General features: G+C 63.6%; 102 protein-coding genes and 1 pseudogene (2 of these 103 cut by a window edge). 38 read left to right on the top strand and 65 right to left on the bottom strand.

The features are described from left to right. The 3 genes in view from BLW71_RS05420 to BLW71_RS05410 are tightly spaced (each overlapping or abutting the next) and all read right to left on the bottom strand, a layout consistent with a single transcriptional unit that may run on beyond the window. On the bottom strand, window positions 1-1,210 hold the start of the coding sequence (locus tag BLW71_RS05420; protein WP_091793859.1) for a xanthine dehydrogenase family protein molybdopterin-binding subunit. 1,835 nt of this gene lie to the left of the window's left edge; only the first 1,210 of its 3,045 coding nucleotides appear in the window; the start codon lies at window positions 1,208-1,210; the stop codon falls past the left edge of the window. Beyond that, window positions 1,207-1,833, bottom strand: coding sequence for a UbiX family flavin prenyltransferase (locus BLW71_RS05415; protein WP_091793857.1), 627 nt, complete (start codon window positions 1,831-1,833; stop codon window positions 1,207-1,209). Before BLW71_RS05415 ends, BLW71_RS05420 begins: the two co-directional genes overlap by 4 nt. Then, the gene (locus BLW71_RS05410; protein WP_091793855.1) at window positions 1,826-3,310 is read right to left on the bottom strand and encodes a UbiD family decarboxylase; all 1,485 of its coding nucleotides are present in this window, start codon (window positions 3,308-3,310) and stop codon (window positions 1,826-1,828) included. The genes BLW71_RS05415 and BLW71_RS05410 overlap by 8 nt, the downstream gene beginning before the upstream one ends. A gap of 317 nt (window positions 3,311-3,627) precedes the next feature. Here BLW71_RS05410 and BLW71_RS05405 point away from each other — a divergent pair, with 317 nt between their 5' ends. Beyond that, window positions 3,628-4,608, top strand: coding sequence for a LysR family transcriptional regulator (locus BLW71_RS05405; protein ID WP_091793853.1), 981 nt, complete (start codon window positions 3,628-3,630; stop codon window positions 4,606-4,608). A 23-nt stretch (window positions 4,609-4,631) separates the two neighbouring features. On the opposite strand, the gene hpnK is transcribed toward BLW71_RS05405, so the two are convergent. The 3 genes from hpnK to BLW71_RS05390 are packed head-to-tail and all read right to left on the bottom strand — an operon-like array spanning window position 4,632 to window position 7,083. Next, window positions 4,632-5,456 (bottom strand): hopanoid biosynthesis-associated protein HpnK, encoded by an 825-nt coding sequence (hpnK, locus tag BLW71_RS05400; protein ID WP_177204975.1) that lies wholly within the window; start codon window positions 5,454-5,456, stop codon window positions 4,632-4,634. Continuing rightward, a complete protein-coding gene (gene hpnI / locus BLW71_RS05395) occupies window positions 5,446-6,720 on the bottom strand; it encodes a bacteriohopanetetrol glucosamine biosynthesis glycosyltransferase HpnI (RefSeq protein ID WP_091793849.1) in 1,275 nt (424 codons plus the stop codon). Before hpnI (BLW71_RS05395) ends, hpnK begins: the two co-directional genes overlap by 11 nt. Window positions 6,721-6,732: 12 nt before the next feature. Next, the gene (locus tag BLW71_RS05390; RefSeq protein WP_091793847.1) at window positions 6,733-7,083 is read right to left on the bottom strand and encodes a hypothetical protein; all 351 of its coding nucleotides are present in this window, start codon (window positions 7,081-7,083) and stop codon (window positions 6,733-6,735) included. Window positions 7,084-7,412: 329 nt separating this feature from the next. Here BLW71_RS05390 and BLW71_RS05385 point away from each other — a divergent pair, with 329 nt between their 5' ends. Together BLW71_RS05385 and BLW71_RS05380 are read left to right on the top strand one after the other, a co-directional pair. Next, window positions 7,413-8,072: a response regulator gene (locus tag BLW71_RS05385; RefSeq protein WP_091793845.1), complete on the top strand. Its 660-nt coding sequence runs from the start codon at window positions 7,413-7,415 to the stop codon at window positions 8,070-8,072. Continuing rightward, window positions 8,069-9,472 (top strand): ATP-binding protein, encoded by a 1,404-nt coding sequence (locus BLW71_RS05380; RefSeq protein WP_091793843.1) that lies wholly within the window; start codon window positions 8,069-8,071, stop codon window positions 9,470-9,472. Before BLW71_RS05385 ends, BLW71_RS05380 begins: the two co-directional genes overlap by 4 nt. A 97-nt stretch (window positions 9,473-9,569) precedes the next feature. Here the strand turns inward: BLW71_RS05380 and BLW71_RS05375 are convergent, their stop codons facing one another. The 4 genes from BLW71_RS05375 to BLW71_RS05360 all read right to left on the bottom strand — a co-directional run bounded on the left by BLW71_RS05375 (window position 9,570) and on the right by BLW71_RS05360 (window position 13,626). Further along, the gene (locus BLW71_RS05375) at window positions 9,570-10,565 is read right to left on the bottom strand and encodes a flippase-like domain-containing protein (protein WP_091793841.1); all 996 of its coding nucleotides are present in this window, start codon (window positions 10,563-10,565) and stop codon (window positions 9,570-9,572) included. 103 nt (window positions 10,566-10,668) lie between these two features. Beyond that, window positions 10,669-11,829 (bottom strand): bacteriohopanetetrol glucosamine biosynthesis glycosyltransferase HpnI, encoded by a 1,161-nt coding sequence (hpnI, locus tag BLW71_RS05370; RefSeq protein ID WP_091793839.1) that lies wholly within the window; start codon window positions 11,827-11,829, stop codon window positions 10,669-10,671. Beyond that, window positions 11,826-13,247, bottom strand: a complete 1,422-nt coding sequence (gene hpnJ, locus BLW71_RS05365) for a hopanoid biosynthesis associated radical SAM protein HpnJ (protein WP_091793837.1) — start codon at window positions 13,245-13,247, stop codon at window positions 11,826-11,828. Before hpnJ ends, hpnI (BLW71_RS05370) begins: the two co-directional genes overlap by 4 nt. 175 nt (window positions 13,248-13,422) lie before the next feature. Next, window positions 13,423-13,626 (bottom strand): cold-shock protein, encoded by a 204-nt coding sequence (locus BLW71_RS05360; protein WP_007181784.1) that lies wholly within the window; start codon window positions 13,624-13,626, stop codon window positions 13,423-13,425. 448 nt (window positions 13,627-14,074) lie between these two features. Here BLW71_RS05360 and BLW71_RS05355 point away from each other — a divergent pair, with 448 nt between their 5' ends. After that, a complete protein-coding gene (locus tag BLW71_RS05355) occupies window positions 14,075-15,520 on the top strand; it encodes an NAD-dependent succinate-semialdehyde dehydrogenase (protein ID WP_091793835.1) in 1,446 nt (481 codons plus the stop codon). 222 nt (window positions 15,521-15,742) lie between these two features. Here BLW71_RS05355 and kdgT read toward each other — a convergent pair whose 3' ends face one another. Then, complete coding sequence (gene kdgT / locus BLW71_RS05350; protein ID WP_091793833.1) at window positions 15,743-16,759, bottom strand: 2-keto-3-deoxygluconate transporter; 1,017 nt, start codon at window positions 16,757-16,759, stop codon at window positions 15,743-15,745. A 303-nt stretch (window positions 16,760-17,062) separates the two neighbouring features. Here kdgT and kduI point away from each other — a divergent pair, with 303 nt between their 5' ends. From kduI to kdgR, 3 genes are all read left to right on the top strand, one after another. After that, entirely contained in the window at window positions 17,063-17,899 is an 837-nt protein-coding gene (gene kduI / locus BLW71_RS05345) for a 5-dehydro-4-deoxy-D-glucuronate isomerase (RefSeq protein ID WP_091793832.1), read from the top strand. Between the two features lie 88 nt (window positions 17,900-17,987). After that, window positions 17,988-18,758, top strand: a complete 771-nt coding sequence (gene kduD / locus BLW71_RS05340) for a 2-dehydro-3-deoxy-D-gluconate 5-dehydrogenase KduD (RefSeq protein WP_091793830.1) — start codon at window positions 17,988-17,990, stop codon at window positions 18,756-18,758. Window positions 18,759-18,849: 91 nt separating this feature from the next. Continuing rightward, on the top strand, window positions 18,850-19,737 hold the full coding sequence (gene kdgR / locus BLW71_RS05335; protein WP_091793828.1) for a DNA-binding transcriptional regulator KdgR: 888 nt from the start codon (window positions 18,850-18,852) through the stop codon (window positions 19,735-19,737). A gap of 56 nt (window positions 19,738-19,793) precedes the next feature. On the opposite strand, the gene BLW71_RS05330 is transcribed toward kdgR, so the two are convergent. Further along, window positions 19,794-20,726: a TauD/TfdA dioxygenase family protein gene (locus BLW71_RS05330; RefSeq protein ID WP_091793826.1), complete on the bottom strand. Its 933-nt coding sequence runs from the start codon at window positions 20,724-20,726 to the stop codon at window positions 19,794-19,796. A 130-nt stretch (window positions 20,727-20,856) separates the two neighbouring features. Further along, a complete protein-coding gene (locus tag BLW71_RS05325) occupies window positions 20,857-21,669 on the bottom strand; it encodes a Crp/Fnr family transcriptional regulator (RefSeq protein ID WP_091793824.1) in 813 nt (270 codons plus the stop codon). Window positions 21,670-22,283: 614 nt separating this feature from the next. Between BLW71_RS05325 and BLW71_RS42135 the strand changes: the two genes are divergently transcribed. The 3 genes from BLW71_RS42135 to BLW71_RS05315 all read left to right on the top strand — a co-directional run bounded on the left by BLW71_RS42135 (window position 22,284) and on the right by BLW71_RS05315 (window position 23,197). Continuing rightward, window positions 22,284-22,415, top strand: a complete 132-nt coding sequence (locus tag BLW71_RS42135) for a hypothetical protein (protein ID WP_286161937.1) — start codon at window positions 22,284-22,286, stop codon at window positions 22,413-22,415. Between the two features lie 53 nt (window positions 22,416-22,468). Further along, the gene (locus BLW71_RS05320; RefSeq protein WP_091793821.1) at window positions 22,469-22,870 is read left to right on the top strand and encodes a hypothetical protein; all 402 of its coding nucleotides are present in this window, start codon (window positions 22,469-22,471) and stop codon (window positions 22,868-22,870) included. Between the two features lie 78 nt (window positions 22,871-22,948). Then, complete coding sequence (locus tag BLW71_RS05315) at window positions 22,949-23,197, top strand: hypothetical protein (protein WP_091800458.1); 249 nt, start codon at window positions 22,949-22,951, stop codon at window positions 23,195-23,197. Window positions 23,198-23,248: 51 nt separating this feature from the next. Here the strand turns inward: BLW71_RS05315 and BLW71_RS05310 are convergent, their stop codons facing one another. From BLW71_RS05310 to BLW71_RS41545, 11 genes and pseudogenes are all read right to left on the bottom strand, one after another. Further along, window positions 23,249-23,491 (bottom strand): hypothetical protein, encoded by a 243-nt coding sequence (locus tag BLW71_RS05310; protein ID WP_091793819.1) that lies wholly within the window; start codon window positions 23,489-23,491, stop codon window positions 23,249-23,251. A gap of 626 nt (window positions 23,492-24,117) precedes the next feature. Further along, the gene (locus BLW71_RS05300) at window positions 24,118-24,759 is read right to left on the bottom strand and encodes a glutathione S-transferase family protein (protein WP_091793818.1); all 642 of its coding nucleotides are present in this window, start codon (window positions 24,757-24,759) and stop codon (window positions 24,118-24,120) included. A 133-nt stretch (window positions 24,760-24,892) separates the two neighbouring features. Beyond that, window positions 24,893-25,657 (bottom strand): ParA family protein, encoded by a 765-nt coding sequence (locus BLW71_RS05295; RefSeq protein WP_091793816.1) that lies wholly within the window; start codon window positions 25,655-25,657, stop codon window positions 24,893-24,895. A 157-nt stretch (window positions 25,658-25,814) separates the two neighbouring features. Then, window positions 25,815-26,723: pseudogene (locus BLW71_RS05290) on the bottom strand (4-hydroxybenzoate 3-monooxygenase); the annotation flags it as partial. Between the two features lie 239 nt (window positions 26,724-26,962). Continuing rightward, complete coding sequence (gene ilvA / locus BLW71_RS05285) at window positions 26,963-28,537, bottom strand: threonine ammonia-lyase, biosynthetic (RefSeq protein WP_091793815.1); 1,575 nt, start codon at window positions 28,535-28,537, stop codon at window positions 26,963-26,965. A gap of 340 nt (window positions 28,538-28,877) precedes the next feature. Continuing rightward, a complete protein-coding gene (locus tag BLW71_RS05280) occupies window positions 28,878-30,734 on the bottom strand; it encodes a serine aminopeptidase domain-containing protein (protein ID WP_286161936.1) in 1,857 nt (618 codons plus the stop codon). Next, entirely contained in the window at window positions 30,718-30,978 is a 261-nt protein-coding gene (locus BLW71_RS05275) for an acyl carrier protein (RefSeq protein WP_091793813.1), read from the bottom strand. The genes BLW71_RS05280 and BLW71_RS05275 overlap by 17 nt, the downstream gene beginning before the upstream one ends. An 80-nt stretch (window positions 30,979-31,058) precedes the next feature. Then, on the bottom strand, window positions 31,059-32,687 hold the full coding sequence (locus BLW71_RS05270) for an amino acid adenylation domain-containing protein (RefSeq protein WP_091793812.1): 1,629 nt from the start codon (window positions 32,685-32,687) through the stop codon (window positions 31,059-31,061). 336 nt (window positions 32,688-33,023) lie between these two features. Then, window positions 33,024-34,289, bottom strand: a complete 1,266-nt coding sequence (locus BLW71_RS05265) for a virulence factor family protein (protein ID WP_091793810.1) — start codon at window positions 34,287-34,289, stop codon at window positions 33,024-33,026. Continuing rightward, window positions 34,286-36,838, bottom strand: coding sequence for a bifunctional lysylphosphatidylglycerol flippase/synthetase MprF (gene mprF / locus BLW71_RS05260; RefSeq protein ID WP_286162036.1), 2,553 nt, complete (start codon window positions 36,836-36,838; stop codon window positions 34,286-34,288). Before mprF ends, BLW71_RS05265 begins: the two co-directional genes overlap by 4 nt. Window positions 36,839-37,424: 586 nt before the next feature. Continuing rightward, the gene (locus BLW71_RS41545; RefSeq protein WP_177204974.1) at window positions 37,425-37,574 is read right to left on the bottom strand and encodes a hypothetical protein; all 150 of its coding nucleotides are present in this window, start codon (window positions 37,572-37,574) and stop codon (window positions 37,425-37,427) included. A 227-nt stretch (window positions 37,575-37,801) separates the two neighbouring features. Between BLW71_RS41545 and BLW71_RS05255 the strand changes: the two genes are divergently transcribed. Beyond that, window positions 37,802-39,199: an MFS transporter gene (locus BLW71_RS05255; RefSeq protein WP_091793807.1), complete on the top strand. Its 1,398-nt coding sequence runs from the start codon at window positions 37,802-37,804 to the stop codon at window positions 39,197-39,199. Between the two features lie 72 nt (window positions 39,200-39,271). Here BLW71_RS05255 and BLW71_RS05250 read toward each other — a convergent pair whose 3' ends face one another. The 5 genes from BLW71_RS05250 to BLW71_RS05230 form a co-directional block, all read right to left on the bottom strand. Next, entirely contained in the window at window positions 39,272-39,766 is a 495-nt protein-coding gene (locus BLW71_RS05250) for a DUF421 domain-containing protein (RefSeq protein ID WP_091793805.1), read from the bottom strand. Window positions 39,767-39,898: 132 nt separating this feature from the next. Next, entirely contained in the window at window positions 39,899-40,552 is a 654-nt protein-coding gene (locus BLW71_RS05245) for a glycosyltransferase family 2 protein (protein ID WP_091793804.1), read from the bottom strand. Next, window positions 40,549-41,154 carry an SAM-dependent methyltransferase gene (locus tag BLW71_RS05240; RefSeq protein WP_091793802.1) on the bottom strand — a complete coding sequence of 202 codons (606 nt, stop codon included), beginning with the start codon at window positions 41,152-41,154 and terminating at the stop codon, window positions 40,549-40,551. The genes BLW71_RS05245 and BLW71_RS05240 overlap by 4 nt, the downstream gene beginning before the upstream one ends. A 24-nt stretch (window positions 41,155-41,178) precedes the next feature. Then, on the bottom strand, window positions 41,179-42,366 hold the full coding sequence (locus BLW71_RS05235; protein WP_091793801.1) for an acyl-CoA dehydrogenase family protein: 1,188 nt from the start codon (window positions 42,364-42,366) through the stop codon (window positions 41,179-41,181). 194 nt (window positions 42,367-42,560) lie between these two features. Continuing rightward, window positions 42,561-44,534: a PAS domain-containing hybrid sensor histidine kinase/response regulator gene (locus tag BLW71_RS05230; RefSeq protein ID WP_091793799.1), complete on the bottom strand. Its 1,974-nt coding sequence runs from the start codon at window positions 44,532-44,534 to the stop codon at window positions 42,561-42,563. Between the two features lie 194 nt (window positions 44,535-44,728). Here BLW71_RS05230 and BLW71_RS05225 point away from each other — a divergent pair, with 194 nt between their 5' ends. Next, entirely contained in the window at window positions 44,729-44,965 is a 237-nt protein-coding gene (locus BLW71_RS05225; protein WP_091800452.1) for a hypothetical protein, read from the top strand. Between the two features lie 80 nt (window positions 44,966-45,045). Here the strand turns inward: BLW71_RS05225 and BLW71_RS05220 are convergent, their stop codons facing one another. Both BLW71_RS05220 and BLW71_RS05215 read right to left on the bottom strand, forming a co-directional pair. Next, the gene (locus BLW71_RS05220) at window positions 45,046-46,095 is read right to left on the bottom strand and encodes an NAD(P)/FAD-dependent oxidoreductase (RefSeq protein ID WP_091793798.1); all 1,050 of its coding nucleotides are present in this window, start codon (window positions 46,093-46,095) and stop codon (window positions 45,046-45,048) included. A gap of 235 nt (window positions 46,096-46,330) precedes the next feature. Beyond that, window positions 46,331-47,905 carry a methyl-accepting chemotaxis protein gene (locus tag BLW71_RS05215; protein ID WP_091793796.1) on the bottom strand — a complete coding sequence of 525 codons (1,575 nt, stop codon included), beginning with the start codon at window positions 47,903-47,905 and terminating at the stop codon, window positions 46,331-46,333. 344 nt (window positions 47,906-48,249) lie between these two features. On the opposite strand from BLW71_RS05215, the gene BLW71_RS05210 reads away from it, so the two are divergent. Both BLW71_RS05210 and BLW71_RS05205 read left to right on the top strand, forming a co-directional pair. Continuing rightward, window positions 48,250-49,359: a porin gene (locus BLW71_RS05210; protein ID WP_091793795.1), complete on the top strand. Its 1,110-nt coding sequence runs from the start codon at window positions 48,250-48,252 to the stop codon at window positions 49,357-49,359. Window positions 49,360-49,448: 89 nt separating this feature from the next. Continuing rightward, window positions 49,449-50,483 (top strand): nucleoside hydrolase, encoded by a 1,035-nt coding sequence (locus BLW71_RS05205; protein WP_091800449.1) that lies wholly within the window; start codon window positions 49,449-49,451, stop codon window positions 50,481-50,483. Between the two features lie 68 nt (window positions 50,484-50,551). On the opposite strand, the gene BLW71_RS05200 is transcribed toward BLW71_RS05205, so the two are convergent. After that, complete coding sequence (locus BLW71_RS05200; protein WP_091793794.1) at window positions 50,552-51,475, bottom strand: LysR family transcriptional regulator; 924 nt, start codon at window positions 51,473-51,475, stop codon at window positions 50,552-50,554. 104 nt (window positions 51,476-51,579) lie between these two features. Here BLW71_RS05200 and BLW71_RS05195 point away from each other — a divergent pair, with 104 nt between their 5' ends. Then, window positions 51,580-52,905 carry an NCS2 family permease gene (locus BLW71_RS05195; protein ID WP_091800446.1) on the top strand — a complete coding sequence of 442 codons (1,326 nt, stop codon included), beginning with the start codon at window positions 51,580-51,582 and terminating at the stop codon, window positions 52,903-52,905. Window positions 52,906-52,984: 79 nt separating this feature from the next. Beyond that, window positions 52,985-54,082 carry an adenosine deaminase gene (gene add / locus BLW71_RS05190; protein ID WP_091793792.1) on the top strand — a complete coding sequence of 366 codons (1,098 nt, stop codon included), beginning with the start codon at window positions 52,985-52,987 and terminating at the stop codon, window positions 54,080-54,082. 52 nt (window positions 54,083-54,134) lie between these two features. Here add and BLW71_RS05185 read toward each other — a convergent pair whose 3' ends face one another. Further along, the gene (locus BLW71_RS05185; protein WP_091793791.1) at window positions 54,135-54,995 is read right to left on the bottom strand and encodes a LysR family transcriptional regulator; all 861 of its coding nucleotides are present in this window, start codon (window positions 54,993-54,995) and stop codon (window positions 54,135-54,137) included. Between the two features lie 161 nt (window positions 54,996-55,156). Between BLW71_RS05185 and BLW71_RS05180 the strand changes: the two genes are divergently transcribed. Both BLW71_RS05180 and BLW71_RS05175 read left to right on the top strand, forming a co-directional pair. Then, window positions 55,157-56,557 carry a DHA2 family efflux MFS transporter permease subunit gene (locus tag BLW71_RS05180; protein ID WP_091800443.1) on the top strand — a complete coding sequence of 467 codons (1,401 nt, stop codon included), beginning with the start codon at window positions 55,157-55,159 and terminating at the stop codon, window positions 56,555-56,557. Window positions 56,558-56,849: 292 nt separating this feature from the next. Further along, on the top strand, window positions 56,850-57,779 hold the full coding sequence (locus tag BLW71_RS05175) for a LysR family transcriptional regulator (RefSeq protein WP_091793789.1): 930 nt from the start codon (window positions 56,850-56,852) through the stop codon (window positions 57,777-57,779). Between the two features lie 40 nt (window positions 57,780-57,819). Here the strand turns inward: BLW71_RS05175 and BLW71_RS05170 are convergent, their stop codons facing one another. Further along, window positions 57,820-58,071, bottom strand: coding sequence for a DUF1488 family protein (locus BLW71_RS05170; RefSeq protein WP_091800441.1), 252 nt, complete (start codon window positions 58,069-58,071; stop codon window positions 57,820-57,822). A gap of 280 nt (window positions 58,072-58,351) precedes the next feature. Between BLW71_RS05170 and BLW71_RS05165 the strand changes: the two genes are divergently transcribed. Further along, on the top strand, window positions 58,352-60,052 hold the full coding sequence (locus BLW71_RS05165; protein WP_286161934.1) for a hypothetical protein: 1,701 nt from the start codon (window positions 58,352-58,354) through the stop codon (window positions 60,050-60,052). A 27-nt stretch (window positions 60,053-60,079) separates the two neighbouring features. Then, complete coding sequence (locus BLW71_RS42125) at window positions 60,080-60,685, top strand: GumC domain-containing protein (RefSeq protein ID WP_286161933.1); 606 nt, start codon at window positions 60,080-60,082, stop codon at window positions 60,683-60,685. A gap of 86 nt (window positions 60,686-60,771) precedes the next feature. On the opposite strand, the gene BLW71_RS05160 is transcribed toward BLW71_RS42125, so the two are convergent. The 5 genes from BLW71_RS05160 to BLW71_RS05140 all read right to left on the bottom strand — a co-directional run bounded on the left by BLW71_RS05160 (window position 60,772) and on the right by BLW71_RS05140 (window position 66,183). Beyond that, window positions 60,772-62,229: an isoxanthopterin deaminase gene (locus BLW71_RS05160; RefSeq protein WP_091793788.1), complete on the bottom strand. Its 1,458-nt coding sequence runs from the start codon at window positions 62,227-62,229 to the stop codon at window positions 60,772-60,774. Window positions 62,230-62,272: 43 nt separating this feature from the next. Further along, a complete protein-coding gene (locus tag BLW71_RS05155; RefSeq protein WP_091800438.1) occupies window positions 62,273-63,031 on the bottom strand; it encodes an ABC transporter permease in 759 nt (252 codons plus the stop codon). A gap of 170 nt (window positions 63,032-63,201) precedes the next feature. Further along, window positions 63,202-64,035, bottom strand: a complete 834-nt coding sequence (locus BLW71_RS05150; protein ID WP_091793787.1) for an ABC transporter ATP-binding protein — start codon at window positions 64,033-64,035, stop codon at window positions 63,202-63,204. A 2-nt stretch (window positions 64,036-64,037) separates the two neighbouring features. Beyond that, window positions 64,038-65,084, bottom strand: a complete 1,047-nt coding sequence (locus BLW71_RS05145; protein WP_091793786.1) for a Rieske 2Fe-2S domain-containing protein — start codon at window positions 65,082-65,084, stop codon at window positions 64,038-64,040. 67 nt (window positions 65,085-65,151) lie between these two features. Continuing rightward, window positions 65,152-66,183 (bottom strand): ABC transporter substrate-binding protein, encoded by a 1,032-nt coding sequence (locus BLW71_RS05140; protein ID WP_091793784.1) that lies wholly within the window; start codon window positions 66,181-66,183, stop codon window positions 65,152-65,154. A 616-nt stretch (window positions 66,184-66,799) separates the two neighbouring features. Between BLW71_RS05140 and BLW71_RS05135 the strand changes: the two genes are divergently transcribed. From BLW71_RS05135 to BLW71_RS05125, 3 genes are all read left to right on the top strand, one after another. Then, window positions 66,800-66,979: a hypothetical protein gene (locus BLW71_RS05135; RefSeq protein WP_177204973.1), complete on the top strand. Its 180-nt coding sequence runs from the start codon at window positions 66,800-66,802 to the stop codon at window positions 66,977-66,979. 212 nt (window positions 66,980-67,191) lie between these two features. Beyond that, window positions 67,192-68,274 (top strand): glycosyltransferase family 2 protein, encoded by a 1,083-nt coding sequence (locus BLW71_RS05130; protein WP_091793782.1) that lies wholly within the window; start codon window positions 67,192-67,194, stop codon window positions 68,272-68,274. Between the two features lie 155 nt (window positions 68,275-68,429). After that, window positions 68,430-68,651, top strand: a complete 222-nt coding sequence (locus tag BLW71_RS05125; RefSeq protein ID WP_091793780.1) for a hypothetical protein — start codon at window positions 68,430-68,432, stop codon at window positions 68,649-68,651. A 134-nt stretch (window positions 68,652-68,785) separates the two neighbouring features. Here the strand turns inward: BLW71_RS05125 and BLW71_RS05120 are convergent, their stop codons facing one another. The 12 genes from BLW71_RS05120 to BLW71_RS05060 all read right to left on the bottom strand — a co-directional run bounded on the left by BLW71_RS05120 (window position 68,786) and on the right by BLW71_RS05060 (window position 86,745). Then, window positions 68,786-70,090, bottom strand: a complete 1,305-nt coding sequence (locus tag BLW71_RS05120) for an MFS family transporter (RefSeq protein ID WP_091793778.1) — start codon at window positions 70,088-70,090, stop codon at window positions 68,786-68,788. A gap of 235 nt (window positions 70,091-70,325) precedes the next feature. Next, window positions 70,326-72,056 carry a SpoVR family protein gene (locus BLW71_RS05115; RefSeq protein ID WP_091793776.1) on the bottom strand — a complete coding sequence of 577 codons (1,731 nt, stop codon included), beginning with the start codon at window positions 72,054-72,056 and terminating at the stop codon, window positions 70,326-70,328. Beyond that, entirely contained in the window at window positions 72,053-73,324 is a 1,272-nt protein-coding gene (locus BLW71_RS05110; RefSeq protein WP_091793773.1) for a YeaH/YhbH family protein, read from the bottom strand. Before BLW71_RS05110 ends, BLW71_RS05115 begins: the two co-directional genes overlap by 4 nt. Window positions 73,325-73,464: 140 nt before the next feature. Next, window positions 73,465-75,387, bottom strand: a complete 1,923-nt coding sequence (locus BLW71_RS05105; protein WP_007181736.1) for a PrkA family serine protein kinase — start codon at window positions 75,385-75,387, stop codon at window positions 73,465-73,467. A 786-nt stretch (window positions 75,388-76,173) separates the two neighbouring features. Then, window positions 76,174-76,935: a 2-keto-4-pentenoate hydratase gene (locus tag BLW71_RS05095; RefSeq protein ID WP_091793769.1), complete on the bottom strand. Its 762-nt coding sequence runs from the start codon at window positions 76,933-76,935 to the stop codon at window positions 76,174-76,176. Window positions 76,936-77,310: 375 nt separating this feature from the next. Then, complete coding sequence (locus tag BLW71_RS05090; protein ID WP_091793767.1) at window positions 77,311-79,086, bottom strand: methyl-accepting chemotaxis protein; 1,776 nt, start codon at window positions 79,084-79,086, stop codon at window positions 77,311-77,313. Between the two features lie 451 nt (window positions 79,087-79,537). Beyond that, the gene (locus tag BLW71_RS05085) at window positions 79,538-80,578 is read right to left on the bottom strand and encodes a LacI family DNA-binding transcriptional regulator (RefSeq protein ID WP_091793765.1); all 1,041 of its coding nucleotides are present in this window, start codon (window positions 80,576-80,578) and stop codon (window positions 79,538-79,540) included. 263 nt (window positions 80,579-80,841) lie between these two features. Next, window positions 80,842-81,921, bottom strand: a complete 1,080-nt coding sequence (locus BLW71_RS05080; protein WP_091793763.1) for an ABC transporter permease — start codon at window positions 81,919-81,921, stop codon at window positions 80,842-80,844. Continuing rightward, window positions 81,918-83,516, bottom strand: a complete 1,599-nt coding sequence (locus BLW71_RS05075; protein WP_091793761.1) for a sugar ABC transporter ATP-binding protein — start codon at window positions 83,514-83,516, stop codon at window positions 81,918-81,920. The genes BLW71_RS05080 and BLW71_RS05075 overlap by 4 nt, the downstream gene beginning before the upstream one ends. A gap of 300 nt (window positions 83,517-83,816) precedes the next feature. Then, window positions 83,817-84,779: a sugar ABC transporter substrate-binding protein gene (locus BLW71_RS05070; RefSeq protein WP_091793759.1), complete on the bottom strand. Its 963-nt coding sequence runs from the start codon at window positions 84,777-84,779 to the stop codon at window positions 83,817-83,819. Window positions 84,780-85,108: 329 nt separating this feature from the next. Next, window positions 85,109-86,086, bottom strand: coding sequence for a magnesium/cobalt transporter CorA (gene corA, locus BLW71_RS05065; protein ID WP_091793757.1), 978 nt, complete (start codon window positions 86,084-86,086; stop codon window positions 85,109-85,111). Window positions 86,087-86,268: 182 nt separating this feature from the next. Then, the gene (locus tag BLW71_RS05060) at window positions 86,269-86,745 is read right to left on the bottom strand and encodes a hypothetical protein (RefSeq protein WP_091793755.1); all 477 of its coding nucleotides are present in this window, start codon (window positions 86,743-86,745) and stop codon (window positions 86,269-86,271) included. A gap of 238 nt (window positions 86,746-86,983) precedes the next feature. Between BLW71_RS05060 and cydX the strand changes: the two genes are divergently transcribed. Both cydX and BLW71_RS05050 read left to right on the top strand, forming a co-directional pair. Further along, on the top strand, window positions 86,984-87,133 hold the full coding sequence (gene cydX / locus BLW71_RS05055) for a cytochrome bd-I oxidase subunit CydX (RefSeq protein WP_091793752.1): 150 nt from the start codon (window positions 86,984-86,986) through the stop codon (window positions 87,131-87,133). Beyond that, entirely contained in the window at window positions 87,130-87,747 is a 618-nt protein-coding gene (locus BLW71_RS05050; protein ID WP_091793750.1) for a P-loop nucleotide/nucleoside kinase family protein, read from the top strand. The genes cydX and BLW71_RS05050 overlap by 4 nt, the downstream gene beginning before the upstream one ends. A 137-nt stretch (window positions 87,748-87,884) precedes the next feature. Here BLW71_RS05050 and BLW71_RS05045 read toward each other — a convergent pair whose 3' ends face one another. The 3 genes from BLW71_RS05045 to BLW71_RS05035 all read right to left on the bottom strand — a co-directional run bounded on the left by BLW71_RS05045 (window position 87,885) and on the right by BLW71_RS05035 (window position 90,725). Further along, window positions 87,885-88,973, bottom strand: a complete 1,089-nt coding sequence (locus BLW71_RS05045) for a saccharopine dehydrogenase family protein (protein ID WP_091793748.1) — start codon at window positions 88,971-88,973, stop codon at window positions 87,885-87,887. 251 nt (window positions 88,974-89,224) lie between these two features. Then, window positions 89,225-89,683 carry an Lrp/AsnC family transcriptional regulator gene (locus BLW71_RS05040; RefSeq protein ID WP_007181725.1) on the bottom strand — a complete coding sequence of 153 codons (459 nt, stop codon included), beginning with the start codon at window positions 89,681-89,683 and terminating at the stop codon, window positions 89,225-89,227. Window positions 89,684-89,840: 157 nt separating this feature from the next. Next, the gene (locus BLW71_RS05035; protein WP_091793747.1) at window positions 89,841-90,725 is read right to left on the bottom strand and encodes a LysR family transcriptional regulator; all 885 of its coding nucleotides are present in this window, start codon (window positions 90,723-90,725) and stop codon (window positions 89,841-89,843) included. Window positions 90,726-90,912: 187 nt separating this feature from the next. Here BLW71_RS05035 and BLW71_RS05030 point away from each other — a divergent pair, with 187 nt between their 5' ends. Together BLW71_RS05030 and BLW71_RS05025 are read left to right on the top strand one after the other, a co-directional pair. Continuing rightward, complete coding sequence (locus tag BLW71_RS05030) at window positions 90,913-91,428, top strand: Spy/CpxP family protein refolding chaperone (protein WP_091793745.1); 516 nt, start codon at window positions 90,913-90,915, stop codon at window positions 91,426-91,428. A gap of 317 nt (window positions 91,429-91,745) precedes the next feature. After that, on the top strand, window positions 91,746-92,183 hold the full coding sequence (locus tag BLW71_RS05025) for a PGDYG domain-containing protein (protein WP_091793742.1): 438 nt from the start codon (window positions 91,746-91,748) through the stop codon (window positions 92,181-92,183). A gap of 91 nt (window positions 92,184-92,274) precedes the next feature. On the opposite strand, the gene BLW71_RS05020 is transcribed toward BLW71_RS05025, so the two are convergent. Then, complete coding sequence (locus BLW71_RS05020; RefSeq protein ID WP_091793740.1) at window positions 92,275-93,579, bottom strand: MFS family transporter; 1,305 nt, start codon at window positions 93,577-93,579, stop codon at window positions 92,275-92,277. Window positions 93,580-93,867: 288 nt separating this feature from the next. Between BLW71_RS05020 and BLW71_RS05015 the strand changes: the two genes are divergently transcribed. Then, a complete protein-coding gene (locus tag BLW71_RS05015) occupies window positions 93,868-95,979 on the top strand; it encodes a hypothetical protein (RefSeq protein WP_091793736.1) in 2,112 nt (703 codons plus the stop codon). A gap of 27 nt (window positions 95,980-96,006) precedes the next feature. Here BLW71_RS05015 and BLW71_RS05010 read toward each other — a convergent pair whose 3' ends face one another. The 8 genes from BLW71_RS05010 to BLW71_RS04975 form a co-directional block, all read right to left on the bottom strand. Further along, a complete protein-coding gene (locus BLW71_RS05010) occupies window positions 96,007-96,372 on the bottom strand; it encodes a DUF3022 domain-containing protein (protein ID WP_091793734.1) in 366 nt (121 codons plus the stop codon). A 181-nt stretch (window positions 96,373-96,553) separates the two neighbouring features. Further along, the gene (locus BLW71_RS05005; RefSeq protein ID WP_091793732.1) at window positions 96,554-97,384 is read right to left on the bottom strand and encodes a YhfC family intramembrane metalloprotease; all 831 of its coding nucleotides are present in this window, start codon (window positions 97,382-97,384) and stop codon (window positions 96,554-96,556) included. 71 nt (window positions 97,385-97,455) lie between these two features. Beyond that, window positions 97,456-98,556: a LacI family DNA-binding transcriptional regulator gene (locus BLW71_RS05000; RefSeq protein ID WP_091793730.1), complete on the bottom strand. Its 1,101-nt coding sequence runs from the start codon at window positions 98,554-98,556 to the stop codon at window positions 97,456-97,458. Window positions 98,557-98,587: 31 nt separating this feature from the next. Next, window positions 98,588-99,553 carry a 2-hydroxyacid dehydrogenase gene (locus BLW71_RS04995; RefSeq protein WP_091793728.1) on the bottom strand — a complete coding sequence of 322 codons (966 nt, stop codon included), beginning with the start codon at window positions 99,551-99,553 and terminating at the stop codon, window positions 98,588-98,590. Continuing rightward, entirely contained in the window at window positions 99,553-100,848 is a 1,296-nt protein-coding gene (locus tag BLW71_RS04990) for an MFS transporter (RefSeq protein ID WP_091793726.1), read from the bottom strand. Before BLW71_RS04990 ends, BLW71_RS04995 begins: the two co-directional genes overlap by 1 nt. A 124-nt stretch (window positions 100,849-100,972) precedes the next feature. Beyond that, window positions 100,973-101,956, bottom strand: a complete 984-nt coding sequence (locus BLW71_RS04985) for a sugar kinase (protein ID WP_091793724.1) — start codon at window positions 101,954-101,956, stop codon at window positions 100,973-100,975. Window positions 101,957-102,157: 201 nt separating this feature from the next. After that, window positions 102,158-102,931 carry a sugar phosphate isomerase/epimerase family protein gene (locus BLW71_RS04980; protein ID WP_091800432.1) on the bottom strand — a complete coding sequence of 258 codons (774 nt, stop codon included), beginning with the start codon at window positions 102,929-102,931 and terminating at the stop codon, window positions 102,158-102,160. Window positions 102,932-103,102: 171 nt separating this feature from the next. After that, window positions 103,103-103,993, bottom strand: a complete 891-nt coding sequence (locus tag BLW71_RS04975) for a LysR family transcriptional regulator (protein ID WP_091793722.1) — start codon at window positions 103,991-103,993, stop codon at window positions 103,103-103,105. A 121-nt stretch (window positions 103,994-104,114) separates the two neighbouring features. On the opposite strand from BLW71_RS04975, the gene BLW71_RS04970 reads away from it, so the two are divergent. From BLW71_RS04970 to BLW71_RS04935, 8 genes are all read left to right on the top strand, one after another. Continuing rightward, window positions 104,115-105,206 carry a YeiH family protein gene (locus BLW71_RS04970; RefSeq protein WP_091793720.1) on the top strand — a complete coding sequence of 364 codons (1,092 nt, stop codon included), beginning with the start codon at window positions 104,115-104,117 and terminating at the stop codon, window positions 105,204-105,206. 157 nt (window positions 105,207-105,363) lie between these two features. Further along, entirely contained in the window at window positions 105,364-106,101 is a 738-nt protein-coding gene (locus BLW71_RS04965) for a glutathione S-transferase (RefSeq protein ID WP_091793716.1), read from the top strand. A 94-nt stretch (window positions 106,102-106,195) separates the two neighbouring features. Further along, on the top strand, window positions 106,196-107,929 hold the full coding sequence (locus tag BLW71_RS04960; protein ID WP_091793713.1) for a ClcB-like voltage-gated chloride channel protein: 1,734 nt from the start codon (window positions 106,196-106,198) through the stop codon (window positions 107,927-107,929). Between the two features lie 177 nt (window positions 107,930-108,106). Next, window positions 108,107-109,444, top strand: coding sequence for a C45 family autoproteolytic acyltransferase/hydrolase (locus tag BLW71_RS04955; RefSeq protein WP_091793711.1), 1,338 nt, complete (start codon window positions 108,107-108,109; stop codon window positions 109,442-109,444). A gap of 254 nt (window positions 109,445-109,698) precedes the next feature. Continuing rightward, complete coding sequence (locus tag BLW71_RS04950; protein WP_091793709.1) at window positions 109,699-109,953, top strand: hypothetical protein; 255 nt, start codon at window positions 109,699-109,701, stop codon at window positions 109,951-109,953. Between the two features lie 195 nt (window positions 109,954-110,148). Continuing rightward, window positions 110,149-110,379: a DUF2795 domain-containing protein gene (locus BLW71_RS04945; protein WP_091793707.1), complete on the top strand. Its 231-nt coding sequence runs from the start codon at window positions 110,149-110,151 to the stop codon at window positions 110,377-110,379. Beyond that, window positions 110,376-111,278, top strand: coding sequence for an AraC family transcriptional regulator (locus BLW71_RS04940; RefSeq protein WP_218157113.1), 903 nt, complete (start codon window positions 110,376-110,378; stop codon window positions 111,276-111,278). The genes BLW71_RS04945 and BLW71_RS04940 overlap by 4 nt, the downstream gene beginning before the upstream one ends. A gap of 166 nt (window positions 111,279-111,444) precedes the next feature. After that, complete coding sequence (locus BLW71_RS04935; protein WP_091793705.1) at window positions 111,445-111,834, top strand: cupin domain-containing protein; 390 nt, start codon at window positions 111,445-111,447, stop codon at window positions 111,832-111,834. Between the two features lie 132 nt (window positions 111,835-111,966). On the opposite strand, the gene BLW71_RS04930 is transcribed toward BLW71_RS04935, so the two are convergent. Continuing rightward, complete coding sequence (locus tag BLW71_RS04930) at window positions 111,967-113,025, bottom strand: LysR family transcriptional regulator (RefSeq protein ID WP_091793703.1); 1,059 nt, start codon at window positions 113,023-113,025, stop codon at window positions 111,967-111,969. Window positions 113,026-113,302: 277 nt separating this feature from the next. Between BLW71_RS04930 and BLW71_RS04925 the strand changes: the two genes are divergently transcribed. Then, the gene (locus tag BLW71_RS04925; RefSeq protein ID WP_091793701.1) at window positions 113,303-113,515 is read left to right on the top strand and encodes a hypothetical protein; all 213 of its coding nucleotides are present in this window, start codon (window positions 113,303-113,305) and stop codon (window positions 113,513-113,515) included. A 24-nt stretch (window positions 113,516-113,539) separates the two neighbouring features. Here BLW71_RS04925 and BLW71_RS04920 read toward each other — a convergent pair whose 3' ends face one another. Then, window positions 113,540-114,157 (bottom strand): TetR/AcrR family transcriptional regulator, encoded by a 618-nt coding sequence (locus BLW71_RS04920; protein ID WP_091793699.1) that lies wholly within the window; start codon window positions 114,155-114,157, stop codon window positions 113,540-113,542. A 217-nt stretch (window positions 114,158-114,374) separates the two neighbouring features. Between BLW71_RS04920 and BLW71_RS04915 the strand changes: the two genes are divergently transcribed. Beyond that, on the top strand, window positions 114,375-115,343 hold the 5' portion of the coding sequence (locus tag BLW71_RS04915; protein WP_091793697.1) for an efflux RND transporter periplasmic adaptor subunit. It continues 183 nt past the right edge of the window; the window shows 969 of its 1,152 coding nt (coding positions 1-969); it begins with the start codon at window positions 114,375-114,377; its stop codon lies off the right edge, out of view.

Here is a 115,343-nt window from a genome sequence, read left to right as displayed (position 1 = left end):
CGATGCGCTGCATCAGCCGTTCGAGCGCGAAGTACACCTGTGGTCCGCCGAAGCCGCGCACCAGACCCGTCGGCGTCTTGTTGGTCAGCACGACGCGGTTGCGCACCAGCAGATGGTCGATCGCATAGGCACCGGTCAGGCAGCCATGCATGCGATAGAACGTGGCCGGTTCCGGCGCGCGCAAATAGCCGCCGCAATCTTCGAGCTGGTCGTAAGCGAGCGCCGTAATGCGGCCATCGTTTTCCACGGCCGCTTCGAGCGTCGAAACGCGCGCGGTCGCGGAGGTCGCCGCGCTCAGATGTTCGAGCCGATCCTCGACCCATTTCACCGGCGCGCCCGCTTTGCGCGAGGCGAGACACATCAACACGACGTACGGAAACACGGTCTGCTTCACGCCGAAGCTGCCGCCCGAATCGCGCGGCGCCTTGTGCCGCAAACGGTTGGCCGGGATGTTGAGCGCCATCGCCATCACTGCGTGCAGCGAGAACGGCCCCATGAAATTCGATGTGACGTCGTAGCCTTCGTCGCCTGCCAGATACTCCGCGATCACCACGCCGCATTCGATCGGCGCGCAGCTATTGCGCGGATAATGCGCGACCAGTTTCACGCGATGCGGCGCCTGCTCGAACGCGGCTTCCGGTTCGCCGTAGCGGAAGTGCCGGTCGCTGATCACGTTGCTGCCCACTTTCTCGTGCAAGACCGGCGACTGATCGCTTGCCGCCTGTTCGATCGACGTGACCGGCTCGAGCATCGCGTACTCGACCTTGAGCAGATCCAGACCGTCTTCGGCCAGCGCGCGCGATTGCGCCAGCACCACCGCCACCGGTTCGCCGACATAGCGCACGCGGTCCATGGCAAGCGCCCACTGTTCCATCGGCGATTTCACGCCGACCACGAATGGCCGTGACCAGGCGCGTAGGTCGTCGCGGGTCAGGATAGCGTGCACACCGGGCAGTTTCGACGCGGCATCGGTATCGATCGACACCAGTTCCGCATGCGCGTGCGGCGAGCGCAGGATCGCGGCGTGCAGCGTGCCGGGCCGGATACCGATGTCGTCGCCATAACGGCCGCGGCCGGTGAGAATCGCTGGATCCTCCAGACGCTCCATCGGGCGGCCTAGATGCCGCTGCGGGCGATTCTCCAACGCCGGCTCAGCGGGGCGTTCCTGGGTCGACGCGTCGCCTGAATGGAGCAAGTCGCGCTGATTCATTCGTCGTCTCCCGAGCGGCGCGCCGCGAATTCGTCCGCAAGTCCGCTCCAACGCTGCGCGATCTCCCGATGCTCGATCCCGAACAGATCGAGAATACGGCCTACCGTGTGATCGACCACGTCCTCGATCGTCCTGGGATGCGCGTAGAAAGCGGGCACCGGCGGCATGACGATCCCGCCCATCTCCGTGACGGAAGTCATGTTGCGCAGATGCGCGAGATTGAGCGGCGTTTCGCGTGCGACCAGCACGAGCCGGCGGCGCTCCTTGAGCATCACATCGGCGGCGCGCGTGAGCAGGTTGTCGGCAAAACCGTTGGCCACGCCCGCGAGCGTCTTCATCGAGCACGGCGCGATCACCATGCCCGCCGTGATGAACGAACCGCTCGCCACTGCCGCGCCAATGTCGCGCACGTTGTAGACCACGTCGGCGAGACGCTCGAGGTCGCCGCGCGTCATGCCGAGTTCCTGCGCCGCCGTGACCGCGCCGGAGGCCGACACGATCAGATGCGTTTCGTGCGTGCCGAGGCGGCGCAACGCCGCCAGCAGACGCACGGCGATCAGCGCGCCGCTCGCGCCGGAAATGCCGACGACGATGCGCTGAGGCTGGTGTCCGTACTCAGCCATGTGCGCCACCCAGATACGTGTCGAACGCGGTGTTGTCGGCGGCCACGAGGGTCTCCAGATTCACCGTGTCCTGCCCCGGAATGCGCACCCGCGTGAACACGTGCGACGGATACACCACGGGCCGCGTGGCGTCGAATCCCATCTTGGCGCTCACGCCTTGCAGATGCGGCGGCGCGTCCTCGGGCTGACCGACGGTGGTGGACGGATCGAGCGGCGAGCCTTGCGCGCCTTCGATCACGACGAGGTCGCGGTCGGCCTGGAAGCGCGTGGCGATGGCCCATTCGATTTCGGCCGGATCGTGCACGTCCACATCGGTGTCGACCACCACGACCTGCTTGATGTCGTAGTGCGCGCCGAATGCGCACAGAATCACGTTCTTCGCTTCGCCTTCGCGCTTCTTCTCGAACTGCACCCACAGGTGATAGCGGCACACGCCGCCCACGGACAGATGCACGTCCTTCACGTTGGGATGACTACGCTGCAGATGCGCGAGCAGCGTCGCCTCGCGTGGAATCGCGCCGAGCAGCAGATGCTCCATTTCCGCCGGCACGATCGTATGAAAAATCGGCTTCTCGCGATGCGTCACCGCGGTGACTTCGATCACCTCGCGCGCTTCCTGCGCGCTGTAGTACTTCGGGAATTCGCCGAATGGGCCTTCCAGTTCGCGCACGTTCGGCAGAATGCGCCCTTCTATCACGATCTCGGCGTAGGCCGGCACGTCGACGCCGTTGCTCACGCATTTGACCACCGGCAGCGGCGCGCCATGCAGTGCGCCGGCGATTTCGAGTTCGTCGGAATCGATTGGGGAGATGGCTTGCGAGGCGAGCATGGTCAGCGGATCGACGCCGATCGCGATGGCGACGTCGAGGGCCTCACCCGCTTCTTCCGCGGCTTTCTGGAAGGCGTACAAGTGGCGCGGCAGCAGCAGGATCGCCATGCGGTCCGGCCCATGCACCTGAATGCGGTTGATCGACACGTTCTGCACGCCGGTACGCGGATTACGCGCAATCACGAGACCGGCGGTGATATACGGCCCGTTGTCGTGTTCGCTGTGCGTGGGAATCGGCAGCAGCTGGTGAAGGTCGATGCCGCTGGTATGCACGACCTGCTGGCAGGGCGCCTCGGCGCGTGGAATTTCCTTCGAGGCAACCGGCTGATCGGCCGCGTCGCGAAAGCGCGCGAGCAGATCGGCCTCGGCCACGCCCATTGCTTCGGCGATCCAGCCGCGGCGCGACATGAAACCGCTGACCACCGGCACGTCGTGACCGCCCGGCTTCGTGAAGAAAGCGGCTTGCGTGCCGTCGAGGCGCTTCGCAATCGCGGCGAGTTCGTGTTCGAGCGCAACCGGTTGGTCGATCGTGGCCAGCCGGCCTGTGTGCGCCAGGTGCGCCAGCCAGTCACGCAGCGTGAGCACGCCCGACGGGCGGCCCCACCTCAGGTGGAAAGTGCCGGGCGATGCGGCATCGCGAGTATTCATTTACGTCTCCATCCGTGCCCCGGCTTCATGTCCGAACCGGACGGCCAGTTGATGACGGAAGCGTAACGAGATCGGCTTATAACTTCTAATATTGATTATTGATGCGCTGGATCATTCCTGATGATATGCGTGTTAGCACCAATGACAGGCAATTGTAGGCAGGTTATCAATGGAGACCGCGAGCCACCGCGCGGGTCGCCGACCATGGCGGAGGGCCGCAGCCACGCTTTGCAGGCATTGATGGCGCGCGGCTCCCGTTTTCATCTGATACGGCGCGCCGTTCTCATTACGTTTGCTGATGTTTTATTCATACCAACATGGACCTCAGGCAAATCCAGTATTTCATCGCGCTCTTCGAGGACGGTTCGGTCACGCGGGCGGCAAAACGCCTGAACATCGTGCAGCCCGCGCTCAGCATGCAGATTGCCAAACTCGAGGACGAACTGCACCAGCAGCTCTTCGAGCGCAACGCGCACGGCATGGCGCCGACAGCGGCCGGCCGGCTGATGTACCGGCTGTTTCTGCCGATCATGCGCGATCTCGCGCATGCCCGTCAGCAACTCGTGCAGCGCGACGAGGTGGTGACCGGGCATGTGTCGATCGGGCTGATCGCATCGGTCACGGAAAGCGTGCTGGCCGATGCGCTGTCGCGTTTCCATGCGCGTTACCCCCATGTCGAAGTGACCGTGGCGGACGGCTACAGCGCGACTTTCATCGACTGGGTGGCGGGCGGCCAGCTCGACGCGGCGCTGATCAACAAACCGCGCGCACGTCTCTCACTCGACGCGCAGCCCTTGCTCGACGAGGAAATGGTGCTGGTGACGAGCGCCGAGCACGGACCCGAGTTGCCGCACGCGATCGAACTCGCGCAACTGCCGGAACTGGAACTGGTGCTGCCGACCAAGCGTCACGGCTTGCGGGGCGTGCTCGATACGGCTGCACAGCATGAAGACGTGCTGCTCGCGCCGCGCTTCGAGATCGACGTGTTGAGCACGATCGTGAAACTGGTGGAGAGTACCCACTTCGCAACCATCCTGCCGCGTATCGCCGTGCAGCGCGGGGTGCGCCAGGGCAGCCTGCGCGCCTACCCCATTCTCGCGCCGCGCATCGTGCGGCATATCGTGTGCGTGACCCATCCGCGACGCCCGTTGAGCGCCGCGGCGGATGCGCTGGTGTCGATCATCGCCGATGAATTGCGCCAGGTGTCGAGCGCGTCGGAACTGGACGCGACGCTGAGTCCCCCGTCTGGAGATGCGTCGAGCGAGCCACCTCCGGCGCTTTCGTCCGGGAAACATTAGGCCCTTTAGCGCCGACCGCAAAACTACCCGGCCAGCACATCCCCAAACCCGCCGACCCGCACTCCCGCCGCGCGAATCGCCATGGCAACCTTCGCCGACAACAGCGCTTGCAATTCCGCCTCGTGCCGGTAATCGCGCATGCCGTCGCTCAACGCCCGCTCGCCCGCCACCGCCGGATGGCAATAAATCTCCCCCACCCCATGCGGCAGATCGGCGAGCGCCGCAAGCCACGCCGCCTCGTCCATCCGCCCGCTATCCGCGATCCCCACCACATAATCGTTATGCGCGATGCCCGCGCGATCCAGACGCGCCTCGACCCGCGCGATCCACGGCCGCAACCATGGCGGCGCATTCGCTTCGAACGGCAAGCGCATGGCCTTCATTCCGTATTCGCGGCCGATTTCCAGAATCAGCCCGAGCACCGTCGGGTGCAAATGAAAGTGCTTGTGGGTGTTGACATGATCGAGCGTCAGACCGGTGTTCGCGAAGGCCTCGAACTGCGCGCGAACTTCCCGCGCAAGCTGCTTGCGCACGTGCGGCAAGAAAAAGAACCTCACGCCGTCCCACACCATGTTGCTGCCAAAGCGGCCATGTTCGTCGACCAAAGCCGCAATCCGCTCGCGCGGCGCGCTCGCGACGCCGTCAGCCAGCACCAGATGCAAACCGACCCGCAGTTGCGGCAACGCACGGGCGCGCGCCACCGCGTCGCCGGCGGCCGGCGCGCCGACCATCAGGCTCGCGGCGCTGAGCACGCCGTCGCGATGCGCGCGCTCGACCGCCTCGTTCACGCGCGCGTGCAGTCCGAAATCGTCGGCGGTCACGATGAGTCCGCGCGGCTTAGCGACCATCGGACGCCTCCGCGACATCCATCACGTTCATCGCGCCGCCGCGTGCCGCCCTCGACGTGGAAGTCTCGACGGGCACGCGCGCACCGCGCCACACCACGTGCGAGCCGAACGCGCCCGCCAGCCACTGCAACGCCAGCAAGGCATCGCGCAAGGGCACGAGCGGCAGATCACGCCAGAAAGTACGCCCATGACGCGCGGAGCGCCAATGCAACAGCAGACGGGCAGCGAGGCCGATCGTCGTGCTGGTTGCGCACGTGAGTTCGGCCCACACGTGGGCCGCATGGGACGTATTCGCAGCAAGGCTGGCGGTGAGCCACGCGCCGGTCAGCAGCCAGGGCGTGGGAAAGGTGATGAAGAGGAACGCGAAGCCGAGCGGGTTCACCGAGCGGATCGTGCGCAGCCAGCGCGTTTCGCGTTGCCACAGCGCGGAGAACGTCGGCTCGATCACGTCGGTGGCCACGATCACGCGCGAGAGTACGGTCTGCAGCCCGAGGGCGCGCACGTGTTCGGCCAGCCAGTAATCGTCCGCGAGACAGTTTTTCAGCACCTCGAAACCGCCGATGCGCTCGAGTGTCGCGCGCCGCAAAGCGAGCGTCGCACCGAAGCCGAAACTGCGCGAACCGGCCGCGTGCGCGACACGCACCGACGGCGCGAACCATTCGTTGATGAAGAGCGCGCCCACGCGCGGCCAGAAACCGCCGACACCTTGGGCCACGTAAAGACACGTGACCACGCCCACGCGCGGATCCGCGAGCGGCGCGGCCACGCTGTCTAGATAATGGTCTTCGACGGCAATGTCGCTATCGGCGATCACGATCACCTCATGGCGGGCCCGCTCCGCCATGTTGATCAGATTGCTGACCTTGAGATTGCTGCCGTGCACGCGCGTATCGATCGCGAGTTCGATGTCGTGCAATGGATAGGCCGCCTGAAGCCGGCGGACCACGGCAATGGCCGGGTCGTCGGGCGAGGACACGCCGAGCACCAGCTGGAAGTATCCATGGCGCTGCTCGCAGAAGGTCCGCAGATTTTCGTAGAGCCGTGGCTCGGCGCCGCACAGCGGCTTGAGCACGCTGACACCGACATGTTTGAAGGGATACAACGCATGCGAGTTGCGCGAAGCGCCTTGAGCAGGACTACCCGCTACGCGCCGGCGAGAGGCGAAAAACGGCATCGCAACCGCCGCCAGCAGCGCGTACAGCGAAGCGCCGACGCATCCGCCGAGCAGGACCCATTGGCATGCTGTTAATGCGTGCGCCGCCATCGTCCCATTCCGTCAATGCTCGGCGAGCACGAACGGTCTGCCGGTCAGGCGCAGATGAAGAATCACGAGCCAGCGCCGCGGACAGTTCGAGGCGACCGCGACAGACCGTGCGGGCCGGCCGGCGCCTGTGGCGTAATGACCCTGCAGAGCGAAGTCGAAAGCGGCGTGCGCGAACTGGCGCGTGACGATCACACCGCTGACAATCACCGCCACGGCCAAAAGCCGGAACGGCGTGGAACCGAAGGCGTGCTCCGAAACCGGCCACACCAGCAGCCCGAGGCACACGAGCAACTCCGCGCCCATGGCCGTAAGCGAAGCCACCAGCAGGTGGGCGCGCAGCATATCGAGGGTGACTGGCTTCATGACTCGGTCTCGTTGCCTGACGAAATGCCTGGCGCCTTGCCTCGGCGCGACCCGTCGGCCCGAAAAACGGCCGACCGTCCATTCCATCGAGATGCCTACGATTGAACTGCAAAGACGTTGCAACAGACGCGAGGCCGCGTGCTTGCAATGGCGCCGCCACAAGGATCTGTTGATGGCCGATAGTAGCGAGTCAAGCTGAAGGAAACCTTAAGGAAGAAGGCGTATAAAGCGTGTTATGAACAGCATGGTTAAACTTCGGGCTGCGGTTCGACACCTGACTTGACCTGCCGGCCGCCATGCAAAAAACATCGAATGGAATGAATGGACCCATGCGCGTACTCCTCGTAGAAGACGACGATCTGATTGGCTGCGGTGTCGAAGCAGGACTGCGCCAAGCCGGCTTCACGGTCGACTGGGCCCGCGACGGCCACAAGGCCGGTCTCGCGCTCGACACCACCGCGTACGCGCTGGTGGTGCTCGATCTCGGGTTACCGCGCGTATCGGGCATGGATCTGCTCAAACGGCTGCGCGATTCGGGCAAGCACGTGCCGGTGCTGGTGTTGACCGCGCGGGGCACGGTGGTCGACCGGGTCGATGGCCTCGAAGCGGGTGCCGACGACTACGTCGGCAAGCCTTTCGACCTGACCGAGCTGATCGCGCGCTGCCGGGCTCTGCTGCGCCGTGCGCAAGGCCGCAGCGTCGAGCAGATCCGCTATCAGGACCTGACGGTCAATCCGGCCGCTCAAACCGTCGAAGTGGGCGCGAAACGCGTGCCGCTCACCTCGCGCGAATGGGCCATCCTGATGCAGTTGCTGACCAACCAGGGCATACCGCAGTCGCGTTCGCGTCTTGAAGAAAGCCTGTATGGCTGGCAGGAAGAAATCGAGAGCAACGCGATCGAGGTGCACGTGTCCAATCTGCGCAAGAAGCTCGGCGCGAAGCTGATCAAGACGGTGCGCAATATCGGCTACGTGGTGGAGAAAGAATGATGGGCGCGTCGATCCGCCGGCGGCTCGTGCTGCTGGTTCTCGCGAGCATCGTGCTGATGTGGGGCATTGCGCTCGTGTCGAGCTATCGCCAGGCCGTCCGCGAAGTGAGCGAATGGGAAGGGGCGCGGCTCGCCGAACTCGCGCAGATTCTCGCGCTGCTCGATGAGCGCAATCTGACCACGCTCGCCAACGCGCGCATCGACGTGCGCGAAGAAGAAAAAGGCGGTGATCCCGGCGCCAACGACAGTGACGACGACGATTCGCTGCCCCGCGACGCCCTCTTTCAGGTGCGCGGCGCGAACGGCGAAGTGCTGGCGGGCAGCCCGCAATTGCGCGCGCTCAACGCATGGGATCTTCCGGTGCCGGCCGCGAGCGGCGCGCGGGACATCACGCTCGGCGGCCAGATGTATCACTCGTTCACCTTGCGCGACACGCTGCTCGGCCACACCGTGCGCGTCTTCGAACCGGCCAACACGCGCAGCGACCTGGTGAGCGGCGTCGCGAGCCGGATCGCCCGCCCCACGCTGATCGCGCTGCCGGTGCTGGCGGTGCTGGTGTGGTTCAGCATCGGCTGGAGCCTCGCGCCGCTCCGGGTGCTCTCGGGTGCGATCCGTACGCGCGGCGTGAACCGGCTGGAACCGGTCGATATCGGCCGCGCGCCGACCGAGGTGCGACCGCTCGTCGATGCGATCAATCTGCTGCTCTCGCGTTTGCTGCACTCGCTGGAGCGCGAGCGCGCGTTCACCGCCGACGCCTCTCATGAACTGAAAACGCCGCTGGCCGCGATCAAGGTGCAGGCACAGGTCGCACTGGCCGAAACGGACGAAGCGCGGCAACGGCTGGCAATGGAACGCGTGGTGCAAGGCGTCGATCGCAGCGCGCGGCTCGCGGAGCAATTGCTGCTGCTCGCGCGTCTGGACGCGCACGAAACCATGTCGACGGCGCCGCTCAAACCCGCCGTGGTGGCAAAAGACGCGCTGCTCGCCAACGAGCGCAACGCCCAGCAGAAAAACATTCACGTCATGCTCAAGGGCGACATGCGCGCCGAGATCAACGCGGAGCCCGTGCTGATCGGCATACTGCTCGACAATCTGCTCGATAACGCGATCAAGTACGGCCGCGCCGGCGGCAACATAGAAGTAGCCGTGCAGCACGCCGAAGACCGCGTGCAGGTGAGCGTACGCGACGACGGCCCCGGCGTCGCGCCCGACGATCTCGACCGTCTGACGAATCGTTTCTTTCGCGCGACCGGCAATCAGGCCACCGGCAGCGGGCTGGGTCTGTCGATTGTTGCGCGGATCGCGGAGCACTTCGGCGCGAGCCTGCGTCTGGGTGCGGGCATTGGCGAACGAGGCCTCACGGTCGAGGTGTCGTTTCCCGCCTATGCTCAGATGAGCTGAGAAGATCGCGACGCGAGCTGACGGCGCGCCGTCCCCCTCACCCGCAGTTGCTCGCTATACGCGCCACGCCGTCCGCGCGCCCTGTCCGTTCGTCTCGCTAAGGTGCGCGCTCGAAGGCTCGCTGCGGCGCCCGATTCGACGACTCCGCGAACTGCCACGCAACCAGCCCCGGCACGAACATCACGAGGTCGCGAATGCGCCGTGCGCCGGCCAGCGCGAGACAGGTGGAGGGATCGAGGCCAAGCGCGCCGCCGATCAGAATGAAGCCGCCCTCCTGCACGCCGAGCCCGCCCGGCACGAAGAAGGCCGCGCTGCTGATCGCCTGGATCAGCGATTCGATCACCACCGCTTCGACGAGCGTGACGTGCACGCCGAGAAAGTACAGCGCGAGCCAGATTTCCAGCGACGTGAGGAAACACTGCAACGGTTGCCAGAAAAACAGATAACGCACCACCACGCCACGCCTGCGCCAGATCAGCTTGATGGCCTGATCGATCTGCGCCGACTGTCCGACCAGCGCGGCGAGCTTGCCGCTCGTCATATGATTGAGTGTGCGCGTGATGCGCTCGAACGGACTGGCGTGCTGCACGAGCGAGAACAGCACGAGGAGCGGCGTGAGCACCACCACGCCCCATGCCAGTTGTCCGGCGAGCCGCAGCGTGTCGGAATGCGCGTGCGCGAACAGGAAGCCGATGCCGACCATCGTGAAGAGCAGCTGGCTGATCACAGTGAGCTGCATGTCGACGATGATGCTGCCCACCGCCGTGGACGGCCGCACGCCCCAACGCCTGAGCATGCGAAACGACACTACTTCGCCGCCGATGCGCGCCACCGGCAGCATGCTGTTGACCGATTCGCGCACCCACACGAGGTGCAGCATCTGGAACACGCCCGGACGGTTCGCGCCGCGAATCAGCGAACGCCAGTCGCACGCATTGGCGAGCATCGGCAGCACGTGGGCGAGCGCAGCCAGCAGCAGTCCCACGCCGGCCGCGCGCAGCGCGCCGAGCACGGCGGCGGGATTATCCTGCCAGACGAGCCAGAGCGAGACCAGCAGGCCAACTAGCGCGGCGACGCGGCCGAGGTGTTTCATCACGCGCCCACCTCGTACGCGCGCTTCTGGCGCGTTGCTTCGCGTTTGAAAGCTGCTTCGAAAATACGACTCATCATTGCCGATCCAGGCTGCCCTTCGTCCGTCATTCGTCCTGCGCCGCCGACAACAGGCCGTCGCCGTCCACCTTGAAGCTGAAGCCTCGCCAGATCACGCGCGACGACCAGAAGCTCGCGACGAAAATCGCAAACGATACGATATCCCATATTGGCAGCAGCCACAGGTCACGATGCGCCTGCTTCAACGCGCGATCGGACAGCAGCTTCAGGGCAAGCCGCGCGCCTACGGCGGCCAGCGCGAGCGACCACGCCCACCAGCCGCCCGCCGAGAAGATGACCGCGAGCAACGCGAACGCGAACGGATGAACCAGTGCCGAGCCGAGATGGCCGAGCGGATCGATGCGGCGGATCGTGCGGCTCCAGCGCAACTCGTGCTCGATCAACTGTGCCGCGCTCGATTCGACGCAGGCATGCGAGATGGTGAACGGCGGAATCACCACCTTCTCGCCGGTCAGCCGCACCGCTTCACCGATTGCGTGATCTTCCGCCAGATGCCGCACGAACGGCGTCAGGCCGCCGATGTTGTCGAGCGTATCGCGCCGCATCGCGATCGTCTGGCCGAAGCACGGGCGCGCGAGCCCGAGCGCGAGGCCCGTCACGACGCCTGGCAGGAACTGATAGTTGGTCGCCTTGGCCGACAGGCGCGGCCAGAAACCGGGATCGGGCTGTCCGCGATACGCACAGGTGACGAGTCCGACGCCGGGCTTCTGCAATTCGCCTATCACGTGGCGCAGATAGTCCGCTCCGACGCTCACGTCGCTGTCGGCGAAGACGAGCACGTCGTGCCGCGCTTGCGGCAGCATATTGAGGATGTTGCTGATCTTGCGGTTCGGCCCATAGAGGCGCGCATCGGCCACTACGGTGATGTCCGCTTCGGGATGCAGGCGCCGCAATTCGTCGACGGCTTGCAGCGCGGGATCGGCGGAGTCGTGCACGCCGAACAGAAACTGCACGGGCCCCGGATAGTTCTGCCGGCAGAAGCTCGAGAGATTGTCGAGCAGCGCCCACTCGTTACCGTGCAGCGGTTTCACTATGGTAACCGGCACGAAGTCGGTCGGCTCGGACACCGCGCGTTTGAAGAACCGTCCGATCAGCACACCGGCGAGCGCGGTGTAGCCGATGCCGAGGACCGCGCCCGCCGCGCACGCGCAGGCGAGCGTGACGGCGGCCAGATGCGCGGCGCTCACGCCTGGCGGGCGCGCAGGAAACGGAAGAATTCGACGCCTTCACGCAAGCGCCGCTTCATCATGTCCCAGCTCGTCAGCATCTCGCGCAGGATTTCCCAGATCTTCGACGGCCGGAAATAGAAATGCTTATAGAAGCGTTCGAGCTGGTTATAGATCTCGTCGCGCGATAGATGCGGATAGCCGATCGCCGCGAGTTGCACGCCCGACTTGCTGACGAGGTTGATCACCTTGTTCTCTTCGAGCCAGCCGTTTTCAACGGCCTCGTTGTAGAGCCTGGTGCCGGGATACGGCGCGGCGAGCGACACCTGGATCGTGTGCGGATTGATCTCTTTGGCGTATTCGATCGTCTTCTGGATCGTGTCCTGCGTCTCGCCGGGCAGACCGAGAATGAAAGTGCCGTGAATCTTGATGCCGAGCTTGCGGCAATCGTCGCTGAAACGGCGCGCGATATCCGTGCGCAGCCCCTTCTTGATGTTCAGCAGAATCTGGTCGTCGCCGGATTCGTAGCCGACCAGCAGCAGGCGCAGGCCGTTTTCCTTCATGATCTTCAGCGTCGAGTAAGGCACGTTCGCCTTCGCGTTGCACGACCACGTCACGCCCAGTTTCCCAAGACCGCGGGCGATTTCCTCGACGCGCGGCTTGAAATCGGTGAACGTGTCGTCGTCGAACATGATCTCCTTCACTTCGGGCATGTTGTCGCGAATCCACTTCACTTCGGCCAGCACATTCTCGACCGAGCGCGTGCGGTAGCGGTGGCCGCCCACGGTTTGTGGCCACAAGCAGAACGTGCACTTCGAGCGGCAGCCGCGGCCCGTGTAGATCGACACGTACGGATGCTTCAGATAGCCGATGAAGTAGTTGTCGATCTTCAGATCGCGCTTGTAGATGGGCGCCACGAACGGCAGCTCGTCCATGTTTTCGAGGATTGCGCGCGCTTCGTTGTGCTCGATCGAACCGTCGGCGGCGCGATAGCTGAGGCCCTTGATCTGCGAGAACGGTTTGCCTTCGGCCACTTCCTGACAGGTGAAGTCGAATTCTTCGCGGCAGAGGAAATCGATCGCCTCGGTGGCAACCAGCGAATTGTGAGGATCGACGGCGACCTTCGCGCCCACCATGCCGATCAAAACCGACGGCTTGCGCTTCTTCAGGTCTTCGGCGAACAGGGCGTCGGTCGGAAAGGACGGCGTGCTGGTGTGGATCACCACCAGATCGTATTGCTGCGCAATGTCGAGCGTTTGATCCACCGACAGACCATCTGCCGGTGCATCGAGCACGCGGCTATCGGGCACGAGTGCCGCGGGCTGCGCAAGCCACGTCGGATACCAGAACGAGCGGACTTCGCGTTTGGCCTGATAGCGCGAACCCGCGCCACCATCGAAGCCGTCGTACGACGGCGCCTGCAAGAACAGGGTTTTCATGGATGCTCCAGCAAGCCTTGTATTGGCGCTTTCTGTTCAGTAACGACAAAAAATCGGAACTTTTGCCCACCGGGCGGCGGGTAATCGCGCAAATACTACGGAGCAAAGCTGAAGGAAACCTTAAGGAAAGTACCGGCCGGCCGCGCGCCTGTCACGCGCGAACCGGCCTTTCAGTTCAGACCGGCTTGATATCCGCCGCCTGCTTGCCCTTCGGTCCCTGCTTGATTTCAAAGCTGACCTTCTGGTTTTCCTGCAAGGACTTGAAACCCTCGGAACGAATTTCCGAGAAGTGAGCGAACAGATCTTCACCGCCGTCGTCGGGGGTGATGAAGCCAAAGCCTTTCGCGTCATTGAACCATTTCACTGTACCGGTTGGCATGTCGATTCCTCGTGTGCATCTGGGTTGATTGGGCTGCATTCGCCGGGTTTCGCTCGCCGCTGCGAACGTTGCCTAACGCGCTGCTTCGCGTACCGCCTTGCGTACTGCTTTCGCCTGATCGAGCCGGCTTTTTCCCTGCTTTTCTCTGCTTTTGCCTGCCCGAGCCGGCCTCCAGCACCATCCACGGCCGCGGGTCCGCGCCGGTTCCCGCCACTGCTGTTCGACTCTACGCTTCTTTGCGCGGCACCGCTTTGGGCAGTTTCCCGCTGTCGCGCCAGCCGCGCCGCAAGACGCGTGCCGCGCGGCGCGGCCGGGCCGGCCGTCGGTGCGATTTTGCACAATCAGATAAGATGATTGGTATCGGCAGTCCATCCAGGGCCCGCGCAGATTCAGCCCCATGTTTCACGCGCGCGCGGCCTGTCGTTTTCCCATATACAGGAACCCCAGCATGGCCAATTCGAGCTATACCGATACCCGACTTCTGATCAACGGCGAGTGGTGCGACGCCGCCAGCGGCAAGACCCTCGACGTCATCAACCCGGCCACCGGCCAGGCCATCGGCAAAGTGGCGCACGCCGGCATTGCCGATCTGGACCGGGCGCTGGCCGCCGCGCAGCGCGGCTTCGAAGCCTGGCGCAAAGTGCCGGCCAACGAGCGCGCCAACACCATGCGCCGCGCCGCCGCCCTGGTGCGCGAGCGTGCGTCGGATATCGGCCGCCTGATGACGCAGGAACAGGGCAAGCCGTTCGCCGAAGCGCGCGTCGAAGTGCTGGCGGCGGCGGACATCATCGAATGGTTCGCCGACGAAGGCCGCCGTGTCTACGGCCGCATCGTGCCGTCGCGCAACCTCGCGGCGCAGCAACTCGTGCTCAAGGAGCCGATCGGCCCGGTGGCGGCGTTCACGCCGTGGAATTTCCCGGTCAACCAGGTGGTGCGCAAGCTGAGCGCCGCGCTCGCGTGCGGCTGCTCGTTCCTCGTCAAGGCGCCGGAAGAAACCCCGGCGTCGCCGGCAGCGCTGCTGCAGGCCTTCGTCGAAGCCGGCGTGCCGGCGGGTACGGTCGGCCTCGTGTTCGGCGACCCGGCTGAAATCTCCAGCTACCTGATTCCGCATCCGGTGATCCGCAAGGTCACGTTCACCGGCTCGACGCCGGTCGGCAAGCAACTGGCGGCGTTGGCCGGCGCACACATGAAGCGCGCGACGATGGAATTGGGCGGTCACGCGCCGGTCATCGTGGCCGAAGACGCCGACGTGGCGCTCGCCGTGAAGGCCGCAGGTGGTGCGAAGTTTCGCAATGCCGGTCAGGTATGCATCTCGCCCACGCGCTTTCTCGTGCACAACAGCATCCGCGAGGAATTCGCCGCGGCGCTCGTCAAGCACGCTGAAGGCCTCAAGCTGGGCGACGGGCTTGCCGAGGGCACGACTCTCGGGCCGCTCGCCAACGCGCGCCGTCTGACGGCAATGAGCAAGGTGCTCGACGACGCCCGCAAAACCGGCGCCAAGGTGGAAACGGGCGGCGAGCGCGTAGGCTCGGAAGGCAACTTCTTCGCACCGACCGTGCTGACCAACGTGTCGCTCGAAGCCGACGTGTTCAACAACGAGCCGTTCGGCCCGATCGCCGCGATCCGCGGCTTCGACACACTGGAAGAAGCGATCGCCGAAGCCAACCGTCTGCCGTACGGTCTCGCCGGCTACGCGTTCACCAAGTCGTTCGCCAATGTGCATCTGCTGTCGCAGCAACTGGAAGTCGGCATGCTGTGGATCAACCAGCCGGCTACGCCGTCGCCGGAAATGCCGTTCGGCGGCGTGAAGGATTCGGGCTACGGTTCAGAAGGCGGCCCGGAAGCGATGGAAGGCTACCTGGTCACCAAGGCCGTATCTGTGATGGCGGTCTAAGGTTCGCGCAGGCGGCATTTTCGCCGCCTTCCGCCAACGCTTCATTACACTGCACCGGGTCCGTGAGCCGTCGCTCGCGGACTTTTTTTATTGTCATGAGCACGGGCGAACCGGCAGCCACTACCCGCAAGCGCAAGCAACCACAGAGCAATCGCGCGACCCGCTGACGCCTGACCCCGCTTACGTCTATCAGGAACGCAAGCGAGCTGGCTTCACCCCGCCCTACACATGCACGTCCCGCTCATTGAGCGGCGGTGAGCTTGCCGCCGCGAACTCCTCGCGCAACGCGTCGCGCGCATGATGCCGGCGCACCCACAGCGCCGTGAGGATCGGCACCAGAATCGCCGTCACGAGACAGGCCGTCGCCACCATCGCGGTTGCGGCGGGCACCAGCGGCTTGAAGCTCGGAATCATCTCGCCGATGATCGCCGGATTGGCCACCGCGGCCCCCGCCGTCGACGAAGCCGCCAGCCCCGCCGCTCCATTGCCGCCGGCGATCCAGCGGTCCGCGAGAATCAGCGGAATACCGGTCACCACGATCACGCCCAGACCCAGCACGATTCCCGGCACGCCGCTTTTCGCAATCACGCCGAGGTCGATGCCGTTACCGAGCGCAAAGCCGAAAAACGGGATCAGCGGATGCACGCAACGGCCGAAGAATTCGCGCAATTCGCCATCCAGATTACCCAGCACAAAGCCGATCAGAAACGGCAGCACCGCGCCGACGAACAGGCGCGGTTCGAAGAACGCCACGCCGGTCGCGCCGAGAATGATCATGCTGACGAGCGGCCCGGATTCCACCGACATCAGCACGAACGCGCCCGCCTCTTCCCGGGTTCCGTATTGCTGCATCACGGCCGCGTAGAGACCGCCGTTGGTCATGTCCATCGAGGTCGTGATCGCCAGCACCGAAAGTCCGGCGAAGAGCCCCGCCTTGACGCCGTCGATCGGAATGAAGTGCGAGGCGACGATCGTCGCGATCCATGCCACGATCATTTTCGTCACCAGCAGCGTGCCGGATTTACGCAGCACGGTGCCGGTCGCCCGCAGATCGATGGTCGCGCCCATGCAGAAGAACCACACCGCCAGAATCGGCACGGTGCCGGTAATCAACCCATTGGTGAACGACCCGAAGTACTTGCCCGCGCCCGGCGCAAACGTGTGGACGCAGGCGCCGAGCAGCAATGGCACCAGCATCAGGCCGCCAGGAATGCGGTCGATGGCCTTCTTGAGCTTCATGCCTCCTCCGTGGACTTTTGCGTCCAGTTATCGGGTGGATCACCCGGGGTAATGTCCCGTTCTTAGCCGGGCTGCTCCCTTTCGGCGCAATATAGCACCGCCTCAGGAACGCCGTTCCGTTTCTATCGAAATTTGCGTTTATCGTTTACCCGTGCGTCTTCTGAAACCCTTGCCAGTCATGGTGACGCATTGCACTATTTTCGGACCACTGTTCCGGGACTGCATTTCTGCGCTACAGTCGAGCCCAGAACGGCGCCTGCCTGGAGAGACGGCAAGGCGCGCCAACCGAGCGGAGAAAGCACCATGGAAGTGAGACAGGCCATCAACAGCGAATACGCGAAGACGCTCGACACCGCAGGGCTGCGCCAGGCGTTTCTGGTCGATCAGGTGTTCGAGCGCGATGCGTTGAAACTCACCTATAGCCATATCGACCGGATCATCGTCGGCGGCGTGTCGCCGGTGGCGCGAGCGGTCGAAGTGCCCGGCTCGCTCGGCAAGGCAATCGGCGTGAGTTATCTGCTGGAGCGGCGCGAACTCGGCGCGATCAACATCGGCGGCGACGGCTGGGTCGATGTGGACGGCACGCGCCATACGGTGCGCAATGAAGAGGCGATCTACATCGGCAAAGGCGCGCAGGCCATCGCCTTCGGCAGCGACAACGCCACGCGCCCCGCGAAGTTCTACCTGAACTGCGCCCCCGCGCACACGTCGTATCCGACCCGCACGATAACGCTGGCGCAAGCCTCGCCGCAAACGCTCGGCGACCCCGCCACGAGCAACCGCCGCACCATCTACAAGTTCATCGTTCCCGAAGTGCTGCCCACCTGCCAGCTGTCCATGGGCATGACGAAGCTCGAACCGGGCAGCCTGTGGAACACCATGCCGTGCCATACGCATGAACGCCGCATGGAGGTGTATTTCTATTTCAACGTCGCCGCCGACGCCGCCGTCTTTCACATGATGGGCGAGCCGAACGAGACGCGGCACATTCTCGTGCACAACGAGCAGGCGGTGATTTCGCCGAGCTGGTCGATTCACTCCGGCGTCGGCACGCAGGCGTACACGTTCATCTGGGGCATGGTCGGAGAAAACCAGGTGTTCAGCGACATGGATCACATCGCCGTTGGGGACTTGCGTTGACGGGCCGCTTTCTTCGCCCGCTTTTCAACCGCTTGTTTTGCTGCTCGCTTCACTGCTTCTCTCGCGTCAGGAACTCCCGGCGCACGACATGGGCTTGAATACCGTGAACACCTTTGATCTCACCGGCCGCGTCGCCATCGTCACCGGCAGCAACACGGGCCTTGGCGCGGCCATGGCGCTCGCGCTGGCAAACGCCGGCTGCGACATTGTCGGCGTGAGCCGGGCCGACGCCGGCGACACGCCCGCGCGCGTGGCCGCAACCGGCCGACGCTTCGCGGACGTGCGCGCCGATCTCGGCTCGATCGCGCCGGTCGAGGACATCGTGCGCGCCGCGGTCGAGGCTTTCGGCCGCATCGACGTGCTGGTGAACAACGCGGGCCTCATCCGCCGCGAGAACGCGCTCGATTTCACCGAAGCCGACTGGGACGCGGTCGTGGACGTCAATCTGAAGAGCCTGTTCTTTCTCTCGCAGGCCGCCGCGCGGCAGTTCGTCAAGCAGCGAAGCGGTGGCAAGATCATCAATGTCGCGTCGATGCTGTCGTTTCAGGGCGGCATACGGGTGGCCTCCTATACGGCATCGAAAAGCGGCGTGCTCGGGCTCACGCGGTTGCTCGCGAACGAATGGGCGGCGCAAGGCATCAATGTGAATGCGATCGCGCCAGGCTACATGGCGACTGCGAACACGGCGGCCTTGCGCGACGATGCGCAGCGCAACGACGAGATTCTCGGCCGCATTCCGGCCGCCCGTTGGGGCACCCCGGAAGACCTGGCGGGCCCGGTCGTGTTCCTCGCGTCATCCGCTTCGGACTATGTGCACGGGCATACACTGGCGGTGGACGGCGGCTGGCTCGCGCGTTGACTCGGCAGCGCGCGCGGGACGCGGTATGCTCTCGGCGCGTCGCCGACACGCGCGTTGGCGGCGCGGCAACGCATAGACAGGGAAGAAGGCAATGGCAGCAACAGGCAAACAGCGCAAGGACGACGCCCCCGCCCACGTACAGGACGCGGAGAACGCCGACTTCGGCGGCGTGGGCGGCATGGTTTGCGACAAGGGCGAATCGGCCTCGTCGATCGGCCGGGTCTTCGCCATTCTCGGCGCGATCGGCGACAGCGGACAGATCGGCATCAGCGAACTGTCGCAGCGGCTCGGCATGTCGAAGACTACCGTGCATCGCGTGATCCAGACGTTGAAGGCGCTCGGCTACGTGACGCAGGAAGTGGAAACCGAGCGCTACCGGCTGACCATCCGCCTGTTCGAACTCGGCGCGAAAGCGTTGGAAAGCGTCGATCTGGTCCGCGAGGCCGACGTCGAGATGCGCCGCATCGGCGCGGCGACGCGCGAGGCGGTGCACTTGGGTGCTTTCGACGAAGACGCCATCATCTACATTCACAAGATCGACGCCGATTACGGGCTGCGCATGCAATCGCGCATCGGCCGGCGCAATCCGCTGCATAGCACGGCGATCGGCAAGGTGCTGCTCGCGTGGATGGAACCGGCCGACGCGCGCGAAGTGCTTTCCCACGTCGAATTCCGCAAGTCGACGCAAAAGACGCTTGCCTCCGCCGAAGCCGTGCTCAGCATTCTGCCGCGCGTGCGCGAGCAGGGTTACGGCGAGGATAACGAGGAACAGGAAGAAGGCCTGCAGTGTCTCGCCGTGCCGGTGTTCGACCGCTTCGGCCGCGTGATCGCCGGTTTGTCCATTTCATTTCCGACCATGCGTTGCGGCGCCGACACCAAGTCGCACTACGTCGCGCTGCTCAGAAAGTCGGGCCTCGCGATCTCGACGCGGCTCGGCTATCGGGAAACAACCGCGCCGGCGCACCTCGCCACTGAATAGCCGCGCCATACGCGCTGAACGAAACCACTCGCGAGCAATCGAGGTGAGCACGACCCTCAGGCCGCCTTCGCCGCCGGTCTCGGTTCGACACTGCGCGTGAAGCTGCGGCGGCCGTCGACGCTGACCGGCACATCGCCTTTCAGCGTGACGCGCCGCACCACCCGGTGGGCGTCGCCATAGTCGTTGACCGCGTAGTGCTGGGTCGCGCGGTTGTCCCAGATCGCCACGTCGCCAGTCTGCCAGCGCCAGCGCACGATGTTCTCCAGCCGCGTCACGTAGCCTTGCAGCAGTTCGAGCACATGCGCCGACGCACTCGGCGTGAGGCCCACGAAACTCTCCACGAAGTGCCCGAGAATCAAGGTCTTTTCGCCGGATTCCGGATGCACGCGCACGACCGGATGCTCGGTCTCGTAGCGCGTGGACACGAACGCCTCGCGGTAACGTTTCAACGCCTCGGTATCGCGCCCGCGCTCGCCGACGTTCGCGTGGTTCGCATAGTCGTATTCGTTGCTGTGCACGGCCCACAATTGTTCGGCGAGCGCCTTGAGTGGCGGCGGCAGATCGTCATAGGCGGTGGCCGTGTTGGCCCATACCGTGTCGCCGCCTACTTCCGGAATCGTCACGCCGCGCAGGATCGACGCTTGCGGATAGGCATCGACGAAGGTCACATCCGTATGCCATGAATTCGCGCGGCCGCCGCGATGCGAGTCGAGTTCGAGCAGATAGTCCGTGCCGTCCACCACCGGCACCGTGGGATGCGAAACCGGCTCGCCGAGCAGCTTGGCGAACGCTTCCTGGTCGGCGTCCTGCAAGTGCGTCTGGCCGCGGAAAAAGATCACCTTGTGACGCAGCAACGCCGCGCGAATGGCTTCGAGCGTTGCGGGCTCGAGCTGGCCGGACAGCCGTACGCCGCGAACTTCCGCGCCGATGCGGCCAGTGACGGGATGAATGTCCAGTGCGTTGGACGTCGCGAGACTGAGGTTCGACATGTGATGCAACTCCCGGTTTGAGGACAGGACAGGTCTGAATCGACGAGTCATTATCGACAGGGTGGGCGCCGCGAATCTATCGCGCTTTGGACACTTGATAGAAGCGCTTTTTATATCGTTATCAGTTTTCTCACGCGGCCTCGCTCAGTTCGCGCAGCGCCTTCATGTCGATCACGGTCAGACGGCTATAACGCACGTCGACGATACCGTTGCGCACCAGCCAGCGCAGTTCCTTGTTGACGCTCTGCCGTGACGCGGCAAGCAAGGCCGCGAGATCCTCCTGCGAGAGTCTGATCGTCAACTCGACGCCCCGCTCCGTTCGTCTGCCATGCCACTCGGTGAGCGCGAGCAACTGGTCCGCCATGCGCGCGCGAAAACCCGCCAGCGCCGTCTTGCCCATGCGGCCGTGCAGTGCGCGGCTGCGCAGGCAGATCAGATCCAGCACGTTGCGCAACAGCACCGGCTCGCGGGCGAACAGATCGAACAGCGCTTGACCGGGAATGTGGAACAGCGTGGTCGAACCGTGCGCGCGCTGATCATGCATCGAACCGCGCCGGTCCAGAACCGGAATGAAATTGATGACCTCGTTCGGCCACATATACACCGCCACCGCGCGGACGCCGGCCGCGTTGGTCCAGCTCATTTCGATCGCGCCGGACAGTACCACCTGAATGTCGTCGCACGGCTCGTCGCGCGCGAAAATCAACTCGCCGTTGGTCCACGTGCGGAGGTGGCCGGCGTCGCACAGCGCGTCGATCGCGTGGGCAGGCCAACTCTTCAGGCACGGGTTCGCGGTGAAGGCCGCGTGGATCGCCTCGCGCAGATCGGCGTCGAGCATGCGGCCGTCGCGCCGCGACCACTCCAATGGTGCAGCACGCGAGGGCATCCGGCGCGCGGCGAGCGCCGCGGCATCCGGCGTGAACGCTTCGGTAAGTGTGCTCATGGCTGACCGGCAAGAAATGCGATTGAACGGGATCGACCGACGGACAGTCGATCCCGTGATCTAACCAGTCTTGGCCACGCGCGTAAAAGACTTGTTTTTCATGTGCTTATCACGCGCGACGTTCCAGGTTCGCGCGCGGACGTCACCGCGTCGATATCGACGTAATCGTGTCGCTACGCATGCCGGGCGCCAATGGCGACTGTCCACGTCCTGACACTCACGCGCAATGTTTCGGCGGATCATCAATCGACCGGAGCGATTCAATCGGCCAACAGCGCCGGTCAGCAACTTAGTCTGCAACTGAATGTATCCGTACGGCATGGATGCGGTAATCCTGCCCGCCACGAGACCGGGTGCCGCCGATCCACACGCCGATCGGCCCGCAGCGCTTTGCGCAAGGGTCGACCATCACGCTGTATTTGCAGTGCGTTCAATGGCTTGCGCGCCGATCGCCGCATAATCCGCCCTCTTCTCACCAGGCTCTGGCGTGCGCCCCTTACGCGGTACACGCGTTGTCGCCACACGCGCCTATCGACACGTCCTGTTACACACAAACACACCGGAAATACGGCCGGTCAGTAGAGTTCGGGTCACAAGGAAACAGGAGCAACGTCATGAAAAGAATTTTCGCGCTGGCCATTCTCGCCGTCACGCTCGGCGGTGCATTGAGCGGTTGCATCGTCGTCCCCGAGGGCGGTTACCACGATCATGACCATTATCGCTATCACGATCGCGACCGCTATTGAGCGCGAGCCACACAAGACTTTCCACTCACTATCGTAGAAGCGGGAAATACAACATGAACAAATCACGAAACCGCTGGCTGTCCATGGCGATCGTTGCGGGACTCGGAATCGGCGCATCGTCAGTCGCGCTGGCCCACGTCGATGTGGGTGTGAACATCGGCATTCCCGGGGTCGCTTACGCGCCCGAACCCGTGTATGCCCCGCCCCCGCCGCCGGTTTACGCTCCGGCTCCGCCGGTGGTCGTGGTGAGTCCGGGCTGGTACGGCGAGCGCTATTACGACGGCCGCCGCTACTGGGAGCGGCGCGAGTGGGAAGAGCGTCACCGCGACGGACGCGAATGGCACGAGGCGCGTGGTCCGCACGGCGACTGGCGCGGTCACGATAACGGCTGGCATGGCCATGGCGATGATCGCGGCGACGAACGCGGCTACGGTCACGGTCACGGCGATCATTGATGCACGCGGCACGCTCGCGTTGATGACGCGACCGTGCCGCGCACGCATTGGCGCCACCTAATCCGCGGGAGCAACATTGTGCTACGCAGCGATCCACTCCGAGTCACCGCACAAATCAACGACACGCTGATCTGCGCCGAATACAGCGAGCAGACCGGCCAATTGTGTTTGCGTCAGGATGGCACACTGCTGCGCGAATGGTTTCCACCTCACTCGTGGATCGCGATTGCGTCAGTGGCGGGCGCGCGGCACTGGGGCACGCGGCCTAGTAATGATGATCTGCTGGCGCTGCTGCACAACGAAATGACCCTGTTGCGCGCGCCATAGAAAACAATCCGCCCGCGCGGCGATCTGTTCGCCGCGCGCTTCGTCGTTTGCTTAACGAATGTTGCGGATCGGCGGCGAATACGAACTCACCGTCGTGTCGTTACCATAACCCGCTTGCCACGTGCCACGGCTGCCTGAGCCATAACCGCTCTTGTCCGTTTGAGCCGATTGTTGCTGGCCCGAGGCCTGCGCTTGCACGGCTTGCGACGCGGCGTCATTGGACGACTGGGCGAACGATGCTACCGGCGCGGCAAGAACAACGGCGATAGCAACAGCTTGAATGAGCGACTTCATGAAACCACCTCCAGAGATTGTCTTTCTACGCGCTGCGGATGGGGCTGTTGTTGCAGCGGTGAATACAGTGTAGGTGCCCGACGCGGCGGGATAAATCCGACAATCCTGAATTCACTGTTGCTGCTGCCACTACAATGAAAAACGGTTGGGCAGCCGGTGTTTTCTAAAGGCATTTGCTTGAAAAACGCTACTTTCTCTGCTCGGACGCGGGGACTGTTCTGCATGGCGCGCACAGTGCCTGTTTTGCGGAGCAGCAGTCATTCAGAGCGCTATACCACGCAGGCCCGGTCGCTTCAGCGAGTGCGGCGACTCGGCCCCGGTCTCCATTCCGAACGCCTCTCCACTCCGAACAATGTATTTTCGCTGGGCGGCCGCGTTCAATCGGATGTTTTCCGCCATTCAGCTTCGCACGGCAGCCTCGCCGAACGAAGCCGGAAATCGCATTGGGTTTCTGAATCGCATTTTCAACTATCTGTATGCCGTGCGACGGGTTGGAAAGCGTCTAAAGGCATGGCATCGGCCAACGTACTACATATTCAAATGGATTCTATTCGGCGCGATTATGGTCGGCCTATTCGCGACACTTTGATCGAGTGAGGCGCATATGCGCCACGCCTCACGCCCAATCAGGGAGCGACCGCCACGGAAAAAGCCGGCCTGCCCTTGACCGCCTGAAGCCAGCGGTCCAGCGAAGGCAAGGGCTGCGGCGCCTGGAGCACGTCGGCAAACCGTTCCGCGAGATGCACCCAGCGGTGCGCCGCGAGGCCGACTCCGATATCGGCCACGGTAAAGCGATCCTGCGCGAGATAGTCGTGTTTCGCGAGGACAGCGTCCGCAATGCCTAGAAGTCGCGTTGCTTCGCGATATGAACGCTCGATGGCGTCATAGTCGCGTTGCTCCTCCGGCACTCGCGTCAGACCGAGGAACGCGACGCGCAACGTTGCCCAGAGCGTGCCGAGTTGCCAGTCCATCCAGCGCTCGACATCGGCACGCGCAGCGGGTTCGGACGGCAACAAGGTTTGCGCGTCGTGTTTCGCGGCCAGATAGCGCACGATCGTATTCGACTCCCACAGCACGCACTCACCATCCACGAGCGTGGGCACCAACCCGTTCGGATTGAGCGCACGATACGGCGGCGTGTCGATCACGCCGAACTCGAGCCCGGCATCGATCCGCGAAAATTCCCGCCCTTCTGCGAAACCCAGTTCAGCGAGACACCACAGCACTTTTTGCACGTTGATCGAACTGCGTCTGCCATAGACCTGCATTGCATTACCTCGTTAGCGAGTGAACGTGCCCGATTATCACATTCACGAGCCCGCCGAACGGAATGATCAACGGATTCATTCTTCAGTCGCGAAAGCCATCCGGACACGCGTGACTAGCGAGGCATGCCTGAGACTATCCAATCAGCTCCCGATGCAATGCCATGAATTCATGGGCGAGTTTGTGACGCGGGTCGAAGTGAATCATCGGCTTCGCGTACTGATGCGACTCGCGAATCTTCACCGAAGTCGACAATCGCGACTCCAGCACAGGCAAGCCCTCGCTGATCAGCTCCTCGACCAGTTGAAGGGGCAGGCTTGCGCGCGGCTGAAACTGGTTGATCACGATACCTTCGACTTCCAGGCCGGCGTTATGGTCCTGCTGAATCTCCTTGACGTTGTCGAGCAGCGTATACAGGGCGCGGCGGGAAAAATCGTCGCAGTCGAAAGGAATCAGGCAGCGCTCGACCGCAATCAGCGCGGAGCGGGTATAGAAATTCAATGCCGGAGGCGTATCGATGTAAATCGCGTCGTACTCGTCCAGTTCGTTCAACGCGTCACGCAGCTTGTAGATCTTGTAGCGCGACTCCAGCTTGCCGTGAAGCGTGTCGAGATCCGGATGAGAGGGCATCACGTCGAGGTTTTCGAACGGCGTGCGGTGAATGAACGTCGAGACCGGCGTCGGTCTGAAGCTGAAACTCAAGGCCGTTTCGAAGAAGTCCGCGACGTTGGGCTTGAGATCGCGGGCCTCTTTGCCAAGCAGATACTGGCTGGAGTTACCCTGAGGGTCGAGATCGATAACCAGCGTACGCAGGTTCTCGCTGGCGTTGATGGCCGCCAGGTTGCACACGATGGTCGATTTGCCCACCCCGCCCTTCTGGTTGAATATGACACGCCGCATTTGCCTCTGCCCCTTTTTCGAAGAACACACTAAAGGGAGAGCATACCCCGGCAAAATGACAGCGCGGACATAAGCCGCTGTCGTTTCGTCCCGCTGCATTCGCCGGGAAAGATTTCATCTATGCGTGAGTGTGCGACGGCCGGATGCTTTGTGCGCGCGCCACCGCCAGATTCATACCCTTCGCGCCGGTGGGCGGCACGATATGCGCCGCGTCGCCCGCCAGAAAGAGCCTGCCATGTTGCATGGTGTTCGACACGAAACTGCGCATGGCGACGATGTTCTTCTGAAAGATCTTGCCGTCGACGATTTGTCGGCCATCGTGCGAATCGACTCGTGCATGCAGTTCCGCCCAGATCCGGTCGTCGGACCAATTCTCCACCGAGTCTTTCGGGTCGCACTGGAAGTACATGCGCTGCACGTTCGGCGAGCGCGTGCTGATCAGCGCGAAGCCGCGTTCGTGACGCGCGTAGATCAATTCATCCGATGACGGCGGCGCTTCACACAGGATACCGAACCAACCGAACGGGTACACACGTTCAAAATCCTTGCGCAATGTCTGCGGAATCGACGCGCGCGACACGCCCTGCGAACCGTCGCAGCCGATCACGGAGTCGCATTGCAATTCGTACGCTTCACCCTCGTGGCGATAACGGATCGACGGCTGGTCGGTATCGATGCCGTAAATCGACGTGTCCGACACGCTGAAACGCAGCTTGCCGTCGTCGGCCATACGTGCCGCGACGAGATCCTTGATCACTTCGTGCTGTGCGTAGACCGTAATCGAATGCCCTGTGAGTCCGGTCAGATCGATGCGGCGCCGCTTGCCTTCGAACGCCAGCTCGAAGCCGTGATGCAGCGCGCCTTCGGCCTTCATGCGGGCGCCGACACCGGCTTCGGTCAACAGGTCCATCGTGCCTTGTTCAAGCACGCCGACGCGGATGGTGGATTCGATCTGATCGCGAGCACGCGACTCCAGCACGACGGAGTCGATACCACGCAATTGAAGAAGATGGGAAAGCAGCAGCCCCGCAGGCCCGGCACCGATGATGCCGACTTGAGTGCGCATGAATTGTCTCCTGAATGCGGCGTTAGATTTGCACTCAGTTTCGCGACTACGCGCTATATCGCGCAACGCGATACGGTGGATAGGCCGTATCGCGTTTGGAGATAAAGGGCTTGATTGGCCGCACACGGCCGCGGGCACAATTCGGCTCTAACGCCGTCCAGGCAGGGCTCGTGGCGCATTCGCTGCACGACTCATTCGTCGCGCGGCACGCACTACGTCAAGGTAAACCCCGAGCCGCTCTACGATGCGAGAAACAGGCGATACACCGGGTTTTGCGTCTCTTCCCAGTTCGGATAGCCGAGCGTGGCGAGAAAACGATCAAAAGCCTCGTTCTCGCTCACCGGCACCTGGATGCCGACCAGAATCGAGCTGTAGTCCGCGCCCTGGTTGCGGTAGTGGAACAGGCTGATATTCCAGTTCGGCGCCATCGACGAAAGGAATTTCATCAGCGCGCCCGGACGCTCGGGAAACTCGAAACGGAACAGACGTTCGTCGTGCGCCAGAGGCGAGCGGCCGCCCACCATGTAGCGGATGTGCTGCTTGGAGAGTTCGTCGAACGTGAGGTCCACTGTGGCGAACCCGTGCGCTTCGAATGCGCCGGCGATCTGCGCCGATTCGCTGCGATTCCTGATCTGCACGCCCACGAAGATATGGGCGGAATTCGCGTCCGCAATGCGATAGTTGAACTCGGTGACGCTGCGCGTGCCCACCAGTTCGCAGAAACGCCGGAAACTGCCGCGCTCTTCGGGGATCGTCACGGCAAACACGGCTTCGCGCGCTTCACCCACTTCGGCGCGTTCGGCCACGAAGCGCATGCGGTCGAAGTTCATGTTCGCACCGGACGTGATCGCGATCAGCGTCTGGTTCTCGATGCCTTCGCGCTCCGCATACTGCTTGGCACCGGCTACGGCCAAAGAACCCGCGGGCTCCAGCACGCTGCGGGTGTCCTGGAAAACATCCTTGATCGCGGCGCAGAGTGCGTCGGTATTTACGAGCAGCACGTCGTCGAGATATTCGCTGCACAGGCGGAAGGTTTCTTCGCCGACCAGTTTCACCGCCGTGCCGTCCGAGAACAGACCCACTTCGTTCAGCGTGACCCGCTCGCCAGCTTTCAGCGACGCGGCCATCGCGCACGAATCATCGGTTTGCACGCCGATCACCTTGATCTCCGGGCGCACCGATTTCACGTACGCAGCCACCCCCGCCGCGAGCCCACCGCCGCCGATCGGCACGAAGATCGCGTGAATCGGACCCTGATGCTGGCTGAGAATTTCCATGGCGACGGTGCCTTGCCCGGCGATCACATACGGATCGTCGAACGGATGCACGAAGGTCAGGCCGCGCTCTTCCTGCAGCTTCACCGCGTGTCCATACGCATCGCTATACGATTCGCCGAACTGCACGACTTCGACGGTCGGCCCGCCGTGCGCGCGCACCGCATCGACCTTCACTTGCGGAGTCGTGACCGGCACCACGATGATCGCCTTCACGCCCATGCGCGCCGCCGACAGCGCCACGCCCTGCGCATGATTGCCCGCCGACGCGGTAATCACGCCACGTTCCAACGCCTCGGAAGGAATATGCGCCATCTTGTTGTACGCGCCGCGCACCTTGAACGAGAACACCGGCTGGTTGTCCTCGCGCTTCAGGTAGACCGGATTGCGCAGACGTGCCGACAGATTCGGCGCGCGTTCGAGTTCGGTCTCGCGGGCCACGTCGTAGACGCGCGCGGTGAGGGTTTTTTTCAGGTAGTCGTGCCGAAGCGCGACGCTATCAGCGGCTTCGGCCGCCCGTTTGAGTTCGTGTAACGACAAGGCAAGCTCCTGTGCGGCAAGGACAAATCAGCAGAGAGTTCACCAGGAGGCAGGTTGCAGCGGACATAAAAAAACCCGCCTCGTGTGGCGGGTTATGTGTCACTGCTATCAGACGCGCGCTAACCCACCATTCGATGAATGATGCTAATAATCAGCGCAATACGGATGTCGAGGCAGTTCATGCGTTCGATCTTCGTTGACTTGAGGCGCTTTGTCAATCCCTGTTGATTGCGATGCGCGCAGGGTTGAGCGCTCTGCATTGCGCACAACCCTGCCGGACGCGGCGCTTACGCGCGATAGTGAACAGCGTCACAGCTATCCCAAACCGCACCCGTCGATCTCAACGCCGTAGAACCTGCGCGACGTGCAACCCGTGATCCGGCACGGCGGCTGGACGCCGCGCATTCAAGATACGCTCGCGCAGAAACCGGTCGAACTGCGCCATCACCACGTGGCGCGCGGACTGTGAAAAGAGCGCATGGTCGACCTTGCCGATCAGTTTCACATCGATGTTATTCAACTTATCGAGGCGATTACCACGGGGTCCGAAATGAATTTCCAGTGCGTCCAGTCCTTCATCGAGCGAACCATAGATCAATGAGGTCTGCACACCCTTGCGCTCCAGGTCCAGAACGAGTCTGCGCACTACGCCGCCCGGCGTGCGTTGGCCGAGCAGCCACTCGAGCCCTTTACCGGCGCGCGAGGAAAGGCGCGCGCCCAAACGGCGAGCGAGTTCGATCGCGATCACCCGGCCGTTTGCCTGGCCGGTCAACAAACGCAGCCATTTGCGCGGATCGCGCATGGCGCGCCGGTATACGACGCTCGCCGCCATATGGCGCGCGCCGGGCCGCGTTTGCGCGCCATCCCACGTGAAAAACGGCAGATTGACGGCCGCGCAACCCACCACTGCCGGGTGCGTCTGCGCCGTATGCAGGCTGACGTAGGCACCTGTGCACACGCCGAACATCACGGTTTCCGGATACCCCGCCGCCACGAGCCAATCGACACCCGCTTTGGCATCCGCGAGCGCATATTGCGCGTACACCTTGTCGAGCGACAGCGCGGCGTCACGACGCTGACTATCGCCGAGGCCGCTCAAGTCCATGCGCAACGAGGCGATGCCCTTGGCCGCCAGATAGCGCGCCATCAGCACCGTGAAGCGGCCGTCGCCAATCCGGTGCACGCCGCCCGTGTTGACGAACAATACAGCCGGCGTCCCTTCAAATGCTTGCCGCGGCTGACAGAATACGCCCGCATAGCCGCCGCCCTCGAACACCACCGGCGTTTCGCGCCCATGCGCGAAATCGATCTGCGCGGTCGTTGCGCCCGCAAGCATCTCGACGCGCGGCTCGGGTTCAGTGAGCGCGGCGGCACCGAACCATTCGAGCACGCTCGCGAACGCCTGATCCGGGGTTTCGCTGTAACTGGGATTGACCAGAAACTTGCCGTATTCGCCGAAAAATTGCAGATCGGTTGACGCACCGAGCGTCTGATAATGCGTGGCCACGCGCTTCAGACGCGCGCTCTCATTCAGATCCTGCAGCAACACGCGCCGCGCGGGCGATTGCGTAGTCCGTTCGAGATCGACCATGGCGAGCGCTTCGAGCGTATCCGGATACAAACGGAAGCCGTATGCGCCGACCGTGTTGGCGGCCTCGTCACCTAGGCTGAGTCCGAGCGCCTGCTGCGAACTGAGCCAACTCTGATGCTGAAGCTCCAGTTCACGCATGTAGCCCTTGCCCGAACTCACCGGCATGAGCAGCACCAGATCGTCGACGCCGCCCATCTGTTCGGCGGCCAGCGCCGCCAGCGTCGCGCCAAAACGCAGCCCGCACAGACTCAGGCGCGTCACCGCGGTTTCGGCGCGCAGCCACAGCGCTGCCGCTTCGATGCTGTCGAGCCACGCACGCATGCGTTGCGGGTCGTCTTCGTTGCCACTCGAATCGCCCGTGCCGGGATAGTCGAAGCGCAGCACCGCGATACCGCGCGCGGCGAGCCTGTCGGCGAGGTCACGCCAGCCTCGATAAGTGCACAGTGCTTCATAGCCGAACGGGTTGCACAGCACGACGCCCGTCTCCGGTTGCGTGCCGGCCGGACGGTGCAGCCATCCGAAACAGCCGCCGAACGTAACGGGTGTCATGGTGAGCTGAGCGGGCGTGATCGGCCGACGCAGCGCCACTTCAGGTTCGCGTTGCAATCGACTCCTCCGGCACGATGAGCGCGATCACGCTTGCGAGGGAATCGATGCTTTCAAACATCTCATGCGTGATCAGCGCGCCTGGAATCTCCACGGCGAATTCGTCCTCGATGGCCATCATCACGCGGACAGCGCCGAGCGACGACAAGCCGGCGGCGTAGAGACCATCCTGATCGCCGAGCGTATCGACCGATACGGCGAGACAGGCGGTCTGGCGAAGAATGCGGCGCACATGAGTCTTCATTCTGATTTCCCCGATACTTCAATTTTTCAACGCGGCACTCATCCATCGAGCGCGCACAAGAAGACGTTGCCGCACTGCGCTCAGGTGAGCACGTCGCCGGTCACACAGTGCTCAGCGAGAGCCCTCTTGTCGACCTTGCCATTTACATTCAGCCGCAACGTGTCCAGCATCACGACCCGTTGCGGTACGGCATACGCCGGCAAGCGCTCACGGCATGCCTGCAGAATCCGCGCGGCACCGCGTTGCGCACACGCCACGAAAGCCACCAGGCCAGCCGCGCGCCCCACTTCGTCGACCGGCCAGGCGATGACCGCGCATAGCGCCGCCTGACTGCATGATCGAACGACATGCTCCACTTCTTCGAGCTCGATACGGTTGCCGCGAATCTTGATCTGCGTATCCAGCCGGCCTTGAAACACGATTCCCTGACCGGGTACCTCGCGCGCGGCGTCAGCGCTCCGATACCAGCGCGACGCGCGGCAGCCCGGATACAGGTTCGAAATGAATCGGCGATTGCCGGGGTCATCCGCCGACAGATACCCGGACGCGACCTGCGGACCACCAATCAGCAATTCACCGCTGATGCCCGGCGCGACCGGTTCGAGCGCGGCGTCCACGATCAACAACTCCATGCCCGGTAACGCGCGGCCAAGCGGCATCACCGTGTGGCGCGGATCGGTGAGAAATTCCGCAGTGACTTCGAAGGCAGTGCACGCAACCGTCGTTTCAGTCGGCCCGTACATGTTGAGAACCCGGCTGTTCGGCGCGGCGCGCCGCCACGCTTGCACCAGCTGACGCTGCAGCGGTTCACCACCGAACAGCGTCACGCGCAGACTGGGGAATTCGTCCGGCTGCAGTTTGCGGAACTGCTGCATGAAAGCCGCGACAGAAGGTACGCTGCTCCAATGCGTGATTGCGTGTTCCTTGATGAAGGCCGCGTTGTAGATCGGCTCGACCGTCTTCGGTACAAACAGGCATGCGCCGTTCGCCCAGCACACGAACATGTCGTGCACCGAGGGATCGAAGGAAAGCTCGCATAACTGCACGTAGCGCGCTTCGGGAAGCTTTTCGAACAATTCCAGTTGCCCCGTCACATAGGCGCAAGCATTCTCGTGCGAAATCGGTACGCCCTTGGGTGCGCCGGTCGAGCCTGACGTGAACAGAACGTAGGCCTGGTCGTGCAACGCGCGAGGAGTGGCCGCTTCGGCCTCGTTTGGCCCGTCAGGTAGCCGCGTCTGCGCGCAGCGGGCAGATGCCTCGCAGACAGGGGATGTCTCCCTGAATTCCTGGGAGACTGTTCTGACTTCTTCGCTTACGTCGTCGTCGAGCAGAAGAATTTTCGGCGACTCGTCCAGCAGCGACACCACTTCGTCGAGTAATACGGCGCATCGCCGGTCGACCAGCATGACGGACGCGCCCGCTTGCTCGATTACCGCGGCAATACGTGCAATCGGCACGTTCGGATTGAGCGGCACGTAAGCGCAACCAGCCCTGAGGATTCCTAGCAAACTCGCATAGGCATCCATGCTGCGATGGGCGAACAACAGGCAGCGTCGCGCTCGGCCGGCTGGCAATACCGGGCCCAAGGCGGCCGCGATCCCACAGGCTCGCGACGCAACCTCGCCGTAGGAATACGAGCGCTGGTCGACCCATAGCGCGGGACGATCCGGCTCACGCGCGGCAGTATCGAAGAAGAATGAATCCAGCATTCACGGCCTCGACGCATGGGGCAAAGTGCCGGCGTTGCCCAACCGGTCGCGCGAGCGTGCCGGAGCGGCGGCCAGCCATGCCAGCAGCCCGCTACCGGGCAACTGAGCTACCCGGCGGCGTGCTGCATTATCGTAGGAGAATTCACAAGACAAAGACGCGGACAGCAACCGGCCACGCAGGCTCGTCGCGCGCTACCGCTTGATGAGCCTGACGGTCAGGTCTTTGTAAGGATCATAGATGCCGGTGAGTCCGGCCTATGTGCGATAGCGCTCTCAACAGACGAATGAGCATTTGTCGGCGTGCCGCCGTCAGCACGCCGGGGCGCTGCGGCGATATCAGTTGCGCACGCCGCTCTGCTTCCTGAAGGCGCTCAGAATGCGCTGTTCCAGCGAGTTGTAATCGCCGCCGAAGTGGTGATCGCCCGAGGTGCGAATCACTTCCACGCCGGTTTTCGTCAGCGACGGACACAAGGTGTCTTTTTCGTTCTCGCCGTAGAAGCACTGCACGATCGCGGGCGGCACACGGGTCAATTCCGGCTGGACTTTCAGCGCCTTGTCGCTTGCCGGCATGCCGAGCCAGCCGCCCACGCGGATCTGAAAATCGGCGTCCGGCGCGAAGCCGAGCAACGCGATCAGCGATACCTTCTCGCGCAACGCGGGCGGCAGACGGTTATAGGCGAACGGCATCACGTCCGCACCAAACGAATAGCCGACGAGCGCGACGTGCTGTGCGTTCCAGCGTGCGCCATAGGTTTGCATCACCCGCGCGAGGTCGCGGCTGGTTTGCGCAGGCGGCTTCTCGCTCCAGAAATAGCGCAAGCTGTCCCAGCCGATCACGGAGACGCCGTCTTTCTGCAAAGCCTGGGCGATGGTCTTGTCGAGATCGCGCCAGCCGCCGTCGCCGGATATCACGATCGCCATCAGGCCGTTCGGATGCGCTGCCGGCAATTCGATCAGCGGCAGATCGGACACGTCGTCATCGCTCGTCGACACCGCTTGCAGATGTGGCGTGACCAACGCAACGAGCCGCGTGCGATCGGCGCTACCCGTAGCCGCTTTTTCGACGAAACCCGGCACCTTGTCGCGGATCACCGTCGGATCCGGCGGACACGGCTGGAAGCGCGGATCGAGCGTGCGCTCGGCGTCCACCGCGACCGCGCCGGCAATCGTATTCGAGGGCGCCTGTTCGAGCACGTGCATGGCGAGCGTCGCGCCCTGCCCGGTACCCACGACGATCGGCGCGAAATAGTGGCTCGATTGCGACTGCCGTTCGAGCTGGTGGCTCAGCGCTTCGGCATCACCCACCAGCTGATGGCAGGCTTCTTTCTTCGCGCCGAGATTGGCCGCATAGCGGGCGGTGTCGACGCCGACGGTCAACGCACCGGCCTTCGCAAGCGCATCGGCGCTTTGCTGATCCGCCGCGCTCCAGCCGCTGGCTTGCGAGTACAGCACCACGAAGCCGCGCAACGGACCTTCCGGCTGCGTGACCTTCACGTCGCCATAACGGCCGCCTGGCACGGTGGTGGTCGCGGCGTGCGCAAGCGCGCCGCCAATCACGAGGCCCGCCACCACGGCGGCCCGGAAGAACGAATGCAATGTCATGAACGCCGGCCTCCCGCCAGCAATGACAGGTCCGCGAGCGTGAAGAACACGCCCACCGAACCCGACGCCGCGAGATAGCGCGGCTCCCAATGCGGCTGGAATTTGCTCTTGAAAGCGCGCAGTCCGCGGAAATTATAGAAACGGCCGCCGAAACGCCACACGATGCCGGCGAACCGGTGCCAGCGCGAAGCGAGCGGCGTGGGCTGCATGCCGGACAGCGGCGCGATGCCGAGGCTGAGCGAGCGGAAGCCCGCCTGCTTCAGATGCAGCGCAAGTTGCGTGAACAGATATTCCATTGCATAAGGCGACGCGCTTGCCACATGACGCATCACGCCGACCGTCGCTTCAGTGTTCATATCGGTCGTCATGAAGGTGACGAACGCGGCCGGCTCGCCGTTCTGACGCACCAGCATCACCGATTGCGCCGCGAGATACTCGTCCGTGAATGCGGCGACCGAGAAGCTCTTTTCGCGCGCGTCGCGGCTGTCGAGCCAGCCATCGGAAATCTCGCGCAGCGTTTCAAGCGACGCCGGCACGTGCGCCTGATCGATCACTTCGACGGTGAAGCCATCACGCTCGCCGCGCTTGAGCGCATAGCGAAGATGCGCGCGATGCGAGCCCTTCAGATCGAAGTCGTCGAGCACGACATGCGCTTCTTCACCGAGTTTCATCAGCGTGAGACCGGCGTCGAGATAAAGCGGCAACGCGTTGGCGCGCACCTGATAAAACGCCGCGCGCCCGCCGTGGGCATGCGCGAGCGCGACGAACTTGCTGATGAGAGCGGCCCACTCTTCGCGCGGCCCCACCGGATCGTGCAAAGCGGCCCATGTGCGGCCATATTTCGCGTACATCAGAAAAGCCTGACGCGACTCGGAGAACAGGAAGCTCTTGTCGCCCATCAGCGCGAGGCCGGCGTCGCTACGCTCCTGCGCGCGAACGATGCGCGCCGCGTCGTGCAGATCTTCCGGCGCCGGCTTGACGAAGCGGCCCGGTGCGGGACGCAGCAACTGCCAGAACGAGAACACCGCCGCAAAGAGGCTGGCGGCCAGCGTCGCGCGCAGCGCACGCGGCGCGCGTTCGTCGAAGGCGAATTGCCACCACAGGTCGCGCGTGTACGGCACGTCGCGAAAAGCAAACAGCATGACCCACGTGGCGAGCATCAGCACCATCGCAACCGAAACCAGCCAGCCCGCGGTAAAGCGCTCGGCGAACAGCGAGGAATGACGGTTGAAACGCTGGCGCGTGGACAGCAGCAGCACGATCAGCATGCCGAGAACGCCGGCTTCCACGAACGCAAGACCTTTGGTCAACGACAACGCGAGACTCAGCACTGCCAGCATGAGCGTCATCCACCACGCGGCGTCCAGCCGCCGCAGCAAACCACGCGCGACGAACAGCAGCAGCACCCCGAGCACGCTGCAGAGCATCTGCGAACTTTCGAGCACCCACAGCGGCAGTACGTCGCGCAGAATGCGGATGCGTTGCCAGAACGCGGGCGTCGCGCTGGAAATCACCAGCATGCCACCCACCACGAACGTGACGAGACTCAGGAACAGCGGCGCGAGCTTCGAGGCGGCGGCCGCGTGTTGAAACGGCAGTCGGCTTTTCAGCGCCCGTCCCTCGAAACCGGCGAGCAGCGCGGCCGAGACGATCAACGGGACACCGAAGTAAATCGCACGATACGCGAGTAACGCGGCAACCATATGATGCGTTTGCACGCTACCGTTCAGCGTGAACACCATCGCCGCCTCGAACACGCCGACGCCCCCGGGCGTATGGCCGATCATGCCGAGCAGCATCGCTGCGGCGTAGACCGTGATGAAGGTTACGAAGCTCACGTCCGCATGCGGCAGCAGCGCCCACAAGGCGAGGCCGGCTGCCACCACGTCGAGGACCGCGAGCGCCACTTGCGCGAGCAGATCGCGGCGCGCGGGAATGTCGAACGAGAGCCACTGCCAGCGCGTGCGGACCGGGCGCGTTTCGCTGCGGCATGCGGTGGCCGCCAGTCCGAGCACGACGAGCAGCGCCGCACCGCTCCAACGCAGCGCGACCGGTTCGAGATGCAGCATCGGCGCGAGCGTGCCGGCCACGCCGAGCATGCCGAGCGCCGTCATCAGCACCAGCGCGAGCGCGAGCGAGACGCTCGTGAACACCGTCATGCGCCCGATCTGCGCGGGCGTGACGTTCGCCACGCTGTAGACGCGCGCGCGCACAGCGCCGCCTGTCAGCGCACCGAAACCGGTGGCATTACCGAGTGCGGAGCCCGCGGTCGCACCGATCCACAGCGCCGCACGCGGCACGACTGCGCCCAGATAGCGCAAACCGACGGCATCGCGGCCGACCAGCGCCACGTAACTGAGCGCGGTGGCGCCGAGCGCGGCGGCCCATTCGCCGGCCGTCAGTTCACGCAACTGACGCATCACCGAGCGATAGTCCACCGCTTGCGAGAGATGTTGCAAGACGACCAGCAGCAGCGCGCCAAGCACTAGCGCGAGCAAGGGCGAGAGAAGCCCGCGGTCAGAGAGCGTTTTCGATGCACGGTCGAACATCGCGCCTAGCCGGTCGAATTTATTGTTATATCGATGGAACATGGTCAATGCGGGGCCTTGCTTGGAGCTGTCACGACGACAATTCGTCCGCCGCGGCGTCGCCTCTTATTGGCGATTACAAATGGATAACGGCACAGGGGTGAAAAGGTTGACAGTGTGAGCCCTGACGCGGGGTTTAACCTGGGCCCGCTGCATCGAATGCGGCACGCGGCGTGACAGAGCGAAACGCGTGAATAAACGGTCGATATTGCCGATCGGATGGCAACGACACGCACCGCCTTTCGGCAGGGGCTGAAGTTTAAACGCTATTTGCGCGCTGCGAATGAAGAATCGACGGCGCGTGGTGACGGCCGGACAGGATGGGGATGGAGCGCAAGTAGTGGGTCGCACTGGTGTCGATGACACTTTTGATCAGCGCGTTGATGACGCGCGGCGACCCGTGCGCGCGAAGCAACGCTCGACATTGTCGAACGGGCCTCGCGGCTACCTCACGCAACGGCACGCGAAAGCGTGCCGTGCAAACAGCAGCGGCGCAACGCTGCGCCCTGCTCTGCGAGTCAGCGCGCGAAGAGCGCGCCGCTTTTGATTACTCCGGACGACGATGCGCTTCAGCGATCACCGCGCAATTTTGCAGATGGAGGTTCAGTGCATGCAGCGCCAGTGCGCGCAGCTTGCCGAGGAACGTGTTGCTCGTGGAGACAGTAGCGCGGGCGGCGGCGTTGGAAGCGGTGTTCATGACAGACTCCTGTATAGGGTTTATACCTAGGCAATAACCCGATTATACCGAGCTTCTGTCGCACTGCAACAAATATCAATAAAGTGTCGGACCTTTGCCGCAGAAGGCCGGCCGCCATAGAGACAATCTTAAAAAGGGTGACATCGGAGCGTTGTCTTTTAACCATGCGCACCGTACAGGTGCAATAATGCCTCTTTGACCGTGAACGCCCGACGCAGCCCGCCTTCATGACCGTCGTCCAGAAAGCCCTGATTGCGCCCCTTATCGTCGCGTGCGCGATGTTCATGGAAAGCGTCGACGCGAATGTGATCGTCACCGCGCTGCCGGCCATGGCGCGCGACTTCGGGCGCGATCCGGTCACGCTGAAAATCGCGGTGACGAGCTATGTGCTGGGACTCGGCGTGTTCATTCCCGTGTGCGGATGGCTCGCCGACCGGTTCGGCGCGCGCACGATCTTTCGCACGGCAATCGGCATTTTCGTGACGGGCTCGCTGCTGTGCGCCGCTTCGAACTCACTCGCCACCTTCACGCTCGCGCGCTTCGTGCAGGGTGTGGGCGGCGCAATGATGGTGCCGGTCGGGCGGATCATCATTTTCCGCGTGGTGCACAAGTCCGACTTCATCCGCGCGATGAACTATCTGAGCGTCCCCGCGATGCTCGGCCCCGCCGCCGGACCGCTGCTCGGCGGCTTCATCACCACATATCTGCACTGGCGGCTGATTTTCTTCATCAACGTGCCGATCGGCATTCTCGGTATCTATCTGACCAACCGGCACATCGCCAACACGCGCGAGCCTGACCCGGGTCCGCTCGACTGGATCGGTTTTTTTCTTTCGGCTGCCGGCGCGGTGTTGCTTCTGCTTGGGCTGTCGCTGGTCGGCGGCGAACTGATTTCGAATCGCGACGCGCTCGGCATGTGCGCATGCGGCGCCGTGTTGCTCGCGGCTTATGTCGCCTACGCGCAGCGCGTGCCGCTTCCGCTGCTGGACTTGCGCTTTTTCAAAGTGCCGACGTTCCAGGCGAGCGTGCTCGGCGGTTCGCTGTTTCGTATCGGCCTCGGCGCGTTGCCGTTTCTATTGCCGCTCATGCTGCAGGAAGGCCACGGCATGAGCGCGTTCGAATCCGGCCTGATCACCTGCGCGTCCGCATTCGGCGGCATGTTCATGCGCACGGTCGCCTCGAGCGTGCTGCATCGCTTCGGTTTTCGTTCGGTGCTGGTGGTCAATGCCGCGTTGTCGGGAATCTCGATCGCGGCCTGCGGACTGTTCTTCCCCGGCACGCCGACGTGGATCATCTGGATCGTGGTGCTGCTCGGCGGATTCTTCCCCGCGTTGCAGTTCACGAGTCTGAACTCGCTGACTTATGCGGAAATCGCCAGCCGTGACGTGGGACGCGCCACGAGTCTCGGCAGCGTGGTGCAGCAGATGTCGCTCGGGCTGGGCGTGACGATCGGCGGTATCGTGCTGCAAATCTCGCGCGTGCTGCACGGCCATCCCGGTATCACGTGGTCGGATTTCTGGCCGGCATTTCTGGTGGTCGGCCTGTGCTCGTTCGCGTCGATTCCGGTCACGCTGCGCATGCCGCATCGCGCGGGCGAGGAGATCTCGCGAGGCGGTCGCGGCTGATTGGTTGTCGATCGGCTAAACGACTGAACGGCTGGGCGGATTTATCGGTTACGCGCACGGCACGGGCACGCTTCAGGCCTTCTTTCGGATCACGCTCACCTCACCGTTGCGTTCGAGAATCGCCGCGGCCACATCGTTCATTGAACGTGAGCCGGTTTTCTGGCGCACGCTCTCCTGAACATCGGTCGGCGTGATGAGCGCGGCGTTCATTTCGCGTGAGTTGGACTCGCCGTTGCTGAACACTTCCCGTTCGACACCGCCCACCAGCCGCTCCAGCAAGGACGAGCGAATACACGCCCACGCCAGCAAACGATGACACACGACGATCACGAACGACGCCGCCACCGTTGCGACAAACGGCGATGCCCCGACGATCGCCCGGCTCAGCGTTGCACCAAGTAGTATCACCACAACGGAATCGAACGGCGAGCGTTGTCCGAACGAGCGCCGCCCTGAGATCCGGATCAGCACAAGCGCGACCAGAAATACGACGATCGAACGAGCCGCCATCTGTAGCGGATCGAGTGTCCTGCCCTGACCGAACAGCAGGAAGATTGCGTCCATCATGCCGCCCTCCTCGCGGCGTACTGCCGGCTAAGTCGAGTGTTGATTGCGCGCGCCGGAAGCATTGGGCGGCTCCGTACGCCTTATGCGGCCGCTTTAGCCGACTGCTTGTGAGCACCGCTTTACCCGACCGCTTCAACCAACCGCCCACCCCGCCAACGTATCGCCGAAACCACCACGCGCGCGAGCTGCCGCACGCGCACTCGTAATCACGCGCGGCGCCGCGCTCCACGCGATACGCGCACCTATCGCGATCAGCCGATCCACCAGCGCGACATCCTCGCTGCACGTGAGCGGCGGAAAGCCACCCGCGCGCCGGTACGCGTCGGCCGATACGCCGAGGTTCGCACCGTGAATATGTCGATGACCGTCCGCATCCACGTAAGTCTTGCGGAAATATTCGCGCACGCTGTGCGGATGCGGGGTCCAGTCGTCGACGGCAATCGAGCCGCACACCGCGTCCGCGTCGAGCGAAAGCTGGGCGACGAGCCAACCCGGCGACACTCGGCTGTCGGCGTCGGTAAACGCGAGCCAGCGCGCGCCATCCGCAAGCAGGAAGTCCGCTCCGCTCGCACGCGCAATGCCGACATTGCGCGCTTTCAGTGTGAGCGTCTCGACACCGTAAGCACGCGCAATCGCGCCGGTAAAGTCGTCGCAGTCGTCGAGCACCACCACGATGCGCACCGTTTCCCTCGCCAGATCCTCATGACGCGACGCCTCGATCAGGGCCGCGAGGCAAGGCGCCAGCAACGCCTCTTCGTTATGCGCCGGAACAATCACGCCGATCATAGGAGCCCCTCGCGCTGCGCGACCGAACGGGCGTCGCGCGACCAGACGTCGATCAACAGATCGGCTTCATCGTGATGCGCGAGACGCGACAGGCCGCAGCGTGCATCGAACAACGCATGCGCGGCGTCGGCGGATTCGAGCGCTTCGGCGAAAGGCCGGCGCCAGTGACAGGCGAGCAGCGTGCCGTCCGTCGTGAGCGACGCGGAGACTCGCGAAGCCAGCGTTTCGAGTTCCGCGGCGTCGAGGTAGTAAGCGAATTCGCTAATCACGATCAGATCGAACGGGCCGGCCTCGGTTGGCCACTCGCCCGGCACCGTGCGCTGTTCGACACGAACCTGCGGCGCGCCGGCGACGCGCTCGCGCGTCAACTGCACGGCGCGCGCGTGCAGGTCCGCGGCGAGCAGCATGTCGCAGCGCCTCGCCAGTTCAACCGTCAGTTCGCCGTTCGCACAGCCGGGTTCGAACGCGTTCCGGTAGCGCGGACGCGGCAGCAGCGCGAGCGTGAGCGAGCGCTTGCGGCGTTCGTACCAGCCTTCGCGCAGCTTCCACGGATCGTCGCTCTGTTGATAGAGTTCATCGAAGTAGGTGGCGGGCGAGCTCATGTCAGCGGCCCTCCGTGACGGGTGTCAGAGCATCCACGGGGCACCTCCGGCATCGCGATCATCACCGCCCTTGCCTGCCTCGTCCGCTCCCGCGGCGGCGCTCAGTTCACCAAGCGCGGCAAGATCGCGCTCCGCGTGGCTTTGCCGCAGAAATACCGGCAGGTCCGCCAGCGCACGCGCGAAGCGCGCATTGCGGCACAACGGGCCAGCCCCGAGCGTACGCGTTGCATGATTCATCACGGCGCTCGCGGCTTCTTCCACCACGAGGCGGGCACGCATCGCCTCGCGCTGCGAATCGGCCAGCGGATTGGTGTCGATGTGCGTCGCGGTCTCGCGCAATACCGCAGCGGCGCCCGCCAAGGCAACCTCCACCGCACCGAGATGCGCAAGCCGATGCGAATCCGCCCGCTGCGTGGACGCTTCCCGCAGCATCCAGCCGATTTGCGCGGCGGCGCCGTACCAGCACGCCGCGATACCGGCGCCGCCGTGCCAGAAGCCCGGCCGGCGCACATAGTCGTGCGCGCCACCCACCAGCGTTGCACAAGCCTGGTTGAACGTCACGTCGGCGCTCGCCGTGGCCTGCATGCCGACGGCTTGCCATTTCGACGTATCGATCGTGATCGACGGCTGATCCATCGCTACGGCCGCGAGCACCGGTTCGCCATCCAGCCACGCAGTCACGAGCGCATGCGTGACGACGGCGGCGCCGGAGCACCACGCTTTCGTACCGGTAAGATGAAGGCCCTCGCCATCGCTTCGGAATCCTACTTTGACGGCCTGGACGCGCGCGTCGGGCGGCTCGGCGGCCCACACACCCCAGCGGCTTCCCGCCGGCGCCTCCGGGCCGTGCAATTCCGCGAGAATGGCGAGCGCGTCTGTGTGCCCTTCGAACAGTTTGACGAGGCCGAGATCGCACGCCGCCACCGCGGCGAGCGCGCGCCAGCGCGCGAGCGTCTCGCCGTGGCCCGGCAAGGGCACGACCGGCGCACGGTCATAGCCGCGTTCGACCAGCGCGCTCAACACGCCGCCCAAGGCGACGGAGTCGTTCGGATCGAAACGCGTGCCATGCAGATAATCTTCGAGCGATCCGGCAAGTTTCGCTTCCGTGCGCGCGCGACGCCCCGCGTTTTGCGAAGCCTCGGGGGTGATCAGGCCGGAGCCGTGCGGCGGCCGGGTAGTGACGCCGGCCCCACGTTCACGCGTATCGAGCATCGTGCCTCCCTGAAGCTGTTCGATCGATTGCCGGCAGATCCTCAAAAGGGACCGCCGGCCATACGAGGCGGACAGCAAGCGGCGTGCCTCAGCCGGCGAAAGGCGGAGTACGCCAAGGTTTCTTCAGGAAAGCGGAAGCACGCGCAGACTGTTGTTGCGCTCTGGAATGAAGGAAGCGCGGGCTGATTCGAGCGCTAGCCAGTAGCGCGCCCGCTACGCCGCGCCTCGACCTCCGCGAGCAACGTATCGAACAATGCGAGTTCCACGGGCTTCACGAGATGCGCGTGGAAACCGGCCCCGCGGGTGCGCTCGCGATCCGATGCCTGGCCGAAACCGGTCATCGCGGCGTACATCGTATCGGCGAGCGCGGGCATCTTGCGCAGCACCGCGATGGTGGCGTAGCCGTCCATCTTCGGCATCGCGATGTCGATCACGGCGAGGTGCGGCGCGAAGCGCGGCGCGACCTGCAGCGCCTGCTCGCCCTCGTAGGCAATACGCACCTCGTGGCCTTTGAGTTCGAGCAGCATCGCGAGACTGTCGGCGGAATCGCGATTGTCGTCGACCAGCAGAATGCGCAGCGGCGCGACCTGGCCGCTTGCCGCATTCGCCTCGTCACTGGCTGCATCGGACGGCGCGGCGGCCAGCGGCAGACTCAGCGTGAACGTACTGCCGCTGCCAGGCCCCTCGCTGCTCGCGACAATGCTGCCGCCGTGCATCTCGACGAGCGACTTGCACAGCGTGAGGCCGATGCCCAACCCGCCTTCGCCCGAGCTCTGCGCATCTTTTTCCTGGGCGAACAGTTCGAAGATCTTGTCGAGCGAGCGCAGAGGAATACCGCAACCGCTATCGCGCACTTCGAGCACGGCCATGTGAAAATCGATGCGGGACGAAATTTCAATCACACTGCCCACCGGCGAAAATTTCGACGCGTTGTGCAAGAGGTTCTGCAGCACCTGGACGAGACGCGTCATATCGCCTCGAACGAAGATCGGCTCGACCGGCATAAGCAGCACGACGCGCTGCTCGTGCGCGTCCGTAAACGGCCGGGCTGCCTCGACGCCGCGCGCCACAACCTCGGCCAGATCGATGCGGCCGAGGCGCAACTCGACCTTGTTAGACATGATGCGGCCGACATCGAGCAGATCATCGACAAGCCGAGTGAGGTGCGTAACCTGGCGGTCGATCAGATCGCGCGAACGCGCGAGCGTGGGGCTGACACCGGTTTCGAGTTGCATCACCCCGATCGCATTGCGCACCGGCGCGAGCGGGTTGCGCAATTCATGCGCGAGGGTCGCGAGGAACTGACGCATGCGTTCGCCCGAACGCTCCAGTTCTTCGCGCTGACGCCGCTCGGTCAGATCGCGCGTGACCTTGGCGAAACCACACAGCCGGTTCGATTCGTCATGTATCGCTGTGATGTTGACGTTGGCCCAGAACGTCGTGCCGTCCTTGCGCACCCGCCAGCCTTCGTCCTCGACGTGGCCGAGCTGCCGGGCAAGCGCCAGTTCACGCGCGGGCTTGCCCGCCGCCGCTTCCTCCGGCACGTAGAACACCGAGAAATGCTGACCGACGATTTCATCGCGCGTATAGCCTTTGATGCGCGCGGCGCCGGCATTCCAGCTCACCACATAGCCTTGCGGATCGAGCATGAATATCGCGTAGTCCTTGACACAGTCGACCAGCAAACGGAAACGCTCTTCGCTTTGCCGAAGCGCTTCCGTGTACTCGCGTTGCGCGGTCAGGTCGCGCGTGATCTTGGCGAAGCCGGTAAGAATGCCGGCGTCGTTGCGGATCGCCGTGATCACGACGTTCGACCAGAAGGTCGTGCCGTCCTTGCGGACACGCCAGCCTTCGTCCTCGAAACGGCCGGTGAGCGACGCCTGTTGCAATTCGTAGGCGGGCCAGCCGCGCGCCACGGCCTCCTCAGTGTAGAAGCGCGAAAAGTGCTCGCCGATAATATCCGTGTCTGTGTAACCCGCCAGTTTCAGTGCCCCGCCATTACAACTGACGATCCGCCCGGTCGCATCGAGCAGGAAGATTGCATAGTCTTCGATCGCCTGCACCAGAGACCAGTAATCGACATCGGCAGCCGGGTTCATGCGAACCGGCGCCGCAGCCTTGGCAGGTTCGCCGTTTTCACCGGTAGAAGGGACATCGAGCTGTTTCATGATTTCAAAGGATGAGGGTTACGTGCAAAAGCATACACCGGCATCCGCTGGCCGCATCCGTTTATGGTGTGCCAACAAAGGACTGGCCGGCGGGCTTCGCGCCGCAATCCACGTGGAAAAACACCAGCTGGCGGGCCAGGCCTCCCGATTGCTACTGCCTGATCGCACCATCATCAAACGAACAGGAGTTGCAATTGAAAAGAGCATTTACCAGCCTCGCCCTTGCGGCAACATTGGCATTCACTTACACCGCAGCGCAAGCGGAAGGCTGCACCAAAGGCGCGGTAGTGGGCGGCGTAGCCGGCCACGTTGCGGGTGATCACGGCGTAGCGGGCGCGGCGGCGGGATGCGCAATCGGCCACCACGAGGCCAAAAAGAAGGACAAGGAAGCCAGAGCGGCGGCCGGCGCCAGCGAATCCGCAGGAAAGTAAAAGGCGTGTAGAAACGAGCCGGTAGTGACCTCTCCCGATCTCTGCCGGCCCGATCTCGATGCGCTAGTTTCGCGGCACATTTAACCGGCAGCGCTGACCTTTTCCGCCAGCTTCGCGTCGTAACTGGAGTGGACGTGCACGCGCTTCTTCTCCGGATACGCGTACGCGTATGCTTTGCGCAGTGCCAGCGACGCCTCATGAAAACCCGACAGAATCAGTTTCTGCTTGTTGGGATAATTAGCAATGTCGCCAACCGCGAAAATGCCGGGCCGCGAGCTCTCGTAGTTGGAGGTATCCACATCGACACGGCCGGCGTGAATCGACAGCCCCCATTGCGCGACCGGTCCGAGATCGGCAACCAGTCCATACAACGCGACGATGTGCTCGGCCGCGAGTTGCGTCTCGCCCTCGATATGCCGCAAGGTGATCGACTTCAATGCATCGTCCTCTACCTGGAGGCCCGCAATCGCGCCGACCATGAAGTCCATCTCGCCCGCTTCGACCGCGCGCCGCATCGACTCGACACTCGAATCCGCCGCACTGAAACCGCTGCGCCGATGCACCAGCGTCACCCGCCGCGCGACCTTGCGCAGCGCCAACGCCCAGTCGAGCGCGGAGTCCCCGCCGCCTGCCACCACCACGGTCTTGCCGGCGAAATCGGCAATACGCGGCACGCTGTAATGCACGTGACGCGACTCCAGCGGCACCGCTTCGGCCAGCGCCAGCTTCTGCGGCACGAACGCGCCGTTGCCGGCCGCCAGCAGGATCGCGGCGACATCGAACACGAGACCGCGATCGGTACGGACTGTCCAGCGCCCGTCGCCGCCCTGCTCGACCGACTCAACCCGCTGACCGAGATGGATCGGCGGGTCGAACGGCTTGCATTGCGCAAGCAGGCGCTCGACCAGTTCACGCGCCGTGCAGGACACAATGGCGGGAATATCGTAGATCGGCTTGTCCGGATAGAGCTCGATGCATTGGCCGCCGATCTTGCCGAGCCCGTCGACGATCTGGCACGACAGGCCGATCACGCCTGCCTCGAAAGCGGCAAAAAGCCCGACGGGGCCCGCGCCCACGATCAAAACGTCGGTGCGGATCGGCGACGGTGGCTGGTTGGCGGCGGATGTCATGCGCGCTCTCTTCGGATAAATGGATGACCCACCATACAGAATCGCCCGAAGCCCGGCAACGATGCCATTACCATCGGTAAGGGTGCTCGGCGCGGCGAAATACGGATGACGTTGCGCGCGTGACCGGCGTGAGCGCGGCAGCTCAAACGCGATTTAGAAAGCGGTCTCGCCGAACGCCTCTGCTTGAAGGCTGCTCGAAATGCAGCCTGGCCGATCCCCACCGCCCGAAGGCCGCTTAATAAACGGCCTCGTGCCGCGCCGTATCGCTCGCGACCTTGAAGGCCGCGGTCAATTCGCTCAATTGCCGCGCCTGATCCGCGAGCGAGTTGGCGGTCGCCGCGCTTTCCTCGACCAGCGCGGCATTATGCTGCGTGACCTCGTCCATCTGCGTGACGGCGAGGCTCACCTGTTTGATCCCTTCGCTCTGCTCCTGCGAGGCCGTCGCAATCTCGCCGACAAGGCGCGCCACGCGCCCGACCGCGGCTTCGATTTCCTGCATCGTCTCGCCCGCCTCGTTGACGAGTCCCGCGCCGCTCTCGACGCGCGAGGTCGACTCCGCGATCAGCGAACCGATTTCCTTCGCGGCCGCCGCCGAACGCTGGGCGAGACTGCGCACCTCGCCCGCCACCACCGCGAAACCGCGCCCTTCTTCACCTGCGCGGGCGGCTTCCACGGCCGCGTTCAACGCGAGGATATTGGTCTGAAACGCAATGCCTTCGATCGCGGTGATGATGCCCGTCATCTTCGACGAGCCCGCGTGAATCACGCGCATCGTCTCGACCATGCTGCCGACCGAATCGCGCCCGCGCGCGGCCATCTCCGAAGCGCGCAACGCCAGTTCGCTCGCGTGCTGCGCGTTCCCGGCATTCAGTTGCACGGTCGACGTGAGCTGCTCCATCGCCGCCGCGGTTTCTTCGAGCGACGCGGCCTGTTCCTCGGTGCGTTGCGACAGATCGAGATTGCCCGCGGCGATCTGCTGGGTCGACGACGCGATCGAATGCGAACCGGCCCGCACAGTGGTGACGGTCGCGCCGAGTTTGTCCTGCATCGACGCGACGCCGCGCAACAGCGTCGCCATTTCGTCGTTCGAACGAATCGGCACCTGGGTCGTCAGTTCGCCGGCGGCAATCGCATCGAATTGGCGCAGTGCGTCGTTCAGCGGCGCCATGATCGCGCGGCGCAACGTGCGCCAACTGATGAACGCTACCGTGAGCCCCACCAGAATGCTGCCGATGCTCGCGTACAGGAGCGTATGAAAGAGCGTGGCGGAGCGCTCGTTCGCGTCGCTCGCCTGCTGGTTCAGATAGTTCTCCAGATCACCCTGACTCGCGTTCATTGCCGTGTACAGGCCGATCAGATGATTCGCGCGGCTTTCGTCCATCCAGCTCGCGTCGCCCGTGCGGATCGCTTCGATCAGTTTGTCGATACCGTCGCGACGCACGGCGGTGCGCTTCGCGTCGAGATCCTCGGTGAGGCGCCGCAGTTCGGGCGTTTTCGGCAGGTCGCGAAAGGTGTTCCACCACTTGTCCGACTCGCCGAGCAGCATGCGGGCGCGCTCGAGTTGCGTGGTCAGTTGCGGCGAGTGCGGATTGCTCATCGCCCAGTCGAGTCCGAAACGCGCCCGCGACATTGCCGTACCTGATTTGCCGAGCGCGACGACCGAGGCGAAATGAACCGAGTAAGCGTCGCGCTGCGCCTCGTTGCTTTCGTTCATACCGAGAATGCCGAGCACGCCGGTAGCGGTCAGCAATACGCCAAGAAACGCGATGGTGATCGCGATCCGCAAATTGATGGTCAAGTTCGTGGTCATCGTGGTTTTTATCGCTCTGGCTGGTTTGGCGCTCTGGCTTTTGAAGTGCGGCCCCCGCGCACGTAAGCGGCTATATGTTCCATATATGGAAAGCTTAACCGTATTTGGAAAGTATAACGATCCACGACTTGGCGAAAAAATAATATTTGGCCAACGCGGTAAACGCGCAACACGCCGCTGACCACCCCGTTTCGCCGGTGGTCAAGGCCCTCGGTCTTGAATAAATTAAATTTATGTAACTATAAAAAAACAACATTATTTTTATAACGACCGTCTTCGTATAGTCGAGCCCAGTTCAAATGCGCCTCACGCCAGGCGCCCTCTTTTCCCGCTACTGGACCACGATGAAACTACTCAAGTTCGCCCCTCTCGCGATCGCCGGCGCGCTCTCCAGCGCCGCGCATGCGCAAAGCAGCGTGACGCTGTATGGCCTGATTTCGGCGGGCGTCGGCTACGCGACGAACCAGGGCGGCAAGAACGCGTGGCAGGCGCTCTCCGGCACCAATCAGAATCCGCGCTGGGGTTTGAAGGGCGTCGAAGATATGGGCGGCGGTATGGCTGCGATCTTCCAGTTGGAGAACGGCTTTAACGTGATGACCGGCACCGCGTCGCAAAACGGCCGCCTGTTCGGCCGCCAGGCGTTCGTCGGGCTCGCCAGCAAGAAGTACGGCACGCTGACCTTCGGCCGTCAGTACGACACGGTGCACGACTATGTCGGCCCCGTGATCATCGCGAGCAATGGCGTGAATATCGGCGACAACGACAACGGCTATAACGACATCCGCGTGCAGAACGCGGTCAAGTACGTCACACCCGACTATCACGGCCTGAAGGCCACCGCCGAATATGGTTTCAGCAACGCGACCGGTTTCGCCAACAACAATGCGTACAGCTTCGGCGCGGGTTACGAGCACGGCCCGCTGAAGTGGAGCGTGGTGTACGCGCAGTACAACAATCCGTACAGCGCGACCAACCAGGACGGCGCGATTTCCAACGACTACGCCTCGTCGCTGCTGATCTTCTCGAAGAGCGCACTGCATCCCGCCGCGTACGCGAGCAAACAGCGCATCTTCGGCACGGGTGGTTTCTATACGATAGGCGCGGCGCAATTCGCGGCGCTCTTCACAGATGTCCGCTACGATTATCTCGACAACTCGCATCTGCATTTGCAGAACTACAACCTGAACCTGAACTACCACGTTACGCCCGCCTTCATTCTCGGCGCCGCGTATGCCTTCACCGACGGCAAATACGACGTGATCAACACGGGGCCCAAATGGCATCAGGTGAATCTGCAGGCCGACTACTTCCTGTCGAAGCGCACGGACGTCGCGCTCACGGTGATCGCACAGCAGGCGGCTGGCGACGCGCAACACGCGCAGATTTTTGCCTACGCCCAATCCACCAGCATCCGTCAGATGATCGCGACGGTCGGCATGCGCCACGCGTTCTGACGATGATGAACGCCTCCGACACGAAACAGGACCGCCGCGCCTTTCTTCGCAAGGCGATGGGCCTCGCGGCCGGCGCTTCAGCCTGGCCGATGCTAGCGGGCGCGGCGGGTTCCGCGAGCGCATCCGCTGCGGCCGATACGGCGAACGGCGCGTCGTCCAGCGCCGGATTGCAGGCCGGCACGCGACGCAGCGTGATTATCGATTGCGATCCGGGCCAGGACGACGCGATTGCGATTCTGTTCGCGCTCGGCGCGAGCGAGCGTCTCGACGTGCGCGCGATCACGACAGTGGCGGGCAACGTGCCGCTCGATCTCACCGAACGCAATGCGCGTATCGTGCGCGACTGGGCCGAGCGCACGCATTCGCTGCCGATTTACGCGGGCTGCCCGCGGCCGCTCACGCGCGAACTGATCACCGCCGCCAACGTGCATGGCAAAACCGGACTCGAAGGCGTGCCGCTGCATGAGCCGCTTGCACCGCTCGCGCCGCAACATGCGGTCGCCTTTCTGATCGACACGCTGCGCGCAGCACCGCCGCACAGCGTGACACTCTGCGCGCTCGGACCGCTGACCAATCTCGCCACCGCGCTCACGGAGGCGCCGGAGATTCGCAACGGCATCCGCGAAATCGTGCTGATGGGTGGCGCTTTTTTCGAGCGCGGCAACATTACGCCTGCCGCCGAGTTCAACATCTACGTCGATCCGCAGGCCGCGCAAATCGTGTTCGCGAGCGGCGTGCCGATCGTGGTGCTGCCGCGCGACGTGGCCGTGAAAGCGCCGATCACGCCGGCGCGCATCGCGCCGATCCGCGCGCTCGGCAATCGCTGCGGCACCATGGCCGCCGACATCATGGCCGCCGAAGTGGCCTATCAGAAAGGCCGACGCGGTATCGAATCCGCGCCGATGTACGACCCTTGCGCGACCGGCTACCTGATCGAGCCGTCCCTGTTCAAGGGACGCGAAGTCAACGTAATGATCGAAACGGTGGGCGAATGGACGCTCGGCGAAACCGTCGTGGACTGGAGCGGCCACAGCGGCCGCAAGCCGAACGCGACGTGGATCACCGAGGTCGACGCGGACGGCTTCTATGCGGCGCTGCGGGCGCGGCTCGCCACGCTGCCGTGAGTTTCGGGTTTAGCGTGCATTTACGCGTGTGCATCGGGACAGGCGTGATGCGAACCGGGCGCGCTGCGTCAGATATGCGCGGCGATCCACTCGCGACACGCTCGCACATGCGGGCCGCGATCGTCGCCGGCGAGCGAGATCAGCGCGATCGAACGGCTCACGCGCGGCTTGTCGAGCCGCAACGCGACCAGTTCCGCGTCGTGCAGATGCATCGTGTAGAGGCTCGGCAGCACGGCGATCGCGAGGCGGTTGCGCACCAGTTCGTACAACGGCTCGGTGTACTCGACGCGGTACGCGACGTTCAGTTGCAAACCTTCCGCGCCACCGGTGCGCTGCAACGCCTCGCTCACGCTGCCGCGCACGAATGCGGCGAGATCGCGGCCGACCAGCTTCGACCACGCGAGGCTCTTCTTCTGCGCGAGCGGGTCGTCGCGCCGCACCACCACGACGATCTGATCCTCGAACAGATCCTGGTAGCGCAGTGCGGCGGCGTCGTCGTCCGGGCTGGACGCATCGGGCTCGTGCACGCCGATGCCGAAATCGGCCGCGCCCTGGCGCACGGCGTCGAGCAACGCGGTGTTCGGCATATCGTTCAACGTGAAGCGCAGCGACGGTTGCTGCGCACGCAACGCGCAGAGCGCGGGCAGCAAGCGCGCCGCGGCCGAGGGAATCAGTCCGATACGCACCGTCTGCACGCGTTCGGCGAAGGTGCTGGCCATGTCGTCGAAAGTGCCGCGCGCCTGGTTGAGCAGGCGTTCCGCGAGCGGCAGGACGCTCGCGCCGGCATGGGTCAATGTCAGCCGATGCGCGGAACGCGCGAACAAGGGCCCGCCGAGCAGGAATTCGATCTGCCGGATCGCCGCGGTCAGCGCGGGTTGCGTCAACGCGAGCGACTGCGCGGCCTGCGTGAAGCTGCGGGCATGCGCTAGCGTGACGAAGTACTGGATTTGCCGCAGCGTGAGCGCGGGCAGCAGGGAAGAACGGTCGGTCATGGAAAGCAATGCATCGACGCAATGCGCAGCAGTATAAATGGCATGGTTACAGGATGAATCAATTGATCAATAACGAATCTTCAAGCGCCGATGCAACGAGCGGCATGTCGCTTGCAAACGGTGGCTGGCTCGGGCGGCGTTTCGCGCTCGGCGCGCGCAAGACCAGCGTGCGGGTCGAGACGATCGCGGGCATCACCTCGTTTCTCGCGGCCGCGTACTTGCTGGTGGTGATTCCGTCACTGCTCGCCGCGGGCGGCATGGATCGCGGCGCGGCCACCACCGCGACGATCCTCGTATTCGTGCTGAGCACGGTGCTGATGGCGCTGTACGCGAACTTGCCGTTTCTGGTCGGACCGGGTATCGGCGGCTCGGTGATTCTCGGCATTACGCTCGCGGGCGAACATGTCGCGTGGCAAACGGGGCTCGGCATCGCGTTCGTCTCCGGCGTGCTGTTTCTGATCCTGACGCTGGTGGGTGCACGCAGTCTGGTGGTGCGGCTGATTCCGGCGCAGATCAAACTCGGGCTCGGCGCATCGATTGGTTTGTTCATCGCGGTGCTCGGCTTTCGCAATGCGGGCATGGTGATCGCCAACGCGAAGACCAATGCGCTCGCGCTCGGCGACTTTTCGCGGCCAGGCACACTCGTCGCGCTGGTCGGACTCGGCGCGGCAGTCGTTCTGCAAGGACGCCGCGTGCCCGGCGCCATTCTGTGGGCGATCCTGATCGCGGCCGCCACGGGCGTGCCGCTCGGCGTCACGCATATGCCAGCGTCGTTTCTGTCGTGGCCGCACAGTATCGCGCCGATCGCGTTCAAACTCGATATCGCCGGCGCGCTGAGCGTCGCGTCCATTCCGTATCTGTTCGTATTCTTCGCAGCCGAATTCTTTTCCACGCTCGGCACCACGCTCGCCGTCGGCGCCAAAGCGGATCTGCTCGACGAAAACGCCAATCTGCCCAATATCAACCGGCCGTTTCTGGTCGATTCGATTGCCGCGACGCTCGGCCCCGTATTCGGCATTCCGGCGCTCACCGCGTTGGTGGAATCGGCGGCGGGTGTGGAAGCGGGTGGCCGCTCCGGCCTGTCGTCGCTCGCCGCGGCCGCCATGTTCGCGCTGATGCTGCTGTTCGTGCCGGTCGCGCTGGCGATTCCGAAAGAAGCGACCGCGCCCGCGTTGATCCTGATCGGCCTGTCGATGTTCAGCACGATCCGCCACACGCATTTCGACGACTTCACCGACTCCCTGCCGGTACTCTCCATGGTGCTGCTCACGCTGATGTCGAACAGCTTCGGCACCGGCATTGCAGGCGGCCTGCTCTGCTACGTCCTTGTCAAACTGCTCGCGGGACGTTTCCGCGAAGTGCCGTGGGGCCTGTATGTGCTGGCCGTGCCGCTCGGCTACTACTTCTATACCGTGGTCAAGCCGCACTGAGCCCCGCGCCTTCGCGCCACGAGTTCACCTTGCATTCGCACTACACTGAGTTTTGCGCACTACCGAATACCATACCGACATGAAAGAGACAATGGGTAACGTGCCCGCATCGCGTCTGAACATCGGGCTGACCGACGCGCATCGCGCCTTCTTCAAGGCACTGCCGAAAGCCGAATTGCACTGCCACCTGCTGGGCGCGGTGCGTCATGAGACGTTTATCGCGCTGGCCGAAAAAAGCCATGCGCCGCTCAGTCGCGAGGAAATCGATTCTTTCTACAAGCGTGGCGAAAAACCGGTCGGCGTGCTGCGCGTGCTGCGCGCGCTCGACGAACATCTGCTCACGCAAGCGGACGATCTGCGCCGTATCGCCTACGAATATCTCGCCGATGCCGCCGCGCATCAGGTTCGTCACAGCGAATTCTTCTGGAATCCTACGGGCACGGTGCGCGTCTCGCACATCGCCTATGCCGATGCGCAAGCGGCAATCGTCACCGCCATTCGCGACGCCGCGCGCGACTTCGGCATCAGCGCGCGGCTGATCCCGAGCATCGATCGCGAAGCCGATCCCGACGAAGCCGTCGCACTGGTCGCCTGGATGTGCGCCAACCGCGCCGACGAAGTGGCGGGCCTCGGCATCGACTATCGCGAGAACGACCGGCCGCCGGAACTGTTCTGGAAGGCATATCGCCACGCGCGCAACGCTGGCTTCAAAACCACCGCGCACGCGGGCGAATTCGGCATGCCGTGGCGCAATGTCGAAACCGCCGTCGATCTGCTGCAGTGCGACCGCATCGATCACGGCTATACGATCGTGGACAATCCGCAACTGGCCGAGCAATATGCCGCGCGGGGCATCGTCTTCACCGTGGTGCCGACCAACTCGTACTACCTGCGTACGCTGGCCCCGGACGTGTGGGCTGAACAACATCCGCTGCGGCGCATGCCGCAACTCGGCCTGAAGATCCATCCGAATACCGACGACCCCACGCTGCACAAAGTGAACCCGAGCGAAGCATGGCAGTTGATGTACAGCCACTTCGGGTTCAGCGTCGCGGAACTGCGGCAATTCATGCTGAACGGGATTGACGGCGCGTGGGTCGACGAGGCCACGCGCAACACGTGGCGCGCGGAGTGGGCGACGGAGTTCGACAAGCTCGCTGCCACGCTGCCCGCCTGATCCGAACACGCGAAGCGGCGCGTTGTATCGCGCACGCGCCGCCTGCGCGCCCTCATTCCCCGATCCACGATCCGCGCAAATCACTGTCGTGCAGCAGCTTCAGCAACGTGCCCGCCGGCCGGCTTAACCGTTTCGCCGCGAGAGCGATGAATTCCACCGACGGCAGCACCGGCAGACTCGCCGTGTTCAGCGGCGGCGCAAGCCCCCGCGCGGCCAGATACTGCGGACGAACCGTGATGCCGAGCCCGCCGCGCGCGGCCGCGATACAACCCGCGTGACTGCTGCTCGTGCACACCAGTTGCCAGCTAAAGCCGGCCTCGGCGAGCGCGTCGAGCACGACGGCCCGCGTCACGCTCGGCTCCGCGACCAGAATCAGCGGCAACGGCTGGCTCAGGTCGACCAGCGTGCCGGCGCGCGCCAGCCACTCCAGCCGACCGGTGAAGAGCGGCACGCCGCGCCGGTCGCCGAGCCGCCGCTTGCCGACCAGCAGATCGATCGCCCCCGCATCGAGCAGTTCGTACAGCTTGCCGGTCATGCCGATAGTGATTTCCAGTTCGACATCCGGATGCGCGTTGCGAAAGGCCGCCAGCACCGTCGGCAGCGGGCCGAGCGCGACATCGTCCGAGGAACCGAGCCGCACGCGGCCTTTCAGACGCGGCGCGCGAAACTGCGACTCCGCCCGCGCCAGCGCCTGCAGAATCACGCTGGCGTGCGCGAGCATGGCTTCGCCGTCGGGCGTCATGGCAAGCGAATGGGTGTCGCGCACGAACAGGCGCCGGCCGACGCTCTCTTCGAGCCTTCGGATGTGTTCGCTGACGCTCGATTGCGTGAGGTCGAGCCGCCGTCCCGCCTCGGTAAAGCTGTGGCACGCGGCGACGGTCGAAAAGGTCTTGAGCCAGATGGGATTGAGCATGAGCCATTGTCGCCTCGCTTATCGGCAAAGTCGATAACAGTCAGCGCCTCTAGTGGGGTTCCCGATTGACGAGGATGTCAATATGATGACGGAATCGCCCCACCGAATGCTCCGGTTCCGGCTGCCGCCCGCTCATGCCGCCGCCCCGCCGCCCGTTAAAGATGACCAAGGATTCTTCCCAGACCGCACTGCTGTGGATCGTCGCCGCCGGCTTTTTCATGCAGTCGCTCGACACGACGATCGTCAATACGGCGTTGCCGTCGATTGCAAACAGCTTGCACGTCGCGCCACTCGCCATGCAGCCGATCGTGGTCGCGTACACCTTGACCATGGCGATGCTCACGCCGGCCTCCGGCTGGCTCGCCGACCGCTTCGGCACGCGGCGCGTCTATTTCGTGGCAATCCTCCTGTTCGTGATCGGCTCGATCTGCTGCGCGAGCGCGCATACGCTCGGCCAGCTGGTGCTGGCGCGCGTGCTGCAAGGTGTGGGCGGCTCGATGCTGCTGCCGATCGGACGGCTCGCGGTCTTACGCAGCGTGACGGGCGAGCAGTACGTGGCGGCACTCGCGTTCATTTCGGTCGCGGGACAACTGGGGCCGATCGCCGGGCCGACGCTCGGCGGCTGGTTCGTGCAGGCGATCACGTGGCACTGGATTTTCCTGATCAATGTGCCGATCGGCGCCGTGGGCCTGTATGCGGTGCAACGCTTCCTGCCGGCGCATGGCGAAACCCAGGCGCCGCCGTTCGACTTCATCGGCTGCGCGCTGCTGTCGCTGTGCATGATCGCGTTTTCGCTCGCTGTCGACGCGCCCATGCCGACGCATCGGCTGGCCTGGTCGGCGGCGCTCTTCGTGCTCGCCGCCGTGAGCGCGCTCGCCTACATTCCGTACGCGAAACGCCGCGCCAATCCGCTCTTCAAGCTTGCGCTCTTTCGCGAGCCGAATTTCAGCGTCGGTCTGATCGGCAACCTGGTGTGCCGCATCGGTTCGAGTGCCGTGCCGTTCCTCGTGCCCTTGCTGCTGCAATTGCAACTGGGCTATTCGCCGCTGCATTCGGGGCTGATGATGCTGCCCGCGGCGCTGGCCGGCACCGTCGCCAAACGCTGGATCGCGCCGCTCGTGCGCCGTTATGGCTATGACACGTTCCTGCTCGTCAATACCGTGATCGTCGGCTCGTCGATCGTGGCCTTTGCACTGATCACGCGCGACACGCCGCTCGTGGTCGGGATCGCGATTCTGGCGGTGTTCGGGGCGTCCAACTCCATGCAATTCGCGGCGATGAACAGCGTCACGCTCAAAGACCTCTCGCATGCCGACGCCGGCAGTGGCAACAGCCTCTTTTCCATGGTGCAGATGCTCGCGATCGGGCTGGGCGTGTCGATCGGCGGCGGCCTCGTGAATCTCTTTTCCGCGCAAGTGGGATCGGCCGCGCTCGGGTTTCGGCTCGCCTTCGTGTGTGTCGGCGTGATCACGCTCGTATCGGCCTGGGTGTTTCGTCACCTCGACGAAACACCTGCCTCGCGCACCGTGCGCGCGCAAGCGACCCAAGGCGCGGGCCGCTGACGGGACCATCGGCGGCGCGCGCAATAAAAATACGCGCGATTCCGCGTTGTCCGCTATTCCATCCAAGTATGCCCAATGCATGACGAGAGCCGCATGTTCCTGTTGCATCGGACGAGCTCATGCAGATTGACGCCCGCAGCGTGATTGACGCGGTAGCGCGGCTGTCATTCCACTCATGACATGACATCATTCGTCCGCCTTACCAGGCGGCGTTTCCCCGTTTTGGCGCGTGAATTCAAACGGACTTTCGCGTTAGCATGTCACGCATTAATGCATAACAAAGGACTCTCACATGCCATTTGACGAGCGCATGCTGAACGGCATGGGCGTCTTGACGGCGATCGTCGATTGCGGCAGTTTTGCGGCCGCTGGCGAAGCGCTCGACATGTCGCAATCCGGGGTCAGCCGTTCGGTCGCACGGCTCGAAGCGCGGCTCGGCATCCGGCTTTTCGATCGCACCACGCGCTCGGTCGCGTTGACCGACGAAGGCCGGCGCTTCTACGAACAGATCGTGCCGCTTCTGGGCGGACTCGAAGAAGCCGCGGCATCCGCCGCGCAGGGCGCGACCGCTGTTCGCGGACGTTTGCGCGTGAACATGGATCCGTTCTTTTCGCGGCTCGTGCTTGGGCCAAGGCTGGGCGGGTTTGTCGACCGGCACCCCGACCTGCAGCTCGAACTGATCACCCGCGACCAGTTGGGCGATATGGTCGCCGACGGTTTCGATCTCGCGATCCGTTTCGGCGATCCGCCAGTATCGACGCTGATTGCCCGCAAGCTGCTGGACACACGGATTCTCACCGTGGCCGCGCCGTCGTATCTGAAGAAGCATGGGCATCCGGTGAATCCGGCCGAACTCGAAAGCGGCAAGCATGTGTGCATCAAATTCCGCGATCCGCTGACGGGCTACCCGTTCAGCTGGGAATTTCATCGCGGCCGCAAAAAGACCGTGATTACGCCGCAAGGCCGTTTGACCGTCAACGACGTGGGCACCTTGCATAGTGCCTGCGCAGCCGGTCAGGGCGTCGCGCAGATTCTCGCGCTCGGCGCCGAATCGCTCATGGCGAGCGGCAAACTGGTCGAGCTCTTTCCGGATTGGGGCGACGAGCTGTATCCGCTGTATGCGCTCTATCCTTCGCGGCATCATCCGCCCGCAAAGGTCCGTGCGTTTTTCGAATTTGTCGTTTCGCTCACGGGCGGCGCGCCGCGCGAACCGGCGGCCTGAGTCTCGCTTCGGCGACGTTTGCGCGGCACGCCGTGCCGCGTCAGGAAATCGTGTAGCGGTTTTGCGGGCCGCCGAGATACAGCCCGCGAGCGAGCGTCAGGATTTGCTCGCGATGCCGGTCGAACGCCGCAAGCACGGCCGGTTCGTCGGCGCCCACACTGGGGCTCAGATTAGAAATCACCGAACGGGTGACGACGAAAGCGATTTCGCGCGCATTGTCGTAGCCCCAAAAATTGACGCAGTGGTGCGAGGCGTCATAGCTGCGGCTTGGGTTCGGGAAGTTGAGGGACATTTCGTACTCCCGCGAGAAAGGGTTCTCGTCCACGGTGCGCTGAATGACGGGCATGGTCAAGCGCTTGTTTGTAAGTGTGGAGGTCAGCGTGTTCTAGAGTTGGCCTTGCGCTGCAAGGCTTGCGCTTTTTCGTTCGACGGCAGTCACCGGAGATGCGCGTCGCGCTCGCGTGGTCATCCTCCGGTAACACACGGCGCCCTGTCCGAGGTGTTTTCATCGTTATGGCAATCCGCCTCAATGGGTTGCAACGCAGCGTCCCTTAAACATAACGAAATGCCCTATGACAAACTCCGTCTCCGATTTTCGCATTCCGTCCGGGAACGCACCCGGCAGGCTGCCGAGCCAGCACAACGCTGTCGCCCCGAAGCTCGCAACCGTGGCGCCGAAAGACACGACCACGCCGGCCGAATTCGCCCAAACCATGCTGAACAAGTATGACGGTGGCAACCAATCGATCAACTACGCAAACGACACGAAAGTCACGCAAGCTCAGGAATCGACGACGAACCTGCTGACGACCGGCTACCCGCGAGGCTTCGCTAACGCGCGGATACGTCTGGAGGGTCTCGCGGCCGCTACGGCGCAGATGGACGAGGAAACCCGTGAGGGCTTCGCCGCGCGGGCGAAAGCCGTGATCGGCGAACCGGACGCCCAACGTGACGCCGCTATCCAGCAACTTAAAGCAGACGTGATTTCCCAGCTGGAGCAGACTCGCGCCGATCCGCTCAAACGCATGAATGCCGTGTTCAATATGCCGACTGGCGCCGGGCTGCTCGGCGACGCCGGCACGCAACGCTTGCAGCAGTTGCGCGACCAGTACAGCGCATTCAGCGCACCGGCCGCGACAGCGCAGCAACGCGAGGCCAGCTTCGCGCAGGCCGTCAAGATCAAGACTGATATGCAGCGCGATATCCTCAACAAGGCTGGCGACGTCTACGCGGCGACTCAGAAGTCATGGAACGATTCGGCCGCCCGCGTGAACGACATTCTCGACGCGGCGCAGCAGTACAAGCCTGACAAAATCAAACTGCCGAAAACCTCAGACGATCCCGACTGGGATGACGATACGCGCAAGCCCGCCTATGCGAAGACCTTCCCGTACCAGTCGGTAATGGAGAAGCTGCTTTCCGACGACGGCTATTCGAGCCAGGAGCGCGCCACATCATCGGCGCGTCAGCGCCCGCCTGAGCAGATCGCGCAAGATCTGCTGACGTTCCAGCAGGGCATGGCGGATCCAGGCTCGTCGATACATCGTCGCATGCAGGCCTTGCAGGACCAGGCGCTGAAGACGATGGACAAGCCCGGAGAGGGCCTGAGCCACGTTGAAAAGCAGACCTTCGAGGACGTCGCCAACAATCCACCTGCACCCGACAAGGACTACGTCGACAATCTCGCGAAGAACTACGGCGGCGCGCTCAAGGACATCGACGGGAAAAACCGCGAAATGCTGCGCGAGGCTATTCCCGACCTTGCGGACAAGATTCTCTACGGCGTTGGCCGCGTGTTCGCCGACCTGTCGCCGATCCCGGGCGCGGACTGGCTGGCGACCAGGTTGCTCGATGCCGAATTTCCCGATCATGGCGGATTGAGCCGTGGACAGGTGGGCCTGATCGACGCCGGAACGGCAATCGGCGGCCTGTTGCTCGGCGGTCTGGGACCCGAAGGGGAACACCTCCCCGGCGTCGGCGAGCACCCTTCGTCCACTGGCGGCGCGCTCCACCCCGAGCCGTCTGCGTCGCTGCCCGCCGGTTCGGTGGATGTGTTCGAGCGCAATTTCGCGGGCAGCGGCAGCGAGACGAAAGACCCGAGCCCCACCGGATCCGCCCATCAACACGCGCCGGATACGCCCGTGCTGCCGTCGCGCTACGCGGCACAACCTTCAGGCACGTTGCAGCCGGACCCAGCGCACGCCGGAGTCCTGATCGATTCGAAGGGGCAGAGGTACATTCAGGATCACGGCCAGAGCTATCCGGTGCGCTAAGACACGGCCAACCAGACGTGGCGCGTCGTGCAACCAGACAAACCGGCCGAGCCGGGCGTGCCGATCGAGCGTCGGCCGGACGGCAGCTGGAAGCCGCATGACGCTGTCGGCCTGCGAGGCGGCGGAAACGAGTCCAGAGACCGACACACTGCCGTGGGCGACGAGCAGAAGGCCTACCAGATCCAGCAGGCACATCAGACATTGGCTCACTTGCAAACGCAACTGCAAACCGTCACGCAGGATGTGCTGTCGACCGCGCGAAGGCTCGAGGAGATACGCGGGCTTCAAACAACCACGGAACAACGGAAGGCGGACCTGCTGCAGCGGAAAAATCAGACAGAACAGGAGAGCGCCAACCTGATCGCCCAGCTTCAACAACTCGAAAGCACAGGTCAGCCTCACGACCCGCAAGTGGACATGCGCATTCGCGAGCTCCGTGATCGAAGGCAAACCATTCGCGCGGAGCTCACCCGCTTCAACGATGATATGGCGAAACTGAGAGGGGAGTTGAACACTCTACTGCCCCAAATCCACCAACTCAACGACCGGCGGCACCAATACCAGCAAATGGAAAGACAACTTCAGACGCAGATCGGGGTAGCGCAGTTTGAACTGAGCCAGTTGCTGCACTAGTCAGCGGCAGCCGATGCGGCAGCACTGGCCGCATCGGTTGCCCCGCCGACAGGCTCGCGTTTCACCGCGCTGTCGGCGGTGTTGCCTCACACCACCTCCTCCAGCAACTCCCGCACAGCCGCCCTCGCCTCGCGCGCCAGTTCCTTGAGATCGACACCGTCGATCCCGTCATCGGCCACCACGCGCTTTCCAGCAGCAAACAGTGCCGCGAGCGATGGCCTGCCGCCCGACGCCACCGGCCCGATCGCCGGATCGTGCAAGCCGAAATAGCGCGGGTCGTCGAGCCGATATACCGCGAGATCCGCGGCGAAACCCACCGCAATCCTGCCCACTTCGTCGAGGCCCATGATCCGCGCGCCACCCGCCGTGCCCCAGTGAATCACATCGGCCACACTCGCGGCGTTCGCGCCGCCTTCGAAACTCCCGCCGCGAAACGTGGGCTGCGCGAGCATGCCGCGCCGCGCGCGTTGCGCGAGCCATGTCATGTGTACTTCGGAGATCATGTCGGCCGCTTCGTTCGACGCCGCTCCGTCGACGCCGATCGACACCGGCACCCCCGCATCGGCCATTTCGCGCACCGGACAAATGCCGCTGCCGAGGCGCCCGTTGCTCTGCGGACAATGGGCGACGCCCGTGCCGGTTTGCGCCAGCAGCGCGATCTCGTCGGCATCGACCTTGACGAGATGCGCGTACCAGACGTCGCTGCCTAGCCAGTCGTGCTCGCCGCAAAATGCAACCGGCGATTGCCGGTACATCGCATGCGCGCTGTCCTGGTAGCCCACCGTCTCCGAGAGATGGCTATGCAGACGCAGACCGAGGCGGCGCGCCACCGCCGCCGTCGCGCGCATTTCGGCAGGCGAGATCGAATACAGCACGGTGGTCGGCGCCATCACGACACGCTGCATCGCGCGCGGCGACGCGTCGTGGAAACGGGTGGCGAGCCGTTCGATATCGGCGATGTAGGCGTCGAGTGTTTCAGGGCGCAACGCGGTCGGCAGTTCGGCCTCGAGCTGGCGCGTTTGCGTCGCGCCGCCGCGCAGCAACACGAAACGCAAGCCGAGCTTCCCGGCCTCTTCGAAGAGAATCGCCGAACTGTCGAAGGGCATGTTCGGGTAGTACACGTAGTTGTGGTCGGCCACCGTCGCGCAGCCCGAGCGCGCCAGTTCGATCAGGCCGATGCGCGCCGCGAGCCGGAAGCGCCGCTCGTCGAAGAGCGCCCGGAAGCGATACGGCGTCGCGGCGAGCCACGGCGTGAGCGTGGCGTCCAGTCCCGCCGTGTCGCCCTTGAGCAGCGACTGGAACAGATGATGATGCGTGTTGACCCATGCCGGATAGACGACGCAATCGGTGGCGTCGACGATCGTCTCGCCCGGCCGCGGGGTGAGCGCGCCGATCGCTTCAATCGTGTCGCCGACAATGCGAATGTCAGGACCGCTCACGCGCGCGGGATCGTCGGCCGAGCCGCGGCCGCCGGTCATGATCGCCGCCGCGTTGCGGATCAGCGTGCCAGGTGTCGTGTGCTGTGTTGTGTCGTGTGTCGTCATAAGTTCGAGCGAGAGTGTGAAGCTGAGTTCGAGACCGCGTCATTCAAAGCTGGCTGTCGTGCCAGCCGCGCAAACCCGCGCGCGACACCCACGCCGTGATGGCGAACAGCACCACGCCCGTCACGGTGATCAGCAGCAGCGCCGCGAACAGACGCGGAATATTCAGCTGAAAACCCGCCTGCAAGATCTGATAGGCGAGCCCCGCGCCGCTGCCGCCCGTACCAGCGACGAACTCCGCCACCACCGCGCCGATCAGCGACAACCCGCTCGAAATGCGCAGGCCGCCGAAGAAATACGGCAACGCGCTCGGAATCCGCAAACGCACCAACGTCTGCCAGCGGGTCGCCCGATTGATCCTGAAGAGGTTGATCAAGCCGGGGTTCACGCTGCGCAAGCCAAGCACCGTGTTCGAGATGATCGGGAACAACGCCACCAGCGTCGCGCACAAGACCAGCGCGACGTTCATGTCCTTGACCCAGATGATGATCAACGGCGCGATCGCCACGACCGGTGTGACCTGCAACAGGATCGCGTAGGGAAAGAGGCTCGCCTCGATCAGTGGACTCTGCACGAACAGCAACGCGATGACGACGCCCAGCACCGTGGCCAGCGCAAACGCCAACAGGGTGATCTTCAGGGTCGCGAGCAGGCTGCCGAACAGCAGCGGCCCGTCCTGCACCAGCTCGCTCACGATCGCCGACGGCGACGGCACCAGATACGCCGGCACCTTCATCACCACGCACCAGGCTTGCCAGCACGCCAGCACCACGACGCCGACCACCCACGGCGCGATGGCCTTCATCACGCCGGGGCGTTGCAACCACGGCTGCCGCTGGGAACTGGTAGCCGGCCTCGCAGCGGATTTCGCACGCTGCCCTGCGCCCTGCGCTGCAGCCGCAGCTGCCGCAGTCGGCGACGCGGCAGCCGCCCCGCGTCCCGACTTGCCCGAATGACCCGCAAGCACTTCGCCCGTCATGATTGCACTCCTGTTTCTTCGTTCGCCAACGACGCGCGATGCGCATCGGTAATCAACTCCGAGAGCGTCTTGCAATGCTGCATGAACGGCTCGCTGACGCGATAGGCGTCGTCGCGTTCGAGCGGACCGTCGATCGGCACTTCGGCGATGATGCGGCCCGGCCGCGCCTGCATCACGACCACGCGGCTCGACAGATACACCGCCTCGTAAATGCTGTGCGTGACGAACACCACCGTCATGCCGCGCCGCTGCCACAACGCGCGCAAATCGCTGTCGAGGCGGTTGCGGGTGAATTCGTCGAGCGCGCCGAACGGCTCGTCCAGCAGCAGCAGATCCGGCTCGGTCACGAGCGCACGCGCCAGGGACGCGCGCATCTGCATGCCGCCCGACAATTCACGCGGCAGCACGTGGCCGAATTTCGCGAGCCCCACGCCGTCGAGCGCAGCGGCCACGCGCGCGTCGGCTTCGCGCCGCGGCACACGCGCGAGATCGAGCGGCAAACGCACGTTGTCGGCGACCGTGGCCCACGGCATCAGCGTCGCCTCCTGAAACACCATCGACATGCGCCGGCCCGGCGAGCCGACCGTCTCGAACGCTTGCCCCCACCAGCGCAGATGGCCGTGCGTGGGCGTTTCGATGCCGGCAAACATTTTCAGCAGCGTGCTTTTGCCGCAACCCGACGGGCCGAGCAGCGAAACGAACTCGCCGGGTTCGATGGCGAGGCGCACGTCCTCCAGTGCGATCGTGCCGTTCGCATAGCGCTTGTCGACGCGCTGCACCGAGAGCGACGGCGCGGCCACGTCAGCGATAAAGGCTTGAGTCGCCGCCATGATCATTCCTCCACGTGAAGGGGCAATACTTCGCGAAATACTTCGGACTCTCCATGATCGTTCAGCAGCTTGAGCAGCATGCGGCGCATCAGCAAGCCGGGCTGATCCGATTCCATATGGCACTCCTGCTGACGCCGCACGTCGATGCACGCGTCGTAGTCGGTGGCTTCGAGAATGTCGCGGTCTTCGTCGGTGATCGGGCGATCCCAGTCGATCAGTTCCTGCGTCGAACACGCGTCTTCGGTGTCGTTGCGATAGAGCCATTGCGACAGCATCAGCGTGCGGTCGTCGATCGGCGTCGCGCAGTTGTAGATGATGTGATGGATACCGCTCGCCGGATACACGCAGCCAAAGCGCCGCGCGAACGGCATGAACCAGCGGTTGATCAGATGCCGCTCGGTGACTTCCTCGGTCGTGCCGGTGATGCGGTAGCTCGCCGGCGGATTGCGCACGGGCACATGCGTCTCGGCTTCGAAGCCCCAATCGTGCGGACGGAATTCGTACTTCGACGGTTTCGGATTGTCGAACAGGCCGAAGTTGCCTTTATGCACAAAGCTGAAATGCGAGTTGTCGAACGAGTTTTCCATCATGCGCAGCGGACTCGTTTCCCAACGCTCGTAAAACTGCAGAATGCGGCGATAGCCGGGCGCACCGTCTTCGGGAAACTCGGGAATGGGCTGCAACGGGTCCTCTAGCGCGACCCACGCGTAGCCGTAGCGTTCTTCGCAGCGATATGACGGCACCACGGCGCGCGACGGAATCGCGCCGCCGCCGTTCTGCGGAATTTTCACGCATTGGCCCGAGCAGTCGTAGGTCCAGCCGTGATAGCCGCAGGCGATATTGCCATCGCTATCGACGAATCCCTTCGACAGTTTCGCCGTGCGATGGCAGCAACGATCGCGCAACGCGTGCGGCTTGCCGCCCGCGCCTTTCCATAACACGATCGGCTCGCCGAGCAAGGTGAAGGGCTGCGGTCCGGCGTCGAGTTGCGCCATCGGCATGATGGCGTACCAGAAGCGGCGCAGGACGTTTTGACGGGTGACCAGCATGTGATGCTCCTTCTTTCAGGCGTTCAGGCGTTTGGGCGAGCTGCGATGTCTGCGTGGAGGGCCGGCCTCAAGGCATCACCTTCGCGTTCTGAATGAATTGCAGCGTGTAGGCCGCGTGATAGTCGGTAGCGGGCTTGAGCAGTTTCGCGTCGACCATGTAATCGAAGGTCTTTTTCCAGCGCGCGTCGGTCATGGTGCCGATGCCTTGCGTGGCCGCATCGCCGCCGGTTACGAGCTTGAGTTTCTTCAGTTGCGCCACGCCGTAGGCGAGTTGCGCGTCGCTCATCTGCGGGTTGTCTTTCTTGATCAACGCATTGCCCGGTGCGGGATCGTTCAGATAGCTCTTCCACCCTTCCATCGACGCCTTCACGAAACGCGCCACGACGTCCGGCTTGTTTTTCATCGTGTCGCGCATCGTGACGATGGTCGAGTTGTACGGCGGATAGCCGTCATCGGCGAACAGGAAGAAGTGCGCGTTCGCATGAGCCTGCTCCGCCTGGAACGTTTCCGACGACGGATACGCCTGCATCGCCACGTTCGGATCGGCAAAGAATGGTTGCAGGTTGAAGGTGTACGGACGCGCTTGGGCCTCGGTGTAGCCGTACTTCGCCTTCAGCCACGGCCACCACGTCGTGCGGCCCGAACCGGCGACGAGGATCGTCTTGTTCTTCAGGCCGGCGAGACTGGTCACGTCGGCGTGGGTCATCATGCCTTGCGGGTCGTACTGGAACGCGGCGGCCACGGTGGTGACGGGAATGCCGGCTTCCACGCTGGAGAGCACCTGGAAGTCGTAGCCGAGCAGAAAGTCCGCCTGCCCGCCAGCCAGCAACTGCATGCCGTTGACCTGCGGACCGCCCATTTTGATCGTGACGTCGAGCCCGTATTTCTTGTAGATGCCGGTCGCGACGGCCTGATAGAAACCGCCGTGCTCGGCTTGCGCATACCAGCTCGTCAGCAGGCTGACGTGATCGTCGGCGTGAGCCGGCGGCGCAACGAATACGCCGAGCGCAGCGCCGGCCAGGACGGCGGCGCTAGCGGCACGGGCCGCGATTGAATGAGCGGACACTGCAATGCGGGAGAGAAGATGCAACACGCGCATGACTGAACTCCGTGTGAATGTGGGAAGAGTTGGGATCGTGAGAAGGCAAGGCCGGATGCCGTACAAGGAACGGGCGATGTGACTGCCACGCTGCACGCATGCTGGCTCGATACGACGCGTGGGCAGGGATGAACGCAAAAACGAACGCAAAAGCGAACCCACAAGCGAACGCAGCTCGCCGCGTGTGATTGCGGTGATGCACAACAGTCGGGTGAATATTCGGGGCAACTGCATCGCACGCTCCTTGTTGTCGGAACCGGACAGTTCCGTTCAAACGTCGAATTGCTTCGACGTGGGCGCACGATGCGCCCCAAGAGCAATGCCCCACGGTGACCGGCATGGACATGCCGGCTCGCTAGCCGCTTCTACTCTGATTTTCCTTTAAGCGAATGTTGTGCCAGCTGCTGCGAAGCAGCATGCCACGCGTGCAGTGGGCGTTCAGGCGCCATGCGTCAGCGGCGGCCGCGTCGCACTGGCGTACGGCTGCACTCGGGCGATGCGCGCCGGCACTGCGCAGGTGCAGATAAGGCGCGAATGCTTCGCTCGTGGCGCGCCGGATCGTGAGCCGGGCCTGCCGCTTGCTGCATCGAACATGTCATCCAATCAGGAGAGAAACATGAGCGAAACCAAAGTGCGTGGCGATCAGAAACCGGCTGACATGGAACATCCGCAGCCGGTCGTACACAGCGACAACGAGAAAAGCAAGCTGCCGGAACGCGACGACGAGGGCCGCAATCAGTCGCCCGCAGACCGTCCGGGCAAAAAACCCGGCGAGGGAGAACCCTCGGTTAGTTGAAATCGTGCGTGTTGGAGGGCGAGCGGCTTTGCTGCTTTTTTTCAGCGAAGCCGCATAAATATTCCCCTTCAGCGCGCTTTCATACGGCAAACATTTCTTCCTTATTTTTACCGATTATTTTTTTGGTGTGATGGACTATTTTTCTGCTTGCAGCGACGTGTGCGTCAAGCGGACCAGCTGCCGCCCCTCAACAGATAACAAAGGCGACGCTTATGTCCATCACTTCGACCCCCTCCACCCACCCCAAGGTTTCCATCTGTCTGCCCACTTGCGACCGCCCTGATCTGCTCATGACGTGCATCGACTCGTGCCTGACGCAAAGCTACGGCAATCTGGAAATCCTGATCGGCGACGATTCGGCGGACAGGCGCACGGAGCGGTTGATCACAACGCGTTATGCACGCGAGCCACGCGTGCGCTATATGAGGAATCAGCCTTCCCTCGGCCAGGCGCGCAACGTCGCGAACCTGTTCAGGCGGGCGAGCGGCGACAAGATTCTGCTGATCCACGACGACGATCTGCTCACCACGGACGGCGTCGAAAAACTCGTGTCGTTATGGACGCTGCATCCGCGACTCGAGGTGGCATTCGGCGATCAGTACGAAGCCGATCATGGCGGCGCCATCGATTTCGCGGCGAGCGCGAAGCTGAACGCGGCGTTTCGACGCTCGAAGGCTGTCGAGGGCCTGCAATCCCTGCCGGGTAGAACCGGCCTCATTCAGATGTTCCCGAACAACGGCTGGATGGCCAACGCCGAACTCGTGAAACGGATCGGCTACAAAGACACGTACGGCGTGTGCTGCGACTTCGTGTTTGGCACCGAGCTGTGTCTCGCGGCGCGCGAGGTCTTCTACCTGCACGACTACGTGTCCGTGTATCGCAAGACGGCAAGCTCGATCTCGCACAGCACGCGCGGCACGACGGCCGCGGCGACGCTCTGCGCGTATGCGTACGTCAAGGCATTGAAGCTGCCGGCGCAACTCGAGCCGTCGCGCAGATTGGCGTTGCGCCGTCTCGCGCCGATCGTGGTGTCGGCTCACGCGAAGAACCGTCAGGCGCTCGCCGGATTCAAGGTCGCCTTCGCCCATCTGTTCGCGTACCGCTATGGGCTGAACGCGCGGCTTTACTACCATCTTCTGATGCTCGCGCGTGGCGCGTTGAGCGCGCCCCAGCAGGCCGTGGCGGCGGCCGCGGTCGCCGCGGTGGCTACGGCGCCCGCGTTGGGCGTGGATCCGGCCGCTGTCGTGAAGGAGTTGGTCCCGGAGTTCGCGAGCGATCGATCGGAGCCGGTGTAACGCGGCGCTGGCGCTGAACGCCGGTCGGCGCGGGGCGATAAGCGGGTTTTCTGCTAAGCATCCGCTGCTAAGCAAACGCGTATTTGTTGCTTGGTCTCACGCAGCACGCTGACTAGGATAGGTGTGATCCATCACCAGACCTGAGGCGATACGCCATGTCCGACAGTGCCTGTTTCAAGCCGCGTGTGATCGAACCGGTCGTCGTCAACCAGCCTGAAGGATTGGGGCTTGCAGTGGAGTTGTGGCTCGCGCAATCCGTCGACGGAATCACCGGGCGGGCGCTGCAGATTCACCTGCGCAGCGGCGCGAAAATGGCGCAGGCCGAAGCGCTGCGCGATCTGCTGCACGCGTTGGGCACCGAGATCATCGTGGCGTGAGCGTGCTCCGCGCGGTCGATACGCCTTCCGCTCAAAGCGTTAAGGCCGCGAAAACGGCGCTCCGGATCTCCCTGGAACGCCGCTCGCGAACCGCTTCGGTCGTGCCTAACGGTGCGTTATGGTGCTTTGCAGATTCAAGGCTCGTGCCGCAAATACCCTTCTTTCGACGGATCGCGCATACGCAGCGAGACGATGCCGGCAATCGCGCAGAGCGCAGTGACGTACCAGTAGAACGTGGACTCGCTGCCCGCCTGCTTCAACCACAGCGCGACATACTCCGCCGAGCCGCCGAAGATCGCATTGGCCACCGCATACGACAACCCCACGCCCAGCGCGCGCACTTCCGGCGGGAACATTTCCGCCTTGATCAGACCGCTGATCGACGTGTAGAAGCTCACAATGGCAAGCGCCAACACCACGAGGCCAAATGCCGCATACGGGCTCGTCACGTCTTTTAGCGCATGCAGCAACGGCACCGTGCCGACGGTCGCGAAAAACCCGAAGAACAGCATGGACCGGCGGCGGCCGATGCGGTCGGACAACGCACCGAACGCCGGCTGCATCACCATATACACGAACAGCGCCGCAGTCATCACGTTGCTGGCCGTCTTGGCATGCATGCCTGCCGTGTTGACCAGGTACTTCTGCATGTACGTCGTGAACGTGTAGAAAATCAGCGAGCCGCCGGCCGTGAAACCGAGCACGGTCATGAACGCGCCTTTATGCACCCACAGTCCGCGCAACGTGCCCGCTTCCTTGCGATGACGCGTCTCGGCCGTGGTGGTTTCGTCGAGCGATTTACGCAGATACAGCGCGATCAAGGCCGCCAGCGCGCCGATCACGAACGGCACGCGCCAGCCCCACGCCTTCAGCTCTTCGGTGGAGAGCGTTTGTTGCAGCACCACCAGCACGAGCAGCGCGCACAACTGCCCACCGATCAGCGTCACGTACTGGAACGACGCAAAAAAGCCGCGCCGCCCCTTGAGCGCGACTTCACTCATATAGGTCGCGCTGGTCCCATATTCGCCACCCACCGACAACCCCTGGAACAGCCGCGCAACCAGCAGCAGCGCCGGCGCGAGCGCGCCGATCTGTGCGTAGGTCGGCAGCAGCGCGATCACCAGCGACCCGCCGCACATCATGAACACCGACACCATCATGGCCATGCGGCGGCCGTGCTTGTCGGCGAGACGGCCGAAGAACCAGCCGCCGATCGGACGCATCAGGAAGCCTGCCGCGAACACGCCGGCGGTGTTGAGCAACTGCGTGGTCGGATTGCCACTCGGGAAGAACGCCGGCGCGAAGTACAGCGCGCAGAACGAATACACGTAAAAGTCGAACCACTCGACGAGATTGCCCGATGAAGCGCCAACGATCGCGAAGATGCGGCGCCGTGTGTCGTGAGCCGAAGCCACGGTTTGGTCGGTTAGGTCGGTCATGCTTGTTCTCTTTCCTTGTCTTTGAACGGAGGTAACGGTCGTGGCGCCGCCTTCACAACGCGCGAGCCGAGATGCCGTGGCGGCACGCTTCGCACGTGCGCGAATTTTACAGAAGTGCAAGGGAAAGATGGTGGTTTGTCAGGCCGCGATAAAAAAGCCCCTGCCAGTCTCACGATTGGCAGGGGCTTCTCACAGATCACGCTAGTGTCCAAACGACCGCGGCTTCAGGAAGGCGTCACACCCTTACCGCCGGCGGTACATAGCGGCACTCGTAACGCTTGCGGACCGTGCCGTTCTCATCGACGCTTTCCAGGTAGACGTCGAATTGCCACAGGCGCGCCATATGCTTGAGCACTTCGTCACTGTCACCGGAAAGATGCCGGTTGTCGCTCATGAAATGCCGTAGCGTCAAACTCCGGTCGCCGCGCGTATTCACCGCCCACACCTGAATGTTCGGCTCGCGATGATGCATGTCGTACTGCCGCGACAACGCCTGGCGCACGTACTGATAACCGCTGTCGTCGTGAATCGCCGAGACTTCGAGCGCGTCGCGCATATCGTCGTCGAGCACCGAGAAGAGGCGCATTTCACGAATCAGATGCGGCGACAGATACTGCGCGACAAAACTCTCGTCCTTGAAGTTGCGCATTGCATAGTGCATGGCCGGTAGCCACGGGCTGCCCGCGAGTTCCGGGAACCACTTGCGGTCCTCTTCCGTGGGCGCTTCGCAAATCCGGCGAATGTCGCTCATCATCGAAAAACCGAGCGCGTACGGATTGATGCCGCTGTAATACGGTTTGGTGACGGGCGGCTGGTAGACCACATTGCTGTGCGAATGGAGAAACTCCATCATGAAGCCGTCTTCCAGCTTGCCCTGGTTGTACATTGTGTTGAGCAACGTGTAGTGCCAGAACGTGGCCCAGCCTTCGTTCATTACCTGAGTTTGCCGTTGCGGATAAAAATACTGGCCGACCTTGCGCACGATGCGGATGACTTCCCGCTCCCACGGCTCCAGCAACGGCGCGTTCTTCTCCGCGAAATACAGCAGATTCTCCTGCGGCTCCGGCGGATAGCGCTCCTCGATTTCCTCCGGCAGCGGCGTATGCCGGGTCGGCAAGGTGCGCCACAGTTCATTGACCTGGGACTGCAAATAAGCCTCGCGTTCGCGGCGCGCCGCGAACTCCTTTTCGAGCGAGAGCTTTTGCGGACGCTTGTAGCGGTCTACACCGTAGTTCATCAACGCGTGGCACGAGTCGAGCAATTCTTCGACCCGGTCGAGCCCGAAGCGCTCCTCGCACTCGGCGATGTAATTCTTCGCGTAGACGAGGTAATCGATAATGGCATGCGCATCCGTCCACAACCGGAACAGATAGTTGCCCTTGAAAAACGAGTTGTGCCCGTAAGCCGCGTGGGCGATGACGAGCGCCTGCATCGTCATCGTGTTCTCTTCCATCAGATACGCGATGCAGGGATTGGAATTGATGACGATCTCGTACGCCAGCCCCATCTGCCCGCGACGGTAGCTCTTTTCGGTAGAGAGAAAGTGTTTGCCGAACGACCAGTGACGGTAGTTCACCGGCATACCGACGGACGCGTACGCATCCATCATCTGTTCGGCGCTGATGAGTTCGAGCTGGATCGGATACACGTCGAGTTCATATTGCTCTGCAACACGGGCAATATGCGAGTCGTACTCTTCGATCAATTCGAATGTCCAGTCGGACGGGCACGGCAGAGGCCGTCTATCGGCTACGTTCATACGGACTTCCCTTTGCCCCACGTTGGGCGTTCCGGTGTGTCCCCGTGCTGCAGCGGTGTCGACTGCTCCGGCCGTGGCGGCTCCCGTATCGTCCGCCTTCGCCTCGGCATGCCCCGACTGTTGCTGCTGCGGCACGCCTTTCCCGCGTTCCGGCGCGCCGTTCTCTGGCTCGCCGCGCGCTTCGTTGTGCGGGGGCTTGTTCGTCATGAATTAGCCGCCTGCTTTTCAAACAATTCACGAAACACCGGATAAATGTCAGCCGCGGTCTCGACCTTCTTCATCGCCATGTGCGGCTGGCTCAGGGCTAACTGCGCATATTCCAGCCACAAGTTCTGCTCTTCCGGCGTCACCTGAATATACGCAAAATAGCGCACCTTCTCCAGGATGTCATCAGAGAGAATCTTGCGGCACTTTGGCGAGTCGTCGGTCCAGTTGTCGCCGTCCGAAGCCTGAGCGCCGTAAATATTCCATTCAGTCGGTGAATAGCGTTCGTCCATCACCTTCTGCATCAACTCCAGCGCGCTCGACACGACCGTGCCGCCGCTTTCGGTCGAGTGGAAGAAGGTGTCTTCGTCGACTTCCTCGGCGCGCGTATGGTGGCGAATGAACACCACTTCGATCTTCTCGTAGTTTCGCTTGAGAAACAGATACAGCAGAATGAAGAAGCGCTTGGCGAGATCCTTACGCTGCTCGTCCATGGAACCGGACACATCCATCAGACAGAACATCACCGCCTGACTGGAAGGCGTGGGCTGCTTCACACGGTTCACATAGCGCAAATCGAACGGATCGATAAACGGAATCCGCCAGATGCGCCCACGCAGATGGTGAATTTCCTCTTCGAGCAGTTTGATTTCGTCGCGACGATCGTCGGGATCGGCTTTCATCACCTCCAGTTGCCGTTCCATCTCGTGCAACTGGTTGACGAGCGGCGCACCGAGCGCGATGCGGCGGCCGAGGGCGCTGCGCAGCGAACGGACCACGTCGATATTGTTCGGCGTGCCTTCGGCGGCCCAGCCCGCGCGGATGCTTTTCCACGTGGGCACGGCCATCAGATGGGTTTTGACGAGACGCGGCAGTTCGAGGTCGTCGAAGAAATACTGCATGAATTCTTCGCGGCTCAGCTCGAACACGAAGTCGTCCTGACCCTCGCCTTCGTTGCTGGCCTGGTTGCCCCCGCCTCCACCGCCGCCGCCTTGCGGGCGCTGGATCTTGTCGCCGCGGATATAGTCGGCATTGCCCGGATGCACCATTTCCCGCTTGCCGCCGGGGCCATGCCGGAACGACGGTTCCGCAATGTCCTTGCGCGGGATCGTGATGCTCTGGGTGTTCTGAATATCCTTGATGCTGCGGTCGCGCACCGCTTCCGAAACGGCGCGACGAATATAGTTCTTTACGCGACGCAAAAAACGCTCGCGATTCGCAATGCTCTTGTTTTTGCCTGCCAACCTGCGGTCGATGATTTGATGAAGCACGCCCGGTCTCCGATCCCATGCAGCTGCACTAATTTCGGGTGCGCGAGACGCACGTTGCCTGAAGCAACGCTATGTCCATGCAATTTGCGCCTCGCAGGGTGCCCGCGCGGATGGACCGCGCGGGCGGCACGCAATGCGCATCATGACGACTTGCGCACGCGCAGATACCAGTCACACAGCAAGCGCACCTGCTTCGGCGTATAGCCCTTCGTCACCATGCGATTGACGAAGTCTTCGTGCTTGCGTTGCTCTTCCGCCGAACCCTTGGCGTTGAACGAGATCACCGGCAGCAACTCTTCCGTGTTCGAGAACATCTTCTTTTCGATCACGACGCGCAGCTTTTCGTAGCTGACCCATGCCGGATTCTTCCCGCCATTGGCCGCACGCGCACGCAGCACGAAGTTCACGATCTCGTTGCGGAAGTCCTTCGGGTTGCTGATGCCCGCGGGTTTCTCGATCTTCTCCAGTTCGGCGTTCAGCGCCGCGCGGTCGAAACTCTCGCCGGTGTCGTGGTCGCGGAACTCCTGATCCTGGATCCAGAAGTCCGCGTACGTCACGTAACGATCGAAAATGTTCTGACCGTACTCGGAATACGACTCCAGATACGCGGTCTGAATCTCCTTGCCGATAAACTCCGCATAGCGCGAGGCGAGCACGTCCTTGATGAACGACAGATACTTCTGCTCGGTTTCCGGCGGGAACTGTTCGCGTTCGATCTGCTGTTCGAGCACGTACATGAGGTGCACCGGATTGGCCGCGACCTCGGTCGAATCGAAGTTGAACACGCGCGAAAGAATCTTGAACGCGAAACGGGTCGACACGCCGGTCATCCCTTCATCCACGCCCGCGAAATCGCGGTACTCCTGATAAGACTTGGCCTTCGGATCGGTGTCCTTCAGATTCTCGCCGTCGTACACCTGCATCTTCGAGAAGAGGCTTGAATTCTCCGGCTCCTGCAAACGCGTGAGCACGGACATCTGCGCCATCATCTTCAACGTGCCAGGTGCGCACACCGCGTTCGCCAGCGACGAATTGCGCAGCAGCTTCTCGTAGATCTTGATCTCTTCACCGTAGCGCAGGCAGTACGGCACCTTCACCACGAAGATCCGGTCGAGCAGTGCTTCGTTGTTGCGGTTGTTGCGGAATGCCTTCCATTCGGACTCGTTCGAGTGAGCCAGAATCACACCGTCGAACGGGATCGCGCCGAACCCTTCCGTGCCCTTGAAGTTACCTTCCTGGGTCGCCGTGAGCAGCGGGTGCAGCACCTTGATCGGCGCCTTGAACATTTCGACGAACTCGAGCAGGCCCTGATTCGCGAGACACAGGCCACCGGAGTAGCTGTACGCGTCCGCGTCGTCCTGAGCGTACTGTTCGAGTTTGCGGATGTCGACCTTACCGACCAGTGACGAAATGTCCTGATTGTTTTCGTCGCCCGGCTCGGTCTTGGCTATACCGATCTGGCGAAGGATCGACGGGTAGCGGCGCACCACGCGGAACTTGCGGATGTCGCCGTTGTATTCGTGCAGGCGTTTGACCGCCCACGGGCTGAGGATGCTTTTGAGGTAGCGGCGTGGAATGCCGTATTGTTCTTCGAGAATCGGGCCGTCTTCTTCGTAGTCGAACAGACCGAGCGGCGACTCATTCACGGGCGAGCCCTTGATCGCGTAAAACGGCACACGCTCCATGAGCTGCTTGAGACGTTCCGCGATCGACGATTTACCGCCGCCGACCGGGCCCAACAGATACAGAATCTGCTTCTTTTCTTCGAGCCCCTGGGCCGAGTGCCGGAAGTAGGCGACCACCTGCTCGATCACCTCTTCCATTCCGTAGAACTCACGGAATGCGGGGTATACCTTGATGACCTTGTTCGCGAAGATGCGCGACATGCGCGGATCGTTACGAGTGTCGATCTGTTCCGGCTCCCCGATCGCCGTCAACATGCGTTCGCCAGCCGTGGCGTACGCGGCGGGATTGTCTTTGCAGAGCGCGAGATACTCCTCGAGCGAGAGCTCATCTTCTCGCGTTTTCTCGAAGCGGGTCGCGAAACTGCTGTAGATATCCATGCTACCTCCTCGCCGAAGTCTAGACCGATGTCGTGCGCGGCGCGCTATTCGGAAACGACATCGCTCGAATTCATCCTAAACCCTTTTAAATTTTTTTTCACGAACTACGTTGCGAAAATCGCGCCGCATTCGCCTCCCGACAATCCTCACTTGGAAACAAAGTTTCGACGACCTACAATCTTGCACTCGTATCTTGCACTCGTAACGCAGCGATTATGGTCACACGTCGCTGCCTTTGCACTCATGCCTTGCGGCCATATCAGCACTCTGCCTCAGTGCTGCTCAGTGATCCTGCAATCACGTCCCGCGCCAGCCGCTACGTTCATCGAACGATCCCACTGCTGTATCAGACGGCGTGTCTGCACACACACACTTTGTTGCTGAAAGCGCAGACGTGAGCCCGTTTTCTGTATCCGCCTCTTTTTTCATCAACGCGCGACACAAGCGTTCGGTCTACGCAAACAGTTGCCTGTTACATCTTCATGCATTGGTCATGCGTCATGCCAATCTCGATCATTTCACCGTGCAGCGTCAATCGCTTCGTCAACGCGCGAGCAGTTTTGTTCCGCGCGTTTTCATCCGTTGTACCAGTCATGTCGTTTCGCCTTACCCGCGTCGGCAGCGTGGTTAGCCACCTGTATAACTGGATGACGGCGAGACGCTGCGTCGTTCCAATAGGTGTATACGGCACGGCGGCCATCACAGATGCGAAAAATGTAAAACGGCCGCCCATAGGCAGCCGTTTGAGTGGAGCTTGGTAATGCGCTGTTACAAGCGCGCAGCCTCTCAGGTCAGTTCAATTTCCACTTCTCCAAGTCCGTCGATGTGCCCACGCACGATGCCCGCTTTGTCCAGCCTGTGTGCGCCGACGTACGAACCGGTGGTGAGCGTCCATTCCGGCTCGATGGTGATGCCCATGGCGGCGCAGTGGTTGACGAACCACACCAGCAGTTCGCGCGGGTCGCCAGCCGGATTGCCCGTGGCCTCCGGTATCAGCGAGTCGCCGTCGAAGCTCAGCTCCAGCTCCGGTGAAACGAAGTCGAAGCCACGCGCGAGCCCCGAATAAGCGACAGGATGACCGGTGATCAACGCGCCGTTGTTCTGGGCGTCGGCCAGTTGCGCAAGCGGCGCGACGTTCGGCCACTCGGTAAAGCGGCTGTCGACGATCTCGATGGCCGGCAGCACGACGCCGACCTTCGCCAGCACTTCGTCGCGCGCATAGGCCCGGCCGCGCGGCTCGATCGCCTCCGCGAAGCGGAAGGCGATCTCCAGTTCCACCAGCACCCGGAAGAAGCCGGCATGCGCGATGCGCGCCGGCGAAGGCAATACCAGCGAGGCCGGAATCGGCGCGCCCGAGGCGGCGCCGCCCGGCACTTTGGCGCCGATCTTCCAGCCACCGGTCGATTCGCCGAGACCGGCGATGACCGCCTGCTGGATCGCGTACGCGGTTGCCGCATCGGGCGGCAGGCTGTCGGGTGCGGGCACATCGATCGGGCGATGCTGCCGGCGTGCTTCGACGAGGCGGTGCGCGAGGTCGTGAGGCGTCATGTCGGTCCTTTGTGGCTGGCGCATTGAGCGGTTGAATGTGGCGTGTTGGTGGGTGGCCATGCATCGCGGCGCTCGAAGGCGGCGAAACCACGCCCGTTGAACTGACGAGCCGCGTCGGCGATTGCCGCTACATGTCTGGCAGCGACCCCAAAAGTGACTTTCTTCGGGGCGTCCGTCAATGTACCGGATCATTACGCTTGCCAGGGTACGGACTGCATGCACAAACGTTACTTAATGCGCACGCCATAAAAAAAGACCGCGAATGCGTACGCAATCGCGGTCTTTACGAGTGGCGCGGTCAGCTGAACCGCCGCGCTTACCCATCTAATGGGATCGGCCGGCGCGTCGGGAACGAATGTTGCAGCCTACGTCCCGTCAGAACGTCTCCCAATCTTGATCGCTGCCAGCTCCAGCGGACGCCATAGCTTTTGCGGGCGCGCGTGCCGTTGCGGCAGCGGGCTGTGCTGCTGCGGCAGGCGCTTTCGTCACGGCGGCGGATTGCGGCGCGGGTTGCATGGCAGGTGCGCGCGAAGCCTTGCGTGCGATCACCGGGCGCAGCGGCGCAGGCGCGCGCTTCAGCGCGGCGCTCATGGGCGGCGTGAGGCCGCCTTCTTCCAGGTGAAACACCGCTACGGCCTGACGCAACTTGCCGGCCTGATCTTCGAGCGACGAGGCCGCGGCCGCTGCTTCTTCGACCAGCGCAGCGTTTTGCTGCGTGACTTCGTCCATCTGCGTGACGGCGCGCGCCACCTGATCGATGCCGCTGCTCTGTTCTTCGGAAGCCGCGGCGATTTCTCCCATGATGTCGGTCACACGCTGCACCGCACCGATGATGTCGGTCATGGTGCGGCCGGCTTCGTCGACCAGCGCCGAACCCGATTGAACGCGCTCGACCGAGGTATCGATCAGTTCCTTGATTTCCTTCGCCGCCGCCGACGAACGCTGGGCGAGACTGCGCACTTCGCCCGCCACCACCGCGAAACCGCGCCCTTCTTCGCCGGCGCGCGCGGCTTCCACCGCCGCATTCAGGGCCAGGATATTGGTCTGGAACGCGATCCCTTCAATGATCGAAATAATGTCGGCGATCTTCGCCGAGCTTTGATTGATGTCGCCCATCGTGCCGACCACCTTCTCGACCACGGCGCTGCCCTTGTTGGCGATCTCCGACGCATTCGCCGCAAGCGAGCTGGCCTGGCGGGCGTTGTCGGCGTTCTGCTTGACCGTGCCGGTGAGCTCTTCCATGCTCGACGCGGTTTCCTGCAGCGCCGAGGCCTGCTCTTCGGTGCGCGAGGACAGGTCGATATTGCCGGCGGCGATCTCGCGGGTTGCAGTCGCAATCGATTCGCTGCCGCTGCGCACGGTGCGCACCGTTTCGGTGAGGCTGCGCTGCATTCTGGCGATGCCTTCGAGCAGTTGCCCCATCTCGTCACGCGAAGTCACGACCACCGGGCGGCGCAGATCGCCTGCCGAGATCGCATCGAAATGACCGAGCGCGGCGTCGAGCGGCCGGGCGATCGCGCGGCTGAGCGTCAGATACGAGATCGCCGCGGCCAGCACGCCGATCAGCAATGCGCCCGCGCTCACCAGGCGGAACAGTTCGAAGCTGCTTTGCGCCGCGTCGTAGCCATCTTTGGCCGACGCGAACTGGAATTTGCGCAGCGCGTCGTCGGAATTGGCGAGTTCACTGTAGGCGGCTTGCAGCCGTTTGGCGCCGTCGACCAGCTTGCTCTGGTCGTTTGCGGCAACGATTGCCGCAAAAGCATCCAGTTGCTGATGCAGCGCGTCACGCTTGGCCACCACGTCCTGCGCGAGGCGCTCCTCATCCGGCCCGCGCGGCAGGTCCATATACTTTTTCCACCACATATCGGACGTGACGCGCATGGTGCGCGCGCGCTCGATTGTCGGCGCAACTTCCGGCGTGCCGATCAGGAACGCCGCCCGGTCGAGCGCCAACCGCTCGCGCGCCGCGTAGAGTTCGGCGTTGCCGATATCGACCGCGCTCGGCATGGAGTTGGTGAACGTGTCCTTCAAGGCGTGGTTCGAATCGCTCATACCGAACATACCGAAGGCGCCGATGGCCACCAGCAACGCCGCGAGAAAAGCCATCGTGAGGCCTATGCGCGCCTTGATCGTAATGCCCTTGTTCAACATGTCTGGTTCCTGTGCTTTGAAAATGAGAGTTGCGTACGCAGCGGTTGGCGTGTGGTGGCTGCGTGTCGGCGCTCATTTGAGGCGGCGCTCTAATAACCCTGTTTACGGCACAGTAGTTAGTTCCTTGAAGGATTTATATGGTATGAGGAAAGGCGATGTAAGCAATTGGCAGGAATTACAAATCACTGACGGCGAGACGCTGATGCGAACCGACGATGCGAGATGCACCTAAGGGTTGCTTGCGGAGGGGAAGTCAGAAAGACGGCGCGCCGTTTTGTGGAAATCGGGCGCAATGCAGCGTGCCAGCGGCACTAGATGACGCCTGCTCCGGGAAATCGATGTCCAGGTCGTCAGCAGCGGTCATGCACGGATGCACCGGGCGAGCGGGTGCGCACCATCGCGCGTATGCGGGTTCGACAATGCGCGCGCAGCGCAGAGTCTGGACGCCAGATCAGGCCGCCAGATCGCGTTTGGCCGCGCCGCCCCAGGTCGCGGTGGACTCGCGCACGATCAGCCGCGGCGATACGACGCGCCGGCGGCCAGGCGGACGCGGACTATCGGGCGAGCCACCGGCAATGCGTTCGATCAGCGTCTGCGCGGCGATGTCGCCGAGCGCGCGCACCGACTGGCCGACGGTCGAGAGCGCCGGGTAGGTGAAACGCCCCAGTTCGATATCGTCGAACCCGATGATCGAGCAATCACGCGGCACGCTGATATTGCGTTCCGCGGCTGCGCGCAGCGCGCCGATGCCCATCATGTCGTTGCAGGCGAAAATCGCCGACGGTTTGACCGTGTCGAACAGTTGGCCCGCCGCGCGGTAACCGCCGGTGCCCGAATAATCGCTTTCCACGATCGCGTCGGGCGGAATCTCGATGCCGCGCTCGCTCATCGCGCGGATGAAGCCATGCACGCGCATCGCGCTAACCGCTGTCTGCACGGTGCCGGTAATACAGCCAATCCGTACGTGCCCCAGTTCGAGCAGATGCCGGGTGGCGAGATACGCGCCCTTCTCATGGTCGATCTGCACGAGATCCGCATTCAGCCCTTCGATGTTGCGGTCCAGAATCACCAGCGGCTCGCGCGAGTCGGCGAGCGTCTGCGCGAGCACGGCGTCGTCGCCGGCGGATGCGACGATCAGGCCGTCGATCCGCTTTTCCTGCAGCACGCGCAGATAGTTACGTTGCTTGGCCGGATCGTCGTCGGAATTGCAGAAGAACACGCAGTAGCCGTTGCGCGAGCAACCGTCCTCGATGCCGCGCGCCAGCTCCGCGAAATACGGGTTCGTGGTGTTCGGCACGACGAGCCCGATCGTCGCCGTCGACCGTGCCTTCAGCGAGCGGGCCACCGCCGACGGAACATAGTGAAGCTGACGGATCGCGTGCTCGACCTTCGCGCGCACGTCAGCCGACACGGGCCGCGAGTTGTTCACCACGTGCGATACCGTCGTGAACGACACGCCCGCCGCGGCCGCTACATCCTTGATCGTCGCCATAACCTGTTGCTCTCCTGCCTGTTTTACCCGCCGGCCGCACCACCTGGCGACCTACCGGCCGTTTTCTTCGAAAACTGACCAACCCCGTAAATACTGACGCTTTACCGCGCGTCTCGCTGCGACTGCCCGTGCCGTGCATGCGGCTTCCGGTTCTGCTACTTCTGCTACTTCTGCTACTTCTGCTACTTCCGCTACTTCTGCTACTTCCGCTACTTCTGCTGCCGGCGTGCCGTGAACTGCCGGCTTGCCGCGCCGGCCCTCGATCAGGCGCGCTTGCGACGGCTGCGGTACGTATCCAGCACCACCGCCACCACGATTACCGCGCCGGTGATCATGCGCTTGGTCGGCTCATTCGCGCCGATTTGCGCGAGGCCGGCCGCCAGCACCGAAATGATCAACACGCCGAAAAAGGTGCTGATCACCGAGCCGCGCCCGCCCATCAGGCTCGTGCCGCCGATCACCACGGCCGCGATCACCTGCAGTTCGACGCCTTGGCCCGCGTTGGGGTCGGCCGCTTCCAGACGCGAGATCTGGAACAGCGCGGCCAGCCCGGCGAGCGCGCCCATCAGCGCGAACACGATGACCTTGTACGGCCGCGGATTGACGCCTGCGAGCCGCACCGCCTCCTCGTTGGTGCCGATGCCGACCAGATAGCGGCCGAACACCGTGCGCGTGAGCACCAGTTGCGCGATCACCATCACCGCCACCGCGATCAGGAACGCCGGCGAGATGCCAACTGCGATCGGGTTCGACAGGAAGTCGAACGCGTCGCCGATATAGGCGGTGCGCGAATTCGTCATCTGATACGCCATGCCGCGCGCGGCTTCGAGCACGCCGAGCGAGACGATGAACGACGGAATCCGCCAGCCCACCGTCACCGCGCCGGTAATGGTGCCGGTCAGCGCCGCCGCGGCGACCCCGAGCAGCGCCGACGGCAACGGCCCCCAGCCCCACTTCAGCGCGGCCACGCTCACCACCGACGCGCCCAGCGCCAGCACCGACCCCACCGACAGATCGATCCCGGCGATGATCAGCACGAAGGTCATGCCCACCGACATCACCACCAGATCCGGAATCTGATTGGCGATCGTGCTGAAGGTGTCGTACGTCAAAAAGTGCGAACTCAGCAGCGAGAACAGCACGATCATCGCCAGCAACGCGCCGGCGAGCCCGAGGTAATTCGAAAAGCCCAGGCGCGTGCCGGCCGGCTTGCCGCTCGCGAGCGGCGCCGACGGGTCGGCGGGCGGCGCGACGGCGCCCGTGCTGCCCGCACCACTCACGCTCCCCACGCCGCCCACACCCGGCTTGTCGCCCGATGCTTCAGGCGCCGATTGATCGTTCATGACAGACTCCCTGCTTCGCTGGTGTCGGGGGCGGCGTGCAGCAACGCTTCGCGGCTGCGATAGCCGGCGAAAGCCGCGGCCAGCAGCGCGTCCTGCGACCAGTTGTCGCGCTCGAACACACCCGTCATGCTCCCCGCGGACATCACGCCGATCCGGTCGCAGATCAGCATGAGCTCCCGCAAGTCGCTCGACACCACGACGAGCGCGCGTCCTTCGCGAGCCAGCGCACCCATCAAGCCATAAATATCGAACTTCGCGCCGACGTCGATGCCGCGCGTCGGTTCGTCGAACAACAGCACGCGGCAGTCGCGCGCCAGCCAGCGGCCGATCACGACCTTCTGCTGGTTGCCGCCCGACAGCTCGCCGACAATCTGCGCCGGCCCGGATGTGCGGATCCGCATCGCGGTGATCTGCTTCTGCGCCAGCGCGTTCTCCCGCTTCGCGTCGACGATACCGTGCCGCGCCACGCTGCCGATATTGCCGAGCGACACGTTGGCCGCGATCGGCTGCGGCAGCAGCAGGCCTTCGCCTTTGCGGTCTTCGGTGATGAGCGCGATGCCGGCGCGCACCGCGTCCGAGGGCGAAGCGATCTGCACCGGCGTGGGCAGCGCGCCCGGCGTTGCAGCCAGCGCGACGCTACCGCTATCCTTCTGATCGGCACCGTAAATCAGCCGCATCAACTCCGTGCGGCCCGCGCCGATCAGGCCGCTAATGCCGAAAATCTCGCCCGCACGCACTTCGAACGACACCTCGCGCACCACCTTGCCGCGTGTAAGCCGCTCCACTTTCAGGAGCGGCGCGCCGATGTTGCGCACGCCCAGATCGATCCGCTCGCCGAGTTCACGGCCGACCATCCATGTGACGATTTGGTCGCTGGTCAGGTTGGCCATCGCGTCGACATGCACCAGCCGGCCGTCGCGCAACACCGCGATCTGCTCGGCCACTCGCGCCAGTTCCTCGAGGCGGTGCGAGATGTAGACCAACGCCACGCCGCGCGCCTTCAGCCGGTCGATCTGTTCGAACAGCAGATCGACCTCGCGCGCGGTCAGCATCGCGGTCGGTTCGTCGAGGATCAGCACGCGGCAGTCGTCGATCAGATTGCGTGCGATTTCCACCATCTGCTGGTGACCGATACCGAGCTCGCCGACCAGCGTGTCCGGATCGATCGCGTCGAGGCCGACCTGCGCCATGGCCTGGCGCGCGTCTTCACGCAGCTTGCGCCGGTCGATCCAGCCGAAGCTGAACGCGCCGACCCGCGGCAGGCGGTTCAGGAACAGGTTCTCGGCCACCGATAACGTCGGCAGCAGATTCAGCTCCTGCATCACCATGCGCACGCCGAGCGCCTCGGCCTCGGTGCGGCTTGCCGGCGCATAAGGCTCGCCGCCGAGCCGCATCGTGCCGGCGGTCGGCTCGACCAGCCCTCCAATGATCTTGGACAGCGTACTCTTGCCTGCGCCATTCTCACCCGTCAACGCCAATACCTCGCCGGCGCGCAGCGACAGGGAGATGTCGGCGAGCACCGGTTCGGCGTAGGTCTTGCCGATGCCGCTGACGGACAGTACGGCAGGTACAGCGTCGTGGTCGGTTGAATCCATCGCAATCCTGGTTCCAAGGCGGCGGCGGTGGCCTCACGCAATCCGTTTGCATGTGGCCGCCACCGGCCGTCTCGTGTCATGCGGGCCCAATGTGCGGAATGCACAGGCGCTAACAGCCACGCCCCCTCCCGTCGCGCGGCACCGTCATGACGCTTACCTCTGGAATTAACGGCGGCACGGCAGGTTTCTTGAGCGCTTATTGAATAGCCGCGGGTTCGTGAGCGCACGCCATGCATTGAGCATGAAACGTCGTTGCCCCGAACCTGCGTACGACTTGGCCCGGCGCTAACCGGGCCATGTTCACTTCGTGACCAGATCGCACGGCGTCTCCACCACGCCCGACAGATCCGACTGCTTCTTGTGCTCGCTGAGCGCCTTCAGCGCGGTGTCGATACCGAACACGGCCTGCTTGGCGGCGTACTGATCCGCGGTGGCGAGCACGCGTCCGTCCTTGAGCATCGGCTTGATCGCGTTGATGTTGTCATAGCCGACCACCAGCACCTTGCCCTGCTTGCCCGCCGCGCGCACGGCCGAGACCGCGCCGATCGCCATGTTGTCGTTGCCGGCGAGAAGCGCCTTCAGATTCGGGTATTCGTTGAGCATGGCCGACGCCACCGCATTGCCCTTGTCGATCTCCCATTCACCCGATTGCACCGAGACGACCTTCGCGCCGACCTTCTGCATCGCGTCCTTGAAGCCGGCGGTGCGCTGTTGCGCGTTGGTGGTGGTCGACACGCCTTCGATGATGCCGACCTCGTCGCCCGCCTTGAGCTTTTTGGCCAGATAATCGCCGACCTTCTGCGCGCCCTTGCGGTTATCGGGCCCGACGAACGGCACGTTCAGATCTTTCGACTTGAGCACGTCCGGGTCGAGCCGATTGTCGATATTCACGACGATGATGCCCGCATCCACCGCCTTCTTGACGACCGGCACCAGCGCCTTCGAATCAGCCGGCGCGAGCACGATCGCGTCGACCTTCGAGACGATCATCTGCTCGACGATGCGGATCTGGTTCGCGGTATCGGTCTCGTCCTTGATGCCGTTGGTGATCAGGTCGAATTGCGACGGGTTGTGCTTCTGATAGTCCTTCGCGCCGGTTTCCATGGTCAGGAAGAACTCGTTGGCGAGCGACTTCATGACCAGCGCGACCTTCGGCTTGTGAGCGGGCGCGCTCTGCGCATACGCGGAGGAAAACGGCAAAGCGGCGCCGGCGGTGGCGAGGACGGCGGCCGCCAGGATGCGGCGGCGAATGCGTTGGTTCATGCCTATCTCCAGGGTCTGTCGGGCTCAAAAAAGAGCCTTATTTTTAATAGTGCGCAAACGTTTGCGTGGGCCATTCTCAGCGCAGTCCGCGTGAATTGTCAACGACGCGCGGTGGTGCGGCGCACCCGCTCGATTCGAACCGGCGCACCGGATCGGCGCGCCGGCAGGTGACGTGTGGCAAAGGGTCCCTCGCTTGGTCCGTGCTTGGCGAATTTGCCGCCGGCTGCAAGATCACAGCCCGGCGGGCCGCCTATGCTGGACTTTTATTGCGCACGATGCAAGCGGGGACAACGCGGGACGAGTTCGCAAAGCGCCGCCCTCTGCGTCGATCAAAGCCAGCCGGCTTTGCGGAATCGCCAGTACAGCACGAGGTCGACGGTCAGCATGACCGCCAGACAGATCGGATAGCCGTACTTGTAGTGCAACTCGGGAATGCTCTGGAAGTTCATCCCGTAGATGCCGGCAATCATGGTCGGCACCGCGAACAGCGCGGCGAACGAGCCGAGCCGTTTGGTCACCTCGCTCTCGGCGAGCGAAATCATGCCGAGATTGACCTGCACGGCGGTGACGACCATTTCGCGCCGTCCGTCGATGATTCTCACGATCCGCTCGAGGTGATCGTAGACGTCGCGGAAGTACGCCTGCATGCCCTCGCAGACGCTCGGAATGCGCCCGCCCGTGAGTTTGCTGATGGCTTCCTGCAGCGGTGCGATATGGTGCTGCAGGATCACGAGGCGGCGCTTGAGCGAGTACAGATCCTGGATGATCGCGCGCGACGCCGCGGAATTGTTGCGGTCGAAGATACGGTCTTCGAGTGCCTCGATCTCGCTGTTCATCGTCTCGATGATCGGAAAATATCGATCGACGATGTCGTCGGCAAGCGCATACAGCACGAACGCCGAGCCTTCCTTGAGCAATTGCGGTTCGCGCTCGCAGCGGGCGCGCACATTCTGAAAGCCGATGCGCGTACCGCGCCGCACCGACAGCACATAGTTGCGCCCCACGAACACGTCGACTTCGCCGATCAGCAATTCGTTGTCTTCGTCCATCTCCACCGTGTGCATCACCGCGAACAGCGATTCGCCGTACTCCTCGATCTTGGGGCGCTGGTGACCGTTCTGCGCGTCTTCGATCGCGAGTTCGTGCAGGCCGAATTCGTGTTTCATCACGGCCAGCTCTCCCGGGCCCGGGTCCTTCAGCGCCACCCAGACAAAGCACTCGGGCCGCGCCACGTAATCGCTGATGCTATCGATGTCGATGTCTGCCAGCTTCCGGCCGTCCTGATAGGCGGCGCAATTGATCAGCATGTTTGAATTACCTTGAAAACGGAACAGACCGGCCGGACCCTTACGACGCGTAAGCCACGCGTCGGGCCTAAACGGGCCGGATTTGCAATAGCCGTCATGTTAAGGGCTATGCGTGGGCGTCATGTATCGAATTGTTAAACCGCGTGGGCGCTTCAGGCTGCATGCTCGCGCGGCAGAGAACGCTATTGAGCGACCCGCTGCAGCGCAATGCGGTGGTCGTCGCCGAACGTGACCGAAGCGCGATTGGTGTAGCGCGTATCCGCCGTCACCATAAAGCGCATTTCGATGACAGGATCAAACTGCGTCGACACGGCGATGCGATGCACGCCCGGGCTCAGATAAAAGACCACGTGCTCGCCGTTCATTACGTCCGTGACCTGCTCGCCGTCGATATACACCAGCGCACTGCGAAAACGCACGATCACGTCGCGCGAGCGCTCACGCCGGACATCCACGGCGACGAGCCCCGCCCCCGGCTCCGTGTAGCCAGCCCGGACGATGCGCGCGGCCGGCACTGCCTTGAACGGAACGGGCTCGGCGGGTGTGGAAGCGCAGCCGGCGAGCACGCCAAGGCTCAACGCGGCCAGCGTGCCCAACGCGCCCAGCCGGGCCATGGCGACCAGCGCGGCTTTGCGATGGTGATCCAGACGCATCGGCATGCGGGTTCTCCCGTGTTGTTGATTGTGGTCCCGCTTTTCTGCTTCTTCTAACCAGCATGCCGGACGATGCCCGACCGTCCTGACCGCTGCTGCTCCCTTTCCATGCATGATAGCAACGCACGCCCGTTCTGCCAGCCTGGCCGAATGGACGACCCCTGGCCCCTTGCGTGGCGCCGCGTTCTTCTTCATGATCGCTGCAAAGGGCAGCTCGTAACCTGCCGATCACAAGGAGACAGCAATGTGGTATTTCACCTGGATTCTCGGCATCGGCGTGGCATTGGGCTTCGGCATCATCAACGTGATGTGGCTGGAGGCCGGCGGCAAGTTCGCCCGTGACCCACAGGTGGCTGGCGCCGTATCCGCCCCGCCGGAGGACACGCCTTCGTGACGCATATGGTTTTCTTCTGCGGTCACGCAGGCACGGGCAAGACCACGCTCGCGAGGAAACTGCATGGCCCGCTGATGAAAGCGTGCGGCACGCCCTTCTGCCTGCTCGATAAAGATACGCTTTACGGTGGCTACAGCGCGGCCGCCATGGCCATGCTGACCGGCGACCCCAACGACCGCGACAGCCCGCTGTTCCTCGAGCATCTGCGCGATCCCGAGTACCGCGGCCTGCTCGACACCGCCCGCGACAATCTCGAACTCGGCGTTAGCGCGCTGGTGGTCGGGCCGCTTTCGCGCGAAGTGCGCGAGCGGCGCCTGTTCGATCGCGCGTGGCTGGGCGTGAGTGCCGAAGTAGCGTTGCGGGTCGTATGGGTTTATACGTCGGAAGAGACGGCGCATCAGCGGATCGTGGAGCGCGCGAATCCGAACGACGCCTACAAACTCGCGCATTGGGACGAGTACCGGCAGCGCCGCTTCGCGCCCAGCGGCGATCTCTGCGACGACCTGCTGATGTTCGACAATACCGCGCCCGCTTCGGCGGATTATGAAGCGCTGCTCGCACGCATTGTCGGCGCGCCGCGCGGGGCGGCGATCATGCCGCCGGTGCCGGATTAGCCTGCGCGGCACGCCACAAAAAACGACGCCCCGCAGCGCAGGGCGTTTGAAAGACCCTCTACGGAGTCTTCATTGCTGTGTGCAGCAGGCTTTTCTCGCCTGCCGCCACGTTGTCGCACGGCCCTCATGCCACGCCGTCAGACAGTCGCCATCGTCTCCAGCGACTGCCCCTCGTACAACTGGCCGAAGCGGTTCGCGAGGAAATCGCGCAGCGACACCTGCTCCTGACGCACAAAGCCCTTTTGCGGGAGCTTCTGTTCACGGAACAGATCGAGCACCGCGCACATCGCGCCGGCCGTGGTGATCTGGATCGCGCTCATCGGCACGCCGCACACCGTCTTCGCGAAGATCTTGCGGGTGAAGACTTCCTGCACCAGTTGACCGTCGCGCATGCCGCTCACCGTGATGAACACGAGCACCACGTCTTGCGCGGTGGAAGGCACCGAACGGCGCATGATGTTCTTGAGCGTGTCGCGGTCGCTGGCAAGACGCAGGTCTTCGAGCAGGAACTGCATCAGGTTGCGGTGGCCCGGATAGCGCACCGACTTGTAGTCGAGCGATTCCACCCGGCCCGACAAGGTTTCACACAGCGTGCCAAGACCGCCGGAGGTGTTGAAGGCTTCGTACTCGGTGCCATCGAGCGAGAAATGTTCGAGGCCTTCGAGCGGCTGCACCCATTGCGTGCGGCTGTCGCGGATCGCTTCGCACGGCTGGCAGTACTCGTTGATCAGACCGTCGACGCTCCACGTCAGGTTGTACTTCAGCGCGTTGGTCGGGAATTCCGGCAGCGCGCCCACGCGCATCTTGACGTCGCGGATTTCCGTGAAGCGGTTTGCGAGTTCGTGCGCGGCAATGCCGATAAAGCCCGGCGCCAGACCGCACTGCGGCATGAAGGCGTCGTCGGCGATCGCGCGGATCGCGTGCGTGGCGCGCACGTCTTCCGTCAGATCGAAGTAATGCACGCCCGCGCCCTTGGCAGCCGCGGCCACGTTCACGGCGAGGTAATAAGGCAGCGCGTTGACGAGCGCGTCGAAGCCTTGCACGGCCGCGCGCAGCGCGGCGGCATCGGCGGAATCCACACGGCGGGTCGGAATGCCCTGAGCGGCGAGCTTGTCGAGCGCGTGCTGGTCGCGGTCGAACGCGACGACTTCGTAGTCGCCGGTTTCACGCAACATATGGGCGATGGTGTGACCGATCAAACCTGCGCCTACGATAGCTACTTTCATACGCTTCTCCTTGTTATCTGTGTGCTGTCTCCAGCTTGGGACGTGCGCTGCGCTCGTGGCGCCGCGCCCAGCGGGCTGAACCCTTGAGCAACAGTTTAGGGAGAAGCAAAAACACTTCATACGCGCAAAATGCTGCGCTATGACTATGAACTTCGACGTTATGACGAACACATCAGTCGATGTGTCGAAAAGTTGTTAAAACCGCGTAAATGAATGGCGCCGTGCGCAGCCCACGGAGGCCGCTCGTGCGCTCACACCATGCCGCGGTCGATCTTGCGCGCGAGAATGATCGAGGTCGTGGTCCGCTCCACGCCCTCCAGACCGCCGATCTGGTCAAGCAGATCGTTGAGCCGGTCGGGCGAATCGGCGCGCAGCCACGCAACGTAATCGAACTCGCCGCTCACCGCGCACAGCAACTGCACCTCGGGCATCTTGCCGAGACGTTTCTGCACGGCGGGCCCGTGTTTGGGCGCGATGATGATGCCGACGTAGGCCATGATGCTCGAGTCGAGCACGTCCTGGCCGAGCCGAACGCTGTAACCGGCGATCACGTTGCTGCGCTCGAGCCGCGCAATTCGCGCGATCACCGTAGTCCGCGCCACGCCCAGTTGGCGCGCGAGATTGGCGACGCTCTCGCGTGCGTTGGCTTGTAGCAGCGCAACCAGGTTGCGGTCGAGATCGTCGAGTTGGTCGAGGCGCGGAGGTCTCATCGAAGGTCAATGATGTGGTTCAGATGAGGCGGATTATCGCGCGTCTGCGGCGGCGAATGGAGAAGTCGGCGGGCCGATCCACATGAACCGTCAAGCAGGCTGCGACAGACATCGCAAGCGTTGCCCACTTCATGACAACTGGCAGCGGCTGCCGGCGCTACGCCCCGAACCGTTCGATCACGAAATCGATGAAGCTGGTGAGCTTGGCCGTGGCGCGGCGATCGCGCGGATAAACCAGATGGACCGGCGCGCCCTCCGGCAGATAGTCCTCCAGCACGGACACCAGTTCGCCGCTGGCGATTTCTCTCGCGAGCAGCGCCTCCGGCTGCAACACGAGCCCGAAGCCGTGCAACGCGGCGACCTTGAGCGCCTGGCCGTTGTTCGCGCGAAACCGTCCGGCGCGCAGATGGTTCTCCTCCGCGCTCTCGCCGCCGAGGCGCCATAAACCTTCGCGGCCCCAGTGCAGAAACCCGAGGCATTCATGCTCCTTGAGATCCTCCGGCGTGCGCGGCGTGCCGGCGCGCGCCAGATACGCCGGAGAAGCGCATGCGCGCATCCGGTAGGGTTTCAGCGGCCGTGCGACCAGACTCGAATCGGGCAATTGGCCGATGCGTATCGACGCATCGAAACCCTCTTCCACCAGGTCGATCACGCGATTCGAAAGATCGAGTTCAAGCGTGATGTCTGGCCATGCGGTGAGGTATTCGGTCATTGCCGGGGCGAAGACTTCCACGCCATAGGTGAGCGGCACCGTCACTTTAAGCACGCCGCGCGGCGCGGCGGCCATCGCCTCGGCAAGCGACTCGGCGTCCTTGACGTCAGCGAGGATGCGCCGGCATTGCTCGTAATACTGCCGGCCGATCTCCGTCAGGCTTTGCCGGCGTGTCGTGCGCGTCAGGAGCCGCGTGGCGAGCCGGGTTTCCAGCGAACGGATATGCTTGCCCACCATCGCCGACGAAATGTCGAAGCGCTCGGCGGCCGCCGTCAGACTGCCCGCCTCGACCACCGCGACGAAGATTTCCATGCTGACGAATTTGTCCACCCGCTATTTCCTGTTCGTTTCGGTTGTAAGCGTTTGTCGCACAAGAGCCGCATTGTAGGGATATCGTGATACTAATAGCGGCGACGGCAAAGTGGGCAGCCGGCCGCCATGCGTCGCCATGACTGGCGCAAGGCGGGCCGCTCGCACACGAGCCTTGTCCCAATTCGAACAGACATCAGGAGTTTCGATGAAAAAAGCACTGGTAATGCTGGCCACCGCAGTCGCCATGAGCGGCGCATTCGCACAAACTTCCGCGCCGGCATCGGCGCCGGTGAGCGCCGCTTCGGCACCCGCCGCCAAGGCCGGCCACGAGCGCAATGTCGAAGACCGCATCGCCTACCTGCATTCGCAACTGAAGATTACTTCGGCTCAGGAACCACAGTGGAAAGCGTTCGCCGACGTGATGCGCGGCAATGGCCAGACGATGGGCGAGTTGTTCCAGCAGCGCCGGGCCGCCACCAACGTGTCCGCGCTCGACGACATGAAGCAATACGCGACCATCGCGCAAGCACATGCTGACGGCATGAAGAAACTGGTCGATGCGTTCGACCCGCTGTATAACAGCTTCTCGCCGGAACAGAAGAAACTGGCTGACGTGACTTTCCATCAACCGGGCGGTGTGGAAGGCCATGGCCATCGTGGCAAGGGTAAAGGTGGCAAGGCCGCCGCTGCCCCGGCAAGCGACGCCACTGTGAAGCCGTAAGAAACCCACTGCGCGCCGCGCGGATATGCCGCGGCGCGCGCCGGGGTGGTTGGCCGAATTTATTGGCCGGGCTTATTGCATGACCGGCCGCGTAGACCGGCTCCGCCCCACCAATTCGCGCTTTCTCTGAATCCGCATGCCGATCCGGCAACCTTCCGTTTTGTCTTTTCACGTATATGCGACACACGGCCGTTCCGCGCCGCTGTTCATCGCAAAAGAAACCGGTCGTCAGATGCATCTGGCATGATGCGAGTCGTACGCGGCCCGAAGACCTGAAGTCCTGCGCCGCCGCCCCGCTCCCCATACCAGCTCGCTTTATGACCGAACTCAAAAATCTCGATCTGAATCAAGACGCTAACGCCTGCCGTGTCGTAAAAGACGAAACGGTCAGCGTGGAATTTGCCGCCGCCGAAGGCGAATTGATGAGCCTTGAAGGCCCGAACCGTTACGTCCGCGGCGACGCGCTGATCACCGGATCGACGGGTGACCGCTGGGTCGTCTCACGGGAACGCTTCGACGCCAAATACGTTCCCGCCGACGCAACGATCTCGCACGGCGAAGCGGGTGCGTACCGCAACCGCCCCGCTGTCGTGCTGGCCAAACAGATGCATGAAGCGTTCACGCTCGCGCGCTCGGCAAACGGTGGCGACGTGCTCCACGGCGCCGCCGGCGACTGGGTCATGCAGTACGCGCCTGGCGACTACGGTGTGGTACAGGCGGCACGCTTCGCAAAGGTTTATCGCGTGGCGAGTTAGGCGTGATTAGCGGCGCTGACCGCGCGAGCGCCTGACCGGTCACGACCGCGCTCGCGCGACAAGCGCGTGGATTCGAGGCTTTGCTGGCGGCTCACGGCTCGTGCCGCAAATAGCCCTCTTTCGAAGGGTCACGCATCAGGAACGCCACGACACCGGCGATTGCGCACATCGCCGTCACATACCAGTAGAACGTGGACTCGCTGCCCGCCTGCTTCAACCACAGCGCGACATACTCCGCCGAGCCGCCGAAGATCGCATTGGCCACCGCATACGACAACCCCACGCCCAGCGCGCGCACTTCCGGCGGGAACATTTCCGCCTTGATCAGTCCGCTGATCGACGTGTAGAAGCTCACGATCGCGAGCGCCAACACCACGAGGCCAAATGCCGCATATGGGCTCGTCACGTCTTTCAGCGCGTGCAGCAACGGCACCGTGCCGATAGTCGCGAAAAACCCGAAGAACAGCATGGAACGGCGGCGGCCGATGCGGTCCGACAATGCACCGAACGCCGGCTGCATCACCATATACACGAACAGCGCCGCAGTCATCACGTTGCTGGCCGTCTTGGCATGCATGCCTGCCGTGTTGACCAGGTACTTCTGCATGTACGTCGTGAACGTGTAGAAAATCAGCGAGCCGCCGGCCGTGAAGCCGAGCACGGTCATGAACGCGCCCTTGTGCACCCACAGACCGCGCAACGTGCCCGCTTCCTTGCGATGACGCGTCTCGGCCGTGGTGGTTTCGTCGAGCGATTTACGCAGATACAGCGCGATCAAGGCCGCCAGCGCGCCGATCACGAACGGCACGCGCCAGCCCCACGCCTTCAGCTCTTCAGTGGAGAGCGTTTGTTGCAGCACCACCAGCACGAGCAGCGCGCACAACTGCCCACCGATCAGCGTCACGTACTGGAACGACGCAAAAAAGCCGCGCCGCCCCTTGAGCGCGACTTCACTCATATAGGTCGCGCTGGTCCCATATTCGCCACCCACCGACAACCCCTGGAACAGCCGCGCAACCAGCAGCAGCGCCGGCGCGAGCGCGCCGATCTGTGCGTAGGTGGGCAAGAGCGCGATCACCAGCGACCCGCCGCACATCATGAACACCGACACCATCATGGCCATGCGGCGGCCGTGCTTGTCGGCCAGACGGCCGAAGAACCAGCCGCCGATCGGACGCATCAGGAAGCCTGCCGCGAACACGCCGGCGGTGTTGAGCAACTGCGTGGTCGGATTGCCACTCGGGAAGAACGCCGGCGCAAAGTACAGCGCGCAGAACGAATACACGTAAAAGTCGAACCACTCGACGAGATTGCCCGATGAAGCGCCAACGATCGCGAAGATGCGGCGCCGTGTGTCTTGTGTGGATACTGCCGCCGGAATATTGAGATTTGTCATCGGTCTTTATGCTCCTGCATGTCCCCTGGTGATTGTATTGATAGTGCGCGGCTGGGCCACGCTTCGTTATTTTCTTGGTTCGGCATTCTAATTGAATGTTGTGCATCCCGGATCGAGATTCCGTATATCTAATTAATTTTTGCTTACCCGGACCAACGAAACTTATGTCACAAAAATGTTTATTCACCTCCGCCGGACGGTCAGGCGGCGCGAGCATGGGACACCGCTCAACGTGCGCCGGCGGCATGACGATGTGACTGTACGAGGCGCCTTCCCGCAGGAGTTTCAATGAAAGTCAATGCAGCCTCTTATCCGTTCCGGCCCGACGGTATGTCGGATCTTCAGGACAACGCACCCAACTCGCAGAATCGCGGCGCTCCAGCGCATGTCGGCAACCGGCAGAACCCGGCTCAACCATCCACGCCCATCGCAAAAGCCGACGCGTCGATAAAGGCCGCTCCGCAGTTGCCCTCCGGGGAGGTCGGCGCGGCGGCAGCCGCCAGCACGATCGATGTCGAGGCTAACGCCATGGCGACGCAGGCGGTCATCGGCAACGAGGTCGCTGCCGATATGGAGACGTTCAATGCGTCGCTCGCCGCGGTCGATCAGGATATCGACCAGGGCCGCGATACGACCGACCACCTGATCGCGGCCGCGTCGACGTATAACCGCGTGCGGCAATTGAACGCATCAGACAAACCGACGCCCGAACTGCAGTCGAAGATCGACCGGCTCAAAACTGCCCTGCAGAACGCCAAAGGCGATGAGTCGCTGGACACCATCGGACAGAAGGCCAACGTCGACCTGTCCGCGCTCACTCATCATGCGGATGCCGCTTCAACCTACGGAAAATATGGCAAGGCGGCGAGCACCTATGCACGCGCGCTCATCTTCGACGAAGCGCGCTTCAACGATTCCGCCCTCCTGAAGAACACGCCTCTCGCGGCGTGGCAGCGGCCGAACCAGAGCGTGCTCGATCCTCTGGGACCGAATGGTCGCCTGGGCATTCTGACGGGTACTCGTCTGAATGCCGCCGCGAGTTATTTCACGAAAGGCGGGCTATCTTTTCTGTCCGGCGTGGAGAAATTGCATAAAGGTCAGGATCCGACGAAGGACTTCATCACGGCGGGCGCGACCACGGCACAGGGCATCAACGAGCTCACCATTGGCGTCGGCACCGATCTGGGCAATCACCTGGTCAAGCTGCAACAGGCGAAACGAACGCTGCAAACAGCTAGGCAACCAGGCACCGTGACTGGCGGATCCACGGGCGAGGCAGGGCGAGGCCCGGGCGGCGCGACGCAAGGTGCGCCGGAACCGGTCGCCGGACCCAGTGGCGCGACGCAAGGCGCTCCGCAACCGGTCGCCGGACCGAGCAGCTCCGCGAACTTTGCCGACTTCGATCCGCACGGCAAGCTCGATGACGAAATCGACGCGCTCGACAAGCAAACCACTGGACACATCGACGACCAGCTCGCGCAGCAACAACAAAGCTTGCGCGACGACGTCATCGAAAAGCTCGCGAAAACGAATCCCGACGTACAGCAACTTGAAATACAGGACGCGACGAACGATCTCGCCCCCCAGTATTTCGAAATGCAGAACCTCGCGACAAAACTGAAAAGCTCGACCACCGATGCGGCCAGCGACGCCCACGAGAATATCAAGACCATCGACGCCAAGGCACGGGACGTCATCGCCCAACTCAAGAGCCAGGGCTTCGATACGGCAGACGCCGCACGCCAGTCGGGCAAGCCGCAGGCGCTCGAACTCGGCAAGCAGCTCGATCAGCTGGCGGGCCTGAAGCACGCGGCCTACGACCAGTTCAACAGCGCCATGCAGGAGCGGGAAAACGCGCTGACCGATTCGAGGACGGCTTTCGGCGACCTCGGCAAACTGCTGAGGGATACGCCCGCAAGCGAGCGTCCATCGAAGCTGAAGGAGTGGTCCGACAAATACACGGATTTCTTTGCGAAGCGCCAGGCCAACATACTCTCGAAAACCGACAGCTGGCCCGACTGGATGAAGATATCCAAGCCGCTGCGCATGCAGATGGTGCCGGCGGCGATCAATACCGCTCTTGGCGGCGCATCGTTTGGCGTCGCGCTGGACACGTATCTGCAAAAGCAGAAGGCAGGCAAGCTGACGCCACAGGACCGGATGGACTTCGGCGCCTCCGTGATCAATCTGGCGAGCGGCATGATCGGATTCGTGCCGGTGGTCGGGCCGGCCCTGTCTTTCGCGCTTGCGACCACCGGGCTCGTCCTCGGTGGAATCTCGGATCAGTACGACGCCCGCATGCGCGAAACCGACACGTACAACCTCAAGGAAAAGATACGCGAGGACTTCAACGCGAAGCACCCCGGCAATCAGATCGCCGAGCCCTACGACGGAGACTGAGCCGCGCCGGCTTGCGTGACTACGGCGTCACGCAAACTCGTCGCCGAGTTCGATCGTGACTTCACGCGGCACCGCCTCGCCGTTCGCATACTGTTCCTCCAGCGAACCCAGCGAGGCCTCGACATACGCGCGCAGCACCGCGAAACTGCGGCCACGCAGCCGCGCCGGCGAGGCGCGATAACGGGCCAGCGCCGCCGGCGTAATCACCACCGTCATTACGATACGGCGCGCCGTTGCGCCGAACCGCATCGCCACCCAGTGAACCGCCAGCGTCGGCGTGCCGTCTTCCGCGGCACGCTGGATGAACTGCGTCTGCTCGGGAAACAGATCGCTGATGACGCGCGCCAGTTCCTCGAACTCGGGATTGGCGCAGTCGTATTGGTAAGCTTCCATGGGGAGTGCCAAAAGGATAGGCGTGAAAGGAGGCCGATTGTAGAGAACGGCCAATGGTTCAACATGGCGCGCGCACCGAGCGCGCCATCAAGCGGTCATCAAACGGCCATTAAGCAACGATCAAGCGGCAGGCGTGCGGCCATCAAACGCGGCCATCAAACGCGGCCATCGAGCGCAGCCCTCATGCCGCCACCGCCGGACGCCTGAACGCCCGCAACAGCAGCCCGGCGACGATCACCGCGCCGACCGCATACACGGCGTCCACTGCCGCGAGCGGCACGAGTTGCGCCTGGAACATCGCGGCAGGCACGTCCACCAGCGCATGCAATGCAATCGCGAGCGGCAGGATGCCGCGCCAGCCGGCCCGCAAGCCGCGCCACATCAACACCGACAAGCCGATCTGGAACACCAGCGCGGCAATGCGTTCGAGCGCGAAAATGCCGGCGGTCTGCGGCGTCAGGCTGGCGAGAATCAGATGGATGCGCATCACCGAGTCGGTAGGCAGATTGCTCAGATAGCCGTCCAGTTCACCGCGGTTTTCGAAGATCGCGAACAGAATCCATTGAATCTGCACCAGCACGCCGACGAGCCAGGCTTCGGCGCCGCCGTGGCCCAGGCCGTAGGTCAGCGCGGTGCCATCCGCGCCGCTATCGCCCTTGCCCGCCGTGAACGCCGTGGAGCCGGACTTCGCCGCCGCGCGTTTGAGCAGCAGCCGCATGCCGATGAACCGCCCCACTTCCTCGCAGATACCCGCGGCAAGCGCGCCGTATACGACGAAGGCGACCGGATTCGACAGAAAGGTCGCGCTCGCTTCGTTCCGATGCAGCACGAAGTCGTTCAGCGCGCGCTCGATCACCATGGCGAAGAACGCAAACACGGCCACGCCGGTGATGGCGTCACGCGGCTTGAGCGCGAGCGGCCGGCGCAGACGGCGGTAGATCAGGAAAGGTAAAGCGGCGACGAGCAGCGTCGCGAGGGCGAGACTCGAGAGGGTAAGCGGTGCAACAACCATGAGTTTCCTTGCGATGACCGGCGCGCACCCACTGCGCGCCGCAGCCCGAATGATCGCAGATCGGCGGGAATTCAGCGCAAAGTGGAGGCGCGGACGATCAGTTCGCCAGGCAGCAGGCAATCGCGCGCGGTCGTCTGAACGCCTTCGATGCGCTCATGCAGGAACTCGACCGCACGGTAGCCGATCTCGTAGGTCGGCTGGCGGATCGTCGTGACGCCGGTCAATTCGGCCCAGTCGGGGTCGTCGATGGAAAGCAGCGCGGCGCGGGCCTGCCAGTCGGCGCCATAGCGCGCTTTCAGATGCAAGGCGAGACGCAGCGCAACGGGCGCATTGGCCGCAAACAGCGCGACGCGCGCGGACTTGCCCGTGCCGCCGGCAGTTTCGCGCGCGCGGGCCGCCGCATCGATCGCACGGTCCAGTTCGGCGAGGCTGCGCTCGACTTCGGCTGCGTCCGCGAGATTCAGCACGAGCGTGTGACCGCGCGCGGCGCCCTTCCCTTCGCGCTGTCCAGGTTGCCCGCTCTGAGCGCTCATCGCCTCGCGAAACGCCGCTTCGCGCAGTTGCCGCGAGCTGACCTGCTCGAAAGGCTGAACGACGAACCAGATATCGTCGAAACCATTGTCCAGCAGATGCCGCGTGCCGAGTTCGGCCGCCGCCTGGTTGTCGAGACCGACCATATCCGCGACGAGCCCGTCCACCAGACGGTCGACCAGCACCACCGGAATCCCTCCGCCGCCCACGGGCCGCAGGGTTTCCTCACGCACGCCGATTGCGTTGACGATCACGCCTTCCACCCGGTACGTGGTGAGCAGTTGCAGATAGCGCCGCTCCATCTCCACTTCGTTCGCCGCATGGCAAATCAGCGGCATCAGGCCGAGCGCGTGGCACGCCGCTTCCACGCCTTGCAGCACTTCGACTGTGTAGGGATTCGTCAGGTCGGCCACCAGCATGCCGATCAGACGGTTGCGGCCACGCTTGAGGCCGCGCGCCATCTGGTTCGGCTGATAGTTCAGGCGCGCGATCGCGGCCTCGATGCGCGCGCGCAGTTCAGGCGACAGCACGCTCATCTCGCCGTTCAGATAGCGCGAAATGCTGGTCTTGCCGGTGCCGGCTTCGCGCGCGACGTCGGTGATCGTCGCGCGGCGCGGCGCGGCCTGCGGGGTCGTGCTCATCGGCGTCTCGTGGCTTGGCGCGTGGTTCGGCTCATTGAGAAAGCACTTCGCGATTGACGATGTTGCTGGTCAGTGTGCCGTCGAGCGCGGCGACGAGGTTTTCCGCCGCGTTCAGCGCCATCGCGTGACGGGTTTCGTGCGTCGCCGAACCGATATGCGGCAGCGCGACCACGTTCGCGAGCTTCAGGAGCGGCGAGTCGGCCGGCAGCGGTTCGGTGTCGAACACGTCGAGACCGGCGCCGTGGATCGTGCCGTTTTGCAGCGCCTCGATCAGCGCCGTTTCGTCGACGGTCGCGCCGCGCGAGGCGTTGATCAGGATCGCGCTCTTCTTCATCGATTTCAGTTCAGCCGCGCCGATCAGATGCTTCGTCTCCGGCGTCAAAGGCACTTGCAGGCAGACAAAATCGGAAGTGGCGAGCAGTTCGGCCAACTCGACGCGCCGCGCGCCGTAAGCCTCTTCGGCTTGCGGGTTCGGCGAGCGGTTGGTGTACAGCACCTTCATGTTGAAGCCGAGCGCCGCGCGCCGCGCCACCGCGCCGCCAATCCGCCCGAGCCCGACGATGCCGAGCGTCTTGCCCTGCACGTCCACGCCGAACTGCGCCGCTCCGATGCTGTGCTGCCAGTGCCCGGCCTTCACCCACTCGGCGAGTTCGACCACCCGCCGCGCCGACGCGAGAATCAGCGAGAACACCGTGTCCGCGGTGGATTCGGTCAACACGTCCGGCGTGTGCGCGAGCACGATGCCGCGGCGCGTGAGATCGGCCACGTCGAACTGATCGAAGCCCACCGAGATGGTCGACAGCGCCTTGAGCCGCGTCGCGCCTTCGAGCATGGCCGGCGTGATCTTCACGCTCGAACCGATGCCGCCGTCCGCGTCTTTCAGCGCGGCCACGAATGTGTCGTGCTGCGCGGCATCGACCTGCACCACTTGCGCATGCTGTTGCAGATAGGCGAGCACATCTTCGGGCAACGACCTCCAGGCGACGATCTTCTTCATCAGCTTATTTTCCTTGCAACAGGGTGGCGAGCCGCGGACACGTTGTTCTGTTCCTGCGCCTGCGGTTTGACGATCAGCGTCAGGATCACGGCGGCGACGAGCGCCACGCTCATGAATGCATACGACGCGGCGGGCGACCCGGTCGCGCCATTCAGATAGCCGACCACATACGAGCCGACGAACGAACCGAGCGCGCCCATGCTGTTGATCAGCGCCATCGCGCCGCCCGCGACGTTCTTCGGCAGCAGTTCCGGCACGATCGCGAAGAACGGGCCATAGGGCGCGTACATCGCGGCGCCGGCGACCACCAGCAGCGCATACGAGAGCCAGAAGTGCGTGGAGCCGAGCGCGTAAGAAGCCGCGAACGCCACCGCGCCGACCAGCAGAAACGGCCACACGAATACCTTGCGGCGGTTGAGTTTATCCGAAGCCCACGAAGCTGCAAGCATCGCGATGGTCGCGGCGAGGTACGGCAGCGCCGAAAGCCAGCCGGTTTCGACCATACCGAGCGTCGAACTGTTCTTCAGGATCGACGGCAGCCACAGCACGAAACCGTACACGCCGATGCTCCAGCAGAAATATTGCGCGCACAGCTTGATCACTGCGGGCGTTTTGAACGCGTCGCTATAGTTGCGCACCGGCTTGATCGCGGCCTGCTCGGCGCGCAGCGTTTCGGCGAGGTCGTCCTTCTGCTGCTGCGTGAGCCACGACACCTGTTGCGGCTTGTCCTTCACGATGAACCACCAGATCACCGCCCACAGGATCGCGGGCGCGCCTTCGGCGATGAACATGTGACGCCAGCCGAACGAATGCACCAGATAGCCCGACACCACCGACATCCACAGCACCGTCACCGGATTGCCGAGAATCAGGAAAGTGTTGGCGCGCGAGCGCTCGCTTTTGGTGAACCAGTTGCTGATGAAAATCAGCATGGCCGGCATCACGGCGGCTTCGACCACGCCGAGCACGAAGCGGATCACCATCAACGACGGAATATTGCTGACCATGCCGGTGAGCGCCGCGCAGCCGCCCCACAGCACCAGGCTCCAGAACACGAGCTTCTTGACGCTGCGGCGTTCCGCGTAGATCGCGCCGGGAATCTGGAAGAAGAAATAACCGAGGAAGAACAGCGCGCCGATCAGCGACGACAGTCCCTTGCTGATGCCGAGATCCTGGTTGATGCCGGCGGCCGACGCAAAACCGTAGTTCGCGCGATCCAGATAAGCGAGGCTGTAGGTGATGAATACGATCGGCATGATCGTCCACCAACGGCGAATCGCAAGCGATGAAGTCATGGGGTGTCTCCTTGGACGGCTTCCCGAAACAATGATGGACGGTCGTGGGGCGCTCTGTTCGAGCGCTCTTGCTGTTATCGAAGCAGCCCGGCGCGACGCGCCGGATTGCGAAACTTGCGCCTCTTCAGGCTGCGGCGGCGATGGACGGCGCGTCGGCCGACTCCAGCGCGTCGAGTTCGGCCCGGCTCGGCAGCCCTTCCGAATCGCCGATCACCTGAATCGCCAGCGCGCCGATGCGGTTGCCGCGCGCCACGGCATGCGGCAGCGACTTGCCTTCGAGCAACGCGCTGACCACGCCGACCGCAAAACCATCGCCCGCGCCGACCGTGTCGACCACCTTCGCGACCGGCTGGCCGGCGATCACGGCGGCATCGTCCGCGGTGCGGAAATACGCGCCCTGTGCGCCGAGCTTGATGATCACGCCGCGCGCGCCGTGGTCCAGATAGAACTTCGCGATGTCGTCCGGTTGCGTGTAGCCGGTCAGAATCTCGCCCTCGCCGATGCCGGGCAGCACCCAGTCGGCCAGCGCGGCAAGCGCGTTCAGCCCTTCGACCATCGCGGCGCGCGACGGCCACAGCGTCGGGCGCAGATTCGGGTCGAAGGAAACCGTCCTGCCGGCGGCACGCATTTCACGCGCCAGATGGAACGCGAGTTCGCGCGAGCTCGCCGAAATCGCGGGCGCCACGCCTGTCAGATGCAGATGACGCGCCGGCAGCACGTAATCCGCCGCGTAGTCAGCCAGCGACAGGTGGCTCGCCGCCGACCCTTTGCGGAAATACTCGACCGCCGGGTCGCTGCCGTCGTCGTTTTTCGACTTCAGCTGGAAGCCGGTCGGATAGCGCTCGTCGGTGCTCACGCAGCGCTGGTCGATGCCTTCCTTCGACAACGTGTCGCGCACGTACTGGCCGAACGAATCGTTGCCGACGCGGCTCATCCAGCCCACCTTGAAGCCCAGCCGCGACAGACCGATCGCCACGTTCAGGTCGGCGCCGGCGATGCGCTTCGTGAACTGGCCGACGCCCGCGAGCGGGCCGGTTTCGGCGGCCACGAACATGGCCATCGCTTCGCCGTAGGTGATGACATCGAGTGGTGTGCTGGTGTTGCTCATGCTTTGCTCCTGCTTGTCCGCGTTGCTGCGTGTTTTGCTGCGGCATTTGCTGCGCCGTTTACTGCATGTTTCGCTGCATGTTTTACGTCGTGCCAGCTTCTTGCTTGCCGCGCACCATTCGCTGCGTGCGAGCCCTTCGCCGCGTGCTTCTTGCAGCGTGCTGTTTTCGGCTCCGCCGCTCTCTCAGGTCCTACCTGCCGCTCACGCGGCGGCCAGCCACGCGACGTAATGCGCCGCGTCCGTTTCGACACGGCTCGCATCGAACGGAAACTCGATGCCGCGCGGCACATGGCGCGGCAGATGGTCGAGCACCGCGGCGAATTGGGCGTCGTGGGCAGCCGGAGCCGCCGGAAAACGCCGTGCCCCTTCGCCCACCGCCGTCTTGCAGTGGATGTATTCCACATGCGCGGCCAACGGCAACGCGGCGTCGAGCGGCGCGACATCGCACCATGCCCAGTTACCCATGTCGAAGGTCATGCCGAGCACATCGGCGTGACCTTCGCGCGTCAGCGCGTCGAACAGTCCGGTGAATTGCGCGAGCGAGCCGCCCTGCGCCAATTGCCCGTTTTCGACGACGAGCCGCAGCTCCGCACAGCGCATGTGATCGGCGATCACGGCGGCATTGGCGTCGGTGGCGAAACCGCCCAGCTGCAACTTGACGAAGCGCGCGCCGAGCGCGATCGCTTCTTCGACCGAGAGGCGCAACGCGTCGGCGTCGAGCTTGCCGTGCGCCGTGTACAGCGAAGCCGGCGTGGAGTAGACCGACCACAAACCGAGTTCCGCAATCTGCCTGCCCAGCACGCGCAGGTTGTGCGGCGTGGCGTCGGCTTGGTCGGCGAACAGTTCGCGGCGCACTTCGAAACCCGCCGCCCCAGCCTGCCTGCTCACCCGCGCCCACTTCAGATGGCCGTCCGTGCGGACCGCATCCATTCCGAATGCGCTTGCGACGATCACCACGTCCGGTGCATCAACCATGTCGAATTTACTCAATCTGTTGCTGTCATCAGCATTTGGAACCGGTTCCAAATGCACTTCGAAAAAAAGCGCCGAGGCGCTTGCGATGCCCGAATAGTGCGCCGAGGTCGGCGTCATGCACCATAGTGGAAATCCCCAGGCGTGCCGGGCATGGGCAACGGCAGTTTCGCTTCAAGGGCCGTTGTCCAGACACAGTGCGAGAAATCGCTCCACCACCCGCGACGGCGCGCTCGCATGGGGTACCAGAATCGACAGCCGCCGCGTGAGCGGCTCCGGGCTGAGCGAAAGCAGACACAGCGCACGGTCCTCGTGCCGCATCGACATCGCCGAGACGAAGCCGATGCCCATGCCCGCCCGCACCGCCTCCTTCACGCCTTCCACGCCGGCAATCTCGAGCGCCACGCGCATCGGCACGCCGGCCCGCGCGAAGGCCCGCTCGACGATTTGCCGCACGCCCGAACCTGCCTCGCGCAGCACCAGCGGATGCTCGCCGAAGGCCGCCAGGTCGGCCGGGCCGCCGTCGCCCAACTGCGCCAACGGATGCGAGCGCGGCATGATCGCGACGATTTCGTCCTCGCGCCATGCATGCACGGCGGTGTCCGGCGGCAGGTCTTCGCCGACCGGTCCCTCGATCATTGCAATGTCCACCGAACCGAGCGCGGCGACGATTTCGGTGGTGTTGCCGTCGGCGGTATGCAGCGTCACGTCCGGATAACGGCGATGGAAATCGGCGATCAGATACGGCAGCAGATAACTCGCCGGCGTGGTGCTCGCGCCGATCCGCAAGAAGCCCTGCTCGAGACCGCGTAAAGCGTCGCGGTACGCATGGGCTTGCCGCCAGGTGTCACGCAGCCGGGTGGCGTAGCTGGCGAGTTGCTCGCCCGCGGGCGTGAGGCGCACGCCGCGGCCGTCACGCTGATACAGCGGCTCGCCGAACTCGTCCTGCAACTGCCGCAGCTGGCCAGACACGGCCGGCTGCGACAAATGGAGCGCCACCGCCGCCCGGCTGATATTGCGATGCTCGGCGACGGCCGCAAACGTTATAAGTTGGTCCGGGGTCATGGTGGTCCAAGTATCGGCTCAAACGATACTTGACATTCTAAATCATGATTTTTCATATCGATATATCTACTTTAGGATTAGCCCCATCGAATCTTCGTCAGTCACAGAAAAGGGCTGCACCATGTCCACCGCTCAACTCACCGCCGCCAGTACGTCGCCCACCGGGTTGTCCACCCGCGGCCAGCTCAACGGCATTCTCTTCGTCGCGCTGTTCGCCGCCGCCGTGACGCGGATCGCCGCGATTCCGGCCGTCGCCGGACTGGGCCTGAGCCCGCTGATCGTCGGCATCGTGGCCGGCGCCATTTACGGCAATGCGCTGCGCGACGGCATGCCCGCCAGCTGGGCGGCCGGCGTCAACTTTTCGGCGCGCAAGCTGTTGCGCATTGCCGTGGCGTTCTTCGGGCTGCGCGTGAGCCTGCAGGAAATCGCTCAGGTCGGCGTGCCCGGCCTCGCGGAATCCGTCCTGATCGTGGTCAGCACGCTCGTGATCGGCACGTGGGCCGGCATGAAAATCATGAAACTCGACCGCGACACCGCCTTGCTGACCGCCGCGGGCAGCGCGATCTGCGGCGCGGCTGCCGTGCTCGCCTTCGAATCGACGCTGCAATCGAAGCCGCACAAGAGCGCCATGGCCGTGGGCAGCGTAGTGTTGTTCGGCACGCTTTCGATGTTCATGTACCCGGTGCTGTTCAATGCAGGCTGGCTGCATCTGGATACGGTTGGCGCGGGCCTCTTTTTCGGCGGCACGATCCATGAAGTGGCGCAGGTGGTCGGCGCGGCCAGCAACGTGAGCCCGGAAGCAACGCACATTGCCACCATCGTCAAGATGACGCGCGTGATGTTGCTGGTGCCGGTGCTGCTGGTGGTCGGCATGTGGGTGAACCGCTCCGCGCGCCGCAACGCCGCTTCGGCCGGCTCGGCAGACGGTGCCCACGCACCCCGCAAGCTGGCGATTCCATGGTTCGCGCTCGGCTTTCTCGGCTTCGTCGTGATCAACTCGCTGCACGTGCTGCCCGAAGCCGCGACCAGCACGCTCAACATGCTGGACACCTTCGCGCTGACCATGGCCATGACCGCGCTCGGCATCGAAACACGCATCTCGCAGATCCGGCAGGCCGGCCCCCGCGCACTGACCACCGGCTTCATTCTGTATGTGTGGCTGATTGCCGGCGGACTGGGTATCACATGGACTGTCCAGCACCTGTTCGGCTAAGCCGCCCTCGCCTTCACACTCACCCCGCCGCGTGCGGGGTTTTGCGCATTCTGGAGACCCATGCGGCGCGCTCGCGCGGCATACTGGTTGCTGACGTCGTCAGCTCATGCAGTCCGCTTATGCGCGCTGTCAATGCAACCGGAATGAGGATCGATCGATGAGCCTTGAACTCTACTATTGGGACGGCCTGCAGGGCCGCGGCGAATTCGTGCGGCTCGCGCTGGAAGAAGCCGGCGCCGACTACGTGGAAGTGGCGCGCGGCGAACCGTCGGAAGGCCTGGGCACGAAGGCGATGATGTCGGTGATGAAGAGCAGGGACGAGCCGTATCCGCCGTTCGCGCCGCCGTTCCTGAAAGACGGCGAACTGGTGATCGCGCAGACCGCCAACATCCTGTTCTATCTCGGCCCGCGGCTGAACCTCGCGCCCACGGTGGAAAGCCTGCGTTACGTGGCCAACGGCCTGCAACTGACGATCGCCGACATGGTCACCGAAGCGCACGACACGCACCACCCGCTCGCCAGTTCGCTTTACTACGAAGACCAGAAAGACGCCGCCAAAGTGCGCGCGCACGACTTCATCGACAACCGCATTCCGAAGTTCATGTCGTACTTCGAGCGCGTGCTGAAACAGAATCCGGCCGGCGACCGCTTCATGGTGGGCGACGCGCTCACTTACGTCGACCTGTCCATGTTCCAGTTGATCGACGGCTTGCTGTACGCGTTTCCGCGCGCGCTCAAACGCTTCGGCGAACACTATCCGCGGCTCGCCGCGTTGCACGACGCGGTGATCGAGCGGCCGAACATCGCCGCGTACCTGCAGTCCGACCGGCGTATCGAACACAACGAGGCCTGCATCTTCCGGCACTATCCGGAACTCGACAAGGCGGCCGCTTGAGCCGCGCCAATTTTCTTCGCTCACTGACCGTAGCGCGCCCGCCATCCGAAGCGGGCGCGCTTTTCAACTCACTCTCACGCCCCGTACCGTCGACGTGCTTTCATTCCTGCTGAAGCTGCGCACCCGCGCACAAGATCTGTTCCGCCTCTCCGACGCCCACACGATGCTGGTCTGGTCGGTGGTGGTCGGCGTCGCGGGCGCCTTCGCCACGATCGCCTTTCGCGAGGCCATCGCGCTGCTGCAATTCGCGGTGGTCGGCAAGGCCGGCAGTTTCGTCGAAATGGCGCGCAGCCTGCCGTGGACCGTGCGGATCTGGATGCCCGCCGCCGGCGGCCTGATCGCCGGCTTCTTTCTGCTGATCGCGCAGCGGCATGCGGACAAATGCAACCACATCGATTACATGGAAGCGGTCGCGATCGGCGACGGCGTGGTGCCGGTGAAGCTGAGCTTGTGGCGCAGCGTGTCGTCGCTGTTCACGATATCGAGCGGCGGGTCGATCGGCCGCGAAGGTCCGATGGTGCAACTGGCGGCACTGGCCGCTTCGCTGATCGGACGCTGGGTGCATTTCGATCCGTCGCGGCTGCGTCTGCTGGTGGCATGCGGTGCGGCCGCCGGGATCACCTCCGCATATAGCGCGCCGATTGCGGGCGCGTTTTTCGTCACCGAAATCGTGCTCGGCTCGATTGCGATGGAAAGCTTTGGGCCCGTGGTGGTCTCGGCCGTGGTGGCCAACATCACGATGCGTGAATTCGCCGGCTACAAGCCGCCGTACGAAATGCCGGTGTTTCCGCCGGTAGCCGGTCTCGAAGTGCTGTTGTTCGTCGCGCTCGGCTTGTTGTGCGGCGCGGCGGCTCCACAGTTTCTGCGCCTGCTCGACGTGTCGAAGAAAAGCTTTCGCAAGCTGCCGGTGCCGTTGCCCGTGAGACTCGCGCTCGGCGGCCTCGTGGTCGGCATTCTGTCGGTGTGGACGCCCGAGGTGTGGGGCAACGGCTACAGCGTCGTCAACTCGATCCTGCATTCGCCGTGGACGTGGACCGCGCTCGTTCTCGTGCTGGTGTTCAAGCTCGTCGCCACGGCGGCCACGGCGGGCTCCGGCGCGATCGGCGGGGTGTTCACGCCGACGCTGTTCGTCGGCGCGGTGGTCGGCTCGCTGTTCGGCCAGGGCATGCATGCGCTGTGGCCGCACGGCACGTCGGCCCCGTTCGCGTATGCGATGGTCGGCATGGGCGCGTTTCTGGCGGGCGCAACCCAGGCGCCGCTGATGGCGATCCTGATGATCTTCGAGATGACGCTCAGCTACCAGGTGGTGCTGCCGCTCATGCTCTCGTGCGTGGTCGCCTATTTCGTGTCGCGCGCGATCGGCAAGACATCCATGTACGAAATCACCTTGCGGCGCAACAACGAGGAACAGGAGCGCTCGCGGCTGCGCGCCACGCAGATGCGCGAGCTGATCCGCCCAGCCGAAACCGTCGTGCCGCCCAACGCGACCGTGCAGGACATGACGCGCGTGTTTCTCGAATATCCGGTGAAATATCTTTACGTGGCCAACGAGTCGGGCGCGTTTCTCGGCGTGGTCGCGCTCAAGGACATCACCTCCGACCTGCTCGACGGGCGCGACACCACCGCGAAGACCGCGGCGGATTATCTGCAGCCGCATTTCGACGTGCTCACGCCCGATATGCCGCTCGGCGTCGCGTTGCAGCACTTTCTCGCGTTTCAGGGCGAGCGACTTCCGGTGATCGAAAGCGTCGCGCATCCCACGCTGGCCGGCGTGGTCTATAAAACCTCGCTGCTCGATGCGTACTTCCGCATGAATCCGACACGTTAGGCGGACGCGTTAGGGGACGCGCGCAAAGCCATCCAGCATCGCGCCCGCCGTCGCTTTGCGTGCCGTGCAAAGCGCGGCAAATTCTCTACAATGGACAGACTGCTGCGGCGAATGCCCGCAGCGCGCGTTACGCCAGAACGGGCGCACCGAGACGCCCGCCCTTCGATCGGAGCGAAGATGAGCGAACCGTCCCTCGATGCCGTGCGCCGCGACCAGGCGGGCTGGATTTTCGTGCATATCGAAGGCGAGCCCTACGACCGCGGCGAGCAGCACGGCCAGTTGCTCGCCACGGAAATCCGCAACGCGATCCACACCGCCCGCTATCTCGCGAAGTGGGACACCGGCGAAGACTTCGACACGTTCGTCGACGCCGCGGTCTCGCAGTTCGCCAACAAACTCGACACCGAATTCGCCGACGAAATCCAGGGTATCGCCGACGGCGCCAAGCTGCCGTTCGCCGAAGTACTGGCGTGGAACGGCTACATGGATCTGCTGCAAAGCTGGTGGCCGGCCCACGCGGCGCAGCAGCAGCCGAACCTCGGCATGAAACCGTGGCGCGGACGGCGCGGGCACCACTGCAGCGCGTTCATCGCCACCGGCCGCGCGACCCGCGACGGCCGCATCGTGATGGCGCACAACTCGTGGGACCGATACGCGGCCGGCGACGCGTTCAATGTCGTATTCGACATCGTGCCCGATCAGGGCCACCGCATCCTCATGCAAGGCTTGCCCGGCTGCATCTCCAGCCTCACGGATTTCTGGGTGACCGCGGCCGGCCTGATGGTGACGGAAACCACCATCTCCAACTTCGCCGGCTACAACGCGGCCGGCGCGCCCGAGTTCTACCGCTCGCGGCGCGCGTCGCAGTACGCGAACAGCATCGGCGAATGGTGTGAAATGTTCGCGATCGCCAATAACGGCGGCTATGCGAATAGCTGGCTGCTGGGCGACACCAAGACCGGCGAGATCGCGCGTTACGAACTGGGTTTGCACTTCTCCGGCTTCGAGAGCACGAGAGACGGCTTCTACAGCGGCTACAACACCGCAACCGATCTGAAGATCCGCAATCAGGAATGCCTGGGCGAAGGCGAAGACTATACGGATGTGCGCAAGAACGGCGCGCGGCGCCTGCGTTTCATGCAACTGGAAGAGATGCATCGCGGCAAGATCGACGTGGAACTGGCCAAGGAAATGATCGCCGATCATCACGACGTCTATCTCGACCGCAACGACAACCCGTGCTCGCGCACCATCTGCGGACATCTGGAACTGGACGACGCGCGCTTCGGCGGCACCGATCACGGCCCGTTCAACCCATGGGGCGCCAACGACGGCAAAGTGGCCGACAGCGAAATGGCGCGCGAGATGGCGTTCAGCGCGCGCTGGGGCCATCCGTGCGGGCGGCCGTTCGACGCGCAGGCGTTCATGAAGCGGCATCCGCAGTGGAACTGGCTGAACGGCTACATGCGCGACCGGCCGTCGTGGCCGTGGACGCGCTTTGAAGCGTTGCGTTAGGAACCGTGCTTGCGGCGGCGCAACATGTCCAGCGCATGAGCGTTCGCGACGGCGCTGCTGCGAAGTCGCCGCGTTTCTGCCATCATCTGGAATCGACAATACCGTTTTGTCGGGAACGTGCGTGCGCTGCAAAATCCGCCATTCAGCATGGATTAGCGCGCAAGGTCACGTTTAGCATGGGCCGTCCTTTCGACGCGGGGACGGCACAGCGCTTGCTCCATTGTCAGCGCCGCATGAGCTTAGGAGGTCGGGTGATGAAAACCTCGACGCTGTTGACCATGGTGACGCTGTCAGCCTCTTGTTTTGCCGCGCCGGTTCATACCGCGCCGGACAGCATGACCGCCAATAGTCTTGCCGAACGCGCCAACGCCGCACCCGTTGCCCCCGCGGCGCCGGATGTCGCCGCCGCGGACAGCAATCGTCCGCAACATTGGGAACATATCGCGCTGCCCAAATCGCGACATCTCGACCGGAGCTTTACTGGGCAGAACGAGCACTTGCAGACCTGACGCGACCTGTCACATAGAGACGTGCGCGGCGCTGCATGCTTTACACTGCCTGGCGTTCACGGCCGCAATGCGGTCGAGGGCGCGCATGTGCTACAGCACCGGCATGCGCGGGCCGGCATCCATTGCGTTACGTCAGCCGCGCGCTTTCAACCAGCGGCAAGCGCCACGCCCAACCGTCTTACGAGGAGCGTTTGCATGACCGCATCGGCTATTCCCGGCGAATCGATTGACCTCCAGATCACCGATATTCTGGGCGCCGTCCAGTTTCCAACCAACAAAGACGCACTCGTGGACGCCGCGCGCGAAGCCGGCGCGAGCAACGAGGTCCTCTCGATGCTCGACGGCTTGCCGGAACAGGACTATGTCGACGTGAACTCGGTCACGCGCCTGATCAGCGGCAATTACAGCCCGGGACTCGGGGCATGAGCGAGGAGTCGGGTTCGTCGCAGCCTCGTTCCCGCCCGCCGTCCCTCTGGCTCGCGCCTGGCCTGAAACGCGAATCCGACTGGATCTACCGCTCGCCGCAGACGGCCGGTGCAAACGGCATCGAACGGATCGAGGCTTTCTTTCATCAGGCCGGCTACGCGATGCACCGGCACGATACCTATGCGATCGGCCGCACGCTGGCCGGCGTTCAGAGTTTTCGCTATCGCGGCAGCATCCGTAACAGCCTGCCGGGCGGCACGATGGTGCTGCATCCCGACGAACCGCACGACGGCCAGGCCGGCACCGGCGACGGCTTCCACTACCGCATGGTCTATGTCGATCCGGCGTTGTTCCAGCAGGCGCTCGGCGGCAGGCCGCTGCCGTTTCTGGAAGGTGGCCTGTCGAATGATCCGCGCCTCTTTGCCGCCACCGAGAGCCTGTTGCAGGCGATGGATAGCGCCATCGACCCGCTCGAACAGGACAGCGCGCTCCACGATCTGGCCGTCGCCCTCGCCGCGGTGGCCGGCGCGCCGGACGCGCCCCGTTCTGTGGATTACCGGGCGGCAACCCTGGCACGCGATTACCTGCTTGCGTCGCTCGATCGCGCGGTCACGCTCGACGAACTTGCCGCCGCGGCGGGTCGAGACCGCTGGAGTCTATCGCGGGATTTTCGAGCGCTGTTCGGCACCAGTCCGCATCGCTATCTGACCATGCGGCGTCTCGATCTCGTGCGGCAACTGGTGCTCAAAGGCGTGTCGCTAGCCGACGCCTCCGCCGCAAGCGGCTTTGCCGATCAGAGTCACATGACGCGGCATTTCAAGCACGCATGGGGCGTCGCGCCCGCGCAATGGCTGAAGATGGTCGGCTCGCCGGCGCGCGTTGAGTCGTTGAGTCGTTGAGTCGTTGAGTCGTTGAGTCGTTGAGTCGTTGAGTCGTTGAGTCGTCGAGCGGCTGCATACCTGATCGCGCGGCGCCGAACGGCCGCGCGCACAAACGTTCAAGACCCGCCTGCCCGTTACGCCGTACGCTTCCAGCCTGACATAACCGCTCAGGAGGAGCACGACGATGTCCGACGCTCAAACCATTCAACGGCCGTACCAAGCCATCAATTTCACGGAAAAACTGGCGCTTTTCAACGACCAGTGGCAAGCGCGCGTGGTCGCCGAAATGAACGACTATCAGTTCAAGCTGGTGCGAATCGAAGGGGATTTCATCTGGCACGAGCACGCCGACACCGATGAGACCTTCATCGTGCTCGACGGGCAACTGCGCATCGACATGCGCGATGGTTTCGTGCTGATTTCCGCCGGGGAAATGTTCGTGGTGCCGAAGGGCACCGAGCACAAGCCGTACGCCGAGCGCGAAGTCAAGTTGCTGCTAATCGAGCCGCGCGGCGTGAAGAATACTGGCGAGGAAGTCAGCGAACGGACCGCGGCGAACGACGTGTGGATTTAGGCAATCTCGTCGTTCGCCATGGCCCCGGCGGCCAGGTGGCTCAACCACGATGAACCATCTGCCCGGCAAGCGCACGGCTGGCCGGAAACCTTGGCGGCCCTCTTCAAACGCCAACGCCCCTCGCGCTCGACATCAAAACGGCGATGACGCCGCAATCCGCGAGCGCGCGGCGTTGGGCATGGGACGCGCTGCGTCGGCGGACAATTCCGGCTCCCGCAGATCGCCCATGTCCGTCATCACCTCCGCGGCCTCCGCTACCGAACGCGCCGGCGTCACGGTGCGCGGATCGCGCGCGTGCTGCCCCTGCTGCTGGAAATGCTCGACGAGATGGTCGATGAAAGTCCGCACCTTCGCCGGCAAATGCAGGCGGCTCGGATAGGCGATCGTGATTTCGATCTGCGGCAAACGGTAGTTGGCGAGCAGCGGCACGAGCCGCCCGGACGCCAGATCACGGCCGATCAGATAGTTCGGCAGGATCGCTACGCCCATTCCCAGCAGCGCGAACTGCCGGAGCATTTCCGTATTGTTCGCAACGATCGCATTCGTGGGGCGCACGCGGACTTCGCCGTCCGGCCCGGTAAAGACGCGTTCTTCGCCGCCCTGCTCGGACGGCCGGCTCAAACACGGATGCGTGAGCAGATGCTCGGGCCGCGTCGGCGTGCCGTGCTGCGCCAGGTACGCGGGCGTCGCGCAGACGGTCATATAGCCGGTGGTCAGACGCCGCGTGACGATACTCGCGCTGCGCATGTACCGCGTGACGAGAATGCCGACATCGAAGCCCTCCTCCACCAGATCGACGTGGCGATCCGCGAGCGTGACATCGGGCACGACGTCGGGATAGCGCGCGGCATAGGACTGCACCACCGGTGCAAGGCTATGCAGCCCGAACACCACCGGCGCGACGATGCGCAAAGTGCCGACCGGCTCGTGATTGCGCGCCACCACCATCTGCTCCACGCCTTCGAGGTCGTCGAGAATGTGCCGCACGCGCTCCAGATAAGTCGTGCCGGACTCCGTCAGCGAGAGGCGTCGCGTGGTGCGATTGAGCAGGCGGGTGCCGAGGCGCGCTTCCAGATCGGCGACGTGACGCGTGACAACCGCCGTGGAAAGATCCAGCGCGCCAGCCGCACGGACGAAACTACCGAGGTCGGCCACTCTGACGAAAACGCGCATCGACTGCAATTGGTTCATGGGACGACTCCTGCCGCGGTAAAGCCGGGCCGGCGCAACCCTCACGCCTGTATCGACCCGCTCGGCAAGGCGCGCGCGGGTTTGCCCAACGATCCGATTGTATCGACCCGATCATGTCCCAACCCTGACCTGAACATGACATTCCGGACAGGTTTGCGAGTGCGCTCGCGTCAACTCCGTGCGGTTTTTTGCAAGGTTTATTGCGGATTTGGAGTAGGTATAAACCCTAGGATGCTGGTATCATAGCCCCCGAAAGGGAAATCAATCGTTAATTGCTATGACACATCGTTTTCAGCTGTTCGAAAAAATCGCGTTCTCATTGGTCTGCTGGTCCGCTGCGGCGTGTTCGGCTTTCATCGCGTACGAACGTTGCCCGGACATCAAGGTGGTGCTGCATGTGGGCGAAGAGGTTCTGCGCTACAGCGGGCAGTATTCGTTCGTCTGCGCAACGCCGGTTGCCGACGCTTGCGCGCAGTTGCCGGCTGACTGACGCCGCGCTTTACGGCTTTACGTCTTACGGTTCGCGCCCGAACACCACGCGCGCAAAAAACCCCGCCAGCACCGTTTCAGCCATCTCCGCCGGCACGTTCTGCGGGTCGACCGTGTAGAAAAACTGCACGCCGTCGCACAAACCCATCAAGCCGATCGCCAGCGTCTCCGGCGGCATCACCATCGGCGTGCCCACACGCGCCGAAAACTCCCGGATATACGCGCTCAACTGCTCGAGCTTCTCGTGCATGAAAGCGTTAAAGCGAATCCGGAAACGGCCGTCTCGCACCGCGAGCAACTTCGCCTCGACCCACAGCAGGAAACACTTGTTCTCGCGATGCAGATTGCTGTAGTAGCGCAGCACGCGTGCTTCCATTTCTTCACGCGATGCCGCATCCGCGAAGATCGCCTGCAACCCCGCCTGCATGACTTCGTGGTCGCGCCGCAGTAGTTCGAGAAACAACTCGCTCTTGCTGCGGAAGTTCGAATAGAACGCACCGCGCGAATAACCCGCCGCCGCCGCGATGTCTTCGACACTCGCCGCAACGAAACCCTTCCTCATAAAAATGGCTTGCGCAGCGTCGAGCAATCGCTCGCGCGTCTGGTCTTTGCTCTGCTCGCGTGTCAGTCGTTGCCGTTTCATGGCCGCCAGTCTAGCACTGAAAAGAATCCGAATTCACTCCAACATTCAAATACATGTGTGTATTAGAATGCAAACCGTCATTCGAAGTCAGATGCGCATGCCAATTGCATAATGGCCCACGCGTCTTCGCTGGCGGGCCGCTGCGGCTTGCCGTGTTCGTTCGCTGTCTCCAGTTGGGGTAATTGTGAAGCGTCCCGGTTTTCCCGCATCGCCCGCGATGCGCCCGCAGTCGCGTCGGCGTGGCCGTCCCGTAAGCCCGCGCCACGCAGCATTCGTTCTGGTTCTTGCCGGCGTCGTCACGCTGGCCGCGTGTTCGAAGAAAGAAGCCGCCGCGCCCGAGCCGCGTCCGGTGGTCGCTGTCGCCGTGCATGCGGACGGCAGCGAGATGCAGGCAGCGTCGTTACCCGGCGAAGTGCAGGCCCGTTACTCGACGCCGCTGTCGTTTCGCGTCGGCGGGAAGATCGTCGAACGGCGCGTGCGCCTCGGCGATGTGGTGAAGAACGGGCAGATCGTCGCCCGGCTCGATCCGGCCGACCAGCAAAAGAACGCTGCCAGCGCGCAGGCGCAGCTTGCCGCCGCAGAGCACAGTCTTGTGTATGCGAAGCAGCAACTCGATCGCGATCAGGCGCAGGCGAAAGAGAACCTGATTGCGCCTGCCCAGCTCGAACAGACCACGAACGCATACGCATCCGCCGTCGCGCAGCGCGATCAGGCCGCGCAGCAGGCGGCGTTGTCGAAAGACCAGTTGCAATACACCACGCTCGCCGCCGATCACGCCGGCGTGATTACCGCCGAGCAGGCCGACACCGGTCAGAACGTCTCGGCGGGCCAGGCCGTCTACAACCTCGCCTGGAGCGGCGACATCGACGTGGTGTGCGACGTGCCGGAAAGCGCGCTCGCCGCGCTCTCCGTCGGGCAAACCGCCAACGTCACGCTTGCCGCGCTGCCGGGACGCAAGTTCGCCGCGCGCGTGCGCGAACTCTCGCCCGCCGCCGATCCGCAAAGCCGCACCTATCGCGCCAAACTCACGCTCGAGAACCCCGGCCCGGATGTGCGTCTGGGCATGACCGCGGATATCGAACTCGCCGCGTCGGCGAACACTTCGGCCAATCAGAACGGCTCGTTTACGGTGCCCGCCACCGCGTTGTTCCACGACGGCACGCAGCCCGCCGTGTGGATCGTGCGC

Origin of the sequence: Burkholderia sp. WP9, assembly GCF_900104795.1 — a bacterium.
Taxonomy (GTDB): domain Bacteria; phylum Pseudomonadota; class Gammaproteobacteria; order Burkholderiales; family Burkholderiaceae; genus Paraburkholderia.
Note: the sequence above shows the minus strand (reverse complement) of the source record. Positions and strands in the feature narration are given on the sequence as shown.

Coding starts and splice junctions, on each gene's coding strand:
- BLW71_RS05270 (WP_091793812.1), bottom strand. CDS start 32,687: ATGCTGGATTCATTCTTCTTCGATACTGCCGCGCGTGAGCCGGATCGT.
- BLW71_RS05135 (WP_177204973.1), top strand. CDS start 66,800: ATGAGCGAAACCAAAGTGCGTGGCGATCAGAAACCGGCTGACATGGAA.
- BLW71_RS05025 (WP_091793742.1), top strand. CDS start 91,746: ATGACCGAACTCAAAAATCTCGATCTGAATCAAGACGCTAACGCCTGC.
- BLW71_RS04930 (WP_091793703.1), bottom strand. CDS start 113,025: ATGAACCAATTGCAGTCGATGCGCGTTTTCGTCAGAGTGGCCGACCTC.
- BLW71_RS05175 (WP_091793789.1), top strand. CDS start 56,850: ATGCCATTTGACGAGCGCATGCTGAACGGCATGGGCGTCTTGACGGCG.
- corA (WP_091793757.1), bottom strand. CDS start 86,086: ATGCTGATCAATTGCGCCGCCTATCAGGACGGCCGGAAGCTGGCAGAC.
- BLW71_RS05215 (WP_091793796.1), bottom strand. CDS start 47,905: ATGACCACGAACTTGACCATCAATTTGCGGATCGCGATCACCATCGCG.
- BLW71_RS05250 (WP_091793805.1), bottom strand. CDS start 39,766: ATGATGGACGCAATCTTCCTGCTGTTCGGTCAGGGCAGGACACTCGAT.
- BLW71_RS05085 (WP_091793765.1), bottom strand. CDS start 80,578: ATGGCGACGATCAAGGATGTAGCGGCCGCGGCGGGCGTGTCGTTCACG.
- BLW71_RS05105 (WP_007181736.1), bottom strand. CDS start 75,387: ATGGATATCTACAGCAGTTTCGCGACCCGCTTCGAGAAAACGCGAGAA.
- BLW71_RS05060 (WP_091793755.1), bottom strand. CDS start 86,745: ATGCCGATGCGTCTGGATCACCATCGCAAAGCCGCGCTGGTCGCCATG.
- BLW71_RS05300 (WP_091793818.1), bottom strand. CDS start 24,759: ATGCAGGTCTATGGCAGACGCAGTTCGATCAACGTGCAAAAAGTGCTG.
- cydX (WP_091793752.1), top strand. CDS start 86,984: ATGTGGTATTTCACCTGGATTCTCGGCATCGGCGTGGCATTGGGCTTC.
- kdgR (WP_091793828.1), top strand. CDS start 18,850: ATGGCAGCAACAGGCAAACAGCGCAAGGACGACGCCCCCGCCCACGTA.
- BLW71_RS04965 (WP_091793716.1), top strand. CDS start 105,364: ATGAGCCTTGAACTCTACTATTGGGACGGCCTGCAGGGCCGCGGCGAA.
- BLW71_RS05230 (WP_091793799.1), bottom strand. CDS start 44,534: ATGAAACAGCTCGATGTCCCTTCTACCGGTGAAAACGGCGAACCTGCC.
- BLW71_RS04975 (WP_091793722.1), bottom strand. CDS start 103,993: ATGACCCCGGACCAACTTATAACGTTTGCGGCCGTCGCCGAGCATCGC.
- BLW71_RS05200 (WP_091793794.1), bottom strand. CDS start 51,475: ATGACCGACCGTTCTTCCCTGCTGCCCGCGCTCACGCTGCGGCAAATC.
- BLW71_RS05355 (WP_091793835.1), top strand. CDS start 14,075: ATGGCCAATTCGAGCTATACCGATACCCGACTTCTGATCAACGGCGAG.
- kdgT (WP_091793833.1), bottom strand. CDS start 16,759: ATGAAGCTCAAGAAGGCCATCGACCGCATTCCTGGCGGCCTGATGCTG.
- BLW71_RS05220 (WP_091793798.1), bottom strand. CDS start 46,095: ATGACATCCGCCGCCAACCAGCCACCGTCGCCGATCCGCACCGACGTT.
- BLW71_RS05255 (WP_091793807.1), top strand. CDS start 37,802: ATGACCGTCGTCCAGAAAGCCCTGATTGCGCCCCTTATCGTCGCGTGC.
- BLW71_RS05005 (WP_091793732.1), bottom strand. CDS start 97,384: ATGGTTGTTGCACCGCTTACCCTCTCGAGTCTCGCCCTCGCGACGCTG.
- BLW71_RS05405 (WP_091793853.1), top strand. CDS start 3,628: ATGGACCTCAGGCAAATCCAGTATTTCATCGCGCTCTTCGAGGACGGT.
- BLW71_RS05030 (WP_091793745.1), top strand. CDS start 90,913: ATGAAAAAAGCACTGGTAATGCTGGCCACCGCAGTCGCCATGAGCGGC.
- BLW71_RS05120 (WP_091793778.1), bottom strand. CDS start 70,090: ATGACCGACCTAACCGACCAAACCGTGGCTTCGGCTCACGACACACGG.
- BLW71_RS05170 (WP_091800441.1), bottom strand. CDS start 58,071: ATGTCCCTCAACTTCCCGAACCCAAGCCGCAGCTATGACGCCTCGCAC.
- BLW71_RS05020 (WP_091793740.1), bottom strand. CDS start 93,579: ATGACAAATCTCAATATTCCGGCGGCAGTATCCACACAAGACACACGG.
- BLW71_RS05010 (WP_091793734.1), bottom strand. CDS start 96,372: ATGGAAGCTTACCAATACGACTGCGCCAATCCCGAGTTCGAGGAACTG.
- BLW71_RS05415 (WP_091793857.1), bottom strand. CDS start 1,833: ATGGCTGAGTACGGACACCAGCCTCAGCGCATCGTCGTCGGCATTTCC.
- BLW71_RS05165 (WP_286161934.1), top strand. CDS start 58,352: ATGACAAACTCCGTCTCCGATTTTCGCATTCCGTCCGGGAACGCACCC.
- BLW71_RS04935 (WP_091793705.1), top strand. CDS start 111,445: ATGTCCGACGCTCAAACCATTCAACGGCCGTACCAAGCCATCAATTTC.
- BLW71_RS05210 (WP_091793795.1), top strand. CDS start 48,250: ATGAAACTACTCAAGTTCGCCCCTCTCGCGATCGCCGGCGCGCTCTCC.
- BLW71_RS41545 (WP_177204974.1), bottom strand. CDS start 37,574: ATGAACACCGCTTCCAACGCCGCCGCCCGCGCTACTGTCTCCACGAGC.
- BLW71_RS05075 (WP_091793761.1), bottom strand. CDS start 83,516: ATGGATTCAACCGACCACGACGCTGTACCTGCCGTACTGTCCGTCAGC.
- BLW71_RS05275 (WP_091793813.1), bottom strand. CDS start 30,978: ATGAAGACTCATGTGCGCCGCATTCTTCGCCAGACCGCCTGTCTCGCC.
- BLW71_RS05325 (WP_091793824.1), bottom strand. CDS start 21,669: ATGAGCACACTTACCGAAGCGTTCACGCCGGATGCCGCGGCGCTCGCC.
- BLW71_RS05265 (WP_091793810.1), bottom strand. CDS start 34,289: ATGACATTGCATTCGTTCTTCCGGGCCGCCGTGGTGGCGGGCCTCGTG.
- BLW71_RS42135 (WP_286161937.1), top strand. CDS start 22,284: ATGAAAAGAATTTTCGCGCTGGCCATTCTCGCCGTCACGCTCGGCGGT.
- BLW71_RS04985 (WP_091793724.1), bottom strand. CDS start 101,956: ATGAGCAACACCAGCACACCACTCGATGTCATCACCTACGGCGAAGCG.
- BLW71_RS04955 (WP_091793711.1), top strand. CDS start 108,107: ATGAGCGAACCGTCCCTCGATGCCGTGCGCCGCGACCAGGCGGGCTGG.
- BLW71_RS04990 (WP_091793726.1), bottom strand. CDS start 100,848: ATGACTTCATCGCTTGCGATTCGCCGTTGGTGGACGATCATGCCGATC.
- BLW71_RS05375 (WP_091793841.1), bottom strand. CDS start 10,565: ATGAAACACCTCGGCCGCGTCGCCGCGCTAGTTGGCCTGCTGGTCTCG.
- kduD (WP_091793830.1), top strand. CDS start 17,988: ATGGGCTTGAATACCGTGAACACCTTTGATCTCACCGGCCGCGTCGCC.
- BLW71_RS05115 (WP_091793776.1), bottom strand. CDS start 72,056: ATGACGAACAAGCCCCCGCACAACGAAGCGCGCGGCGAGCCAGAGAAC.
- BLW71_RS05090 (WP_091793767.1), bottom strand. CDS start 79,086: ATGTTGAACAAGGGCATTACGATCAAGGCGCGCATAGGCCTCACGATG.
- BLW71_RS04940 (WP_218157113.1), top strand. CDS start 110,376: ATGAGCGAGGAGTCGGGTTCGTCGCAGCCTCGTTCCCGCCCGCCGTCC.
- BLW71_RS05205 (WP_091800449.1), top strand. CDS start 49,449: ATGCTAGCGGGCGCGGCGGGTTCCGCGAGCGCATCCGCTGCGGCCGAT.
- BLW71_RS05145 (WP_091793786.1), bottom strand. CDS start 65,084: ATGCTGGTCACCCGTCAAAACGTCCTGCGCCGCTTCTGGTACGCCATC.
- BLW71_RS05160 (WP_091793788.1), bottom strand. CDS start 62,229: ATGACGACACACGACACAACACAGCACACGACACCTGGCACGCTGATC.
- BLW71_RS05390 (WP_091793847.1), bottom strand. CDS start 7,083: ATGAAGCCAGTCACCCTCGATATGCTGCGCGCCCACCTGCTGGTGGCT.
- hpnJ (WP_091793837.1), bottom strand. CDS start 13,247: ATGAAAACCCTGTTCTTGCAGGCGCCGTCGTACGACGGCTTCGATGGT.
- mprF (WP_286162036.1), bottom strand. CDS start 36,838: ATGTTCGACCGTGCATCGAAAACGCTCTCTGACCGCGGGCTTCTCTCG.
- BLW71_RS05045 (WP_091793748.1), bottom strand. CDS start 88,973: ATGAAAGTAGCTATCGTAGGCGCAGGTTTGATCGGTCACACCATCGCC.
- BLW71_RS04995 (WP_091793728.1), bottom strand. CDS start 99,553: ATGAAGAAGATCGTCGCCTGGAGGTCGTTGCCCGAAGATGTGCTCGCC.
- BLW71_RS05040 (WP_007181725.1), bottom strand. CDS start 89,683: ATGAGACCTCCGCGCCTCGACCAACTCGACGATCTCGACCGCAACCTG.
- BLW71_RS05180 (WP_091800443.1), top strand. CDS start 55,157: ATGACCAAGGATTCTTCCCAGACCGCACTGCTGTGGATCGTCGCCGCC.
- BLW71_RS05320 (WP_091793821.1), top strand. CDS start 22,469: ATGAACAAATCACGAAACCGCTGGCTGTCCATGGCGATCGTTGCGGGA.
- BLW71_RS05130 (WP_091793782.1), top strand. CDS start 67,192: ATGTCCATCACTTCGACCCCCTCCACCCACCCCAAGGTTTCCATCTGT.
- BLW71_RS05410 (WP_091793855.1), bottom strand. CDS start 3,310: ATGAATACTCGCGATGCCGCATCGCCCGGCACTTTCCACCTGAGGTGG.
- BLW71_RS05295 (WP_091793816.1), bottom strand. CDS start 25,657: ATGCGGCGTGTCATATTCAACCAGAAGGGCGGGGTGGGCAAATCGACC.
- BLW71_RS04945 (WP_091793707.1), top strand. CDS start 110,149: ATGACCGCATCGGCTATTCCCGGCGAATCGATTGACCTCCAGATCACC.
- BLW71_RS05310 (WP_091793819.1), bottom strand. CDS start 23,491: ATGAAGTCGCTCATTCAAGCTGTTGCTATCGCCGTTGTTCTTGCCGCG.
- BLW71_RS05015 (WP_091793736.1), top strand. CDS start 93,868: ATGAAAGTCAATGCAGCCTCTTATCCGTTCCGGCCCGACGGTATGTCG.
- BLW71_RS05140 (WP_091793784.1), bottom strand. CDS start 66,183: ATGCGCGTGTTGCATCTTCTCTCCCGCATTGCAGTGTCCGCTCATTCA.
- add (WP_091793792.1), top strand. CDS start 52,985: ATGAAAGAGACAATGGGTAACGTGCCCGCATCGCGTCTGAACATCGGG.
- BLW71_RS05185 (WP_091793791.1), bottom strand. CDS start 54,995: ATGCTCAATCCCATCTGGCTCAAGACCTTTTCGACCGTCGCCGCGTGC.
- BLW71_RS05385 (WP_091793845.1), top strand. CDS start 7,413: ATGCGCGTACTCCTCGTAGAAGACGACGATCTGATTGGCTGCGGTGTC.
- BLW71_RS05240 (WP_091793802.1), bottom strand. CDS start 41,154: ATGAGCTCGCCCGCCACCTACTTCGATGAACTCTATCAACAGAGCGAC.
- BLW71_RS05125 (WP_091793780.1), top strand. CDS start 68,430: ATGTCCGACAGTGCCTGTTTCAAGCCGCGTGTGATCGAACCGGTCGTC.
- BLW71_RS05235 (WP_091793801.1), bottom strand. CDS start 42,366: ATGCTCGATACGCGTGAACGTGGGGCCGGCGTCACTACCCGGCCGCCG.
- BLW71_RS04920 (WP_091793699.1), bottom strand. CDS start 114,157: ATGAAACGGCAACGACTGACACGCGAGCAGAGCAAAGACCAGACGCGC.
- hpnI (WP_091793849.1), bottom strand. CDS start 6,720: ATGGCGGCGCACGCATTAACAGCATGCCAATGGGTCCTGCTCGGCGGA.
- BLW71_RS05000 (WP_091793730.1), bottom strand. CDS start 98,556: ATGAGCACGACCCCGCAGGCCGCGCCGCGCCGCGCGACGATCACCGAC.
- hpnK (WP_177204975.1), bottom strand. CDS start 5,456: ATGGTCGCTAAGCCGCGCGGACTCATCGTGACCGCCGACGATTTCGGA.
- BLW71_RS05070 (WP_091793759.1), bottom strand. CDS start 84,779: ATGAACCAACGCATTCGCCGCCGCATCCTGGCGGCCGCCGTCCTCGCC.
- kduI (WP_091793832.1), top strand. CDS start 17,063: ATGGAAGTGAGACAGGCCATCAACAGCGAATACGCGAAGACGCTCGAC.
- BLW71_RS05155 (WP_091800438.1), bottom strand. CDS start 63,031: ATGAAGGCCATCGCGCCGTGGGTGGTCGGCGTCGTGGTGCTGGCGTGC.
- BLW71_RS05330 (WP_091793826.1), bottom strand. CDS start 20,726: ATGTCGAACCTCAGTCTCGCGACGTCCAACGCACTGGACATTCATCCC.
- BLW71_RS05360 (WP_007181784.1), bottom strand. CDS start 13,626: ATGCCAACCGGTACAGTGAAATGGTTCAATGACGCGAAAGGCTTTGGC.
- BLW71_RS04970 (WP_091793720.1), top strand. CDS start 104,115: ATGTCCACCGCTCAACTCACCGCCGCCAGTACGTCGCCCACCGGGTTG.
- BLW71_RS05245 (WP_091793804.1), bottom strand. CDS start 40,552: ATGATCGGCGTGATTGTTCCGGCGCATAACGAAGAGGCGTTGCTGGCG.
- BLW71_RS04950 (WP_091793709.1), top strand. CDS start 109,699: ATGAAAACCTCGACGCTGTTGACCATGGTGACGCTGTCAGCCTCTTGT.
- BLW71_RS05195 (WP_091800446.1), top strand. CDS start 51,580: ATGTCGCTTGCAAACGGTGGCTGGCTCGGGCGGCGTTTCGCGCTCGGC.
- BLW71_RS05095 (WP_091793769.1), bottom strand. CDS start 76,935: ATGACGCCTCACGACCTCGCGCACCGCCTCGTCGAAGCACGCCGGCAG.
- BLW71_RS04925 (WP_091793701.1), top strand. CDS start 113,303: ATGACACATCGTTTTCAGCTGTTCGAAAAAATCGCGTTCTCATTGGTC.
- BLW71_RS04980 (WP_091800432.1), bottom strand. CDS start 102,931: ATGGTTGATGCACCGGACGTGGTGATCGTCGCAAGCGCATTCGGAATG.
- BLW71_RS05150 (WP_091793787.1), bottom strand. CDS start 64,035: ATGGCGGCGACTCAAGCCTTTATCGCTGACGTGGCCGCGCCGTCGCTC.
- BLW71_RS05380 (WP_091793843.1), top strand. CDS start 8,069: ATGATGGGCGCGTCGATCCGCCGGCGGCTCGTGCTGCTGGTTCTCGCG.
- BLW71_RS05080 (WP_091793763.1), bottom strand. CDS start 81,921: ATGAACGATCAATCGGCGCCTGAAGCATCGGGCGACAAGCCGGGTGTG.